Source organism: Pseudoalteromonas sp. DL-6 (assembly GCF_004328665.1).
Lineage (GTDB): Bacteria > Pseudomonadota > Gammaproteobacteria > Enterobacterales > Alteromonadaceae > Pseudoalteromonas.
On sequence record NZ_CP019770.1, the window covers coordinates 519,045 to 634,387 of the forward strand.

The window sequence follows — 115,343 nt, forward strand, 5'->3', positions numbered from 1 at the left end:
GTAAAAGTGAAGAGATCGCTATTTCTACTGCTCGATTTGCCAACGTTGCTTTTTCAGATGGTTCATTATTACATGGCTTTAACCAGCGTATACAAAAACAACAACCAATTGTCGCGCCTAGTGATATAAAACGCTATTTTGTTACCCCTCAGGAGTCTGGCGAATTATGTTTAATGTCGTGTATTTTCGGTGAAAATAGAGATATTTTCTTTCCAAAATTAAGCGAAGCATTGCATTTAATCTCTTTCGCTGACATTGCTGTTAAATACCTTCAAGAACGTGGTTTTGAGCCTGTTTTATGTAAAACGGAAGACGAAGCTCGAGAGCTTGTAAAAACTCTACCAGCACAAGGTAAATGGCCTTGTTTATTTACTGAAAGCGACACCACAGGTGAGAAAGACTTTGAAGAGTTTTTTACTGATAATGAAATATTAGACATGGAACGTTTTGTAAATTTAGGCATTATTAAAAATGATGCCATTTTCGAACAGGCGTTATTATCTGAGTTTGAAGAGAGAATCACTCAAATGAAAGCAGATAAAACTTGGACAAAAGACGAAATTGTCTCACTTTTCTTTAAAATGCTTCCTGATTTTGGGCATAAAGAAACGGGCAAATACCTTGATGGTAAAATGTAATTAGGCAGATATATCATGACTAAACAGCTTGTTTCATTTGTAAAAGATCTCTACCAAACTAACGAGTTTATTCCTCTGCATGCACCTACTTTTTCAGGGAATGAACAACAATATGTATCCGAAACTATAAGCAGCACATTTGTTTCCAGTGTTGGTAAGTTTGTAGATAACTTCGAAACGCACATAGAAAATTACACCGGCACTGCAAAAGCAGTAGCGACTGTAAATGGTACCGCAGCATTGCATGCAGCACTGTATATGGCTGGAGTAAAAAATAATGATATCGTTATTACTCAGGCACTTACTTTTGTAGCAACCTGTAATGCTTTACATCACATGGGGGCTGAACCTGCGTTTGTCGATGTATCACCCGTTAGCTTGGGTTTATGCCCTAAAGCATTGTCTGCATTTTTAGAGCAACATGCGGTATTAACCGAATCGGGACCGATACATAAAAAAACAAAACAGCGCTTTCAGGCAGTAGTGCCAATGCATACATTTGGGCATCCTGTTGAGCTTGATGAACTAATCAGTGTGTGCAATGAGTGGCAGATTGCTTTAGTCGAAGATGCAGCAGAAAGCCTTGGCTCATTTTATAAAGGTAAGCATACAGGTACGTTAGGTGATTTTGGCGCAATTAGCTTTAATGGTAATAAAATTATTACCACCGGTGGTGGCGGCATGGTTTTATGCAAAACCTTAACCACGGGACAGCATACAAAGCATATAACCACTACAGCTAAGGTTCCTCATCCGTATGAGTTCTTTCATGATGAAGCGGGCTTTAATTATCGTATGCCTAATCTAAATGCAGCACTTGGTTGTGCGCAAATGGAAAGCCTTGCCGCATTTATCGACAATAAACGTCATCTCGCCAGCCTATATTTAGACTTTTTTAAAGGCTCTGACTTTCAATTTGTAACTGAGCCTAGTTATGCAAAATCAAACTATTGGTTAAATGCAATTATTTGCCCAAACCCCAGTGAGCGTGAAAAGCTACTAAAGCAGACTAATGCTGATGGTGTAATGACTCGACCAATATGGCAATTAATGCATCGACTACCTATGTTCAAAAAGGCAATGCGAGGCGATTTAAGCCATTCAGAGTTTATTGAAGCTCACTTAGTTAACATACCAAGCTCTCCAGTTAAAAGTTTAGGCAAGTTATAATGACAAAGAAAATAGCTGTATTTACAGGGACTCGTGCAGAGTATGGACTGCTGTACTGGCTTATAAAAGATATTCAAAGTGATCCAGAGCTTACATTACAGCTATTAGTTTCAGGTATGCATTTATCATCTGAGTTTGGTGAAACCTACAAACAAATAGAGCAAGATGGTTTTAGCATAGATGAAAAAATAGAAATTTTACTTTCATCAGATACTGCCGTCGGTACCGCTAAAAGTATGGGGCTTGGTGTGCTTGGTTTTGCTGACGCGCTAAGTAGATTAAAGCCAGATGCGCTGGTCATTTTAGGTGACCGCTTTGAAGCACTTGCGGCCGCTCAAACCGCAATGATATTACGCATACCTATTTTGCATCTGCACGGAGGCGAAATCACCGAAGGGGCGTATGATGACGCTATTCGACATGCTATTACTAAACTTAGCTATTTACACGGAACGTCCACTGAAGAATATCGCCAACGTGTTATCCAGTTAGGTGAGATGCCTGGGCGAGTTAAAAATATAGGTGCAATTGGCCTAGATCACTTAGCACGTAGTGACTTTATGAGTGTTAATGAAATTGGCAACTCATTAAACTTTAATTTAAAGCAGCCTTACTTTCTTGTTACCTATCATCCAGTAACGTTAGGTGAAGAGCCACCAGAGCAAAGCTTTACCGCATTACTCGATGCATTAGATGAGTTTAAAGATCATCAAGTTATTTTAACCTACCCCAATGCAGACGATGGTGGGCGCCGAATAATTCCCATACTTGAAGACTATGCTAAACAGCACCCTAATAGAGTATGTGCAATACCGTCATTGGGACAAAAGCGCTATTTGAGCACGATAAAAAATGCCGCTGTTGTTATTGGTAATTCATCAAGTGGTATCATTGAAGTCCCCGCATTTAACGTGCCTACAGTCAATATAGGCGTACGGCAAAAAGGCCGTTTAGCAGCTAAAAGTGTACTTAACTGTATAGCAACACAAGTCGCTATTTCAGCAGCAATAAAATCGGCTGTTACAGGTAGCTATAAAGCTCCAGGCGAAACAATTATTAATCCATACGGCGCCGGCAATGCAAGTGCTCAAGCAATTCAAATGCTCAAATCTTTAGAGTTTGAGCCGAGCAAATCTTTTTACGATTTAAAGTGAGAACCTCTATGACATTAATTATAGCTGAAGCTGGTGTTAACCATAATGGTAGTGACGACTTAGCGTTTTCTCTTGTTGATGCTGCGCATCAAGCAGGAGCCAATATAGTTAAATTCCAAACATTTAAAGCTAAAAATTTAGTTACTGAAGATGCGCAACAAGCAGAGTATCAAGTCACTAATAGTGGTCAAAAAGAGTCTCAGTATTCAATGCTAAAGCGATTAGAGTTGAGCTACGAAACGCACCATAAGTTAGTGAAATATTGTAATGAGTTAGGTATTGAATTTTTATCTACCGCATTTGACTCAGAAAGCCTTTCATTTTTAGTTGATGATTTAGGAATAACGCGCCTAAAACTACCATCGGGTGAAATTACTAACGCGCCATTAGTACTAGAACACGCAAGAACAGGTTGTGATCTAATCGTATCAACAGGTATGGCGACGCTTTCTGAAATAGAGCAGGTATTATCAGTAATTGCTTTTGGTTATATAAACCCAGAAGGCAATGCAACAGAAGAAGCATTACAAACAGCGTATTTTTCAGAGCAAGGCAAGCAATTATTAAAAGACAAAGTAACACTTTTACATTGCACAACCGAATACCCAGCGCCATTTAATGATATAAATTTAAATGCCATGGACACCATGAAAGACGCGTTTAAGCTCGAAGTGGGTTACTCCGATCATAGTGCCGGAATAGTCGTGCCTATTGCTGCAGTAGCTAAAGGTGCTGTGTTAATTGAAAAACATTTTACTGTTGATAAAGGATTGCCAGGGCCAGATCACAAAGCGTCTCTTGATCCAATAGAATTAAAAGAAATGGTTGATGGCATTCGTATTGTAGAAAAAATATTAGGTGATGGCATTAAAGGGCCTAGACCTTCAGAAGTTAAAAATAAAGCCGTGGCTCGTAAAAGTTTAGTTGCAGCACAAGCAATTAAACAAGGAGAGATGTTCACTGCAGATAATTTAGCGGTAAAACGCCCTGGAGGCGGTATTGCCCCCATTAACTTTTGGACATTATTAGATACTCCTGCTACTAAAGATTACTCAGTTGGCCAATTGCTCGATGAAAAATAAGCCGCTTGTAATGATTGGCGGTGGTGGACATGCCGCCGCTTTGCTAGAAATACTATTACTACAAGGAAGAGATGTTATTGCTGTTGTCGCACCCGAAATAACAGCAGGCAAGGAACTATTTAAAGGCATTAAACACTTTAAAAATGATAACGCTATTTTAGATTTTTCTCCTAATGAGGTTGAGCTTGTAAACGGCATTGGGGCAATGCCTTATTCAGGCTTAAGAACCAAGATCCATTTAGAGTTTAAAAGCAAGTTTTATCAATTTGCTACAGTGATTGCAAACTCTGCTCATGTTTCTACAAATGCAGCCATTGCGCAGGGAGCACAAGTTTTAACAAATGCCACAATATGCATAGGAAGCAAAATTGGTTTTGGTACCATAATTAATACTTCTGCTAGCATAGATCATGACTGTGAAATAGCTGCATTTTGTCATATAGCACCCGGTGTAGTAATGAGCGGCCAAGTACATGTTAAAGAATCAGTGCATATTGGCACCGGTGCAAAAGTTATTAATAGTATTCAAATAGGTAAAAACACCATAATTGGTGTTGGCGCTAATGTTTTAAAAACACTCCCAGACTCCGCTATCGTCTATGGAGCCAGACCATACATAAAGCTGGAAGGTAAGGTATGACAACAAATTTTGAAAATCTTTTGATTTCTCCAGATGTCAAAATACGAGACGCGCTAAAAGTAATAGACAAACAAGCCATGCACGCTGCTTTAGTTGTTCTAGAGTGCAATAAGTTAATTGGTTTAGTAACCGATGGTGATATTCGACGAGGCTTAATTAACGGCATTGGCCTAGATGATGCTGTGACCGAAATAATGAACACGTCACCAACAAGTGCAACTTCTTCAATGTCTAATGAGGCCCTGAAGGTAATGATGCAAAAAAAGAAAATTTTGCTTCTACCTATTCTCGATGATAACGGCCGACTTGTTAATGTAAAAACATTACATGAAACACTGGAAATTGAAAAATGTGACAACCCCGTTTTTTTAATGGCTGGAGGCTTCGGCACTCGATTACGCCCTCTAACAGATAACTGCCCTAAGCCCATGCTTAAAGTGGGTGGCAAGCCAATGTTAGAAACATTAATTAATCATTTTAAAAGCCATGGTTTTTATAAGTTTTATATTTCAACGCATTATTTACCAGAAGTAATCATGAATTACTTTGGTGACGGTAGCCAACACGATATAGAAATTACATACGTTTATGAAGATACTCCTTTAGGCACAGGTGGCGCGCTTTCGTTATTACCAAAAACCCTGCCTAAGCTACCTCTTATTATGATTAATGGCGATATTCTTACAAACGTGGATTTTAGAAAAGTACTCGATTTTCATAATGCTAACCAAGCAGATGCGACCATGTGTGTGCGCGACTATGAAATTAAAGTGCCTTTTGGTGTCATTGAAGGTAAAGGCAATGAAATTTCAAATATTGTCGAAAAACCAACTTATCGCTACTTTGTAAACGCTGGTATATATGTCATTTCAAATAAAGTAATTGAGTCTTTATCAAGCAATGAGTATTTAGACATGCCAACATTATTTGAAAACTTAAAAGCGAGTGATGAGAAAACATTAAAATTTCCGATCCATGAATATTGGCTAGATGTTGGCCGTCATGATGACTTTAATCGTGCACAAATAGATATTCATGACCTTGGGGTGCTTTAATGAGCAATGAAAAAACTATTCTAGCAATTATACCTGCTAGGGGAGGAAGCAAACGCCTTCCAGGTAAAAATATCTTACCATTAGCAGGTAAGCCAATGATTAACTGGTCAATCGAAGCGGCAAAAAATGTACCTTCAATAGCGCGAGTAGTGGTAAGTACAGATTGCGAAACCATTGCCAATACGGCAAAGGCCGCTGGCGGAGAAGTCCCTTTTTTAAGACCTGCTAGCCTATCATCAGATACAAGTAGTAGTGTCGATGTAGTACGCCATACGCTCGAGTATTTTAAAGGTATAGGTGAAAATTTTGATTACGTGTTGCTACTGCAACCAACATCACCATTACGTACAGCAGCTCATATACAAGGTGCGATTGATTTACTAGCCACTAAAAAAGCTGATTCAGTGATATCTGTTTGTGAATGTGAGCACTCTCCATTGTGGACTAACACATTGGATGATTCATTATCTTTAGAAAATTTTATTCCTAAAAATGTAAATAATATGCGTAGCCAAGACTTACCACAATACTACAGATTAAATGGTGCAATTTATTTAACTAAAGTTGAGCAGTTGCTGCACGAGGGTGTTTTGATGTCAGGAAGTAGTGTTGCCTTTAAAATGGATAGCCATAGCTCTATAGATATCGACACCAAACTAGACTTTATGCTTGCTGAAGCAATACTACGAGATAAAACATATGAATAAAATACTTATTATAGGTGCTGGTCAACTAGGAAGCAGACACCTACAGGGCGCTTTGCAAAGTGCTTTACCATTAAATATTAGGGTTGTAGACCCGTCACAGGATTCTTTAAATATTGCACAGCAAAGAGCTGAACAAGTCTCTAAAGAAAACGAGCAAAGTACTGTGCAATATGCACAAAACTTACCTAAAAACGAGACTTTTGATATATGTATTATTGCAACCTCTGCACCTGTAAGAGCAAAGGTTACATACAACTTACTTGCCGAAAACAAAGTACATTGTATTATTTTTGAAAAAGTACTGTTCCAAGCAATTAATGAATATACCGAGATTGAAGCATTGCTTAAAAAGCATAATGTAACTGCTTGGGTTAATTGCCCTCGAAGGCTTTATCCTTCTTATCAGCAAATTAAAGCACTTGTAAACCCCAATGAAGTACTTTCAATGAAGGTGTCTGGTAGTGGTTGGGGAATGGCATGTAATAGTATTCACTTTATCGACTTATTTTCTTATTTATGTAACGAAGCAAACCTGCAAACGACCGAAAATAATCTTGATCTTGAATTACTAGAAAGTAAAAGAGCTGGTTTTTACGAGCTAACAGGTAAAGCAAGGTTTATGATTGGCGAGCATGCATTAGAGCTTGAATGCACAACTGCTGATGAAGTCGCAATACAAGTATCACTGGTGTCTGACTCTAAAACTATAAAAATCGACGAAGTTGCAGGCAGTATTAATGTCGTTGATAGTTCATCAGAACAACAACTTAAGCACCAGGTAAAGTATCAAAGTGAGTTAACTGGCTTAAATATTGATGCAATAATAAATACAAATACTTCTTTACTTACTCCTTTTAAAGAGTCGTGTTTACTACACACACCTATGATTGAGCTCTATTTAGAGCATATTAATAAAGTGCTAAATAAAAACTTATTAGCGTGTCCAATAACTTAAAAGGAGAATGAAATGATTTGGTTAGTTGGATCCGGCCCAATGTCGGTTGATTATGCAAAAATATTAGAAGCTCAAAATCGCGATTATCTCGTTATTGGCCGCGGTAAGGCTTCAGCAGAAGAGTTTACCAATAAAACGAGTAAAGAGGTTGTTCTAGGTGGCCTAGAAGCCTTTTTAAAAACAACAACAGAACGCCCTGAAGCAGCTATTGTTAGTGTAGGTGTAGCCCAACTTTATTCAACTACTTTAAAGCTAATTGAAAATGGGGTTAAGCGCATATTGGTTGAAAAACCAGGCGGAACCACATTAGCAGAACTTAACACCTTGCAACAGCAAAGTATTGAATACGGATGCGATGTTTTTATTGCGTATAATAGACGCTTTTTTGCTTCTGTTATCGCGCTAAGAGAAAAGCTAAAAGCTGAAGGTGGTGTAACATCCTTTAACTTTGAGCTAACAGAGTGGGCGCATGTTATAGAAAAACTCGATAAGCCAAAAGATGTTCTTAGTAAATGGTTTTTAGCTAATTCGACTCATGTAGCTGATCTTGCATTTTATTTAGGCGGTCAACCTAAGGAAATGGCTAGCTTTGTTACAGGCGGATTAAATTGGCACCCTACATCTTCAATCTTTTCTGGAGCTGGTGTTAGTGAATCTGGCGCGTTATTTAATTATACAGCCAACTGGGAGTCCGCCGGACGTTGGTGGGTTGAAGTATTAACTAAAGAAAATAGATACATATTAAAGCCAATGGAATCGTTATTAGTACAAAAAAGAGGCACCATTCCTCAGTTTAGTGTCGAAATAGATGATTCGTTAGATAAGGAGTTTAAACCAGGACTATACAAGCAATTAGTGATGTTCTTAAATGGAGAAGTAGCAAACCTTTGCACGTTAGAAGAGCAGTGCCAAATGTACTCTTTCTACAAAAAAATGGCTAATTATACAGAATGAAAAATTGTTTGATTATTACAGACTCACTTGGTTTAGCAAGGGCTGAGCCAGAGCTGGTGAGGGCTCACGAGGCGTGGACTCAAATTGTAATTAGCGATAACAGTTTGAGAGAAAAATTTAATTTCTATATTTACTCTCGCTTTGGATATACTAGTGAAGGGTTGAAAAATGAAATGGACACTTATTTAAAAGCTTATGAGCCTGACATAATTATTTTACAAGTAGGGTTAGTAGATTGTTACCCTCGTGCAATGAAGAAGGTAGAGCTTGCAATTATAAGGTTGTTACCAAGCTTCCTTCAAAGGCTAATTAGGAACCTAATAAGTAAACATTATAAAAAGCTAACAAAATGGAGAACGAACAGGTACGTAACTCCAAATGACTTTGCACAAAATCTATCTTTGTTTAGAAATAAGTTTGAAAATAGTGAGTTTTTGATTATACCTATAGCCCCTGCCCATAAATCTATCTGTGAGCGCAATTCAAAATTTGAAGAAAGTGTTAGTTTATTTAATTTAATTTTAAGTGATATTTTCCCTAACCAGTTTTGTAAAGATATTTATGAGAGTATGGACGGTGAAATATTCTTAAGTGATGGGCAGCATTTAAGTGTAAATGGAAATAAACAACTGGCGGAAAAAGTCACTAAGCTGCTTGATATTGTAAATTCTACAGAAAAAAAGAATAAAAATGCTCTCTAAACTAATTATTTATGGTGTTTTCCAAGGCTTGATAGTCGTTGTTAGTTTACTGACAATGATATATGTAACTAAACACGTAAGCCCAAGTGAATATGCTATCTACGGTGTTTTTTTATCTATTGCAGCCTTGTTCCAACCCTTGGCATCATTTTCATGCGAGAGGCTTGTCCAAGTAAAAAAACACAGCTTGAGTAATGATAAATATCAAGTTTTTATCGGAGAGCTAATAGCGTTAACTGCTATTAGCAGCTTTATAATAGCTTTTTTATGTTTTATTTATTTTAGTTTATTTTCAACGCAAGCAACGACACTTTTAATAGGTATTTTTGTTGCCTTTAGATCTTTAAAATCTTTTAAATTATTTGAATACAATATCGAAAATAGAACCATAAAATATGGTTTGGTTGGCTTATCCGTTAAAGTATTGGCTTTTATATTTATCTATGTCTTTTTTGAAGTTTATAGTGCAAATGCAAATTATTTAATTTTATCCATTTTTATTGCAGAAGTGTCGATTTCCCTACTGATAAACAATAACAGAGTTATACCTTTTCGCACTATCAATAAAGCTCAGTTCAAACCATTTTTAAAGTTTGGTCTTCCATTAGTAATTGCAACTATACCTGCTTGGATTGCTCATGACTCAGGTCGTGTTATCTTAGATCGATTTTCTTCTGCAGAAGCAGGAATTCTTACATTCGGTTTGCAGCTTGCTGGAGTATACATGCTTTTCAATAGTGCACTTGGTAATGCGGTGGTAAAAGATGTATATCTGGCATATGAGTCGCGCTCATTAGGTAAAGTGATATTGAAAATAACCTCACTTCAAGTTCTGGTTTCTATTTTATTTATGACTGTTTTTCACTACAGCGGTGATTTATTTTTAGATGAGAAGTTTATCTCAGTAAATGAGTGTTTTTATTATCTAGTTTTAGGTTTTTTGATACAGTCATTTTCTTTAGTTCCTGTTTATTTAGCTAGCTATGATGGTAAAACTAAGTTTGTCTTGAAAGCTAATGCTTTTGCAGCTCTAGCTTTTATCTTTTATGTATTATTATGCTTAGAGGCCATCACCGCAGTTACTATTGCTCAAGGTTTCCTATTTTCAATGCTAACCTACTCAACCGTATTGTGGTTCCAATACTTTAATTCAGCCTCAACTTTTACTTCAATCAATAAAAGTTGAGCTAATACTTGTAAGAATTTAAAAATGAAAAAAATTGTAATTGAAAATACATTGTATAGTTTATTCCTTTATATGATTATAAATAAGGGAGCCCAGGATACCTTTTTTGTTTTAAGTAATACAATAGACAAAAATGTGATTGATAAAATAGAAGTTCATAGTCAAGGTGTTTATATATATAGGAGTAAAGTGAGAGGTAACCTAGCTTATAAAATATACAGCTTGTATAAGGAACAGTTTAAATTACGATGCTTTTACAATAATTTTTTTAAAGGTAAAAAAATTATTGTATTTGGGAATGATGATTTATTGTTTTCGCATGTTTTTATAAAACACGGTTTTAATATCGTTGAGGATGGCTTAGGTAATTACGATATTGCACAAAAAAAGCAGTATACAATAAAAAAAACAATATTAAATTTAGCTACTTTGCAATTTAAGCGTTATAAACCTCTAGGCTTTGATAAAAAAGTAAAATCTATATACTTAACTGGTGCTCTCGATATCCCTAAAGATTTGGCTCCAAAAGTAAAATTAATAAACCCAAAGAAGCTTTGGGTGAATCTCACGGAAATACAAAGAAATAGCGTTTTAGATATTTTTGGTATTGATTCGAACTTTGTAAAAAGACTTGCCGATAGGAGTATTATTATCTTCACACAGTGTTTGAGTGAAGATGGTTTTATATCGGAAGAGGTGAAAGTAGATATATACAAAAGGCTATTATCAAACTACAAACTGGATGATGTTATAATTAAGACGCACCCTAGAGAAAGGACAAAATATAGAAATCTATTTCCAGAAGTGGAAGTTATTGACACCCCTTTCCCTGCAGAAATATTACCACTACTTGGAGTGAATTTTAAAAAAGTAGTTACACTATTTTCAGCCGCTGCTACAGGCTATCAGCAAAGTAGTGTGAAAATCGAGTTTTACGGTACTGAATTCGATTCTCGTTTAAAAGATAAGTTTGGAGTTATTAAGCTCAAGCCTTCTGAAGAGGAAGATTAAATGGCTTATAGTTATTTAGAGCCGTTGATATTGCTATTGGAACTAAGGCTTTTATAAAATGATAAATATCACTGTTTTTTTTAGTATGGTCTGTCTATTTGCGCATGCTAGTACTAAAAAAAGATATAACAAAACATATCTCCGTATCTTTGTTTTAATTTCTTTTTTATTTTTTTCATATTTGTTAGGCGTAAGAGATTTAACAATAGGAACAGATACAGAAAGGTATGCACGTTATTACTTAAGCGTCTCTGAGTTATCATTTTCAGAAACGCTTGATTTTGGGCGGTTTGAACCTCTTTTCTCTTTGTCTGTTTGGCTTTTTTCTTCTTTAGGCTTAAATTATGAACTCTACTTTACGGCTGTAGCTGCATTTGTTTTATACACTATTTACAAAGTAGCGGTATTTCTAACTAACTCTAAATTTTATGGCTTATTAGCTTTGGTTTTGTTCGCCTCTTGGCCTTTTTACTATAGCTTGAGTATAAATGTGCAGCGACAGGCAATTGCGTTTGGTTTTATGATGCTAAGTTTTATAGCTGCGGGAAGAAATAACAATTTCCTCAGTGTAATTTTTACTTTAATAAGTACTCAATTTCATATCGTAGGAATTATCTCTTTAATATTTGTAGTTGCTAATAAAGGGTGTATGACAGTAAGTCGCACTTTTTTAGTTTGGGTCTTATGTGTTTTAGTGAGCGTTCTTGATTTATCAAAAAACTTAATTTTAAGTAGTGGTTACAATAGGATTAATATTTATGAAGGCTTTGAGTCGGTTTATAGAACTGGTTTTAGGTTAGATTTCTTTTTGTTTAGCGTCATTCCGTTAGTAGTACATTTAGCATTAAAAAAACAAAGCTTACAGTTTTGTGTCAAAAGCAGATACGCTTTTTTACTTAAATCTTATATTTTATTAAACGCTATATATTTTATATTTGCATTTATGCCTTACAGCGATAGATATATAATAAACTCATGGATGTTAATACCTTTTTTTGTGTTGTTTATTATTATAAAATATAATTCATCGATATTAATTTTTTTACCGATGAGCGTTTTTGCTTCTTTATTTATTGTTAACTCTTTGGGGTTTTAATTAATGTTTTTCTCAGTTGTATTATGTGTTAATGAAAGAATTCCCTATTTAGACGCTGCACTAAAAAGTATTGTAGAGCAAAACTACAATAAAAAATTTGAATTTCTAATTATTGCCAATAACTGTACCGATGACTTATGGGATTATCTATCAGATAATTATAAAGAAGAGTACGTGCATTTGTATAGAACGGATATAGGTCAGTTAGCTTTTAACCTAAATTATGGCGCAAATTTAGCTCGTGGTGAATATATCGTCAGGATGGATGCTGACGACATATCGACATGTGATAGGCTTTCTAAAATGGAGCATTTTATAATTAATAACAAGTATCCTGATGTTATCGGAACATATGTTAATTATATTGATGACAAGGGGGATTTTATAAAGCACTGCTCAGTAACTCCGGATAATAAAAATATAAGAAAAAAATTACCCTTCAGAAACCAATTTGTACATCCCTCTGTATGTATTAAACGAAAGTCTTTGCTTTCTGTAGGTGGTTATCTGGGGGGGTTTCAATCAGAAGATTATGATCTTTGGTTAAGAATGTTACGAAATCGAAAGTTTGTTTTTAAAAATTGCCCAGAAGTCCTCTTGCAATATAGAATAACGGATGGTCAATCTAGAGGTAGACGACTGCCTTATTCCGAGGTTGCCTCGCATTTACTAAGAGAGTTTTTGCTCACAAGGAAGTTAAGGTTTTTATTTGGTACGATTGTTGGTATTGCTAAGGCTTTCATTTTACCAAGTAAGTAGTGTTTTTTTTAGTGCAAAACTTGATTAAGGGATATTGTGAAAAAACTTGTTTTTGTCGTATCAACTCCGATTACAGCTAGTAGCTTTCTACTAAATCATTTCACCAAACTTTCTGAAAGATACGATATTTATTTAATAGCGAATTTTTCTAAAGAAAGTATTATGAATAATAGCTTTGGTAAAGTTACTTTAATTGATGCCCCAATAGAAAGAAAAGTCTCAATTGGTAATGATTTGAAAGGGCTTTTTGCTCTGTGTAAGATATTTAAAGAGCATGATTTTCATATAGTGCATTCGATAACCCCTAAAGCAGGTTTGCTTGCTATGTTAGCCTCAACCTTTACAGGTAAAAAAAATAGATATCACACATTTACGGGGCAAGTGTGGGTAAACTACAAAGGTCTTAAGCGCCACTTTTTCAAAATATTAGATAAAATTATTGCAGCATGTGCAACTAAAGTTATGGTAGACAGCCCATCACAAAAAGATTTCTTAGTTAAAGAAAAAGTTGTTTCCCGTGATAACTCCTATGTTTTGGGTAATGGTTCAATATCTGGAGTAGATATAAATAAGTTCAATTCTTCAAGTGAATTGAAAACTAAAAACAGGATAAAGCTAGGTTTACTAAATTCTGATTTTGTATTTTTATTTTTAGGTAGAATAAATAAAGATAAGGGAATATTAGAGTTAGTTAAAGCTTTTAAGCAGTTATCGTTAGAGAAAAAGGGGGAGCAGCTGAAGCTTCTTTTGGTTGGTCCTGATGAAGAAGCAATACTACACGATATCAATGACGATAATATTATAAAGCAAGGCTTTACTAGTTCGCCAGAAAAGTATATGGCTTGTGCTGATGTGTTTTGCCTACCTAGTTATAGGGAAGGGTTTGGGAGTGTTATTATAGAGGCAGCATCAGCTGGAGTACCATGTATAGCTTCAAATATATATGGGATTACAGATGCAATTGATAATGGAGTTACAGGAATGTTACATCCAGTCAAAGATGAAGTTGCTATAATGAACTGCATGAAACTAATGATAGAAAATAAAGAGCTAAAAGAAAGTATGGGTAAAGCCGCAAGAACAAGAGCTGTTCAGTATTTTAGCCAAGATATAATAACAGATGCTTTAGATGAGTTTTACTTGGAGAATAGTCTTGATTAAACGTTTGGTTGATTTGGTTGTCTCTCTAAGTTCGCTTTTAGTCTTGTCACCACTAATTATTTTGGTTGCGGTGCTTATTCGTTTTAAATTAGGTGCACCTATACTCTTTACTCAAGACCGTCCTGGATTAAATGGTAAAGTTTTTAAAATGATGAAATTTAGAACTATGCTAGATGCTAAAGACAAGCTGAGTAATTTATTACCCGATGATCAGCGTATGACTAAATTCGGCTCTTTTTTACGCTCTACTAGTTTGGATGAGTTACCAGGTCTATTTAATGTATTAAAAGGCGATATGAGCCTAGTAGGGCCACGTCCTTTATTAGTTCAATATTTACCGCTATACAACACTGAGCAAGCCCGGCGGCATAACGTGCGTCCAGGAATTACCGGTTGGGCACAAGTAAATGGCCGTAATGCGATTAGCTGGGAGCAAAAATTTAAGTTGGATGTGTGGTACGTTGAGAACCAAAGCCTCATGCTCGATTTCAAAATATTATTATTAACTGTTAAAAAAGTGATTATCAGGGATGGAATTACTGGTCATGGTGAAGTGACTACCAAATTTTTTGAAGGTAATGACAAGTGAAAATGAAAGCGGAATTAGGTAAGTTGCTGTTTTATTTTGAAAGAGGTAGAAATAGCTACACTAAGTATATAGAGCATGGTTCAACATATTTATACGCAAGAATTTTAAAACATAATAATGATAGTATCATCGAGGTCTTATCTAAAGTTTATAGTTTTTGTCCTGATGAAATTCAGCAGGACATAGTAGAGCTTACATACCATATAGATGTATGGAGTTCTCATTGGCGTTGTTTAGAAAAAAAGCTAAATCCTCGTTTTAATGATCAATTTATTTTTCATAACACAGTTGGCTACCCAAAAAGAGCTGAAAGCAACATTGTAAACTATTACAGAGGGTTAGTTTAATGGATAAGATTAAAGTGCTATTTATGGGACGAAAGCCTGTAGCTGGTAATTCTTTAAGGTGGCTATTATCAAAAGAAAGTGTAGAAGTAGTAGGTGTTGTCACTGACTCTCATTTGCCGCAATCAGTATGTGCAGGCATAGCTAATAAGAGTGGGGTTCCTTTATTTAGTTTTGAAGAAGCGTTAGCCAAGACAAACTCTGGTGAGCTGGTATTTGATCTAGGTTTGTCCATGTTATTTTGGAGAAAATTAAAAGAGGGATTAATCCATTCACCTAAACTAAAAACCATTAACTTTCACCCAGCACCTTTACCAGAATATAAAGGTACAGCTGGATATAATCTTGCCATTTTGGATGGGCTGGATGAGTGGTCTATGACTGCGCATTATGTAGATGAAGAAATTGATACCGGTGAAATAATCGAACTCCAGCGTTTTTCTATTTGCAAAGATACAGAGACAGCTCAATCCTTGGAAAAGATTTCTCAAGAATACTTGTTCAAATTATTTGTAAATGTTGTTGAGAGAGTATTAGAAACAAAAGGTATTTTACCAACAACTCCGAACCATGGTGGCAGGTATATTTCTAGAGCAGATATGGAGTCGATGAAAGAGATAAAAGAAGGTGACGATATATCCAGAAAGATTAGAGCATTTTGGTTTCCTCCTTATGATGGTGCGTATATAACTATTGGTGGTAATAAGTTTACCTTGGTTGATGAATATATTTTGAATAGTTTAGCTGATTCGTCAGTTAGTAGGGTTTTTTAATGTTAAACACTTCTTTTTCACCTTGGCCTAGCTTTACACAGCAAGAAGCCAATGCCGTAAGCCGTGTTGTTTTATCAAATAAAGTTAATTATTGGACAGGTACTGAAGGCCGCGAATTCGAAAAAGAATTTGCTGCTTGGGCTGATAGTGAGTACGCAGTTGCCTTAGGTAACGGTACACTCGCACTTGACATAGCCTTAAAGGCATTAGGTGTAGGTGCTGGTGATGAAGTTATAACTACACCCCGTACCTTTTTAGCCTCTGCTTCAAGCATTGTTACTGCAGGTGCTGCACCTATTTTTGCCGATGTTGACTTAAATAGTCAAGCAATTACTGCTGAATCTATTAAAGCAGTGCTTACCCCTAAAACCAAAGCTGTTATTGTGGTGCATTTAGCAGGTATGCCAGCTGAAATGGATGATGTAATGGCATTGAGTAAAGAGCATGGCTTTTATGTAATAGAAGATTGTGCCCAAGCGCATGGTGCTAAATACAAAGGCCGCTCAGTGGGGAGCATTGGCCATATTGGTGCGTGGAGCTTCTGTCAAGACAAAATTATGACCACTGGCGGTGAGGGCGGCATGGTCACCACCAACTCTAAAGAGCTATGGTCTACTATGTGGAGCTATAAAGATCATGGAAAAAGCTTTGACGCGATATATAATCGAGAGCATCCACCGGGATTTAGATGGTATCATGATAGTTTTGGTACTAACTGGCGTATGACCGAAATGCAAGCCGTACTTGGCCGAATTCAATTAACTCGTATGACTGACTGGACCGCAAAACGCAAAGCGTATGGTGTTAAATTAGATAAAGCTGCAGGTGAGTTTGACTGTATGCGTTTAGTTGCAGTTCCTGACTATATTAAGCATGCGGAATATAAACACTATATGTTTGTAAAACCTGAATACTTAGCACAAGGATGGAGTCGTGACCGTATAGTTACCGAAATCAATGAACGCGGTGTACCATGCTTTCAGGGGAGTTGTTCAGAGGTTTATCTAGAAAAGGCATTTGATAATACTCCATGGAGACCCGAAAAACGTTTACCTAATGCGGTCGAACTAGGCGAAACATCATTGATGTTTTTAGTGCATCCGACACTTACTGAAGCTGAAATAACTAAAACAACACAAGTGATGAAAGAAGTATTTGCATTAGCTTCTAAGTGATTTATTCAACAATAGGTTCAGAGAATCTTCGCTTTAGAAAAGTGAAAGGTAATAGTTAAATATTATATTGTTTAATAAGCCCATTTACTTTTTTGTTAAATAGCAAATCGCTAAAGCCAATATCGAAGAACCTAGAACCTAGAACCTAGAACCTAGAATCTAGAACACTAAAAGGAACGTGTTATGGATAGTTTTATCCGCTCAATTATTAATGCCCCGCGTGCTAAAAAGCGTGTTATTACGCTTTTTATAGACTCACTTTTCATAGCCGCCGCTTTTTGGTTAGCGTTAATAGTAAGGCTAGATAGCATTGAACCACTAAAAGACATGGATAACTGGTTGTTGTTAGCAATGTTAATACCTGTAAGCTTGTTGACATTTATTAATTTAGGCTTATACCGAGCTGTACTTAGATATATGAACTCACAGGCTTTATGGGCAATTATATTAGGCACATTAATAACGACTGTAAGCTTAGTGTTGCTGGCTTTTTTTACTGGTGTAAACATACCTAGAACTATGCCGTTTATATTTGCTTGGTTATGTTTGCTCACAGTAGGTGGTTCACGGATTTTAGTGAGGGCCATTATAGCTAAACTTATGACCAACAATAAAGAGTCAGTCATTATATATGGAGCAGGATCGGCAGGCCGGCAGCTAGCTACTGGCTTAAATGCAGGCCCTGAGTATTTTGTAAGTGCTTTTATAGATGATGATACTGCCAAACATGGCTCTATTGTACAAGGTATCCCTGTAATTGCTTTTAGAGACGTTCAGGAATTAATTGAGAAACGTAATGCCACCAAGGTTCTCTTAGCTATGCCTAGTGTCTCTAGAGCAAGGCGAAAAGAAGTATTAGCCCAATTAGAGCCGCTTTCTATTAAAGTGCTGTCTATTCCTGGTATGGCTGATGTAGTTGAAGGTAAGGCTAAGCTTTCTGAATTTAGAGATGTTGAAATAGAAGATTTACTCGGCCGCGATCCTGTAACTCCAAAAGCCGATTTAATGACTGCTAATATTACTAATAAAGTAGTTATGGTTACTGGTGCTGGGGGCTCTATAGGCTCTGAATTATGCCGACAAATTATTAAACAAAATCCCGTAAAAATAATTTTATTTGAACGCAGTGAAATTGCATTATATTCAATAGAAAAAGAATTGTGTGAATATGTTGCTGATAATCAACTTTCAATAGATTTGGTACCTGTTATGGGTTCAGTGCAGCGTATTAACAGGCTTGAAACTGTGATGATGGCTTTTGGCGTTCAAACTGTTTACCACGCAGCTGCATACAAGCATGTACCTTTGGTTGAGCATAACGTAGTTGAAGGCGTGCGTAATAACGTATTCGGCACTTATTATGCTGCAAAAGCTGCAGTTAATGCAAAAGTTGACACCTTTGTATTAATTTCTACCGATAAAGCAGTGCGCCCTACCAATGTTATGGGGGCAACTAAGCGAATGGCTGAGCTTGTTTTACAGGGGTTAGCACAAGAGCAAGGCGCTAAACATAATACGCGTTTTTGTATGGTTCGTTTTGGTAATGTGCTTGGCTCAAGCGGTTCTGTAGTTCCGTTATTCAGGCGCCAAATAAAAGAGGGTGGCCCTATTACTTTAACTCACCCTGATATTACTCGCTTTTTTATGACTATACCTGAGGCCGCACAGCTTGTTATACAAGCAGGTGCTATGGGTAAGGGCGGTGATGTATTTGTACTCGATATGGGTGACTCGGTAAAAATTAAAGACTTAGCGACTAAAATGGTCAGGCTATCTGGCTTCGAAATTAAAAGTGAATCTAACCCGCATGGCGATATTGAAATACTTTGCACAGGGTTGCGCCCAGGTGAAAAACTCTTCGAAGAGCTATTAATAGGCGATAACGTAGGGCAAACAACTCATGAGCGTATTATGACTGCTAATGAAGTAATGTTACCGCTTAGTGAGCTTAATGTGTTTATAGATGAGCTAGATAAAGCATGTCACAACTTCGAGCATGAGAAAATTCGCCAGCTATTACTTGATGCACCTACCGGATTTAACCCTACAGATGGTATTTGTGATTTAGTATGGAATGCCAGACATGGAAATTCTAGAGAGCATAACATTGGCTGCAATATAGTTAACTTACCTAAAATTAGTAAAGGCGCTATTCTTTAGTAATTTATCAGCTAGTGATATTAAAACATTTATAATCCACTCTACTTTTAGCTAATTAAGGTTACATCTGTCTGATTATGCTATTTTAAACAAATTATATAATTTAATAAATTAAAGGACTACCTTTGAAAGCTGTAATACCTGTTGCCGGTTTAGGCACCCGTATGTTGCCAATGACTAAGGCAATCCCCAAAGAAATGCTCCCCTTGGTTGATAAACCGCTTATTCAATACATAGTAAATGAATGTGTAGCGGCGGGTATTAAAGAAATTGTGCTCGTGACACATAGCTCTAAAAATGCCATTGAAAACCATTTTGATACCAGTTTTGAGTTAGAAGCTACGTTAGAAAAACGCGTAAAACGTACCCTACTTGAAGAAGTACGCTCTATTTGCCCACCAGATGTAACCATTATGCATGTACGCCAAGGTGAGGCTAAAGGCTTAGGTCATGCTGTATTGTGCGCAAAGCCTATTGTAGGCGATGATGATTTTGTGGTGGTACTTCCTGATGTAATACTTGATGCTTATACCGCGAATCAAAAAACTGAAAACTTAGCGGCGATGATTGCGCGTTTTAACCAAACCCATGCCAGTCAAATTATGTTAGAGCCTGTTGCTATTGAAGATGTAAGTAAGTACGGCATTGCTGATATTAATGGTGTAGAGCTTGCTGCTGGTGAAAGTGCAGCAATTAAAAAAATGGTTGAAAAACCAGCCGCAGATGTTGCTCCTTCAAATTTAGCTGTTGTTGGTCGTTATGTTTTAAGTAAAAATATTTGGCCGTTACTTGCTAAAACACATGTTGGAGCCGGTGGCGAAATACAGCTGACGGATGCTATAGACTCATTACTTGCTATTGATACTGTAGAAGCGTTTCATATGAGCGGCCGTTCCCATGACTGTGGCGACAAACTTGGTTACTTAAAAGCAATAGTTGAATATAGCATGCGCGATAAAAGCTTAGGCGATGAGTTTACTGAGCATATGAAAAAGTTGGTTAAAGGGTAACGGGCGACGGGAATCGGGTAACGAGCTACGAGCGACGGGGTATGGGCATAGAGCAACGGGCCTAGAACCTCGAATTAACCAGTTGGGCTAATGGTTTTATTTTCTCATTTACTCCTCATTCACTTCTCTTTGTGAATAGGATCTTAAAATATTTATGCACAAAGAGTTTAAGAGACGCTGCGCTTTTAGAGGAAGTTACGGGCTGCGAGCTTCGGATTATCGGCATCGGGTAATGAGCGACGAGTCTAGAACCTCAAGCCTAGAACCTAAAATCGACGCGGGGTGAACCCGCTGCTACAGGTATAAAAAAGCCTTGCGATATTAGCCGCAAGGTTTTTAAATACCTCGAACCTCGAACCTCGAACCTCGAACCTCGAACCTAATCCCTAGAACCTAAAATCTTCATGAAGGCGTTGCCAATGAGTTTTAAGTTGTTGTTTATGTGCTTTACTCATTGGTAAATTCTTAATCGCATCTGGCCATTGTGTACGCGCTTTATTAATTACATCATCTAAATGAGGTTTTATAGCTCGCCAAGGAATGTCTGCTTTTTTAGACCAGTATTCAAAATGTTTATAAGAGATATCGTACCATGCTTTTGTTTTCGCGAGGTTGAGTGCAAAATGTTGCTCATTTGCAATGTAAACACTGGTTGTAACTATATCATAAGCAGGTGATAGCCTTGGCGTTGTTTGGTCTGAATATAATAAACTCCAATTTTTTAGGTGAGCGTCACCATTAGCTAGCAGAATATTAGCAAGTAAACGTCTTGCTAGCTGTTGCACATCAGCGAGTCCATCCTCTGAAAACTGATATAAGATCCTTGCTATTTGCTCATAGTTTCCTGAATTGTATTTATCGTGTGGGTACTTAACGAGTACTTGTGCAAAATCTTCCATGTGAATTCGTTGATTGCTTTGCCTATCGAATCGCTTTATTGCAAACGCTAGTTTTTCATCAGGTAAATTAATTTGAGGTAAATTATCTAATTGTTCAATATTAACTAGTTTTATATCCGGAATATCCACACCTACCATTGACGCTAAAGTCATGGATGTAAACTCATTAGTAGGCACATCTTTATGTTTAGTTGAGGGGGTTTTTATGATCCAATCACCTAACACATTATCACGTGCTAAATTATATCGGCCGTCTTTTTCTTTCATAGAAAATTTCATTTGGACACCAGCCAAAGAAAATTTATTCTCTTGATTTAACTTGTCAAAATTCACCGCAGTTACTTGGCCATGACTATTAAATAGGCTAATTGGAACATCCTCAGGCTTCATTGGTTCAGCAACTAAAGCACCTGGTAAGTCCATTCCGAGGTACGAAAGGATGTGAAACTCATTATCTACATGAGTTTTAAGGCCTTGAGCTATTAGTTCGCGTAATGAACCTTCTGGTAGTAGGTTTGATAGTATGGGGTGAACGCGTTGGTTTGTTACCCAAGGTTCTGACATCATTTTTTCAGCTCGTGGGAAGTTTGGATGTGTAGTTAAGCTCAATGTTGGCCTCGTTTTATTTAAACGAAAGCTTTCATCGAAGTGGAATATGTTTAAGCCATTTTTACCCCCAGCAAGAAAGCCTACTACATGGCCATGTAGTGTTAACTTTAAAACATTAATTTCCATGTTCATCCTCATCCTCTAGTAATCCTTTCCATGGATCTTCAGATACAGTTATTTTTTGTAGGCTTTGATTAGGCTTTTGGTGTTCGGTTGGTATGTTGCCATCACTGTTTTTGAGGGCTGCTAATACCACACTCATTTTTTCTTTCGGTATTAACATTATTTCACTATTAAGCCCTTGAGCTACTAATGTTAGCGTATCTAATCTGGGATTGCCTTTTGCTTCAAGTCGCTGGTATTGTTGCCTAGAAATACCAATGCGCATGGGCATTTCATTTTGTTTTATTTTTAGAGCAAGACGACGGTTTTTTATTTGCTGTAGAAGGTTCATTTAAGGAAACTAATAAGTTGCTTTTTAAATTTATAGAAACATATTAGTTGCTATTGTTGTTTTTAGCAACTTAAGTATTGCTATTTTATACTGTACTCGGGTTGCGAGTTACGGGCGACGAGCTAAAACCCCTTAAACTTTAAATTAAGTCATATCTTCACTATAGTTTAAAATCACATAGAAATATTAAAACCAAGGAATGGTTATGAGATATGAAAATTTAGATGTATGGAAAAAGTCTTTCTCATTAAGTTTGTTTGTATACCAAACTTTTGCAGCTTTAAAGGATTATGGTTTAAAAGATCAAATGTGCCGTAGTGCTGTTTCAGTGCCTAGCAATATTGCAGAGGGCTATGAACGTTGTTCTGACAAAGAAAGAGCTTATTTTCTTTCTGTAGCTAAAGGATCTGTCGGTGAATTAAAAACTCAGCTAATGATTGCTTTTGAGTTAAGTCATATTAATTATGTGCAAACAGAATACGCTTTACATGAATGTGAAAGTATTGCGAAAATGTTTGGTAAATTGATTTCTATAATTAAACATGCATGATAACCCCGAACCCCGAACCCCGAACCTAAAACCTATCCCTTGCCAATTTCAACCTTCACTTCATCACCCAACACTTCCCTATATTTTGTAGCGAGTGCATTTTTAGCGTCATCATCGCCATGGACTATTTTTATATGGTGAGGCTTTTTGCGCATGCCGGTTACAAATTTAATTAATCCCGCTTGGTCCGCGTGAGCACTGTAGCCGCTTATGGTGTGTATTTTGGCGTTTATATTAATGCGGGTATTATTAATAACTACATAGCCATTTTTTGGGCCGTAGGTTTGTATATCACGACCTAAAGTCCCGCGTCCTTGGTAACCTACAAAGAGTACGTCGGTGGTTTTGTCGGTTAAAAATCGCTCTAGGTAGTTAACAATTCGCCCGCCGGCGCACATGCCGCTTGCAGCTAAAATAATCGCCGGTGTTTGGCGTGTGGCTAAGTAATTTATAAGCGCAAGGTGTTCGCTGTGGGTGTTTATTGTAGTGAGGTTTTCAAAGTCGAGTGGGTGGCGCCCTTTAGCTACTTTTTGTTTTGCCTCTTCATCCCATAAATATTTAAATTTTCGGTACTGCTGAGTAAAGTTAGCTGCCATGGGGGAGTCGAGTATTACTTGTATTGTGCGCCAAGGTGAATTTTTTGTAGAGGCATGAATAAGCTGTTCAAGTTCGTATAACAGCTCTTGTGTACGGCCTATACTAAATGCAGGTACAAGCACGACGCCATTGTCGGCAACAGCGCGCTCAATCACGGCTTTTAAGGTTTGCGTACGTTGTTTTCGTCCTTGATGGTTTTTATCCCCATAGGTTGACTCAATAACTAAAGTATCTGCTTTATAAGGGGCTTTAGGGGCGGGTAGTAAAGGTGTGTAGGGCGCGCCTAAATCACCAGAAAAAACCACCCTATGATTATTGCTCGCTTTATAAGGAGGCGTGCTTATGTCTATTTCAATATAGGCGGAGCCTAAAATATGCCCTGCTCGTTGTAGTCGGGCTTTCGCTGTGTGTTCACCCTTACAAGGAAGATCGAACCAAGTTTTAAAATCGATTTCGACAATTTGCTGTTTAAGTAACCTTAAGCAAGTGTCTATTATTTTTTGATCGCGCGTAACGCCCACTTTTAATGCATCTTCAATGACTAGTGGCAGTAAACTTGCTGATGCAACAGAGGTAAATATAGGCCCTTTAAAGCCAGCCATTAATAAATAGGGGATTCGGCCAACATGATCGATGTGGCAATGGGTGACGATCAACGCGCGAACTGTGTCTATATTAAATTCAATATTAAGATCATCAACAGAATCTTCACCTTGAAATAGCCCGCAATCAATTAGAAAAGAGCTTTGATCGTTTATTATCAGCTGGTGGCATGAGCCTGTTACGCCATTTACCGCTCCGTGGTGAAGTATTTGCATTTTATGTCCTTATGTTTTGGCTGCAGGCCACGGGTTACGTGTTCCGGCTCGAAGCTCAAAGCTCGAGACTAGCACCTAGAGCCTAACGCCTTTATTTTATAAGTAAATATAGCAGGCAATTAATAGTTTGGAACTTTAGCGGGTTACCATAGCAAAATTGCGCGAGGTGCTAGTAAAAACCTAGATCCTAGAGTTGCTTTTCAAATATGCCGTTTAGCTTTTGCTCTGGGTTCATCCCGCATCTTTTAGTGATTTTTTACCACAGAGCTCACAGAGTGCACAGAGGAAGTGATAAAAGATAAAGAGCAGTGATATTAGAACTTAGATGCAAGCAATGGATTTCTCGGTGTAGCGCGTTGCGCCTCGGTGTTCTCTGTGGTTCAAAAAAATTAAAACACTATTTACCACAGAGGCCACAGAGTGCACAGAGGAAATGATTAAAGACATGTTTTATTTGCCTTGTCTTCTCTGTGTAGCGCGAAGTGCCTTGGTGATCTCTGTGGCAAGAAATGTTTTGTAGGCGGGGCTTTATGCCGTACAAGTGTTTGGTTAAGAGTGGAATGTTAAAGAGTACGAGCTAGGGGCGCGATTTAAAATTTAGTCGTGAAGCAAGGGGGTCTCACTTTCGCTCACTTCTCTCTCAGTTCATGCATAACTTAAATGGGTTATATACTAAGTTGCTAAGAGCGCATGATGATTTAGAGGTGCAATGTAAGGAACAAAATTATAAACAAAAGAGCTTCTTATTTGCCAATAACTTAGCTTTAACTATACTTTTGTTATTCATAGCATTACTTTTTATTTTAAGGCTACTTATGAAGATAACAGTGGTGGGCACGGGTTATGTTGGTTTATCTAATGCAATGTTGTTAGCACAACATAATGAAGTCATTGCATTGGATATAGACGAACAAAAAATTGCGTTATTAAATAATAAGCAGTCCCCCATTGTTGATGATTACATTAGTGAATATTTACAGCGAAATGATTTAAATTTCACTGCTACAATAAATAAAAATCAAGCGTATACAAGTGCTGATTTCATTATTATTGCTACACCTACCGATTACGATACTCATACGAATAACTTTAACACTAGCTCTGTTGAGGCAGTTATAAAAGATGCACTCATGTATAACTCCGATGCGGTAATAGTAGTTAAATCAACGGTGCCTGTGCGCTTTACTCAGCGAATAAAAAAGCAGTTTGGTATTGATAATGTGTTATTTTCACCAGAATTTTTACGTGAAGGTAAGGCTTTGTACGATAATTTATACCCATCACGAATTATTGTCGGTGAGCAAAGCGAACGCGCTACTGCATTTGCAAATTTGTTAAAGCAGGGCGCTATAAAAGAGAATATAGAGGTTCTTTTTACTGACTCAACTGAAGCTGAAGCTATAAAGCTTTTCTCTAATACTTACTTAGCGATGCGTGTTGCTTATTTTAATGAGGTAGACACCTATGCTGAATCACATAATTTAAATAGTAAGCAGATCATAAAGGGGGTGGGACTCGACCCTCGAATTGGCGAACATTACAATAATCCCTCATTTGGTTATGGTGGTTATTGCTTACCAAAAGACACTAAGCAGCTATTGGCTAATTACAAAGATGTGCCAAATAATATGATAAGTGCGATTGTTGATGCCAATACTACCCGCAAAGATTTTATTGCAGACTCAATTGTTAAACGTAATCCAAAAGTGGTGGGTATTTACAGGTTGGTTATGAAAACCAACTCTGATAATTTTAGGGAGTCAGCCATTCAAGGGATTATGAAACGTATTATGGGCTACAACATTGAAATGATTGTTTATGAGCCTGAATTGAAAGATGATGTGTTTTTTAATTCACGAGTAATCCGTGATTTAAATGAGTTTAAACAACTTTCAGATATTGTTGTGTCTAATCGAATGGTTGATGAGCTGAGTGACATAACAGATAAAGTATACACACGCGATTTATTTGGTAGTGATTAAAATATCGTTAAAGGCTTAAGGCCACGGGCTGCTGGTTACGAGCGACGAGTTAGGCACCTAAACCCTAAAACCAAATACTGACGCGGGGTGAACCCGCTGCTACAGGCATAAAAAAACCTTGCGACACTAACCGCAAGGTTTTTAAATTTCTCGAACCTCGAACCTCGAACCTCGAACCTCGAACCTAGCCCTTAAAAGCGTCTTGTAGTGGGGGTACTACTTGCTTTTTACGGCTTAATACGCCGTCTAGCCATACTTTACCGTCTTCTGGTTTTTCACCATAGGCTTGCTCAACTAGGCTAGCATCGTCTGATGCAATTAGCATTTGTGACCCTTCTTTCATAATGTCAGTCAGAAGTAAAAATACGGAGTGACGACCGCCTTCTTCTTTAAGCTTCGCGATGTCGGCTTCAAGGTCGGCTTTAATCTCGTCAAATACCGCAAGGTCAATAACTTCTAACTGGCCAATACCAACGAGGTTGCCGTTCATGTTAAAGTCTTTAAAGTCACGCATTACTAAGTCACGTATTGGCGTATCTTCAACGGCTGATTTAACGCGAAACATGTCCATGCCTAGTTCTTTAAAGTCTTCAATGCCTGCAATTTCTGCAAGCGCTTCAACACATTTAATATCGGCCGTAGTACAGGTTGGTGACTTAAAAATAACCGTGTCGCTTAAAATGGCGCAAAGCATAATGCCGGCAATGTCTTTAGGGATCTCAACGTTGTAGAAGTCATACATCATTTTAATAATGGTGTTTGAACAACCAACAGGGCGGATCCAACACTCAAGCGGTGTCGATGAGGTTAAATCACCTAGCTTGTGATGATCTACCACGCCAACAACGCGAGCTTGGTCGATATCATCAGGCGCTTGGGTTTTTTCTGTGTGGTCTACAATATAAACGTCTTCGCCAGCGTAGCTAAGTTTTAGCTCAGGTGCTTCAAAACCGAATTTATCTAAAATAAATTGTGTTTCTGGTGAAACTTCACCTAGGCGAGTTGGGATTGCTGGTTCATCAATTTGGTTTTTTAAATAAGCCAGTGCAATTGCACCACATATTGAATCTGAATCTGGGATTTTATGGCCCACTACATACATTGACATGACTAAACTCCTTAAAATTTGCCGATATTCTAGCAAAGTCTTTGGGTTTTAACATATAGACAGTGTAATTAAGTTTTGGTTACACTTTAAATCGATATTATTAATTGGAAGACCCACATGCAACTCGGCCGAAAAGGTTGGAACAATGTTATTATTTTTTCGATGTTGATTATGATCTTCTTTTTAAATGGGCTGCATAAAAACATAGGGAATGATGAAACACAGGCGCAATTGCAGCCACTACTTCCTCCTCAAAGTTTTGTATTAACACTTAAATTTATCGACCAAAAAATTGAGCGTATTGGCACTAGTTGGCGTACTACTGCTTTGCAAAAGAATGTACCGCTTAGCTGGCAAGGTTCAGAGCAGCAACTTAGTGAGCTAGTTTATTTATGGCAAAATACCGCGCTGATGACCACCATCACACCTGATGCGCTTGATATGAATAAGCCACTATCGGTAGCCATGTTTGAACTCGCCGGTGAGCCCCTATCTTGGGTGTACTTATTATTTGAGGCGAATGGTCAGTATTATCTATTCGATAAAACCAGTCAGCGATTATTGTTGCTAGATTTAACTACTGCAAAACAATTATTTCCAAGTTTTACCTTTTCATAAGTGAGTTTTATTAATGCCTGAATTACCAGAAGTAGAAGTTAGCCGTATGGGCATTACCCCCCATGTACTAAACCAAGTTGTGACTAAGGTAAATATTCATAATGCCAGTATGCGCTGGCCTGTGCCAGATGAGGTGTATCAACTTGAGGGGTTAGTGGTTAGCAGTATTGAACGACGTGCAAAATACTTATTGTTAGAATGCGAGCTAGGCTCGGCTATATTGCATTTAGGTATGTCGGGTAACTTGCGGGTTGTGAACGCCAATGAGCCACTTAAAAAGCATGACCATGTTGAGTTTATTTTAGCTAATAATAAGGCGCTGCGTTTAAATGACCCCCGTCGCTTTGGTTGCTGTTTATGGCAAGCCCCCAATGAAGAGCATAAGTTACTTGTTAAATTAGGCCCAGAGCCACTCACCGATGACTTTTTTGCTAAACGTGTTTATGAGCAATCTCGTAATAAAAAAGTGCCTGTTAAGCAGTTTATTATGAATAACGCCGTGGTGGTGGGGGTCGGTAATATTTACGCTAACGAGTCGTTATTTAAAGCAGGTATCGATCCGCGAAAAGAAGCCGGTAAAGTAAGCCTAAAACGCTACCAAGCGTTAATCCCAATTATAAAAGACACCCTAGCCGCAGCAATTACTCAAGGCGGCACAACGTTGAAAGACTTTGCCCAAAGTGACGGTAAGCCAGGCTACTTTGCGCAACAGCTATTAGTGTATGGCCGAAAAGGCCAGCCTTGTGTAAATTGCGACACAGCACTAACAGAAATTCGTTTAGGCCAACGTAGCACCGTTTTTTGTGAGGTGTGTCAGAAGTAGAGAGTAGCTGTCAGCTGTAAGTTTTCAGCTGTCAGTTAAGACTGGTTACTCACTTGTCTTTATTTTTGCTATCAAGCTTGTTAGCATTTTTGATAGTTGAACAGTTTCATCTAGCCAAGACTTGCCTATGTCAGTATTAATATAGCTAATATCGATGCCAATATATATTTGGGTTCTTGCCTCAGCAAGCGAAGAGCGAGCGATATCTAAAAAGCGTACTTTTTCTTTATCGCTCTCTCTTGTCATACCCTCAGCTATATTACTAGGAACAGATAAACTAGAGCGTGTTAATTGATCTCTAAAGTTAAAGTCTTTGATTGGTTGTGTATTTTTATAAATATTAGCGCTAAGGCGGGCTGAACGCTTCCATACCTCTAAGTTTTCAAAGTTCATAACGCAAAATCCCTATGCTTAATTTTTAAAGTATAGTTGAGATTTTATTAACAAAAAATAGTTACTTTCACAAAGAAAGTACTTTTTTCGAATCTAAAATTATAATTAGCTTTTCTGACCGCTGACCGCTGACCGCTGACCGCTGACCGCTGACCGCTGACCGCTGACCGCTGACCGCTGACCGCTGACCGCTGACCGCTGAGTAATAACTTTTCTTGCGGAAAAAACAACCGGCCGGTAGCAATGTAGTTTAAGTGCTGGTATACTCCCGCGTCTGCCACGTTGCGTTCTATGTCCTCATATAGTTTAGCCACTTGTGAGCGGCGAAAAAGTCTAAAACTCGAAGGGGTTGTAGCATACTTAGAGCGGTAGTTAATAATAACTACCTGTGGTTTTAATTGAAAAACATTGGATTTTTATAAATGAAAACGTTTGTTGCTAAACCAGAAACAGTAAAACGTGACTGGTACGTAGTTGACGCTGAAGATAAAACTTTAGGTCGCATCGCTACTGAAATCGCTCATCGCCTACGCGGTAAGCACAAAGCTGAGTACACACCACACGTAGATACTGGTGATTACATCATCGTTATCAACGCTGAGAAAGTTACTGTTACTGGTAACAAATTCAAAGATAAAGTGTACTACGCTCACTCTGGTTTCCCAGGTGGTCTTAAGTCTACTACTTTTGATAAACTTCAAGCTGCAAAGCCTGAAATGATCATCGAAAAAGCTGTTAAAGGCATGTTGCCACGTGGTCCTTTAGGCCGCGCTATGTTCCGCAAACTTAAAGTTTACGCGGGTACTGAGCATAACCATGCTGCACAACAGCCTCAGGTTCTAGACATTTAAGGAGCACTATCATGGCAAATCAATACTACGGTACAGGTCGTCGTAAAAGTTCAAGTGCTCGCGTATTCTTACGCCCAGGCACTGGTAACATCGTAATCAACAAGCGCTCTTTAGAAGAGTACTTTGGTCGCGAAACAGCACGCATGGTTGTTCGTCAAGCTCTTGAGCTTGTAGACATGACTGAAAAATTTGACCTTCACATCACCGTTGCCGGTGGTGGTACTACTGGTCAAGCTGGTGCTATCCGTCACGGTATCACTCGTGCACTTATGGAGTTTGACGAGTCATTACGTCCACAACTTCGTAAAGCAGGTTTCGTTACTCGTGATGCACGTAAAGTTGAACGTAAGAAAGTGGGTCTTAAGAAAGCGCGTAAGCGTCCACAGTTCTCAAAACGTTAATTTTTACGTTATCAAGAATTCAAAAACCCAGCTTATGCTGGGTTTTTTGTTTTGTAGCTATAAGATTTTGCTTCAAGGTTCAAGGTTCAAGGTTCAAGGTTCAAGGTTCAAGGTTCGAGCTATAAATTTGATCTAAGCTTTGTGTCTTTCTTATTTTACAGTTATAAGTTAAGCATGTTTCAGCTGACTGGTTATGTTATGAGGTTTGAAGATTTAAGGGTATGGCAACGTTCAGCCGATTTAGCTTGCGAGATTTATTTACATTTTAAGCAGAGCAAAGAGTTTGGTTTAAAAGATCAAATAACACGATCTGCACTTTCAATTTCTTCAAATATAGCAGAGGGTTATGAACGAATAACTCCTAAAGATTATATTCGATTTTTATCATATTCTAAGGGGAGTTGTGGAGAATTACGCTCTCAAATTTACATTGCATTAAAAATAGGTGAAGTTGATACGACAAAGGCTGGTGAATGGGTTGAAGAGACTCGTGAACTTTCCCGTATGATTTCAGCATTGATGAAATCAATCGATGCTTGGGATTAAGAGGTTCAAAATTAAATATTCATTCAAAAATATATGAGTATGTTTGACCTTTAACCTTTAACCTTTAACCTTTAACCTTTAACCTTTAACCTTTAACCTTTAACCTTTAACCTTTAACCTTTAACCTTTAACCTTTAACCTTTAACCTTTAACCTTTAACCTTTAACCTTTAACCTTTAACCTTTAACCCTTAACCCTTAACCTTTAATTCTCCCCTTACGACTAATGTCGACATTAGCTTGATCAAAATCGGCAAAGCATGCGTATTTATTGAACGAAAGCTTAAAAATGACCGACTAACGCAAAAAAAGTTAAATAATTATCGCAATTAGTTTAAATCCATCAGTTAATTGGTGAATTTTTTTGCTACAATTGGCGGGCAAATAAAGTGAATGAGTTTAATGTCGCCAAATTCAGTTGTTACTGTACTTAGTTGGTGAGATTGTACTTGTTTACAAATTGTTTTTACGGAAGCGATACTATAGTCATTTGGTTTCATACTCGAGCTTACTTAATCAACTATTTGAGCAAGTCAGGTTTATTCGAGCAGGAGGCTGTGAATAACCTTGTTTTAAACAAGGGTTTTAATTATGATCGTTTCTCTTTTAAAATTCGAAAAATTAACCTGCTGTAACTGATGTTCTCAATATAGCAAGTGTTGAGAATCATAGTGGAGATAAGTGGATGAGCAATGCGCCTGTAGACAATGGCCGACGTCGCTTTTTAACCATAGCTACCTCTGTTGTTGGTGGTGTTGGTGCGGCTGGGGCTGCTGTTCCTTTTATTGCGTCTTGGAATCCAAGTGAGCGAGCTAAATCTGCGGGTGCGCCTGTAGAAGTAGATATCAGCAAACTTGAGCCAGGACAATTAATACGTGTCGAGTGGCGTGGTAAACCTGTATGGGTTGTATCACGGACCCCAAAAATGCTTGAGCAGATGAAAGAACATGAAGGTCAACTTCGTGATCCGCAATCGCAAGAGCCACAACAATTAGAATCATCAACCAATGATTTTCGTTCATTACGCCCAGAGATTTTTGTCGCTGTAGGTATTTGTACGCATTTGGGTTGTTCACCTAGCTTTTTACAAGGTGGCTTTGGTGAGAAAGTGGAAGGAACTGATGACGGTTTTTACTGTCCATGTCACGGTTCTAAGTTTGATATGGCTGGCCGTGTATTCCAATCGGTACCTGCACCATTAAATTTAGAAATTCCACCATATACTTTTCTTGATGAGACCACTATTTTAGTGGGCGAAGAACAAGGGGTGGCCTAATGTTTGGTAAAATTGTTGAGTGGATAGACGACCGTATCCCAATGACACGTGTTTGGAACATGCACATTGCACAGTATCCAGCACCGAAAAACTTTAACTTCTGGTACTTCTTCGGCTCTCTAGCTATGTTAGTACTAGTAAACCAAATACTTACAGGTATTTGGTTAACGATGAACTATGTACCATCTGCTGAAGGTGCATTTGCATCAGTAGAATACATCATGCGTGATGTAGAGTACGGTTGGTTATTACGTTATTTGCATTCAACGGGTGCATCTGCGTTTTTCATCGTTGTTTACATGCACATGTTCCGTGGCATGATCTACGGTTCTTACCAAAAACCACGTGAATTACTGTGGTTATTCGGTATGTTCATTTTCTTAGCCCTAATGGCTGAAGCGTTCATGGGTTACTTATTACCATGGGGCCAAATGTCGTTCTGGGGTGCACAGGTAATCATTTCATTATTCGGGGCTATCCCGGTTATTGGTGATGACTTAACACTGTGGATCCGTGGTGACTATGTAATTTCAGGTGCAACGCTTAACCGCTTCTTTGCATTACACGTAATTGCACTGCCATTGGTTATTGTTATCTTAGTATTTTTACACATTGTTGCACTACACGAAGTGGGTTCTAATAACCCAGACGGTATTGATAACAAACGTAAAAAAGGAACTGTGGCTGAAGAAGACAAGCCTAAATTTAAGTTCCATGAATACTACACTGATAAGAAAGACATTATTGATGCGATTCCGTTCCACCCTTATTACACAGTAAAAGATATTGTGGGTGTGGTTGGTTTCTTAATCTTGTTCTGTTGGGTTGTGTTCTTTATGCCTGCTATGGGTGGTTTCTTCTTAGAAGCGCCAAACTTTGAAGCAGCTAACCCACTTAAAACACCAGAGCATATTTTCCCTGTTTGGTACTTCACACCATTCTATGCAATCTTACGTGCAATCCCTGACAAACTAATGGGTGTTGCTGCAATGGGTGCATCAATTGTCGTGCTAGCATTATTACCTTGGATTGACCGTGGTTCGGTTCGTTCAGTTCGTTACCGTTGTGGTTTCCACAAATGGAACATTGCAGGTTTTGTTGTTACTTTCGTTCTTTTAGGTTGGGTTGGTGCTACACCACAAACTGATTTTAAAACGATTGTTTCGCAAGTCTGTACTGTGACTTACTTTATGTTCTTCGTACTGTTATTTGTTTACAGTAAGAATGAAAAAACTAAGCCATTGCCTGAGAGGTTAACGAAATGATGAAAAAGCTATTAATAGGTTTATTTGCTTTATCAGTAAACGTGTTACCTGCAATGGCGGCTGGCCCGTCAGTTCCTCTAATGGAAGCGGGTAACGATATATCTGATCAACCTTCTTTGCAGCGTGGCGCAAAGTTGTTCATGAACTACTGTCTTGGTTGTCACCAAATGCAGTATCAACGTTATGAACGTACTTTCCGTGACATTGGTATTCCAACAGAGATTGGTCAAGAGCAACTTATTTTTGATGGTTCAAAAGTGGGTGGTCATATCCTTAACGCGATGGCAAAAGAAGATGCTGCAAAATGGTTTGGTGCGGCTCCGCCGGATCTAACTAATGTTGCGCGTGTGCGTGGCAGTGATTGGATTTACACCTACTTAAAATCGTTTTACAAAGATGAATCTCGTCCGTTTGGCGTAAATAATACGTTATTCCCATCGGTGGGTATGCCACATGTTCTTCAAGAGTTGCAAGGTGTTCCTACTGCAATTACTGAAGAAGTAACAGTAGATGGTAAAACAACCACTCATATTACTGGTATAAAAACAGATGGTACGGGCGAATTAAGTGTAGATGAATATGACCAAGCAGTTCGTGATTTAACGAATTTCCTAGAGTATGTAGGTGAACCTACACGTCTCGAGTCGGAAGCGCTAGGTATTAAGGTAATCGGATTTTTAATTATCCTATTTATCTTGGCATTTATGCTGAAGAAAGAATACTGGAGAGATGTTCATTAAGTTTGAACATATTTAAAGGTAATTTTGCAATAGGGGCTTAAGCCCCTATTGCTGTTTTAGTTATTTAATGGAGGTAGGCATGGCCGTAGCTGCCAATAAGCGCCCTGTAATGACCCTTTTTTCTGGTGCTAACTGTATGTATAGCCACCAAGTACGCATTGTACTTGCTGAAAAAGGTGTAAGTGTAGATATTCATATGGCTGAAAAGGATAACCTGCCAGAAGCACTTCACGAAATTAACCCTTACGGCACAGTGCCAACACTGATTGACCGTGAGCTTGGTTTATATCAGGCAAACATCATCATGGAATACCTTGATGAACGTTTTCCTCACCCTCCACTAATGCCAGTATATCCGGTCATGCGTGGTCGTAGTCGATTAATGATGCACCGTATTGATACTGATTGGTACAGCCTAGCTGAAAAAATCATTAACAACACTTCTGATGCCGCGCAAGCTCGTAAAGAGCTTACCGAAGCATTGCTTGCAATAGCACCAATCTTTAGTGAAGCGCCTTACTTTATGAGTGAAGAGTTTAGCTTAGTTGATTGTTACTTAGCTCCACTATTATGGCGTTTACCAGAGTTTGGTATTGAGCTAAATGGTGCAGGCTCTAAAGAACTTAAAGAGTATATGATTCGTTTATTTGAACGTGAATCATTCCAAGCCTCTTTAACTGAAGCAGAGCGTGAGATCCGTTTATAATGACTTCTAATCGTCCTTATTTACTACGCGCTTTTTTTGATTGGATTGTTGATAACGAATGCACGCCACATTTAGTGGTTAATGCTGACTTTCCTGCAGTGCAAGTGCCAACACAGTTTGTTCAAGATGGCCAAATTGTATTGAACATAAGCCCTTCGGCGGTTACGCAGTTTTCGTTAGATAATACTCAGCTTAGCTTTAACGCGCGCTTTGGCGGCCAGCCAATGCAAGTGTACGTGCCTTTAGGGGCTGTACTTGCAATATATGCACGTGAAAATGGCGAAGGCACAGTCTTTACTGCAGATGAGTTTTTAGAGGACGAAGACGATTTTGCTCCAGAGCTTGAAAGTGTCGATTCATCACCAGAGATAGTTGATGAAACGCCAGCTCCCAAGCCTGAAAAGAAAAAAGGCTCACATTTACGCGTTATAAAATAACCCGTAAATGTTAGATAAAAACCGCTTAATAGGCGGTTTTTTTATGTCTGTATGAAAATATTAGGTTAAAGGTTAAAGGTTAAAGGTTAAAGGTTAAAGGTTAAAGGCTAAAGGTTAAAGGTTAGAAAAGCTCACGAGCGACGGGCTGCGAGAAACGGGTTAAGATTGACTGGTGTAGCAGCGGATTTATTCCGCGTCTGATCAAAAGTGAAGAGCAGGCAGTAGGTTTTAGGTATTAGGCAGAGATTAAGCCAAGCACGGTGTTTGGATTAAACGTAGGCGGGGCTTTATGCCGCGCAAAATAGGTTTAAGTTCACTGGCGACGGGCTGCGAGAAACGGGTTAAGATTGACTGGTGTAGCAGCGGATTTATTCCGCGTCTTTTAGTGATTCTATTTACCACAGAAGGTGCAGAGCACACAGAGGAAATGATTAAAGACATGTTTTATTTTCCTTGTCTTCTCTGTGTAGCGCGAAGCGCCTCTGTGTTCTCTGTGGTAAGAAATGTTTTGTAGGCGGGGCTTTATGCCGCGCAAGTTTGATTTAAGTTCACGGGCGACGGGCGACGGGCTGCGAGGAACGGGTTAAGGTTGATTGGTGTAGCAGCGGGTTTATCCCGCGTCTTTTAGTGATTCTATTTACCACAGAGGGTACAGAGCACACAGAGAAAATGATTAAAAACATGTTTTATTTGCTTTGTCTTCTCTGTGTAGCGCGAAGCGCCTCTGTGTTCTCTGTGGTAAGAAATGTTTTGTAGGCGGGGCTTTATGCCGCGCAAGTTTGATTTAAGTTCACGGGCGACGAGAGGCGGGTTAAGGTTGATTTGTGTAGCAGCGGATTTATTCCGCGTCTGGTCTAAAGTGAAGAGCAGGTTTTAGGTATTAGGCAGTGATTAAACCAAGCACGGTGTTTGGGTTCACGGCAGCGGGCTGCGAGAAGCGAGCAACGGGCCTAGAGACTCGAATTAATCAGTTTGGCTAATGGTTATTGTTTTCTCATTCACTTCTCTTGTGCAAAAAGGTTTTAAAGAGATTTTATTCACCACAGAGGGGGCGGAGCACACAGAGAAAATGATTAAAGACATGCTTTATTTGTCCTGTCTTCTCTGTGTAGCGCGAAGCGTCTCTGTGTACTCTGTGGTAAAAATGTTTTTTAAGTGGGGCTTACGACGTGCAAGTTTGATTTTTGGGGGCAATACGTTACGAGCGACGAGTTACGGGCCTAAAACCTTGAACCTAATACCGACGCGGGATAAACCCGCTGCTACAGGCATAAAAAACCTTGCGATATTAACCGCAAGGTATTTAAATTTCTCGAACCTCGAACCTCGAACCTCGAACCTCGAACCTCGAACCTCGAACCTCGAACCTGATATCTTTACAAATACTCAAATACTTTAACTACCCGCTCTACGCCAGAGATATTACGGGCAATATTAACGGCTTGGTTTGCTTCAGCGTCAGATACTAGCCCCATTAAGTATACTTCGGCATTTTCAGTCACTACTTTTATATTATTACTGCTGATGTTTTCAGCGGCTAAAAGCTGCGCTTTTACTTTTGAGGTTAACCATGAGTCGTGTGTTTGCGTGGTAATGCCAATATTAGAGCCAATGCGAAGTTGGTTATGAATTTTGCGGATACCAGATAGGTTCTCAATGGTTTTAAACGCTTGGTTTTTCATTTCTTGGTTAGGCACTTGGCCTACCATTAAAACCACGCCATTTACGCTTATAACGCTGATATGAGCAAACTTATTAAGGCGTTCATCTTCGCTAATAGCAATGCTGGCTTTTATTTCAATATTGTTGTCGTCTATTTGCGAGCCAATGGTTCGCCTATCGTTAGCGGCAGTAACAGCACTGGCTGTACCGGCAACCACAGCAGCGGCACAACCTTGTAATAACACAACAGTGCCTAAAATAATTAGGGAGCGTTTAAACATAATTTTCGTCCTGCGGGAAAAGGGTTAAATCTACCAATTCACTTAAACAGTGAAGGTTAACTAAATGCGATTCAATAATGCGACTCGGGCGTTTAGACGGCGTACGAATTTCTACATCGTTATGGCCAAGCAAGCCAACAAGTTCACCGCCATCATCGCCTACCATTACTATGACCTTCATATCTTTGGTAAGTGCCGCTTCTACTGCAGAAATTATGTGTTTTTCATTACCATTAATGGCAAGTACCAATAATAAGTCACCTTGCTGAGCAAAGGCACGAACTTGGCGTGCAAATGTATCGTGGTCATCTATTTGATTGCCTTGGCCCAAGTTAATATTTTCTTGTGAGAGAGCGATTGCAGGTAAGCAGGGACGTTCTGTTTCGTAAAAATTAACCAGTACGCCTGCCATGTGTTGTGCCAGCATATGGCAGTTTGCAGTACCGCAACAGATCAATTTATTCCCATTGATCAGGCTTTGTGCAATGGTAAATGCCGCTGATTCTAACGCGCTTGGCAACACTTCGCCGGCGGCTATTTGAACTTGAATACTTTCTTTAAAAATTTCTTTAATTGTATCTTGCATGGGTTACCAACAATTTATCTCTAATTCTGTGTGAGCTTACACCGGCTTTATTAAAAAAATGATTATTTTAGGCGTAAGCTATTATTTAACTGTATGCTCAGCATGAAGCTGCTGTAATCGTCTTATTTTTATACATCAGACATTAAAATACATTTTTCAGCCAGTTAATATGTAATGACGGTTCGCCGGTTATAGCAACGTAATCAATACGTAATGGCTGGTTTTTTAAGTTTTTAGCCCCAAGGTAATGATAAATAGTGCGCTTTAACTTAGCTTGCTTTTGCGGGCTTAGCGCATAATTAGCGCCGCCTTTTATGTTATTTTTACGAAACTTAACTTCAACAAACACTAAGGTGTCACCGTCTTTCATAATGACATCAAGTTCGCCGTAGGGGCAGTAGTAATTACGCTCAATCGCTTTTAAACCTTGCGCTTCTAGATACTTTTGCGCTTGACGCTCATAATACTGGCCTTTTTCACGACTATTTTGCCACAGCTGTTTAAACCACGACATGTTAACCCCTTAGTTAATTATGGTTATGCCATCGTTTGCTGATTGCATAAATAGCGGCACAGGGCGTTGTGTTTTTAATTCCACAGGTTTTATACGGCGATTGCTGTACTGTGCCCATTGCAGTGATCGTTCAATATCACCGGCACTATTAATGGATAATTTACCGCTTAAGCCTGAAAAGTATTTATCGGGTGTAATGCTCAGCTGTCTAATATCATTCAGCATGGCGACGGCATCGTAGGCCATGGCAAATAAACGTTGGCTAATATCAGCCTGTTCAGGCCATAAATCATTATATTGCTTACGTAGATTATGCTGCGTAATTTGTGAGTCTAACATCCAAGGAAGTTCGGTAAAGTAAAGCCCATCTAAATCGCCTTTGTCAGTGGTATCTATTTGCTTACTATGACTTTTAGAGCTGGCGTAAATAGGGATTCTGTCGGCAAAGGTGCTTACGTTAACATCCAGATAAGGCTTAATTAATCGGGTCTCTATGGCGTCACCTAATATATAAATTGCATCAATATCGCCACGTGAACGGGTTTCACTTTCTACTTCTTTATTAAAAAGTGTTTTAACCGATTTAATACGCTCTTTTGATTTATCAACTTCTAGTAAGCTGGTAATGGTATTGGGCATATCTTTATTGTCGTTGTAAAAGCCAACTTGTGTGGTTGTTTCACTATAGCGTTGCCATTGCAGATTAAAGTAGTCAATTAAGCGCTGACCATTGGTATTATTTGGCGCTAGCAACATAGGTTTTTGATAACCTTGCGCTAAAAAGTGCTCTAGAGTTTGTTGTACTTCATGCTCTGGATTAAGCGCAAAAAAGTAGTGTTGCAGAGAGGTTCGTTCGCCATCAAAGGTATTTAAATGTAATGTGGGTATATCGAGTAATGTGTTGGTATTAGCGAGCTTATCAATATTGGCTTTTAATAGCGGGCCAATAACAAAGTCTGGTTGTAATTGCGAAATCTGTGCGCTCAACGCTTCGGTTTCGGTATTTTCATCAATAAACAGCGTTTCGCTAATCTCTTTTTTATCAAGTGCAGCCAGTATGCCGGCTTTTAATGCATCTCCTAAGCGCTTGTTAGCACCTGACTGAGGTAATAGCACAACTAAGCGTTCAATATTTAGTGGTGCTAATTCATTGGCGTAAGTATCTTGTTTTGGTAGAACATTGGTACCAGGGTGCCCAAGGTAACGGCGGCGCCAATTATTAATCGCTTGGTCTAAATCAACAGAGCTGTTGGCATAAACCTGATGATACAAAGCTAAGTTAACCCAGCCTTGTTGAATAACCGAGCCACGGTTAAATCGCTCTAATGCATACGAAGAAAGCTGCTTTAAATTATGCCAAAGTGCGTCATTAAGTTTAGGGATAGAAATATTATTTTTTGCTACCGATTCAGAGGCAGCAAAAAAGTAAGGAGCTGCACGTTTTGGTAAGTCTTGCGACGCAAAAATGCTGGCAGTTAAAAATTGGTGCCAAGCAAAATGCTCAGGTTGCTTAAGTTGCCCCTCAAGCGTGTTTAGTACCTCAAGTGCTTGCTGATTTTTATTTTGTTCTTTTTGCGCAAAGGCAATGTATAAACGATTTTGAATTTGATCAACACTGGCGGTAAGTGCAAGTTCAGTGCATATTTTTTCGAGTAGTGGCCAGTTTTCTTCTGTAATTGCGCTATCACGAGCACTATAAAGTAGCTGAATTTTATCAGCGCCATAGCGGTTTTGCGCTAATTGGTAAATAGATTGCGCATTCAGTGCTTCATTTTTCAGCGTATTGGCACTGTTACTTAAGTTATCGCTGGTTTTAGTTGGTTTTTCGGTTGTGCTACACGCCGATAACCCTGACAATATAATTAATAGACTAACTAGTTTAAGTCGCACAATGATTTCCCATACGTTAACGCGATTTGCTTATATTACTGACTGACGCAGGAGACCTCAATGTTAAATGAGGAGAATTCACAGAAAATTGGCACTCTTTACGTTGTTGCCACCCCAATCGGCAATTATGACGACTTAAGTCAGCGTGCAATCGCGACATTATCGCAGGTTGACTTAATCGCGGCTGAAGACACTCGCCATACTGGTAAGCTACTTAGCCACTTTGGTATTAAGGCTAAAACCTTTGCGTTACATGACCATAATGAAAAGCAAAAAGCGCAGCAAATTATCGACCAACTTAATCAAGGGTTAAATATTGCATTAGTTTCTGATGCAGGCACACCCCTGATCAGTGATCCTGGTTATGCGGTGGTTAATTTATGTCGTGAGCAGGGCGCAAGTGTAACACCCGTGCCTGGTGCATGTGCTGCTATTACGGCGGTATGTTGTTCTGGGTTACCTACTGACCGTTTTCAATTTATTGGTTTTACACCTGCCAAAAGTAAAGCGCGCCAAGACTTTTTTATAGATGCGGTTAACTCAAGTATTACCAGTATTATGTATGAAAGTACCCACCGTATTATGGCAAGCCTTGACGACTTAGAAGTAGCGCTAGGTAGTGAGCAGCAGGTGGTATTTGCCAAAGAGCTCACTAAAACCTTTGAAACTTTCTTTAATGGCACAGTGAGTGAGTTAAAGCAGTTTTTAACTGACGATCCTACCAAGCAACGCGGTGAAATAGTACTCATGCTGCCAGGGAAAGCTAAGGTAGTTGACGATATTCCGCCAGAAGCCCGTAAAATGTTAGCGTTACTCGAAAACGAAATGCCAATGAAAAAAGCCTGTGGTGTAGTAGCCGATTACTTCGGCATGAAGAAAAACGCGTTGTATAAAACAATTATTGAAGAAAAACAGTAAATGTTTACTGCGTAGTGTGGTGCTCTCATGTATACTGCGCGCCGAGTTAGCCAAGATAATCGCTGCCTGTGACGAAAATGATCAGGGGGAGGAAAGTCCGGGCTCCATAGGGCAGAGTGCCAGTTAACGGCTGGGGGGCGTGAGCCCACGACAAGTGCAGCAGAGAGAAGACCGCCAATCTTCGGATTGGTAAGGGTGAAAGGGTGCGGTAAGAGCGCACCGGGCCGCTAGTAATAGTCGGTTGCAAGGTAAACTCCACTCGGAGCAAGACCAAATAGGGTTCCTTATGGCGTGGCCCACGTTGGAACCGGGTAGGTTGCTTGAGCCATAGAGCGATTTATGGCCTAGACGAATGATTATCACTTTCTTCGGAAAGGACAGAACCCGGCTTACCGGCTGACTCACTCATTCAATAAAAAAGCCCGCAGTTAACGCTGCGGGCTTTTTTGTGTTTGAAATAAGCTGTCAGGTCCCAGTCGGGCGGCGGATTGCGGGCGGCGAGAGACGAGCGACGAGGAACGGGTTAAGATTGACTGGTGTAGCAGCGGGTTTATCCCGCGTCTGGTTAAAGACAAAGGTTCTAGGTGCTAGGTATTAGGTTTTAGGTAGAGATTAAGCCAAGCACGGTGTTTGGATTAGACGTAGGCGGGGCTTTATGCCGCGCAAATGTAGCAGCGACTTTATGTCGCGTCTGTTAGTGATTTTATTTACTACAGAGGTAAAGAGAACACAGAGGAAATGATTAAAGACATGGTTTATTTGCTTTATCTTTTCTGTGTAGCGCGAAGCGCCTCGGTGTACTCTGTGGTTCAAAATGATTTTTAAAGCGGGGCTTTATGCCTCGCAGGTTTGGTTTAAGTTCATGGGTGACGGGTGACGGGCCTAAAACCTAATACCTAAAACCTAATAACGACGCGGGGTGAACCCGCTGCTACAGGTATAAAAAAACCTTGTAATATTAACTGCAAGGTTTTTAAATTCCTCGAACCTCGAACCTCGAACCTCGAACCTCGAACCTCGAACCTCGAACCTCGAACCTCGAACCTCGAACCTCGAACCTCGAACCTCGAACCTCGAACCTCGAACCTATCTATATAATATTTTTGCCTTGCTCCGGATCGCGCGATTCATCGGCTTGCTCGCGAATATCATCCGTATCACTGCTTACATCATCAATACTGTGTTCATGCTCTGTGTTTTTATGTTTTTGAGTATGTGGTTTCTCTTTAGTTTTTTCTGTTGTCTCTGTTTTAGCTTCGCTTGCTGTGGGGTAAATATCTTCACCTTGGCTATTGAGTAATACACGCTCTCTAGCATCGTCAGGCATACTTATATTATGTTGTGTAAAGCTGTTGATTAACTCTCGCATAAGCTGTGAGGCTACTTTTACAACGCTGTATTGTTCGCCATTGACCCAAAAGTAAACAGTAAAGTTGATAGTGGCGGAGCCTAAGTTATCAACCAATACTTGAGGAGGCGGATCGCTAAGCACAGAGGTTTGAGCTGATATAACGCTAATAGCAAGACTTTGCGCGCCGCGAATGTCATTATCGTAGCCAATACCAATTGAGAAATGACCGCGCATCTTTGGATTAGCGGTTAAGTTTTTAATGGTATTTTTATACACAGTCGCATTGGGTATTTGAATATGATTGCCATCGTAGTCAACTAAAGTGGTTGCTCTTGCAGTTACTTTTTTAACTATACCTATTCTGCCATCAACTTCTATTACATCATCTATTTTAAACGGACGTTGTACGCTTAGTAACAAGCTGGCGATAAAGTTTTCAGCAATATCCCGAAAGGCAAACCCTAAAATAAGCCCTATTAACCCAGTGCCACTCATAATAGCGACCGCGAATTCAGTCAAGCCAGCCAAACGTAAAAATAGGTAAAACCCGAGTAAAATGATTAAGGTACTAATGCCACGCCTAGCAACTAGGTGTACTAATTTACTGTTGGTCATGTAAGTAACGGGCTTTATTAACAAGCGTGATAATGGGGTGGCGATTAAATAACTAATCACCAAAATAATAATCCCTAAAAACAAAGTGGGCAGTAATTGCACGAATGAGTGTAGTAATTGCACGCTTTGCTCTTTTAAAAAGTCCCATGAAACCGAGTTTGGCTGAGCGGTGTTGATTGCAGGAATAGATGCGTTATTAGCGAGTGTTGCAATTAAAGCGCTGAGCATAGGAGCCATCCGTGTTAGGTTGAGTTAATTAGGGTCTGTGTAAAACAATAGCAGCAAGTTTAATACCAAGGGATATTTGTTTGGCAAACATCTTGCAATTAATTGGGAAAAGGGAGTTAGCTATGAGTGACTTTAAGCGTGGCCAAAGAGCCAAGCAGCCTAACCATATCCCTCTGCGTGGCTGGTGGGATATTGCAAAGCGAATTATTAAACAAATGAGCCGTGATAATTTATCCTTAGTAGCTGCAGGCGTGGCATTTTATGCGCTTCTTGCTATTTTTCCAGCCATTGCGGCATTGGTGTCTGTGTATGCTTATTTTGCTTCACCGAATGAGATTAGTGCGTATTTAAGTCAGTTTATGGCGTTATTGCCACAAAGTACCCAAGAGATTATTTTGTCTCAGGTTTCAAGTCTTGCGCAAAAGTCTCAAACTAGTTTAAGTCTCAGTGCGCTGGGTACTTTATTGCTTACTATTTGGAGTAGCTCTAAGGGCAGCCAAGCTTTGATCACCGCGTGTAATATTAGTTATCACGAATACGAAAAACGCTCATTTTTTAAGGCGCAACTTGTACGTTTATTATTTTCAGTGGGTGCGATTGTGGTGGCGGTCATTGCATTGGTAATCATAGGTATATTACCGCTTGCCCTTAATTTATTGGGAATTAAAGAGAGTATCGATTTTTTAATCATGCTTATATCGTGGCCATTACTGGCACTGACCTTTAACTTTGCATTATTAATTTTATACCGCTATGCGCCACATAGAAAAGCCGCCAAGTGGCGTTGGGTCAGTGTAGGCTCATTGACAGCCACGGTATTATGGATTGTGGCATCTTTTGGCTTTTCATTTTATGTGTCACACTTTGCTAGTTACAACGAAACATATGGTTCCCTGGGCGGGGTGGTCATTATGCTAATGTGGTTATTTATTAGTGCTTATATCATTATTTTAGGAGCCACAATCAATGCCGCGTTAGAGCAGCAAACGGCGCAAGATAGCACGATAGGCCCAGATAAAAGAAGAGGGCAGCGAGGTGCTTATGTTGCAGATCACCTCGATACTCAATAACCAAGATTAACTAATTATTTTAGTTTAAGTTAATTACTTGGTTTGTTGTTATCAGCTGCATAAACGAGGTTTTGTGCAGTGGCTTTGAAAACAAATAGCCTTGGCCATAATCACAACCAGCCTCAAGTAATAAATCCATTTGTAATTTTGTTTCTATGCCTTCGGCAATTACTTTTAAACCAAGCTGATGAGCCATCATAATAATTGCTTCACATAAGGCGAGCTCTTGGCTATCTTTTTGAATATTATCAACAAAGCGTTTATCGATTTTTAGGTAGTCGGTATCCATTTCTTGTAAGTAAGCAAGCGATGAGTAACCCGTACCAAAATCATCGAGTGCCAATTGCATCCCTGATTTAACCAAGGCTTTTAAGCGGCTTTGGGTCAGCTCTTCAGGATTAACCATCAAGCCTTCAGTAATTTCTGCCACAATACTCGATGCAGGTAAATTTGCTGCCTCAAGCATGTCGTACCAATCGTCTATGCCGCTGTCTGTGGCTGCCAACTGCACCGGCGATACGTTAATACTGATTTGAAATTCATCTTTAATATGCTTTTTAATGTCGTTGAGTGTTTGTAGTGCCTCAGCAAATACAAATTGACCAAGCGCATTGATTTGTCTGGTTTCCTCGGCTAGGGGAATAAAGTCAGCGGGGCTGATCAGGCCTTTTTCTGGGTGCTGCCAACGAATAAGTCCCTCAGCTTTATGAATATGTAAATCATCAAGCGATACAATAGGCTGGTAATATAACTCAAACTGCTCTAGCTCTATGGCTGAGCGAAGCTCTTTGAGCAACTGCATTCTTGCATTTGCATCTTCACGCATATCATGTGAGAAAAATTCAAAGTCATTTCGGCCGCTATTTTTTGCCTTATACATAGCTTGGTCAGCAGCTTTAAGCAGTTGCTCTGGGTTTTGGCCATCATCTGGCGCGCAGGCAATACCAATACTGGCACTTATATACACTTTTTCATCTTCAATAAAAATAGTCGAAGCAAGGCTAAGTAGCAGTGATTTTGCTATTTTTTTGATATTATCGCTACCGCGTAAGTCACTAAATACAATAACAAATTCATCGCCACCAATACGTGCTACAAAGTCAGCCTCTTTGGCTGTTTGCACAATTCGCTCAGATACTAATTTAAGTAATCTATCGCCATAATGATGGCCTAACGTATCATTAATATCTTTAAAGTGATCAATATCTAACAGCATAATGACCAGTTTTTGGTCGTGGTTGTTTACGCTCGTAAAGCGTTTATTTAACCGCTCTTTTAGTTCTAGTCGATTAGGTAAGTCGGTTAAATGATCAAAATGAGCTTGTCGCCAAATTAGCTCGTCAGCTTGTTTTTTCTCGGTTAGATCAGTAAAAATAGCAATACGGCTAGTTGGGGCTTTATTTTTATCGTAAATAGTATCTATGGTTAACCATTCAACATACAGCTCGCCATTTTTACGACGATTGGTTATTTCACCTTGCCAGCGGCCAGTTTTATTTATTGACTGCCACATGTAATCATAAAACTCTTTATCGTGTTTACCCGATGATAAAATACCCACCGTTTTATTGAGTACTTCTTTTCGAGAATACAAAGTTGTTTCACAAAATGCAGGGTTCACATCATAAATAACGCCATTTTCATCTGTGATTGCCATACCTTCACTGCTGTTGTTGTAAACTAATGACGCTAAATGCAAAGACTCTTGATTCTGCTTTCGTTGCGTGATGTTACTAATAACAATTATAAACTCATCCACTTTTTTCATTGGGCTGATTTTAGCTTCATAAAACTGATTGTCTTGTTTATGTTCAAGCTCAACAGTGACAGGAGCGCTCAGGGTTGTTAAGTACTCTTCTACTTGTTTTAAATTAGCACTAGAGAATAAGCATGATAACTTTTTAGGCGGTGTTGAATGGCTATAATTTAACGATTTAATACGTCCACCGGTATCAAGTATATTGCCATTGGCATCTACACGTAAAAAAGCATCGGGTAGCGCATTAAGCAAGCTATTAAGCTCGTCATGTTTATGTTTAAGGCATGCTTCAGCTGTTAAGCGAGTTTCGGCCATATATTTAAAACGATGATAGAGTCTATTTAGCTCAGGACTATTGGGCTGCTCGTCGTCATGAGGCATATTACCGGCTGCTAAGCGGTTAACGGCCTGCGTTAAACTTTTAATCGGGTTTAAGATGCTTTTATTAACTAATCGTCTAGCCAATACGGCTAAAAGCAAAATGGTCATTAAAAATCCCAAAACCATTTTTACAAAGTTAATATCTATTTGCTCAAGTGTTTCATCTATTGGTTGAGTAATATAAATAGAGAGCTTATTGTTATTGCCATCACGATAGAGTGTTGTTTGATGGAAAACTCTTCGGATACCATCTTTTCCTTTAAAAATAACACCAGCTTGCAAGTTATGCGCTAAATCGAACTTTTCCAATTTGTTGCCTAGTCTATCGGCTGAAAAAGGGTAGTTAGCTAAAATACTACCGTTAGAGTCAGTAATGACAGCTCTGATTTCTGTCGATAAATTTAAAGTATTAAGTGCCGAGCTCCACCAGTCTAAAGCGATTACGGTCACAATAACGCCTTCAATATCATTATTTTCATTTAAGATAGGGTAAGCAAAGTTAATACTTTGCGCTTTGAGGCTGCGATCGTGCTGGAAATGGCCAATACTGAACTCTTTACTGGCGATCGCGTTTTTAAAATAGGGACGGTCACTAATGTTAATATTAGTGTCGCTACTTTTTGAGGTACAAATTAGGTCACCATTTTTATTTACTATACCAATATTCGCGATATTACCATTGAGTGCCTTAACATCTAAAAAATACGCAGGACAAGTAGAGGGTAAAGATTGAATGTTTTTCTGTTTTTTTGCTAAAAACTCAGTAACTTTTTTGACATCATCAATCATGCTTTGTTGTTTGATAATTAGTTGCTCAGTGATGGTGCGCACTTTTGTCTCGTGCTCTTTAATGGCTGCATCACGACTAAACCACAAGGTTACTAAAATAATAGCAGCAACAGGTATGCAAATTAGCATAAGAAGGCGGTAGAGTTGATGTTTTAATGATGAAGTAAAAATAGTCGTATCCAAATTAGTGCAAAGTAGAGTGACGCTTGATAATCCTACTATAAATAACCATTGAAGTACTAAGGTTATATCTAAGATTTTGCAATAAAATAGTGTTGCATATGATTGAAATATATTAATTTACGTATAAAAAACATGATGAAATAATAATTTAATCCCTTATATATTTACATAACATATTAGGCAAAAAATGAAAATAACCAAAGTTTTAACTGCTTATGCTACCCAAGATGGGGATGGCGTCAATATCCGTCGTATTCCAGGATTTGATGGTAAATATTTAGACCCATTTTTAATGATTGATGAGCTTAAATCTGATGATGAGAGTGACTATATTGGTGGTTTTCCTCCTCACCCTCATCGAGGTATCGAAACTTTTACCTATATTTTAAAAGGAGGATTTGAGCATAAAGATCAAATGGGTAACATAGAAGCGATTCGCGCCGGTGACGTGCAATGGATGAGCACCGGTAGTGGTGTTATGCACAGTGAAATGCCACTTGCTGATGCTGAAAAAGGCTTACATGGCTTTCAAATTTGGCTCAATATGCCAAGCGCTGACAAAATGCGTGAGCCGCAATACCAGGATACCACAGAGCATCCAGCACCGAGGTTTACTAATCAACAAGGTATTAGTCTTAAAGCGCTAGCAGGGACATGGCAATTTGATTCACAGCAATTGGTTTCAAGCTTACAAAACTTAGCCGCTAATGGTGCTATAGCCGATGTGGCTTTGCCTGCAGGTAAGGAGCTTTATCTACCAGCACTAAAACAGCAAAAAGTGATGATTTACATACACACTGGGTCATTAGAATCAGCGCAAGGTGAAACCTTTGATGCAGGAAAATTACTTATTGTTGAGCCATCGAGTGATATTTGCATACGTGCCGAAAAAGCAGCAGGTGTTCTGATTTTAGCAGCTGATCCGCTTAATCAGCCAATTGCACATATGGGGCCGTTTGTAATGACCACTGAAGCTGAAATCCGCCAAGCGGTTAGCGATTATCAAAACGGTTATTTTGGCTCACTGTCGTGACGATTTAATGTAGGAGTGAATTTTAAGCGAGTAGTTTTAATAACCAACTGTATTTTTTTACCATGTTGGTGTCTCCCTTTGCCGACTCCACAACCGCGCCTGCGGTAAAAGCACTAACGAGCCCCACTTTTGTTGCGGCAAAACGTTTGGCTCGATATTTTATTGCCGTGAGGTGCTGACGCTTTAGCTCAGAGCGCATCACGACTTCTTTGTGTAGCTGTTGCACTCGAGCATTCGGTGAGTTGATCAAGTAATTAATTAACATAATAGTGTATGCCTTATAATTTAAGCAGCTGCTTTAGACTATTTAGCGTTTTAGTAAAGCCAATTTTTTTGCTTAGATAAACTGCGTTCCGCCACAGCCAAATTAAGCATAAAATTTGTAGGCTGATCACTACAGTAATGCTCAGCCAAATCGAGCTAAATAAGTCAAAAGTCGCAAAGCCTACAATACCTAAAAACCCGACCCACAGTAACACCAAGCCACTGGCAAAACATCCGAGTAGGATGGTGATCAGTGCTAAGGATCTTAACGACAATTTCCATTCAGCTATGGCAAGCTGATGTGTCAACTTTCCTTGTTGATGATAATCATCCTTGAGCTGCGCTGCATAATCAGCAAGCTTAGCAACATGATCTTGCCAGTCATCGGCATGTTTTGCCGATGACTGCGAATCTGTCGATTGTGATTCACTTGATGTTGAATGTAGGTTTTGCATTAGTATTACTTGCGACGAAATAGTGCAGTAACTAACATACCAGCAGCAAATGCAAGACCAGCCGTTGCTAATGGGTTTTCTGATGCGAGTTGACGAGTCTTAGAAGTACATTCTTCTAATTTCTCGCGAGCTGCTAATTGTTTCTCATTAAGTGTTTCTGCTGAGCTGCTTGCTCCTTTACGAACGCCATTTTCAGCTACCGCCGCTTTACTCGATAATGCATCTACTGCGTCATGCGCAGCTGATGTTGCCTTATCTGTTAACGGGGCCTCAATCTCTTGTTTTGTATCAATAGGTGTTTTGCTCTTTGTTGCCGTAGCCATAATCAATCCTTAATAGTTTTTTAAAAGTAATTATTAAGGTGCAATGATTAAACCAGTTTTTAACTCATTGTTTTTTATGGATTGTATTTTATTTACTAATTTTTAGTAGGTTTATAGCTGTAACTATTGCGACAACAGTTTGTAATTTTTACAAACTAAGGCGTTTTGATCATTCGAGGTTGATTTTTCCTTTGCTTACTCGGTTATACATTTCAGGTCACGATTTAGTTGCACCTAGTTCGAATAAACAAAGCCCTACACACCCTAAATAAATTGTAATTATTCACTGTTTATTCATTAAGCAAATAATGCCAGTAAGCTAATAAAAAAAACGATAAAAAATTTTTTACTGGCTGATCAGATTTTTTACTAAACAATTCAACCGCTTTAATCTGAGCCTTATTTTTTCAGGCTTCGCGGGGCGCTAAAGCTGGGTGACTTACTTGACAAAAAGGCTTGTCAAGCCCTAAACTGGAGCACTGTGGTAAAAAGTGGTGTTTAGTGGATCAAACTGGATCGGGTTAATCAAAAAGTTGATTAAAATAATTTTACAATAGGCTTTTTATGTTTCGTGGCGCAAGTTCACTGAGTTTGGATGATAAAGGACGTTTTGCGGTACCAACAAAGTACCGAGACACGCTATTGTCTGAAGATCAGGGAACGGTTATTTGCACTGTTGCACTCAATGAGCCTTGCCTTTGGTTATACCCCCTTGCTGAATGGTTAGAAATAGAAAGCCGTTTAGCAAAAATATCTAATATGAATCCCAGAGCGCGACGGATGCAACGTATGTTGTTAGGTAATGCGACAGAGTATCAGCTTGATAAAAACGGTCGAATTTTGCTGGCGCCTTCTTTGCGCTCACATGCAGAACTTGGCAAAAAAATTATGCTGGTGGGCTTAATGAATAAATTTGAGATTTGGGATGAGGCGCGTTGGCACGAACAAATGCGCCAAGACACTGAGCTTGAAAGGCTTGGTGAATTTGAACCGAATGACGATTTAGATAACTTTACCCTCTAGCAGCAAAACAAAAAGGCAAAAAATAGCTAATGACAGCGCAATTTGAACACGTATCCGTATTAATGGAAGAAACCATAGATGCACTTGCAATTAAGCCAGACGGCATTTATATGGATGGCACCTTTGGACGTGGCGGACATTCAGGGCAAATATTAGCGCGCTTGGGCGACGCTGGTCGCTTGCAGGCTATTGATCAAGATCCACAAGCTATAAAGTCAGCAGAAAAGTTTGCCGATGATTCACGTTTTTCGATTGCTCACTCACGGTTCTCAAAGTTATACGAAGTTGCTGAGCAAAACGATCTAATTGGTAAAGTTGATGGCATTTTACTTGATATTGGTGTGTCGTCACCGCAGTTAGATGATGCCGCTCGTGGCTTTAGTTTTATGAAAGACGGCCCGCTTGATATGCGAATGGATCCAAGCACAGGCCGTAGCGCTGCGCAGTGGTTAGCTGAGGCGGAACTAGATGACATTACCCATGTGATCAAAAAGCTAGGTGAAGAAAAATTTGGTAAGCGCATTGCGCACAAGATATTGGAAGTGCGTGAACATACGCCAATCACTACCACTAAACAGCTCGCAGATTTAGTTGATGAAGCAGTACCCGTTAAAGATAAGTTTAAACATCCTGCAACGCGCACGTTTCAGGCAATTCGTATTTATATCAATAGCGAGTTAGAGGAAATTCAAACCGCACTACAAGCGGCGATTAAAGTTCTTAAGCCGGGTGGTCGCTTAGTTGTTATTTCTTTTCACTCTTTAGAAGATCGCATTGTAAAACAATTTATTAAAAAACAGAGTAAGGGAGAAGCGATACCCAGAGGTCTGCCTTTAACCGACGCACAAATAAATAAAAACCTGACGTTAAAAGCAGTGGGTAAAGCTATTAAACCAAGTGCTGATGAAGTGGCTCGCAATCCACGCTCTCGTAGCTCAGTACTAAGGATTGCACAGAGGTTGGGATGAGTAAAAAAGCGAGTTATCGCCAACCCAATCTATTTATTGAAATAATTAAAGGCCTAGGTGCGAACAAGATCACCTTGGCCTTGTTGGTTGTGATATTCGCGTCAAGTTTGAGCGTGGTGCAGGTAACTCATTTATCTCGTGCGCAATTAATTGAGCAAGATTCGTTACTGCAAGAGCGTGATGAATTGGATTTAGAGTGGCGTTATTTTTTAGTGGAAGAAGAATTTTATTCGCAACATGCACGCATTGAAGAAGTGGCAACGTCACAATTAGAAATGAAGCGGCCAACCAGCCAAGATGAGCAGGTAATTATATTACAATGAGAACGCGAGGCAAAAAACCAGTCAACAACCTAATCGCATGGCGCTTTATTTTAGTGTGCGCGGTGATTTTTTTAGTGTTTGTGACTTTGGTATCGCGCGCCGCATATTTGCAAGTAATTGAACCCGATAAGGCTCGCTCCGAAAGTGACAAGCGTACAGTACGTGTTGAAAAATTGCATGTGCAACGCGGTATGATCTTCGATCGTAACGGTAAAGAGTTAGCTGTTAGTGTGCCTGTAGTCAGTGTGTATGCAGATCCTAAAGCTTTGCATAAATCACTGGTGAGCAAAGTGCTCAGACAAGCCCGTAAAAATGGTGAAGATCAGCAAACTCTGCGTGAAAATGTCGCTGAGCTAAACAAGCGTACCGCCCTGTATTATAAAAACGATTTGCGCTGGCGTGAACTAGCCGATGTACTGCGCATTGAACCGAGCAAAATTAATACCCGACTACTTGATGATCCTACTCGTCGCTTTGTTTACTTAAAACGCCAAGTTACTCCGGCTGTTGCTAATTATATTGGCGATTTACGCCTACCAGGTATTCATTTATTAGATGAATCAAAACGCTATTACCCTGCCGGTGAGGTCAGTGCGCATATCATTGGTTTTACTAATATCGATGGCAAAGGCATTGAAGGCATTGAAAAGCTTTACGAAAATGCACTCACAGGTGAAGAAGGCCGACGTACGATTCGAAAAGATGCTCAAGGACGTGAAGTTGAAGTGCTTGATGAGCGCGAGCGAGTGGAGCCTGAGAGTATTCAACTGAGTATTGATCAGCGTATTCAGGCGATTGCCTACAAAGCGGTTAAATCAGCGGTATTAACTTACAAGGCCACTTCAGGTTCAGCCATGGTGGTTGATGTTAAAACTGGTGAAGTTTTGGCTATGGTAAATAGTCCTTCATTTAATCCTAACAATTTAAGCGGTGCGGCTCCTCATAAGCGTCGTAACCGTGCAATTACCGATTTGTTTGAACCCGGCTCAACCGTTAAGCCTCTAGCCATTTTAGCTGGATTAGACTACGGCACAATCCAACCGGATGACAAAGTTGATACCTACCCAGGCTGGATGCGTTTAGGGGGCAGCTTAGTACAAGATACCCGTAATCATGGTGAAATGACGCTGCGCGAAATTTTAAAGTACTCCAGTAATATGGGCGTAACGAAAATAAGCCAAACCGTGCCCAAAGACTACTTTGTAGGTCTTTACCAAAAGGTGGGTTTTGGTAGTGATAGTGGTACCGGCATGGTCGGGGAAAGCAGTGGTTTATTTTACCCAAACCGTCGTTGGTCAGATCACGAAATTGCCGCACTTTCGTTTGGTTACAATATTGCCGTGAGTACCGCGCAAATGGCTCGTTTTTACGCCATGTTAGGCGCAGGTGGGGTTAACCGCCCACTCACTGTACTAAAGCAAGACTCTATACCTGAAGGTGAACGTGTTTTTCAACAACAAGATGTTGAAGCTGTAGTTCATATGATGGAAAGCGTATTTGAAGAAGGTGGTACCGCACGCCGTATTAAAGTTGATGGCTACCGTGCAGCTGGTAAAACAGGTACTTCTAAAAAGGCCGCTGCAGGTGGTTATGGTGACGAATATGTAGGTTATTTTGCGGGCATTGCCCCTGCGAGTAATCCGCGATTAGCCGTTGTGGTATTAATCAACGAGCCCGGTGGAGATGTTTATTACGGTGGCGCAACGGCAGGTCCGGCGTTTGCAGAAATAATCTCTAATTCATTAAGAATTTTAAACGTTGCCCCAGATAAAGACTCGGTGGCATACGTGAAGGGCAAAGATGATGGTGCGTGATTTACACACAATTTTAAAATATTTAGAAATAGATGCAGCAAGTTTAATGGTAAACGAGTTGCGTTTAGACAGCCGCGATGTAAAACCTGGTGATGTGTTTGTGGCAATAAAAGGTCATCAGCTTGATGGCGGACAGTTTATTGATAAAGCAATTGAGAATGGTGCCAGTGCAATTATTGCCGACAGACTGTGTGAGTTTGAAAGTGATTTTGAGCCGCTTTATTTAGTCTCAGAATTAAATAAAAAATTGCCTGTATTAGCGAGTAAATTTTACCAGCAACCGAGCCTAGAATTAGATTTAGTTGGCGTAACAGGTACCAATGGTAAGTCGACTACTACCGCAATGATTGCTCATTTAGCACAGTTTTGTCGTACCCAAGCCGCAATTATAGGCACGCTCGGTTATGGCCATCCAGATAATTTAACACCGCTACAAAACACCACACCATCAACGGTTGATTTACAGCATATTTTAAGTGACTTAAAAGAGCAGCAACATCGCTTAGTAGCGATGGAAGTATCATCGCATGGATTGGTACAGCACCGTGTTGATCAGTGCCATTTCAAAGCGGCGGTATTTACTAACCTATCTCGTGATCATCTAGATTATCATGGTGACATGGATAGTTACGGTGATGCCAAATTGATGCTGTTTCGTGATTTTGATGCTGCCAATGTCATTCTTAACCAAGATGACGGACAAGCAGAGCAATGGATTGAAAAATATAGCTTTAGTAAACTAATTTGTTATGGCCGTAAAAACTTAGCCCCTAAAAACGCTCAGTTTGTGTATTTTTCTGATGTTAGCTATTCAGCAACCGGTATTTCGGCGCAATTAACTACAAGTTGGGGTGATATTGCCATAAAATCACCGTTATATGGTGAATTTAATCTATACAATTTAACCGCTGCTTTAGCCACATTATTAGCGCTAGGTTACCCATTAACGCAATTAGTGGCAGGGTGTGAGTATTTGCAACCTGTAGCAGGCAGAATGCAAGCATTTACAGCGCCAAATATGCCTACTTGCGTGGTTGATTATGCACATACGCCTGATGCACTCGCACTAGCGTTACAAGCGCTGCAACAACATGTACCAGGTGGAGTGAGTTGTGTATTTGGTTGCGGCGGCGACAGAGATAAAGGTAAACGTGTACTAATGGCACAAGCCGCCGAGCAGTTTGCAGACAAAGTGATCATTACCAGTGATAACCCGCGCTCTGAAGATCCCAATGAAATTATTAATGATGTAGCTGCAGGATTAACACACCCACAAAACGCCCTTTTAGAGGCCGACCGGGGTGCTGCGATACAATTTGCTATAGATAACGCAAAAGCCGGTGAGGTTATTTTAATTGCCGGTAAAGGGCATGAAGACTATCAAATTATAGGTAACAAACGCATTGATTTTTGCGACCGCCAATTTGTACAACAACAATTAAAACAAGCAGTAAGAGGGTCTCAAGCATGATCCCAATGGATTTTGATTGGCTAGCTAATGTGCTAGCAACCGATTATCAAGGTGATAATCGTCAAGTAATAAATATAAACACCGATACCCGTACTTTATGTGATGGTGAAGTGTTTTTGGCACTTAAAGGCCCTAACTTTGATGGTCATAAGTTTATTGAGCAAGCAAAACAAAAAGGTGCTATTGGAGTCATTGTCGATCACGCTGTTGATACCGACATTGCTCAATTTGTAGTTGCCGATACCCGTATTGCATTAGGCACAATTGGAACAGCGGTTATGGCGCAAGTTGCACCTAAAACTATCGCTATTACTGGCAGTGTAGGTAAAACCACAGTTAAAGAAATGTGTGCCGCTATTTTATCAAGTAAAGGGGATGTTTTAGCGACTAAAGGCAACTTCAATAATGATATTGGCGTGCCTCTTACCTTATTGAGATTAGAGCCACAGCATCGTTATGCTGTTATTGAACTCGGTGCAAACCATATTGGTGAAATTGCCTACACTACCGCCATGACCAAACCGGATGTTGCCGTGGTATGTAATGTTGCCGCGGCACATTTAGAAGGTTTTGGTAGCTTACAAGGGGTAGCACAAGCCAAAGGCGAAATTTACGATGGTTTAAAAGACGATGGCATTGCCATTGTTAATTGCGATAGCGAGTTTAGTCAGTATTGGCTTGATAAATTAGCAGCGCGAAAGGTTAAATGTTTTTCTAGCAGTGAAAAACTGGATATTTGGGCTGAGGACATCAGCCTAGATGCACAAGCTCGAGCAAGCTTTATGTTATGTACCAAACAACACAGAGTTCCGGTTACGTTAGCATTGCCAGGCAAGCATAATATTAGCAACGCGCTTATTGCTGCGGCATTAACCAGTGAGTTTGACGTGTCGCTTGAAGAAATTGCCAGCGCCCTAGCGACCATGGGTGAAGTTAAAGGGCGGGTTAACCTGATTGAAGCTAGTGATTCACTCACCATTATTGATGATACTTATAATGCCAACGTTAAATCGGTAAAAGCGGCGATTGATTTACTTAGCGATATTCAAGGTCATCGTATTTTGGCTCTCGGTGATATGGGGGAGCTTGGTGAAGATGCTCGTAAGTATCATCAAGAAGTGGGCGAATATGCATTAGCGCAAGGCATTGATGAGCTATTTACACTCGGTGTATTAAGTAAGTCAGCAAGTGATGTATTTGAGCTGCCTAATCGTCACTTTTCAAATCGTGAGCAAATGCTGCAGCAAATTCAAAACAGTATTAGCAAAGTAGATAAAAAAATTACCCTTGTCGTGAAAGGATCACGCAGTTCTCGCATGGAGCTTTTAGTAACCGATTTAGTTAATGGCCAGCAACAAGCCATCAATGGAGTATCATAATGTTAGTTTGGCTGGCTGAGTATTTAACTCAATATTATAGTGGCTTTAATGTTTTTTCGTATTTAACTCTTCGTGCCATTTTAGGTATTTTGACCGCATTAATTATGTCGCTTTATTTGGGGTCAAAGTTAATTCGTGGTTTACAGCGCATGCAAATTGGACAAACAGTACGTGATGATGGTCCGCAATCGCATTTGTCTAAATCGGGTACGCCGACCATGGGTGGCTTACTTATTTTAGCGGCAATATTCACCAGCACTTTATTGTGGGCTGATTTGTCTAATAAATACGTATGGGCCACATTATTTGTGATTGGTTCATTGGGGATTGTTGGCTTTATTGACGATTACCGCAAAGTGATCCGCAAAGATCCTAAAGGACTGATTGCTAAGTGGAAGTATTTTTGGCAATCAGTAATTGCATTGGTTGTAGCAACTGCACTTTACATGACCAGTACCCAAGCGACAGAGACATCTCTTGTTGTACCATTTTTTAAAGATGTACTGCCACAGCTAGGACTGTTTTATATCGTAATCACGTATTTTGCATTAGTGGGCACCTCAAACGCGGTAAACTTAACCGACGGACTAGATGGCTTAGCTATTGTGCCAACAATTTTAGTGGCTGCAGCGCTGGCTATTATTGCTTATTTAACCGGTAATATTAACTTTTCAGCTTATTTACATATTCCGCATTTGCCACTTGCCAGTGAATTGGTAGTGGTGTGTACCGCTATTGTGGGTGCAGGGTTAGGCTTTTTATGGTTTAACACCTACCCAGCACAAGTGTTTATGGGCGATGTAGGCTCGTTAGCTCTAGGTGGTGCATTAGGTATTATTGCTGTGCTGGTTCGCCAAGAGTTATTACTTATTATTATGGGGGGCGTGTTTGTAATGGAAGCGCTGTCGGTAATTTTACAAGTTGGCTCTTATAAATTACGCGGCCAGCGTATTTTTAAAATGGCGCCGATTCACCACCATTATGAACTTAAAGGATGGCCAGAGCCACGCGTTATTGTGCGCTTTTGGATAATTTCTATTGTGCTGGTGCTCGCTGGCCTTGCGACATTAAAGATCCGATAAATGCAGTATTTAAACGAGATAAAAAATAAACAAATAACAGTGCTCGGGCTCGGTGTAACCGGCCTGGGCATTGTGCGCTTTTTATTATCTCAAGGAATACAGCCCAATGTAGTCGATAGCCGAGAAAATCCTCCCGGTGTTGATTGGCTCAAGCAACATGCCGCTAATCTAAATACTCACTTTGGTGATTTAAATAACGCGGCGCTCAGTGCTTGCGATATGATCATTATTAGTCCCGGGCTAAGTTTAAAAACCCCTGCGGTTGCACAGGCAATGAATGCAGGTGTAGAAATAATTGGTGATGTTGAGTTATTTGCCCGCATTAACACTAAACCAGTTGTTGCGGTAACAGGTTCAAACGGTAAATCAACGGTAGTAACCCTTGCTTACGAAGTATTAAAAACCGCAGGTTATAAAGTAGCACTGGGCGGCAATATTGGCACAGCTGTACTGGATTTACTTGACGGTGACTTTGATGTGTTTGTATTGGAACTATCGAGTTTTCAGCTTGATACCACTGACAGCTTAAAAGCCAGCAGTGCAACTGTGCTTAATATTTCAGAAGATCATCTCGATCGCTATGATAGCTATCAAGCTTATATAGATTCAAAGTTAAGTATTTATAACGGCGCTGAACTTTTAGTTATTAATGCTGACGATAGACAAACCCACCCAGTGAGTCGCACGTTAGCACCACAAGTTAGTTTTGGAGAAACACAAGGTGATTACCACTTAGCACAGCATAATAACGAAGCGTACTTTATGGTAAAGGGCGAAGCTTATTTACCAGTAAGTACTTTAGCTGTTGTGGGTAAGCATAACTATTTAAACACATTGGCAGTAATGGCGTTACTCAGCCCGTTTGAAATAACTAAAGCGCATTATAAAACTGCGTTAGCTCAATTTAATGGCTTGGCACATCGTTGCCAGTTTGTGGGTGAGTTTAATAGCGTTAAGTATTTTAATGATTCTAAAGCCACCAATGTAGGCGCAACAATTACCGCTATTGATAGTTTAGCGGGTAAGCAACAAAACTTAGTGGTTATTGCTGGTGGCGATGCCAAAGGCGCGGATTTAGAGGCACTTAAACCTTATGTTGAGCAACACGTTAAAGCCCTCATTTGCTTTGGTAAAGATGCAAAAGAGTTAGTGGCACTAACTGCTAAAGGTCATTTAACCACTAACATGTCTGAAGCTGTGGCGCTTGCTAAACAATTAAGTACGTCAGGCGATACGGTTTTATTAGCCCCAGCCTGCGCCAGTATAGATATGTACAACAACTATATGCAGCGCGGTGATGATTTTGTGCATTGTGTATTGCAGGAGCTGCCATGATAGCTTTTGCGGATATTAAAGAGGCATTTACTCCTAAACCTTCGGCGCAGCTTTATGATGTGCCGCTCCTTTATTGCATGTTAATGCTAATAGGGGTGGGCTTTGTGATGGTAACTAGTGCTTCAATGCCGACGGCCGATAGGCTGTTTGGCAATATTTATCATTTTACTATCCGCCACGGTATTTTTTTAGGGCTCTCGTTTTGTTTATTTTGCATTAGTACTCAAGTACCTATGTCGTGGTGGAAAAAAGCTAATCCCTACTTATTACTAATCGGCTTAGTGTTGTTATTGGTAGTGCTTATTGTCGGTCGTGAAGTTAATGGTTCGACCCGCTGGATACCTATAGGGCCATTTAATATTCAGGCTTCCGAGCTCGCTAAGTTATTCTTTTTTAGTTATATCGCTGGCTATTTAGTGCGTAAGCGCAGTGAAGTACAAGAAAACATAAAAGGCTTTGCTAAACCCATAGCGGTATTTGCCGTTTATGCGGCACTTATTTTAATGCAGCCCGATTTAGGAACCGTGGTGGTGATGTTTGTTACTACGGTTGGTTTATTGTTTTTAGCCGGTGCCAAGCTTTGGCAATTTTTTGCACTTATTTTAACCGGTATTGCGCTGGTGGTTGGGTTGATTGTGTTTGAGCCCTATCGTATGGCGCGTGTGGTGGGTTTTTTAGAACCTTGGGATGACCCTTTTGGTAAAGGTTATCAATTAGTGCAATCACTGATGGCTTATAGTCAAGGTGATTGGTTTGGCCAAGGCTTAGGTAATAGCGTACAAAAATTACAATATTTACCGGAAGCACACACCGATTTTATTTTTGCCGTGATTGCTGAAGAACTCGGTTTTATGGGCGTATTGAGTATTTTAATGGTATTAGGGACATTAGTATTTAGAGCGCTACTAATTGGCCAAAATGCGCTTAAAAACGGTAAAGAATATGAAGGCTATTTAGCTTTAGCTATCGGTATTTGGTTTGCATTTCAAACTATGGTTAATGTAGGCGCCAGTGCCGGTATATTACCAACCAAAGGACTAACCCTACCGTTTATTTCCTATGGTGGCTCAAGTTTATTAATGATGACCATAGCCACTGGTATTTTATTACGGGTAGATTTTGAAACGAAGATGGCAACTAAACAGGCCACGTCGGGGGGAGCTAAACGATGAGTAAAAAAATAGTCGTTGTAGCAGGGGGCACAGGTGGACATATTTTCCCGGGGATTGCGGTTGCTGATTATCTCAAACAGCAAGGTTGGCAAGTTAGCTGGATAGGCACTCCTGATAGAATGGAAGCCAGTGTCGTGCCCAAGCACAACATAGAAATTGATTTTATTGATGTAAAAGGCGTGCGAGGTAATGGTTTAAAACGCCTCATTAAAGCGCCATTCATGGTTATTAATGCAATATTGCAGGCGCGTAAAGTATTAAAACAACAACGCCCTGACGTGGTTTTAGCTATGGGCGGCTACGTGACAGGCCCTACGGGTATTGCAGCAAAAAGTCTCGGTATCCCTTTGGTAATTCATGAGCAAAACGCCGTAGCTGGTATGAGCAATAAATGGCTAGCGAAATTTGCGAATCGCGTATTAGCTGCATTTCCAAGTGCTTTTGCCAGTGGTAAAGCTGAGCTGGTGGGTAACCCTGTGCGTCAGAGTGTAGTTGATATACCTAAGCGGGAAATATCAAGTCCAATTAATATGCTTGTAGTGGGTGGCTCACTAGGTGCGCAAGTACTTAACCAAACACTGCCTGAAGCATTTAAGCGCTTAAATGATACCTGTGCCATTAATGTTTGGCACCAAACTGGTAAAGGCCATTTTGCTAGTGTGAGCGAAAGTTACCAGCAGCAACAAATGGGCGATGAACAAGTAACTGTTGCTGAATTTATTGATGATATGGATACCGCTTATAGCTGGGCCGATATTGTGATTTGTCGCGCCGGAGCGCTAACGGTTAGTGAAATTGCTGCAGCAGGTAAAATGGCGGTATTTGTACCGTTTCCACATGCGGTTGATGATCACCAAACAGCAAATGCACAGTATTTAGTAATGGCAGAAGGGGCATTATTAATGCCACAGGGGCAATTTAATCAGCGCAGCATTGTTGAACTTTTAAGTCCCTATTTAGCCGAACCTTTATTAATAACTAAAATGGCTGCTAAAGCAAAGCAGCAGGCTATTTTAGATGCCACAGCCAGCGTCGCTATGCACTGTGAGCAAGTAACAAATAAGAGAATATAAGTGAAACAGACATTAGCAAAAGAAAAATATACACGCCCTGCGATGCGCCGCATTGAAACTATTCACTTTGTAGGAATAGGTGGTGCAGGTATGGGCGGTATTGCAGAAGTATTGGCTTTTGAAGGTTACCGTATTACCGGCTCGGATATAGCGCATAGCGCCATGACCGAGCGTTTAATTCAAGCGGGCGCTGAAGTATTTATTGGCCATCATGAAAATAATGTAAAAGACGCTAATGTGGTGGTGGTTTCAAGTGCAATTGATAAAACAAACCCTGAAATTCAAGCCGCGCAAGCTGCACGTATTCCGGTGGTTCGCCGTGCAGAAATGTTAGCTGAGCTGATGCGTTTTCGTCATGGTATTGCTATTGCCGGTACCCATGGCAAAACCACAACAACCAGTTTAATTGCCAGTATTTATGCACAAGCAGGGCTCGATCCAACCTTTATTATTGGCGGTTTATTAAATAGTGCTGGCAGCAATGCTAAAGTAGGCAAAAGCGACTTTTTAATCGCTGAAGCGGATGAAAGCGATGCTTCATTTTTGCATTTACAACCTATGGTATCGGTGATCACTAATATTGAAGAAGATCACATGGAAACTTACGGCGGTAGTTTAGAAAAAATGAAAGATACTTATGTTGAATTCATTCATAACCTGCCGTTTTACGGGTTAGCGGTGGTGTGTATTGATTCAGACGTTGCTGCTGAATTGATCCCCCGTTTTGGTCGTCCGGTGATCACTTACGGTGAGTCACACGAGGCTGATTATCGAATGAGTGACTTTAGCCAAACAGCGAACACATGCCAATTTACGGTGACTAATAAACAAGGTGAGAGTTTAACCGCCAAGCTGAATATGCCGGGTAAACATAATGCCCTCAATGCAACCGCAGCGATTGCCGTGGCTAAAGATCAAAATATTGCGAATCATGCTATTTTAGCGGCTTTAGATACTTTTGAAGGCATTGGCCGTCGTTTTCAGCATTATGGTGAATTTGAAAACGAATGCGGTAATGTGATGTTAGTAGATGACTATGGTCATCACCCATCAGAAGTGGCAGCTACCATCACCGCAGCGAGAGAAGGCTGGCCTGATAAGCGTTTAGTGATGGTTTATCAGCCGCATCGCTATACTCGTACTCGCGATTTATACGAAGATTTTGTGAAAGTACTCGCCGAGGTTGATCAGTTGCTATTGCTTGATGTTTACAGTGCAGGCGAAGAGCCGATAGTGGGCGCTGATAGTAAGAGTTTATGCCGCAGTTTACGCCAACGTGGCAAAGAGCCATTGCATGTAGCTTCAAGCTCAGAGCTTGCAGGTGTACTTGCTAACTGCCTGCAAAATAATGATTTAGTACTTACGCAAGGTGCAGGTAACATAGGTCAGTTAGTTAAAAACTTAGCAGCAACAAATATGTCGATAGAAAAATTAAAGCAAGGTGAAGTATGACACAGGTAAGTTCCCAGTTTGGTAAAGTAGCGGTGCTGCTAGGTGGAAACTCAGCAGAGCGCGACGTGTCATTAAAATCTGGTAAAGCAGTCCTTAATGCACTTCTTGCCTGTGGCATTGATGCGATTGCGTTTGACCCTCAAAATCGTTCATTGTGGGAATTAAAAGACTTAAACGTTGATCGCGTTTTTATTGCGCTGCATGGCCGAGGTGGTGAAGATGGCACAGTACAAGGTGCTTTAGAGTTTATGAACTTGCCTTACACCGGCAGTAATGTATTGGGTTCAGCATTGGCAATGGATAAAATTCGTTGTAAGCACTTGTTTAAATCGGCAGGCTTAAGCACAGCACCTTATGCGGTAGTTGATGCTAAAAAAGGCTTTGATGCTAAAGCAATTATCGATGAGTTTAAAAAAGTGATGGTAAAACCATCGCACGAAGGCTCAAGTATTGGTATGGCACAAGCAAGCTCTGCAGAAGAGCTTGAAGATGCGCTCAGCAATGCATTTAAGTTCGACAGCCAAGTATTGGTAGAGCAGTGGATCTCGGGGCGCGAATTTACAATTACGGTGCTTGGTGATGAAGTACAACCTGTGATTGAAATGAGCACGCCAAATGGTTTTTATGACTACCAAGCTAAATATCAGTCAAGTACGACACAATATCATTGTCCTGCTGATTTATCACAACCGGATACCCAAAAACTACAAGCAATGGCACTCGATGCGTTTGATTTGGTGGGTGCAAGTGGCTGGGGTCGCGTCGATGCAATGCAAGATCAGCAAGGCCAATTTTACTTGTTGGAAGTAAATACCGTGCCAGGCATGACAGAAAAATCATTGGTGCCAATGGCAGCAAAAGCCAATGGGGCAAGTTTTGAGCAATTAGTTGTTCGCATTTTGGAGCAAACCCTTTAATATGCATCCCTTTTTAGAGAAAGCGCAGCAACTAAAACAGCAACTTAACTGGTCGCTGATTTTTGGAGTGAGCTTTTTTCTGGCTGTGGTGATTGGGTTAATTGAAATAACCAATGGGGTTTCCCATTGGTTAGTTGCAAATAAAGATGCGCAAATTAAGCATCTAACGGTGTTGGGGAGCCCCAAATACACCGATGAAAAAGCAATAACTACCGCGATAAAAAAAGCGGATTTAAGTAGCTTTTTTGAGTTAAACGTAAAGCATGTTCAGCATTTAGTGCAAGAACTACCTTGGGTTGCAACGGTATCGGTAAGAAAGCAATGGCCTGATACTATCCAAGTTTACGTGGTAGAGCATCAAGCGGTCGCTCACTGGAACAGTGATTTATTGATTAACCAAAGCGGCGAGGCGTTTGAGGCTAAAAGTGATAAATTAAGTGCCACATTACCCCAGTTATATGGGCCAGAAGGCAGTGAAAAAGAAGCATGGGTAGCGTTTAAACAGTTTGATGAAATGCTTAAAGTAAATGCACTAACGCTCACTAGCCTTGCGCTATCTGAGCGGTTTTCGTGGCAACTTTGGTTAGATAATGGCGTGCGTTTAAATTTAGGGCGCAAGGATAAAGCCAAGCGTGTACAGCGTTTTATAGACGTTTATTCACGCATAGAACAACGTGCTGATGCACAGATAGATGCAATTGATTTACGCTACGATACCGGCCTTGCAGTGAGCTATAAGCCAATGCAAGAACAGCAATTATAATAAAGAGTAAGGCATGACTAAGTCAGCAGAAAGAAACCTAGTGATTGGATTAGACGTTGGCACTTCGAAGGTAGTGGCCACGGTAGGTGAAATCACCACAGATAACAAGCTCAGCATTGTTGGCGTGGGGAGCCAAGTATCTTATGGAATGGATAAAGGCGGCGTTAACGATTTAAATTTAGTGTCTGAGTCTATTCGCCGCGCAATTGATGAAGCTGAATTGATGGCTGATTGTCGTATTAGCTCGGTTTATTTGGGTATTTCTGGCAAACATATTCAGTGTCAGAACGAAAGTGGTGTTGTCGCTATTAACAACACCGAAGTAACCGATGAAGACATTGAAAATGTAATCCATATTGCTCGCTCAGTACCAATTTCAGCTGAACGCAAAATGTTGCATGCGCTGCCACAAGAGTACAGCATTGACATGCAAGAGGGGATTAAAAACCCACTCGGTATGAGTGGGGTGCGTATGGAAGCGCGCGCGCACATTATTACCTGCTCCAGCGACATGGCTAAAAATATAGAAAAATGTGTTGAACGTTGTGGGCTTGAAGTTGACCAACTTATATTCACTGCGCTTGCCTCGTGTTACTCCGTACTGACTGATGACGAAAAGGAGCTAGGTGTTGCGGTGCTGGATATTGGTGGTGGTACTATGGATATCACTATTTATATTAATGGTGCGCTGCGTCATTCGGCGGTAATTCCGGTGGCAGGCAACCAAGTAACCGGTGATATTGCAAAAATATTTCGTACACCTATATCACATGCAGAGTCACTCAAAGTACAATATGCCTGTGCCAGTAGCCAAATGGCGAGCAGCGAAGACACAATTGAAGTGCCAAGCGTAGGCGGGCGACCAGCAAGACTGATGTCTAGGCATACGTTGTCAGAAGTGGTTGAGCCACGTTTTAGAGAATTATTTGAGTTGGCGATGGAAGAAATTCGTCGCTCAGGATTAGAAGACCAAATTGCAGCAGGTCTCGTCATTACTGGCGGAACTGCTAAAATGACTGGCGCAATGGAAGTGGCTGAAGATATTTTTCAGATGCCAGTAAGAATAGGTAAACCAATTGGTGTAGTAGGTTTAACTGATTATGTTGATGATCCATCGTACGCAACTGCTGTAGGTTTGTTACAATACGGGCGTACTATGCAGTCGATGAATGCACAAAAGTCGAAAGCGGATGATAACAATAATTGGTGGAACCGCATCACAAAATGGTTTCAAGGCGAGTTTTAGTACTCAAGTCGGAGAGTAAATATGTTTGATATAATGGAACAACACAGCGAAGAAGCTGTAATAAAAGTAATCGGTGTAGGCGGTGGCGGCGGTAACGCAGTTGAGCACATGGTAAAACAACAAATAGAAGGTGTTCGTTTTATCGCAGCCAATACGGATGCGCAAGCATTACGTAATTCAGCCGCTGATGTAACGGTACAATTAGGTACGCAAATAACCTCTGGGTTAGGTGCTGGTGCCAACCCTGAAGTAGGTCGTCAGTCGGCTGAAGAAGACGCAGAGACCATTCGTGCCAGCCTTGAAGGTGCCGATATGGTATTTATAGCGGCAGGTATGGGCGGCGGTACAGGAACCGGTGCTGCGCCAGTTGTGGCTAAAATTGCTAAAGAACTGGGTATTTTAACTGTTGCTGTGGTAACACGTCCGTTTGATTTTGAAGGTAAAAAGCGTGCCGCTGCTGCGGAGCAGGGGATTAGCGAATTATCTGAAATTGTGGACTCGTTAATCACTATTCCAAATAACAAGTTACTAAAAGTATTGGGTAAAGGAACAACTTTACTGGATGCGTTTGCTAAAGCAAATGACGTATTGTTTGGTGCAGTACAAGGCATTGCTGAGTTAATCACTCGCTCGGGTCTAATTAACGTGGATTTCGCCGACGTACGTACTGTTATGTCTGCAATGGGCACAGCGATGATGGGGACTGCATCTGCATCGGGTCCTGATCGTGCACAAGAAGCAGCAGAAGCCGCTATTTCAAGCCCGCTTCTAGAAGACGTAGATTTAACCGGCGCTAAAGGTATCTTGGTTAATATTACAGCGGGTATGGATATCGCGATTGAAGAATTCGAAATTGTGGGTAATCACGTTAAGGCGCTAGCGTCTGAAAATGCAACGGTTGTTGTTGGCGCGGTAATTGACCCAGAAATGACAGACGAGCTACGTGTAACTGTGGTTGCAACTGGCTTAGGCGGCGATCGTCGTCCACAGTTTGGTATTGTAGATAACGGTTTCAAAAAAGCGTCAGGCTCTGATGTTACTAGCTCAAGCACACAAACAAGCAGCAGCATGTATGTACCTAGCTTCGCAAGCCAAGGCACAAGCACAACTGACGAGTCAGCAACGACTTCGCAAACTGAATCAAAGGAGCAAGGCACATCGTCTAGTTCTTCAAGTTCTTCAGCGAATACGTCGTCAAGCAGCGCTAAGAAAACAGATAAGTCTGAGGGTGGCGATTATTTCGACATTCCTGCTTTTTTACGTAAACAAGCAGACTAATTAAAAACAGTACTTTTGTGCGAAATGTGAACGAATATTGTAGTTATACCGTATTTATGCTACACTCCGCCGTCTAACTGTAATATATACTTAAAGTGAGCGAACCTATGATTAAACAGCGTACGATTGCACAAGTAGTCAAAGCCATAGGAATTGGACTTCATAAAGGTGAGAAGGTCACAATAACTCTCCGACCTGCGAGCGCAAATACTGGGATTGTATTTCGTCGTGTCGACCTTGATCCGGTTGTTGATTTTGAAACAACGCCTGAAGCCGTTGGTGATACGCAATTGTGTACCTGTTTAATAAACAAAGATGGTGTTCGCTTATCAACTACTGAGCATTTAATTGCAGCTGTTGCGGCAATGGGTATCGACAATCTGATTGTTGAACTTGATAGCTCAGAAGTACCAATAATGGATGGTAGTGCATTACCATTTATTTATTTATTACAAAAAGGTGGCATTGAAGAGCAAAATGTCGCGAAGCGCTTTATTCGTATTAAAGAAAAAGTACGTATTGAAGAAGGCGATAAATGGGCCGAAGTAGAACCTTACGACGGATTCCATATCGACTTTGAGATTGCCTTTGATCACCCTGCAATCAATGAAAGCCGCCAACGCATTGGCTTAGATATTACCGCACAAAGCTTTACTGAAGAGATTAGCCGTGCGCGTACTTTTGGCTTTATGAAAGACATTGAATACATGCATGCTAATAACCTTGCACTAGGTGGTAGCATGGATAGCGCAGTGGTACTTGATGAATTTAAAGTTTTAAATCCGAACGGTCTGCGATACCCAGACGAGTTCGTCAAGCATAAGATACTAGACTGTGTAGGTGACATGTTTATGACAGGTCATAACCTTTTAGGTAAAGTAACGGCATTTAAATCAGGCCATGATTTAAACAACAAGTTACTACGCAAAATTATGGCAACTGAGTCAGCATGGGAGTGGGCAACCTTTGAAACGCCTGTTTCGATGCCTGCACCCGGTCTTGAATTAGCAAACGCCTAATCAGTTAATCGCTTACATACAGTTATAAAAAATGACGCTTATTAGCGTCATTTTTTTTGGCTGTTTGTAATCACAATCAGTCAGGTCAGACCTAAAATAGTTTGTAACTGTTTTAACTCAGTGACTTGATACGTTGGCTTAATACCTTCAGGTAAGATTACCCCAGGGTGCTGTAACCAGCAGGTGTCTATGCCTGCATTTCGTCCACCAAGAATATCACTGCTGGCGGTATCACCTACCATTAAAATTTGCTCTTTCGGTGGATTCCCCATTAAATTAAAGGTGTGCTCAAATATCTCTTTTGCAGGCTTAGCAATACCTACTTTTTCAGAAATTACCAGCCAATCGAACATATCTTGCAGCCCCGTATGTGCTAAGCGACGTGCTTGCAGCTGAGAAAAGCCATTAGTGATAATACCTAATTTGGCATGAGGTTTTAGGGCGTTTAATAATTCAACCGCACCGGGTAAAGGCATACAAATTTCAGCCATTGCCGATAAAAAATCATCATTAAGTTGCTGAGCTGGTACATCAAGCTTATTTGCCAGCTCACTAAAACGAGTTACTTGCAGGTGGTTTGCGGTAATTTCGTTATTTTGATAGGCAATCCATAATGGCTTATTGGTATTTTGGTAATGGTCATAATCTGCCTTGGTAAAATCCATGTCATAAGCTGCCAACATTTTTTGTAAGCCAGCAAAGGCATTAAAGCTAAATAAGGTTTCGTCGGCATCAAATAATATGTAGTTATACTTCATTAAAACATCCGTTATTGATTATATAAAGTGGGATTAAGAAAAGGCGCCATGGCGAGAGTCAGCGCTTGAGTATAGGTACTTTCTCGTGTTGCATGATGATCAGTTAATAAACCAATAGCACCCCCTTGCTGCTTGATATTGGTGGTATTAAAAGCCTTATCCATCACGTCTCCGAGCTCTTCACCTTGCAGCAATGCTTTATAAAAAACCGGAGGCAAAGGTAAGTTACTGCTTCGGCCTGTAACTTGCTGTGCGCCGTCATCAATAACAACATAGGCAAAGGTTGCTGCACCATAGCTAAATTGCGCTGCGCCACCTTCCATCGCTATGTAGTAGTCTGCTTGATGCTGTGCTTTACAGTAGTTAACTCGGTTTTGTGCACCCAAACACGTCTGCTCTTCGCCTATAGGTTGATCGGGTACATCAGAGGGGGCGTGAACGCCACCACATTCAATTACCTGCTCGGGAAAATACATCGCAAAAATGTGTTTAGCGGCATTTACTTTTACTGGGTTGTTAGACCCGACAATAATTTTAATAGCTTGCGACATACTGCTCTCATCATACTTAAAATCAGCAGTGTACGTGAGTTAGACTAAACAAAAAAGAGCAGAATGTATTTGCGATCACTTGATAAAAGAGGTGGCCAATTTCATAAGATCATCACATGTTGTTAGATCTTATGAACCAAGTACTTTCTAAGAAATGAGCGATACACTTAAATAGGAATTTCAGGTGGGGCTAATTTTGCTAAGGCGCGCTTTTTCAAAATAATATCTTTGATCAGTGGCGTAAGCACTAGTTCCATTGCCAGTCCCATTTTGCCACCGGGCACTACAAGCGTATTGATCCGCGACATAAAGCTGCCTTCAATCATGCGTAAATAATACGGGAAATCAACGTCATCAATGCCCCTAAAGCGAATAACGACAAAGCTTTCATCAAGGGATGGGATATCTTTAGCGCTAAATGGATTAGAAGTATCAACGGTTGGCACTCGTTGAAAGTTAATATGGGTACGTGAAAATTGCGGCGTTATATGATTAATGTAGTCATCCATACTGCGCACAATCGAGTCCATTACTTTTTCACGAGAATGACCGCGTTCTGAGGTATCGCGAATAAGCTTTTGGATCCACTCAAGGTTAATAATTGGCACCATGCCTATAAGTAAATCAACATGCTTAGCAACATCATGATCTTCGTCGACCACGCCGCCATGTAAGCCTTCGTAAAACATTAAATCTGTGTTTTGCTCAAGCTCTTGCCAAGGAGTAAATGTTCCTGGTAACTGGTTATAAGGCACGGCTTCATCAAAGGTATGTAAATAACGACGCAGTTTACCTTCGCCTGTTTCACCATACTTAGTAAATAAGTCTTCTAATGCACCAAAGTCATTGGCTTCTCGGCCAAAATAACTGATATGTTTACTTTCTTGTTGGGCTTCTCGAATTTTTTTGTCCATTTCAGGACGTGTATAGCGATGAAAGCTATCACCTTCAATAAATGCAGCATTGATGTCGAGGCTGCGGAAAATATGCTTCACGGCATTGGTGGTTGTTGTAGTGCCTGCTCCAGATGAGCCGGTGATTGCAATAATAGGGTGTTTAGCTGACATGTTTGTTCTCTTTTTTATGACCCGTTAGTTATAAAGACCTTACTAAGCTAGGTCAAGTGACGTCATCAGTAAATAACGTTATCATGAGGTGCTTAAAATTAAAACGAGAGAAAGCATGAAACTGATCAAACCGTTGTTAGGGCTAATAACAATTAATGCTTTAACATTAGGCGTTGCCCAAGCAAATATGCCTAAAAGTCAAATACTACTTGCCGATTTAAATACCCCGCATGGCATACGCGTAAGCATTGTTAGTGATAAAACCAGCTACAACAATCAGCCCCATTTAACCGATACGGGCCTTTATTATACGCGTGAGGTAATCAGTAATAAGCAGAGCCAAACTGATATTGCACGTTATGATTTATCATCAAAACAAACCTCTATGATCACAAATACAGCTGTAAGTGAGTATTCGCCAACAGTAACACCGAGTGGCGATAGTTTATCTGCTATCGTGGTTGAAGAAGATGGCAAACAAAAACTATGGCAATATCCGCTGAGTACAGAGCTGGCACCAAGTCGTATTTTTGATTGGATTGAGCCTGTGGGCTATCACGCTTGGGGAAATAACAACGATTTAGTAATGTTTATTTTAGGCGAGCCACATACATTACAATATACCTCGGTTGTTGCGGCTAAAGGTGAGGTTGTAGCAAATAACATTGGTCGCACACTTATTTATAATAAAGCGCAGAGGGAATTTTTATTTAGTCATAGTAAGAATGGCCAGCATCACTTAGCCCGTTTGGAACCACAAACCAAGCAGGTGAGCAACATCCTTAGGCTGCCAAACCAAGTACAAGACTTCATCTTAAAAGATGAAAATACCATTGCTTACGCAATTAAAAACCGTATCTATCAACGAAAACTAACAGCAGGTTCTGACATATCGCAATGGCTTGATTTAAGTCAATATTGCGATACTGAAATAAGCCGGTTGAGTTATAACAACGATAAGCTTGCATTTGTCTGCCACGTAACACAATAAAGTAAGACTTCATATTGCGTATGCGTTAAGGTTATACATAAATCAACGAATAGGGATAAACATGGCCTACAGTGCAGACGAGTTAACAGAGCAGCTGATAAAACTAGAGTGTAGAAGTAACTTTAAAATAAAAAACATTGCTGAGTATATGCTAGCAAACTCTAAAGAAGCGTTTTACACCCATGCCGAAACAGGGAAAGGTAAAATTGTGATCCGCCCTGCATTTGAAGTATTTAGTGATGACTTTACTGATATTGATGGCGTAGTGCGTACTCAAGGTTATTTTCATAGCAGTGAAATGACCCGTTTTCCCACTCGTATTTATAAAAGCGCACAGCCTATTCATTATGGTGTCGCTTTTAAAATTAACTCTGAACAAGCGGCAAAAGAGTTTATAGCTAAGCTAACGATGATTATTGGCGGTTAATAGAATGGTGCAGGGCTAAAGGCAAAAGGTGCAAGATAAAATCTTCAACCTTTAACCCTTAACCTTTAGCTTTTAACTTATTTACTATTTAAAAAGCTATTTACTGATTTGAGTTCACGGTTTTTAAGTGCAATACAGTCATTCGTACTTTCTGCAAGCTTACTTAATGTGCGCGCATAGCCAGGAACTTCATCAAGTTTAGCGTCAAAGAATTTTTGCGTTGTCGCTAAACTTTCAGCATCACAGCTAGCAGTAGTAAAGTAAGGTAAGTTAGGCACAAAAAACGGTGGTAAACTTGCTGTTACTTTATCGTAGTTGCTATAAACCCAATCAATAAACAGTGCTTGGCGTTCATCGGTGTAACTTTGCCCCGATAAAATAGTACGCATATCAGAAGCGGTTACTTCATCGGTTAAGCTATATGTAAGCACAGATTTTTGAAGTTCAGGTTTACCAAAATAGCCCATTGCAGCCAGCATATTGGTACGCACTTGTGGATCTTTAGTGGTTTTAAAGGTTGTCATAAATTGATCAAGCAGCGCTTTATCACCATGAAAAGCCGCAAGGCGTAAGTAAGTACCCGCTAAATAAGGGTCTACTTTTTGCGGATCGTTTAAGTAAGCGGCTGTTTGTTGCTTAGCTTTATTGATCACATTCTTATCTTCACCATCAAAGCCTAAACGCGATACCACCGCAGCTCTCAGTTGAGCAACAGCGCCATCCTCACCCATTTTTGCCTCTAGGCCATATTTTTTAGCGGCAGGCATGACTGCATTTTGAATAAATGTAGGCCATAAATCTTTGTTGCTATCGTCTTTAAAGGTACGTTGCTGAGATGCTAAATAACCTAAAGCAGTGTTAGCCACGCGAGGATGACTATCGCTGGCAAAAACTTCAAGCGTTTGCATCAGCTTAGCAGCAGAAATTACACCTGCGTCAAGTAAAGCGTCAGTGGCCGATAATAATGCAAGGCGCTCACGGTCGTTTAACACGCTCGCTGCATTATCTATTAGTGCGTTAAATTGCGCATCGTCCATGACCCAGCGGTAGTAACCTAGCGCACCTTGGTCTGGATATATCCACTCTGGCTCAAAATCTAATTCTAGCGTTTGGCTTTGTTTATTAAGTAATACACTGGCAGTTTTTACTTTATCGCCAGCACCATATTTAATAGCAACGGGTACATTCCACAGTTGGGCTGGAGCATCAACACCGGCATTGGCAAAACGACTTTGCGAAATCGTAATGTTATTACCTTGCTGCTTAACGTTAATTAGCGGAAATGACGATTGTTCAATAAACGATTTCAAAACACTCGCTACATCTTTGTTAGATGCTTTACCAAGTGCCTCCCATAAATCGGCGGCTTCGGCATTTTTATAAGAGAACTCTTTTAAGTAATTTTGAATGCCAGCTTGAAATGCGTCTTCGCCAATCCAGTTTTCAACCATCGCCAGTACTGAGCTACCTTTGCTGTATGCAAGGCCTAAACCGTCCATAATATCGGCTTCGGTTTTAATTGGTTTACGAATTGGCTTAGTGCTTAAGCGAGCATCTAACGCCATTACATTATTTTGTGGTAAATCTAGGTGTGATTCAAACTCAGGATTAAGTTGCTTAGTAATTTTTGCTGCCATCCAGCTTGCAAACGCTTCGTTTAACCATAAGTCGTTCCACCATTTCATAGTCACTAAGTTACCGTACCATTGGTGAGCTAATTCATGGGCAATAATAGAAACATTACGTTGCTTTTTACTTCGCGTTGCAGCTTCTAAATCAACCAGAAGAATATCTTCGCGATAAGTTACCAAACCTGAATTTTCCATGGCGCCAAACGGAAACTCTGGAACAGCCACTGAATCTAGCTTTTTATATACATAAGGAATACCAAAGTACTCTTCAAGTGCGCCCAGTACTTTAGGCATATTCTCTTTTGCATACTGCGCTAAATGAATTTTACCCTGTGGGGTGATCACACGCCCAGGAATTGGCATGCCTTTAATTTCTAACTCTTCAAACGGGCCTACAGCCATAGCCACTAAGTAAGATGGAATTGGCGGCGTTTTATCAAAGTAATGAGTAGTCATATCGCCACTGACCGTTGTTTTTAGCTCAGGTGTATTTGAATACACTTTTTGTGAGGTGGGGGCGGTAATGGTTAACTGAAACGGAATCTTATAGCTTGGTTCGTCAAATACAGGAAACGCACGACGGGCATCACTCATTTCAAATTGGGTGAACAAGTACGGAACGCCTTGATCTAGGGTTTTATATAACCCCACACTTTGGCGATTATATGGCGCGGAAAAATCAATTTTTAAAGTGTATTTACCTGGCTGAATTTGTTCTTCACAGCTAAATTTAACTTTACCTGTTTTAAGCATTTCGCTGTTTAAGTCGCAGTTTTGCTCACCCAATAGTTGAACCATTTTGGTTGCGTAATCAACACCATTAAGTTCAATGTAGTGTGTTGGTTTAAGCACCTCCAAACTGATCTCAGTCATTCCTGTAAAAGTATCCTGACTTGGGTCGAGTGTTAAAGCAACTTTTTGTGAACTTGGCTTTGCGAGTTTTTCAATGACGAATTCATTAGCGTTAGCAGCATTCATCGCAAGCGCAACGCTCACGGTTAAGAGGCTTTTAAAAAACATAGTTATCCCTAGATTTTTGTTGTTAGAAGAGTGAGTACACTCCATCCTAACAGCTTTTATTGCTAGAGTAAGCGAACAACAAGAAGGAAAAGAGTAACAAAGTTTGTCAGTGGCTATCTCGCGCTAAAAAACGCTGCCAATGGAGGTGGGAATTGATAACACGAATTTGTTGTAATACGGTATTAAGCAGTTTGGTATCGGCAAAATGCTCTTCAGGGTAATCATTAAAGCCCATTAGGTAATTAAAGCAGTCTTTAGAGCCAGCTTGCAGGGCATAAATACGAATTTGCTGCTCAAAGTTCAGCCGCAAACTACTAATCGCGGTTTTCATCCCGAGTTGATCCACCGAAGGAATTGCACATTTTTGCAAATACCCCGCGCGTTCGCCTTCACCTGAAAACCAAATGCGTACTTTTTCACTGTAGCGTCCTGTTTTTGCTGGAAGGTCAAACAGTAAACGTGTGTGCTTTTGCGCTTTTAAGTAGGCTAAGTAATCATTAAATCCGGCCTTGAGCAGAGCATGATGTACAGGAATTAAACGAGGTTTAATTTTACCATGAGTATGAAAGCTAAAGCAGAGGATGTTATTTTCAATCACCAAGTCATCTAGGGTTAAACAACCAATTTCATCGCTGTAAGCGCCACTGTAATAAGCAATTAGGGGCAGCCAAAAGTGCCAGTGCTTAGCTTGTTCGCGGGCAAGCCGGGTATCACTATAAATATATCCGGTATAGAGGGTATGCAGCTCCATAGCTGAAAATGGACGACGACCAAGATGGGTTTTCAACGCAGTACCTTGACAGTTTTTATTATTTTATACCCCAACTAATCGTTGTTAATTGGGGTAGTGTCAGTAAATAAACAGTTAAAGCTTATTCACTTAAAGCGCGGGCTAAACCAACTGGCTCAATTTCTACACACACTTGATCGTCATTCCAATTTAAACCAACTAATGCATCATCTGATTTAAGGTCTTCAACCCAATCATCTAAAAACTCATCTAGGTTGATTTCTACCGGACTGTAGTCTTTCCACTCTTCTTTACATTGCTCTTTTGCTGCGTCTTCTGATTCCCACAGTAAAAGTACATCGGTGTCATCAAACTGATTTGATTCACATACAACAAAGCCACCATCTTGTGCACCCAGTGCCCAGATCTGCTCACTAACACGTACTTTTTCTACAAAGCTAACTAGTTGTGATTCAATTTCGATATCGCTCATGTGTTCACCTTTTAAAATTTGAGTCGAGGGTTGGTACTTTTAGCCGCTTGACGCTGACTAAACGCTTCATAAAACTTAACTAATTGCGATTGCGCGCTAAAATCAGTGAGTTCACGAAAGCAGATCCAATCTAGTAAGCAGTATAAACTGATGTTGAGGCATTCACAGCTTTTAAATTCATCATCGCATAAATGATCATTTAAATAGTGTAATGTTTGCGCAATTCGCTCATTTTGCAGATTAAAAAATAGTTTATCAGCTTGTGTGTCAAACCCAGAGCGCTGACATAACAATAACTCAACCAATGAATCGTTACAGGCATTTATGCTAGTTAAAAAATGCTCTTGCGGCCAAGTTAGCGTGTTCTGCTGTGTTTTTTCAAGTAAGTAACGCAGTATAGTGTTTGAGTCGCTTAAGTTAAGCGAGCCATCAATTAAGATAGGGATTTTAGCTGCCGGGTTGTGCGACATCATTAAAGAGCGGTCATCGCTTGAAAAAATGTCGAGATTTATAAACTCAAGCTCACAGTTATTTTGTTGTGCCCAAATTCTGACACGGCGAACATAAGGGGAAGAAATAGAGCCAAGTAATTGCATATTGGGGCTTTTGCCAACTCCACATAAATAAAAAGCCGCTAATGCGGCTTTATTAATAAATCGATTTGCTTACTCTGAGCGGCTGGTTACTTCTAATAAATGGTAACCAAACTGTGTTTGAACAGGACCTTGTACTTGGTTAAGTGGCGCTGAAAAAACCACCTTATCAAACTCAGGAACCATCATACCAGGTCCAAACTCACCTAATGCACCACCATCTTGACCAGACGGGCAATTAGAGTGCAATTTAGCCAGCTCTGCAAAGTCTTCACCTTGCTCAATTTTGTCTTTAAGGTCTAAACATTGTGCTTCACTGTCCACGAGTATGTGCCTTGCACTTGCCACTGCCATAAAATCTCCTATTTATAAGTTTAGTTTTTTATCTACTAAGCAATATCTTAGTAAGGTTAAACTGAAAACACAAAGTTAAAATGCACTTTTGATGGCGCTTTCTAATTTTGCTGAATCGGGCGTAACGCGGCTGTTAAAGCGTGTCACTGTTTGGCGATCTGCCGAAACCACGTATTTATAAAAATTCCAGTTTGGTGAACTAGTTTGCGCGTTCAAATGTTTAAAAACTGGGTTGGCGTCGCTGCCACGCACTGCGCTGGTGGCTAACATAGGGAAAGTAACGCCGTAATTCACATAACACACTTTAGCAGTATCTTTTTCGTCATTTTCTTCTTGAAAGAAATCGTCAGATGGGAATCCCAGCACGACCAGGCCTTGATCTTTATATTTTTTGTAAAGCGCTTCTAACCCTTCAAACTGAGAGGTAAAGCCGCAATTGCTAGCGGTGTTTACAATCAGCAGTGGCTTATTTTTAAATTCACATAAGTTAAGGGTCTCGGTTGAGCGAAGCTTTCTAAGTGACACATTGGTAAAGTCATCGCAGGTATCAGCCTTTGCTGAAGAATTATTAGTGTTTGCGGCATGGGTGGCCATAGACGTACAGCCTAGAGCCAATGTTAATCCGAGTATTATTTTTTTTATCATGCGGTTACCTTGAATGCCATTTGGTGGGTGTTTATGTAACTTATCATACGCTACTATAGGCGAAATTGATCAATTTTACTTATTCTCTATGACTATACGTTTAGCAAAACCTGATGATTTAACTGCCATTGTTGCCATTTACAATGAAACTATCCCTAGTCGAATGGTCACTGCCGATACCGAAGAAGTAAGCGTTGCTGATAAACAGCCTTGGTTTGATAGCCATACCGCTCAGCGACCTATTTTTGTTTACTGCGAAAATGACCAAGTATTAGCCTGGGTTAGTTATAAATCGTTTTATGGACGCCCAGCCTACGACGGCACCGTTGAACTAAGCATCTATATTACGGCTGCAGCCCAAGGAAAAGGGTTGGGTAAAAAGCTGATGCAATTTGCACAACAACAAGCACAAAACCTCGGCATTGAAGTGTTACTCGGGTTTATTTTTAGTCATAACGAACCGAGTATTAAATTGTTTAAGCATTTTGAGTTTGCCGTATGGGGAGAGTTGCCCAATGTTGCAAGGATGGATAACCAGCTGTACAGCCTAACTATTTTTGGTAAGCATCTAATCTAAAATAATTATAGGCAAGCTAAACTGACATTTATGTAAGCGATTATGCCAAACCAAAAATTCTATACTATGCTGAAAAGACGTTTTATTAAACTCTTTTAAGTGTATATAAATGGCGCAAAAAATACTTATTATCGATAGCAGTAGCATGATTGCTATGCGCTTAAAAGTACTGCTTGAGCTAATTGGCTGCGAAGTTGAATTAGTTCATTATTCTATGTTTGATCAAAGCAGTAATATAGCTGCGTACGATATGCTTGCCTTTTCACAAGGGACACCAACAACTCTGGTTGCTTCGCTGGTAAAACAAGCGACCCACCAATCATTTTTACTTTTAGCGCCCAAGGCTGAAAGTGGTGAACTGCTTGATGCATTTGGTAAGTTAAACGAGCTTGTTCCAGGCGCCACTATTATTTATCCATTTTTTTCTAATAAAGAAATCACCTCATTTATTGAAGGGTTACTAGAAATCGGCCCTGATCATATTTTTAAACTGCCTACTATTTTGCTAGTTGATCATGTTAGTGAGCGTTTAGAAATGCTAAAAAGTAGCTTAGTGGGTGCACATATAGAGGTATACACAGCTACAAATCATGATGAGGCGCTTAATATTGCCAAACTCAGAATGATTGATATTTTAATTAGTGATTTTAGTTTAAAAGAAGGGCTTGGCTTAGATATATTTACCAGCCTTAAGCAGATACAGCCGCATAGCCGCTGCTTGTTATTAACCTCGCGTCCTGCTCAGGTTTCTATGATTGAAGCGATTCGCCAAGGTGTTGAAGACGTTTTAATTAAGCCACTCGATGACAATGTGTTATTACAAGCAGTACATAAGTTGTGGCAAACCGAACTGCTAAAACGTCATAACGCAGAGCTAGTTGAAAGGCTACAAGATACAGTCGATGTACTGATTGAAAAAGACAGTTTGCTGCAAGTAATTTTTAAAAACACTCCCGATCCAATCTTACTTTTTGAACGTAAAGGCAAAATAGTAGAGGCTAACGATGCGTGCTCAAAGCTATTTAATTTACCGTTTAAAAAGCTCATTGCTCACTCGTTATTTCACTTTTTAGATGACGATTCAGTAAAGGCAATAAAAGATAAAATATCTACCCTAAACAGTAATCGGCAATTTAGTTGCGACTTGCATATCGTTAATAAAGATGGGAGTAAAATTCCACTTGTTGGCTCATTTAATGAAATTGATCATCATGGTGAGATAGCATTAGCGGTTATTTTTAAAAACGTAACCCATTTAAAACAAAAAGAAGATTTATTGCTTGAGGCGAAAGATCTTTTAGAAGAGCAGGTCAGAGCGCGGACTTCGCAACTTGAGCATGCGAAAAACATTGCTGAAGCAGCTAATTTAAGCAAATCAGAGTTTTTGGCGAATATGTCACATGAGCTAAGAACCCCCATGCATTCCATACTAAGCTTTTCACGCTTTGGTATCAGTAAGCTTGAAGAGGATGATTTTAGTAAAGATAAACTTTTAAAATATTTAACCCGAATAGAATCAAGTGGGCAAAGGCTATTGTCATTACTTAACAATCTACTCGATTTGTCGAAATTAGATGTAGGTAAATTCCCATTTAACCCACGAGCATGCGATTTAACGACTATTGTTAAAACAAGCATTGATGATGTGGCTGGGATTGCCATTGAAAAAGATATTAAGATTGCATTTAAATCAGATAAGCCGCCTGTTATAGCGCAATGCGATGAAGAGCAAATTAATCAGGTACTTAGAAACGTATTGAGTAATGCATTAAAATTTAGCGAAGAACATAGCACTATCGAAGTTGCATTGGAAACAGACAGTGGGTGTGCAAATATTGAAGTAATAGATAGCGGGATAGGCATACCTGAAGACGAACTTGAAACGGTTTTTCAAAAGTTTGTGCAAAGCAGTAAAACAAATAGTGGCGCAGGTGGTACTGGATTAGGGCTTACCTTGTGTCGTGAATTTGTTTCTTTACATCAAGGAACTATTAAAGCCTGTAATAACCCTCAAGGTGGGGCAACGATTAGTATTCAAGTTCCTTTAGAAATAAACCTCGATGAATATTTAGCCGATGAGCAATTAGCGAAAAATAGTAGCTAATAATTGAATTGTTTTAATGAACACGATTTATATGGATGAGAAATTATGGCTTTAACTAAAATTCTTGCAGTCGACGATGAACCATTTAACCTCGAAATAATTGAAGAAATTCTAGAGGAACTTGACTTTGAGCTCAGGCTCGCCTCAAGTGGCCAAGAGTGTTTAAGTATGGTTGAAGAGTATATGCCTCAGGTTATTTTACTTGATGTCAGCATGCCAAAAATGAATGGTTACGAGGTATGTAAAGAGCTTAAAGCGAACCCTATTACGCATGACATTATTGTGATGTTTGTATCTGCAAGGGGAACGGTTGAGGAGCGTATGGAAGGGTATTCTGTCGGCGCTGAAGATTATATTGTAAAACCGTTTGGGCACGATGAACTAAAGCAAAAGTTACAGAAACTCAATCAGGTTTTACTAGAAAAACAGCAACTGGAAAAACAGGTAAAAGAAGCAACCTCTACCGCCTTTAATGCCATGGCTAACAGTAGTGAAATGGGGCAGATAGTTAACTATGTTGAACATATTGGATTAATTAACGATGTAGAGGAGTTAGGTAAGGCATTAGTGGAGTGCTTACAGGCATTTGACTTGCAAAGTAATATTGAATTTAGATGTAACGATATCAAATCGCACTTTGCATTAAATGGCGTGTGTTCACCCATTGTTATTGAGTTATTTGAAATGCTTAAAAGCAAAGGACGATTGCATGAATTTTCTCATCGGATTTTAGTTAATTACGAGCTTGTGAGTTTGCTGATTTTAAATATGCCAGAACACGACGAGCAAAAACACGGGCGAATTCGTGACCATATTTGCTTTATTGTTAGTGTAACTGAGCAGCAGTTGCGGGCTATTACCACTAAGCAAATGTTGGTTTCGCAGCAAGAGCGATTAAACAAAGTGGCGAGTACTGTTCACAGTAAGTTTCATAGTTTAATTGGATTGCTTAACGACAGCCGGATAAATAACGAAAAAGTGTTTAAACGACTTCAAGAAGAGCTAGAAGAGCGGATCCCAACCATGGGACTCGATGAAGACCAAGAAGTGTTTATTTACAGAAAGGTCGATGAAACAATACAAAATTCGGTGGCACGGCAAGAATCTGTTGATCAGGTTAAAAAAGCGTTCTCAGAGATAGAGCAAGATCTCGCTTTATTGTTGAAAGGCTAAAGGTACGGGTTACGGGCTGCGAGGCGCGGGGTAAACTCCTTGCTACGATTGATACATTAACTTGTAGCAGCGACTTTATGTCGCGTCTTTTAAAGGTTAAATACGAAAGGTGTGCGCTACAGATTAACTAAAATCTGTACTTTAATTGTGGCTTCTCATTTACTCCTCATTTTCTTCTCTGTGTTAAATCATATATTAGTAAATTATGCACAAAGAGAGCTAAGAGGTCACAGAGGAAGTGATTACAGACAAGGGCTAAAGGTGCGGGTTACGGGCTGCGAGGCGCGGGGTAAATTGCTTGCTACGATTAGGCAAATAACCTATAGCAGCGACTTTATGTCGCGTCTTTTTAAGGTTAAATACGAAAGGTGTGCGCTACAGATTAACTAAAATCTGTACCTTAATTGTGGCTTCTCATTTACTCCTCATTCTCTTCTCTGTGTTCAATAGGATACTTAGTAAATTATGCACAAAGAGAGCTAAGAGGTTACAGAGGAAGTGATTACAGACAAAGGCTAAAGGTGCGGGTTACGGGCTGCGAGGCGCGGGGTAAACTCCTTGCTACGATTGATACATTAACTTGTAGCAGCGACTTTATGTCGCGTCTTTTAAAGGTTAAATACGAAAGGTGTGCGCTACAGATTAACTAAAATCTGTACTTTAATTGTGGCTTCTCATTTACTCCTCATTTTCTTCTCTGTGTTAAATCATATATTAGTAAATTATGCACAAAGAGAGCTAAGAGATCGCAGAGGAGGTTAAAAGGGTAAAAGGCTTATGCGTCTCTGGGTAAGCCTTTTTCAACTATACGAATTAACCGTGCTGTTTTACGTAGCTTTTGCCTTTGTTTATCGTGTTGCTGTGCGAGTGCCCAATTTATATGTTCACCCACCATATCACTTACCGTTTGGCGTTTATCTTCGAGCGCAGCAATAATTGCCGGGCTAAAATCTGCGTTGCCTAAGCCAACGGCTATATTTCGTAGCCAACGTTCATGTCCAATGCGGCGGATTGGGCTGCCTTCGGTATTTTTTAAAAAGGTGGTTTCATCCCAGGCAAATAACGCGAGTAAATCTTTGTTTTTTAACTGTGTACGAGGATGAAAGTCAGCCTCATCAGTAATTTTTCCGTAGCGGTTCCACGGGCATACCAATTGGCAATCGTCACAGCCATAAATGCGATTTCCCATTAATGTTCTGTATTGCTCTGGAATAGCGCCTTGATGTTCTATGGTTAAATACGAAATGCACTTACGTGCATCAACTACATAAGGCTCTACAATAGCGCCAGTAGGGCAAAGAGTTATACAGGCAACGCATTTGCCGCAGCCCTCAAAAGTATTTTCATCATCAATAGGCAGTGGTAAATCTACAAATAACTCACCTAAAAAGAACCAAGAACCCGCCTCTTTATTTATTAATAAAGAATGTTTACCTCGCCAGCCAAGCCCTGCTTTTTCAGCTAATTGGCGCTCAAGCACAGGCGCTGAATCAACAAAAGGCCTAAAGCCATAATCACCGACCTGCTGTTCAATTTTTTTACCTAATTGCTTGAGCCGATTACGCATTAACTTATGATAGTCACGGCCAAGTGCATACCGGCTGATATAGGCTTTCTCGGTATTTTTAAGGTTTTTGGCGAAGCCAGAATCAGGTGGGAGGTAATTCATTTTAACTGAAATAACCCGCTGTGTTTTGGGTACTAACTCATTAGGGCGAGCGCGCTTCATCCCATGTGCCGCCATATAATCCATTGAGCCATGAAAACCCGCATCAAGCCAACGCTGTAGCTGCGCTTCATGCTTAGTTAAATCAATGTCAGTAATACCCACTTCACTAAAGCCAAGTTGTTGACCCCATAGCTTTATTTGTTGGGCTAGCTGTTCATAATTTGGTTTTACGTCGCTCACATGCTTCACACAGTTATATTCTAAGCCGCGTAATTTAGCATAATCGCGGCTTGGGTAAAACTAGTCAGGCCCTAGTCTACAAAACGCTTTAGCTGTTGTTGGGTTTGTTGACTCAGTTTTTGTGACTGCTCAGAGTCATGCAATGCGGTGTCTATTTGTTGCTTTGCCTGTTCGCCAAGTGCCACTATTTGTTCAACCGATTCATGGGTTTGGTTTTGCGTATCTTCGAGCAAATGTACAGCATTGGCTATTTGCTGCAACTGTTGCTGATTGTGCTCAAATTCATTGAGCATTTTTCCAAAACCTTCTGAGGTATCGTTGATTGCAGTTTGTGCGTTATTAGAGTGACTAATTAACTGCTGAGACTCTTTATTGGTTTCATTAACCAGCTCATTCATTTGGGTAATAAAATCACTAATTTGGCGTGTTGCATCACTTACTTTAACCGATAGGGTACGAACTTCATCGGCAACCACGGCAAAACCTCGCCCTGCTTCTCCGGCTCGCGCTGCTTCAATTGCCGCATTCAGTGCTAATAAGTTAGTTTGATCAGAAAACTCTTCAACCATTTTTAAAATGCTACGAATGTTCTCGCTGTTCTCTTTTAAGCCTGCAATTGTTTTAGAGAAACTACCCAGCATTTCATTAATAAGTCTCACCTGTTCAACCAGTTTTGACAGTTCGCTAGCAGAGAGCTTAACAAAGCTAAGGTGTTCATTATTAACTTGGTGCACACTATCGGTATTGCTCACAATATTTTGCAGGCTTTGAGTAATTTGGTTACTGGCATTAATTATGGTGTGACTTAAATTAATTTGCTGTTCGCTTAGTTGCTCTGTGTGCTGCATTGATTGAGTAACTTGGCTATTACTTTGTACGCTCTCTTGAGCACTGCTGTAGGTCGTACTTAATAAGCTGTTTAAATGGGTAGTAAACTGGTTGTATTGTTCGCTTAAGTCTCTAAATTCGTCAAAAGTAAAATGAGGAAGTTTGGCAGCTAAGTTGGCATCTTGTTGATTAATATTGATCAGCGTATCGCGCATGGCTTTTACCGGGCGCACAATTAAAAAACGCATATAAAAAATAGTAAAAATAAACCCTGCAATAATCAGCAAAGTAAGCGCCCAAAACAGTCCTGTGTTTTGCTGGGTCTCAGCTAAGCTACTATGTAACCAAAATAATGTAATAGCTTGAAATAAAAATACAAAGCTTAAATTACCCACTATTTTTCGGGTTAAAGTAAAAAACAAAGTTTGTTCTAAAAAATTATAAATACGCATGTAGCTACTCATTAAATAGTGACCTACTAAGTTATTGTTTTTATAGCATAAATAGCAATTAAATAATTAGTTATAGTTCATTTAATTGCGCTAAATAATGCTTAGTTCGTTCAGGGTCGTTAGTAAAAATGCCATCTATGCCACAGGCAAGCATCAGTTTAATATCTTCAACTTCATCAACGGTGTAGGCAAACACCTGTAAGCCGCGCAATTTGGCATCGTCAACAAACGACTTGTTCATAAAGTTTTTGTCAACATGAATGCTAAAGGCCTGTAAGTCCTCAGCAAACTTTGCATACTGCAATGGAATTGATGCAGTAAGTGCGCCAATTTTAAGCCAAGGTAAGCGGCTCTTTAGCCAGTGTAGTTGATGATGATTAAATGATGAAACTAAAATATTGTCAGCGGATATTTTGTTTGCGGCAATATTCATTTCCAGTTGGGTGGCAAACTTTTCTAGTTCAAAGGTATGTTTTAGCTCTAAATTAAGTAAGGTTTGGTTGTTATTCCAGTCAATTAATTGCTGCAGGGTAGGTACTTGTTCGCCATTTCCCGCATCAAATTGTTGAATTTGCTGAGCGCTTAGGTCGCACACTTTACCCTTACCATTAGTGGTTCTATCTAGGTAGGTATCGTGAATAATAACGTAGTCATCAAGTGCGCTTTGTACATCAACCTCAATGCCATCTACATTCGCTTTTAACGCAGCCATAATGGCGCTTTGCGTATTTTCAGGAAAGTGTGTGCTTGTGCCTCTATGAGCAAATATTTTCATGGCTGCTTTTTCCGTGAAATTGACCAAGTTTCAAAGCACGCAGCACTAACAATCAGTGCGCCGCCAATCAGGGTCATCACTGAGAGGCGTTCGTGCAGAATAATTATAGCCAGTATTGTGCCATAAAGAGGCTGTAAGCAAGAAATCAATCCAGCGGTCGCTGCTGATAATTTTTTTAAACTTGCTGCAAATAAGGAATGCGGCATTGCAGTAAAAACCACACCCGCAATAAGCAGCAATATTAAATCAGCATCATTAATTTGTGTTATGGGCACTTCAATAAAAGCACACAGCATCAAGCTTGCGACTAACGTTTGATAAAACATGGTTTGCGGCCCACCATATTCGCTAAAGTAGCGTTTATGGGTAATATTACGAATAGCAAAAAACAATGCTGATACCACGCCCGTTACAACACCTAAGGTGATGTCATCGCCTAAATTAACGTTAGGGATCAATAAATAAATACCAGTAATCACCACTACAGCGCTTATTATATCTTTTGTCTTGGGCTTACTTTTATTAAATAGAGGCTCTAAAAATACCGTGATCACGGGATAGGTAAAAAAGGCTAACATGCCCACGGTTATTCCTGCCAATTGCATGCCAGCAAAGTAGGTTACCCAATGAATTCCCACAGCAATGCCCAATAAAATGGCAATCACATAATCTTTAGCGCGGCGCAGCTTAATCGGTTTTTTTTGCAAGGTCAGCAGCACACAAATTGCCACCCCAGCAATAGCCGCGCGATAAGCGGTAATATCTAATGCATTTAAACCAATTAGCTTTGCGAATAAGGCGGTACCGCCAAATAAAAGGACGGCAATGTGTAAGTAAATTAAGCTTTGTTGTTGGGACTGCATGATGTTTCCTTGCGCTGCTTTTAATGCAGTTTAACATTACTATTAATTACTTAAGATGAAATTTTTAAAAGCCTTAATAATTAATATGCAACCATTAAGGGGTTAACTTTTTAAGTGTAATAGCGATTGTAAAATCAAAACTACGCGTTACTATGCTATTTATAACTATAAAAGTAACGAAAAGTGCTAAAAGCGCAGCTAAATGCACTCAAAGAGGTTCGAATGACCGCATTAATAAAAATCACCACTGAGCAAAACGTGGCAATACTTACCATGAATACCGCTGAAAACCGCCATAACCCTAGTTTTATAGCTGAACTTAATCAACACTTAGATAGCATAGAAGCCAATGGCGATATTAACGCCGTAGTATTAACCTCAAGCAGCGATAAAAGCTGGTCATTGGGAATTGATTTACAGTGGATGGCCAGTTCAGATAACACGCCTACAGTTATTGCTGATTTTATGAATTCGATAGGGCAGTTATTTAAACGTATAGTGACGTTTCCTATGCCTATTATTGCTGCACTAAACGGTCACACTTATGGTAATGGCTCAGTGCTGGCATGTGCCTGTGATTTTCGATTTATGAAATCGGACAAAGGCTTTTTTTGCTTTCCTGAAGTTGATGTACTGGTACCGTTTGTACCGTCTATGTTTCCGATTATTAATAAAGCGATTAATCCTCAATTTTTTAACCGCTTAGCTATGACTGGCGAGCGTGTTGATGCGCAAAAATTGTTACAACAAAATGTGGTAGAAGCAATTTTTGCTGATGAGCAAGCCTTGCAAGCGGGTGTGTTAGAGTTTGCGCAAAGCTTTAATAAAAATCGCTGGATATACGCTCAAAACAAAACCCAAATGAACAAAATTATTCTCGATACTATGGCAAAACAAGACCCGAGTTTTATCGATAATATAAGTAATTTGCTGTGGAAAAACTTACAGCAAAAATAAGTGGTTTTTAAAAAGTGAGTAAAAACGCTACTGGCAGTCTACTCACTTTTATGTGTATTAATTAAGTAGGTGTTAAGTGTTATTTAGTTACATTGCTACAAAATGCAAAAGCTAATAACGCTTTATTAAAAGTTTAATGGCTTTTACCTGTCTCATTTCGAGTATATGAGTTAAAATGCTTACATAACCAACTAACAAGATAGTGAATGTCAAACCAAGATCCAAATCTCAGTCGAGAACAAGAAAAGTACGAAAACCCAGTCCCTAGTCGTGAGTTTATACTTACTCACCTTCAAGAGCGTTCAAAACCTGCTAATTACACGCAACTATGCGAAGAACTCGCGGTCAACGATGAAGAACGACAAATAGCATTTAAGCGCCGACTTCGTGCCATGGAGCGCGACGGGCAATTGTATTTTAATAAATTTAAATGTTATGCCCTGATTGACGAAGCCGGTTTAACCAAAGGCAAAGTTGTCGGTCACAGAGACGGTTTTGGCTTTTTAGAAGTTGAAGGCGAGAGCAAAGACTGGTTTATTGCCAAGCATCAAATGAATATGGTGCTACATGGCGACATTGTTCTTGCGAAAGGCACTAAGCGTGGTTCAGGCTCAAAATGCGATGCCCGTATTATTAAAGTGCTTACTAATGAGCGGGCGCCTATTGTTGGCCGTTATTTTGTTGAGCATGGTATTGCCGTTGTGGTTGCTGAAGATCCGCGCATTACTCAAGATATTATTATTTTACCGGGTAACGAAAAAGGCGCACGCCACAACCAAATGGTGCAAGTGCAAATAACTCAAAATCCAAGCCGCAATATGAATGCGGTAGGTAAAGTGATTGACGTACTGGGCGAGCATTTAGCGCCGGGTATGGAAATTGAAGTTGCGCTGCGTAATCACGATATTCCACACGTGTGGCCTGAAGAAGTTGAGCAGCAAGTTGCCCACTTAGGTGAATTTGTTGAAGAAGCCGATAAGCAAGGCCGTGTTGATTTACGCGGCTTACCACTTGTCACTATTGATGGCGAAGACGCTCGCGACTTTGATGACGCTGTTTATTGTGAACCTAAAAAATCAGGTGGCTGGCGTTTATGGGTAGCCATTGCCGATGTATCCCATTATGTAGGTATGAACACGCCGCTTAACAAAGAAGCGATAGAGCGCGGTAATTCAGTGTATTTCCCTGAGCAAGTTATTCCAATGCTGCCAAAAGTATTGTCTAACGGTTTGTGTTCGCTTAACCCTGAGGTTGATCGCCTGTGTATGGTTGCAGAAATGACCGTATCGCAAGAGGGTAAGCTGTCGGGCTATAAGTTTTACGAAGCACTAATGAATTCGCATGCTCGTTTAACCTACACCAAAGTAAATGCCATTTTACAAAATGACGAAAAGCTCCGTAAAGAATACGCAGCTGTAGTGCCACATTTAACTGACTTACAGCAAATGTACATGGCATTAAAAGCAGCACGCCAAGAGCGTGGTGCAATTGAATTTGAAACACTCGAAACTCGTTTTGTATTTAACGCGCAACGTAAAATAGAATCTATTGTGCCGGTTATTCGTAACGATGCGCACAAGCTGATTGAAGAATGTATGATTTTAGCCAATGTTTCGGCGGCTAAGTTACTTGAGAAACACGAAGCAAGTGCATTGTTTAGGGTGCATGATGAACCGGATAGCGAAAAGCTGGGTAACTTTACTCAGTTTTTAACTGAGCTGGGTATTGAAAGCACGCTAAGTGATGAACCCACCCCGAAAGAGATCACTCATGTGTTGGCTCGCTTAGGGGATCGTCCTGAAGCTGAGCTTATTCAAACCATGTTGCTACGCTCGATGAAGCAAGCGGTATATCAGCCAGATAACATAGGCCACTTTGGTTTAGCATTATCAGCTTATGCGCATTTTACCTCGCCAATTCGCCGTTACCCCGATTTAGTGGTACACCGTGCAATTAAAGCGGTATTAAAAGCGCAAGGTCAACAAACCTCAGGTGAATACGCCTACAGCGATGATGAAGTTGATAAACTTGGTGAGCAGTGTTCTACAACAGAGCGCCGTGCAGACGATGCCACTCGTGAAGTAGCCGATTGGCTAAAATGTGAATACATGCAAGATCATGTAGGCATGGAGTTTAACGGGGTTATTTCATCGGTTACTAATTTTGGTTTATTTATTCGTTTAGATGATTTGCAAATTGATGGATTAATTCATGTTACCAATTTAGGTGATGAATACTTCCAACACGATGCTGCTAAACATTGCTTGGTGGGTGAACACACACATACGGTTTATCGTTTAGGCGATAAAGTAACTGTACAAGTTGCCTCGGTAAGCTTAGATGATCGCCGAATTAACTTAACGCTTAAAGGCGATGTGGCTCAAGATCGTTATGCGCGCCGTCGTGCACCAAAAAAGAATGCCCCAGCAAGTGTTCGCTCGCAACTTAAAGCCGGTAAAATACCGGGTAAAAAGTCAGCGAGCGACAGTAAAAAACCTAAAGGTGGCAAAAAGCCTGCAAGTAAAACTAAGGCAGCGGGTAAGTCTAAAGTAACAGCGGATGACACCACCGCGAAGAAAAAAACCAAAAAGAAAGCGGTCAAAAAGCCTAAAAGACCAGGTAAAAATGCCCGTAAACGTAGTAGCCCAGGAGCAAACAATTCGTGAGTAATGAATTAATTTTTGGCTTTCACTCTGTTGAAGCAATTTTAGCAAAAGAGCCAGAGCGCTTTATAGAAATATACGCCCTTAAGGGACGTGATGATAAGCGTTTATCGCCTGTGATTGAGCAAGCGCGTCAGTTTGGTATTTCAGTACAGTTTATGCAACGAAAAGCGCTTGATAACAAAGCGAAAGATGAGCAGCATCAAGGCATTATTGCCAACGTAAAAGCGGCGCGAGTGTTTAATGAAAAAGATCTCGATGAGATCATTGAACGTGAAGACACGCCATTTTTACTGGTACTTGATGGTATTACCGATCCGCATAATTTAGGTGCTTGCTTACGTAGTGCCGATGCAGCGGGTGTACATGCGGTGATTGTTCCTAAAGACAAATCAGCAAAGCTTAACGGCACAGCACGTAAAGTAGCCTGTGGCGCAGCAGAAACGGTACCGCTTATTCAGGTAACTAACCTTGCACGTACATTGCGTGAAATAAAAGACGCGGGCGTTTGGGTTGTAGGTACTGCCGGTGAAACCGACACACATGTATTTGATGCCAGCTTAACAGGCCCAATGGCGATTGTGATGGGTGCTGAAGGCGAGGGCATGCGCCGCTTAACGCGTGAGCATTGTGATGTGCTCGTTAAAATTCCAATGGCAGGCACGGTTTCAAGCTTAAATGTATCGGTAGCAACTGGTATTTGTTTGTTTGAAGTATTACGCCAGCGCGCAGAAACAAATTAATCCTAAGCTAATTGCATAGGTATTAAAAAGCCGAGATTGATTTAATCAACCTCGGCTTTTTTGTACTTTTAAGTTATCGCTTTATTAAAAGCTGTAAGAGTAACCCATTTGTACTGAACGTGGCTTACCAGGTTGAATACCTCCATTTGCACGGTTAGCAATGTAAGTGTTATCAAACAGGTTATCTACGCTTAGGTATACTTTTTGATTTTCATCAATTAGGTACTTAGCTGCTAAATCCCATACTACGCGGCTATCAATCGCATTTAAGCCTGAGTCAGAAAGATCAGCATGTGCATCCGACACGTAACGCATTTGGCTGTTAATCACAAAGGCATTAAATTCTGCACCAAATGATAAAGCAACTTGGTTCTCTGGTACGTAAGGCATCGCATCGCCTTTTTCTACTGAGCCCCAAATTTCCGAATCAAACGTGTTTTTAAATTCTGAATTGGTGTAGGTGTAAGTTAGTTTAACTGGGAACGCAACTGATGCAGTATTAAACGTACGACCAGCGCTAAATTCAAAGCCCGATACTTCTACTTCACCGTAGTTGTATTGGTCACCAATGTTATCGTCGCTACAACCTACCGCAGCAGTACAGTTACCGTGCATGTTGTCGTAATCTGAGAAGAACGCAATCACTTCACCGTTAAAGCCGCTTGCATTAAAACGAGAACCAAATTCAATATTGATACTTTCTTCTTCGTCTTGGTCAGCATTGCCTGGCGCTGCTGGTGCATAGCCTTTTTGAATACCGGCAAGTAGCGTTACGTTGTCGTTAAGTGTGTAAGTAGCGCCTAATGACGGTACTAAAATCTCAGTATCGTTTGAAATATCTTTCGTTAAGCCTTGGCTACGAGTTGGATCTGATTTCGCCCACTCTTCACGGGTAATAGTAATGTCTTCATAACGCAGACCTGCGCTCACTACTAATGCATCCATTGTCCATTCGTCTTGAATAAATAGGGTGCTTGCTTTTGCGCTGTCTAAGCGATTGCTATTAGAGCCTGGTGCGCCTTGTGAGGTAAGAGTCATGCTTAAATCTTGATTAAGCGTGTATTTGTCTTCCCACTGGAAACGATCCATTTCGTCTTCGTGGTAGCGCACGCCAACCGTAATGTAGTGATCGCCCGCTGGAATGTGTAATTCAGACTGCACACCTTTAGCTTGGTAGTCGCGGTTATTAGCTTTAACACCGATGTTTTCGATACCCTCAGCCGTTGGGTTTGCTTCAAATTCACTGTATTGCTCAAGGTAGCTTTCGCTTACTTTACTAGCTTTGTACCAGTTACGGTGGAAGTCATTTAGATAAGCGGTTGCTAAAAATTCGTAACCTTCACCAAAGCGATATGCATAGTTTACTTGGTATGCATTATGACGAGTGTTCATCTCATCGTTTTGCGATGCAGCGTAACGACGGTTAGGATTTTGTTGGTAATCGGCATCAGTTAAGCCCATGTACGTTTCGTCTGATGTTTCTTCAGAGTACTTAGCTTTAAACTCAATGTTGTGGGCATCGTTTTCACCAAAGGTATGGCCAAACTTTACCAATACATCATTCTTTTCAAAACCAGTGTTGTCATCGCCTACTGGTAACTCTTTAAAGCCATCAGCGCCATAAGAAAATACTTCAATTAAGCCTGCTGTGTTATTTTTTTCTTTAGCGAAGTAAGCGTGACCTTTGTAGTAACCATCGCTACCAAGTGCCGCGTCAACCATACCCATAGAGCTATTTGCTTCTGTTGGTAAGCTGCGAGAAAGTAAATTTAATACACCACCCGTGGTGCGCGGGCCATATTTAACAGAGGCAGCACCTTTTAATACTTCAATAGACTCCATACGACCCATAGTTGGGAAGTAATAAGCCGATGGTGCAGAGTAAGGAGCCGGTGCAACTAGAACACCGTCTTCCATCACTGAAATTTTATCGTTACGGCCAGTACCTGTGCCACGCATACCAATGTTTGGGCGCAGGCCGTAGCCATCTTCTTCTTGCACGTATACACCAGGTACAGATGCTAAAACACGAGAAATATCGGTAAATTCGAATTTTTGCAATTCTTCATCAGAGATAAATGTAGCAGACCCTGGAATATCGTTAATTGCTGCTTGTGAGCCAATAACGGTAATTTGCTCAAAATTGCGTTCAACGCCGCCGGCATCTTTTGCCATTGCTGTAGCACTTAAAGACAGCGCTACGGCTGCAGTTAATGAAGAAACTAAAAATTTGTGTGACATTGGTTACCCTAAAAATAGTTCAACTACTGGAATTGGCGTAATTTAAACATGTTAACGAATGAGAATCAATATTATTTAGTTTTACTTTTGTTTACAATCGCCGTAAAAATGCGCTGTTTTTATAACATTTTTTACTAAGTGTTTAGCTTAGCTTTATAAAACCAACATAATGTACGGCTGGTGGCGGTTAATTTAACCTGAACGTTGCTTGAGATAGATTTATTATCCAGACTTCAGATTATTTAAGCAGTGGGATAGCCTAAGCGCAGCTTAATAAATTCGGCGAGTTTAAATACCGCGTTTTCAGGTTCGCTGGCGGTTTTTACTAAACTAATACCTATGCTACCAAGCGCAGGTAAATGTTTAGTGTGTAAGTGATAGGCTAAATCGTTAGGTACGGTACTTTTTGCGAGCACTGTTATGCCTAGGCCTTCTTTTAATGCGGCAATTAAACCGGTTAAATCGGCATTACTATACACAATTCGGTATTTAATACCTGCCTTTTCAAGTGCTTGAGTTGCTCTGCGGCGATAAATACAGCCCTCAGGGGCGGTTACTAAGGTGACCGTTTCATTTTGCGCCAGTGATAGGTCGCCCACCCACACTAATTGGTCTTGAATAAAAATAGGGAACTTTTCTGAGTCAAGTTGCTCGTTAAGCGCTAACACTAAATCAAATTGATCTTGGCGCTCATCAGAGAGTAGGTGTTTACTTAAACGTGATTTTACTTCAAGTGATACCTCAGGGTAGAGCGCCACAAAATCGCCAATAATGGAGGGCAAAATACGCGCTGCAAATTCGCTAGGGATCCCCAAGCGCACTTTACCGGTAACACTTTCTGAGGTGAACAACTGCAAAATGGCATCGTTATGCTGCACCATTTGCTTTGCCATAGGCAGTAATAACTCACCATATTGGTTGAGCACTTGTCGTTGCCCCTGCTTTTTAAATAATTTATAGCCGAGTAAATCTTCTAAACGTTTTACTTGCAAGCTCACCGCAGGTTGCGAAAGGCCAAGTAAATCGCCTGCTTTGGCAAATCCACCAACCTCAACCACCATAACAAAAGTTCGTAAACTGTCGGTTGAAATGTTTTTCATATTTAAAATTACTATTTATATGGCTATATATATAAGTATTATTTATCAATTGATAAGTAATTACAATTTGTTGTTGTAAGGCTTGCGCAATATACTTTTGCTATTAAAGATAGATAGGTATTTGTTATGACTTTTAACCCGATTATGTTTGCCCGCCATAGCAACGCTAACAGCGCGGTTATTAATGCCTTACAAGCCGATAGCAATCACGTTGTTATTGACTTTAGTGGTAGTGAAGCATCGGTATTTTTAAGTGCTATTTTAGGTCATGACCTCACCAAACTTACCGCCAGTGGCTTTGGCTTTAAAGGCACACTGGATGGCGATTTAAATTCTGATTTTAGCTACGCCGTTTATTACTTTAGCGAAACCGCCTTTCGATTTGTGCTTCCAGTTAATGCCAGCCTGCAATTACAAACGCTCATTAACGAGCAACAGCTTAGATACGATATCGACTTTGTGGTACGCACCGATTTAGCAACCTTTACTTTAAAAGGCGACAATGCATTTGATACCTTAGTAGAGGCATTTAAACTAACCCCAGGGTTACGCCTTGCTGATGCGCAGCTTTGCTATGGCGCGCAAAGTGGTGATGTGTTTGTTACTGCAGTAGATCAAAACAATGAACAGCAGTTTATTGTTATTGCTAAAACGTCCACCCTTGATAAGTGGCAACAGTATATGCAGCAACAGGGCTTTAGTGTTACCAACACCCAAGCAGCCTAACGAGTAAAACTTAAAGATTACAATTTGGTAGGCTTATTAATGGCTACCATGTTATTCCCCCTCATTTAATTGAGGCCACGCCCACACACATGGGTTAATTTAAAAGTGAAGGAATATTATGACTTCTAAAACAGTATTACATGCAAAGCACCTTGAAGCCGGCGCAAAAATGGTTGATTTTCATGGCTGGGAAATGCCAATTAACTACGGCTCACAAATAGAAGAACACAACGCCGTACGTAACGATGCGGGTATGTTCGACGTATCACACATGACCATTGTTGATATACAAGGTGAGCAAGCACAAGCGTTTTTACGCAAGCTAGTAGCTAACGATGTTGCTAAGTTAACCGTACCAGGTAAAGCGCTTTACACTGGCATGCTTAACGAGCAAGGCGGCGTAATCGACGACTTAATTATTTACTACTTTAGCGAAACATTTTATCGCTTAGTGGTTAACTCAGCGACCCGTGAAAAAGATTTAGCACATTTAGCTAAGGTGTCGAGCGATTTTGCTGTAACGGTTACTGAGCGCCCAGAATACGCCATGATTGCGGTTCAAGGCCCTAATGCACGTGCTAAAACAGCCCAGGTATTAAACGCAGACCAGCAAGCTGCAGTAGAAGGCATGAAGCCATTTTTTGGTGTTCAAGCCGGTGATTTATTTATTGCTACAACAGGTTATACTGGCGAAGACGGTTACGAAATTGTAGTACCAAACGAGCAAGCAGCCGATTTATGGCAGCAACTGCTTGATGCCGGTGTGGCGCCTGCGGGCTTAGGCGCGCGCGACACACTACGTTTAGAAGCAGGTATGAACCTTTACGGCCTAGATATGGACGAAAGCGTATCACCACTGGCAGCTAACATGGCATGGACTATTGCATGGGAGCCAGAAGATCGTGACTTTATTGGTCGTGATGTTTTGGTAAAACAACGTGCAGAAAAAAGTACTCACAAGCAAGTAGGTCTTATTCTTGAAGAAAAAGGCGTACTACGCAGTGGTTCTAAAGTAATTGTTGATGGTGGTGAAGGTGTTATTACATCTGGCACATTCTCACCAACATTGGGCTATAGTGTTGCATTAGCACGTGTACCGCGTTCAACCGGCGACACAGCTCAAGTAGAAATGCGTAAAAAATTAGTTAACGTAAAAGTAGTTAAATCGGGCTTTGTACGTAACGGTAAATCAATAATCTAAATAATTTGGTTATACCAATAAATAAGTTAGCCTTATTCATTGGTATTCTCCCAATCTAAACCAAAGGATGAAAAAAATGAGCAATATCCCTAGCGAGTTAAAATACGCACCTTCACACGAGTGGGTTCGTAACGAAGGCGACGGCACTTACACTGTTGGTATTTCTGAGCATGCGCAAGAACTACTTGGCGACATGGTATTTGTTGAATTACCAGAAGTAGGCGACGAAGTAGATGCAGGCGAAGACTGTGCAGTAGCAGAGTCAGTAAAGGCTGCATCAGACATTTACGCGCCAATTAGCGGTGAAATTGTTGCTATTAACGAAGAGCTAGAAGATGCGCCTGAAACAGTAAACAACGACGCATACGGCGACGGTTGGTTATTCCGCATTAAAGCGTCAGAAGAGTCTGAGTTAGATAACTTATTAGACGCTGAAGGTTACGCGCATACAATTGACGAAGACTAATCGTTAATTAATAAAAGCCCCTCTATGTTAAAACATTGGGGCTTTTATGATTAAAGCGCTTATTTTTCCATACAAAGTGAGCCGCTAAATCATACATATTTTTATTATTGCTAGTTACCCATTAGTAATAATCACATTTTTTTGGATCATAGGAATCTGGACACATGTCAAACGCCAAATCTCTTGAACAATTAGAGCAAAAGCAAGATTTTATTCGCCGCCATATTGGGCCAAGCCCAGCGCAAGTAAACGACATGCTTAGCGCTCTTGAAGTATCGAGCGTTGAAGAGCTGATCGGTCAAACTGTACCTGCTGGTATTCGTCTTGAGCAAGGTCTTAATATCGGCGAAAGCCGCACCGAAGTTGAAACACTAAGCTACTTAAAATCAGTAGCAAGCAAAAACAAAGTTTTCAAATCGTATATTGGCCAAGGCTACCACCCAACTCACGTACCGCACGTAATTTTACGTAACGTACTTGAAAATCCGGGTTGGTATACAGCGTACACACCGTATCAGCCAGAGATTGCACAAGGGCGTTTAGAGTCACTATTAAATTTCCAGACTATGACCCTAGATATTACCGGCCTAGATTTAGCAAGTGCCTCACTGCTTGACGAATCAACCGCTGCAGCCGAGGCTATGGGCCTGGCAAAACGTGTATCTAAAGCTAAAAAAGCCAATGCGTTCTTTATTGCCGACGACGTACACACGCAAACCATTGACGTAGTGAGCACCCGTGCAGAGCAATTTGGTTTTGAAATTATTGTAGGTAAAGCCGCCGATGCTGTGAACCACGATATTTTTGGTGCGTTATTCCAATACCCGTCAACATCAGGCGAAATTGTTGACATAACAGACCTAATAGCTGGCGTACAAAGCAAAAAAGCGATTGCCTGTGTAGCTGCCGATATCATGAGCTTATTACTATTAAAAGCACCGGGTAAATTAGGCGCCGACGTAGTACTTGGTTCAGCGCAGCGTTTTGGCGTACCTATGGGTTACGGCGGTCCACATGCTGCATTTTTTGCAACACGTGATGCGTACAAACGTTCATTACCAGGTCGTATTATTGGTGTATCAAAAGACCGTTTAGGTAACGATGCATTACGTATGGCAATGCAAACCCGTGAGCAACATATTCGCCGCGACAAAGCCAATTCAAACATTTGTACTGCGCAAGTATTGCTAGCGAACATGGCGGCGTTTTACGCTGTATACCATGGCCCGCAAGGCTTAAAAACTATTGCACAACGCATTCACCGTTTTGCTGATATTTTAGCAACCGGCTTAAAAGCAAAAGGTGTGGCACTTAAACACACTACTTGGTTTGACACATTAACGGTAGTTGATGAAAACAAAGCCGACGTGATTGCGCGTGCTGTGGCTAAAGGCGTTAACTTTGCTGCTAACCATGCGGGTGAATACTCAATTTCAGTATCAGAAACCACAACCCGTGCAGACGTTGCTGAGTTATTTGATATTATTTTAGGCGAAGGCCATGGCCTAAGCGTAGATGCGATTGCCGCTGATGTTGAAGCAAATGGCAGCGAGTCTATTCCTGCAAGCCTAGTGCGTGATGATGAAATACTAACGCATCCAAACTTTAACAGCTACCACAGCGAAACAGACATGCTTCGCTATATTAAGCGCCTTGAAAACAAAGATTTAGCGCTTAATCACTCTATGATCTCGTTAGGTTCATGTACCATGAAACTAAACGCGACCGCTGAAATGATCCCAGTTACCTGGCCTGAATTCGCTAACCTTCACCCATTCTGCCCACTAGACCAAGCAGAAGGTTACCAAATAATGATTAACGAGCTACACGATTGGCTAGTTAACATTACCGGTTACGATGCGGTTTCACTGCAACCAAACTCAGGTGCACAAGGTGAATACGCAGGCTTAATCGCCATTCGTAAATACCACGAGTCACGAGGGGACGCGCACCGTAACGTATGTTTAATCCCAAGTTCTGCGCACGGTACTAACCCAGCATCGGCACAAATGGCCAGCATGAAAATTGTGGTTGTTAACTGTGATAAAAATGGCAACATCGACATGGAAGACCTAAAAGCGAAAGCTGAAGAAGTCTCTGAAAATCTATCATGTGCCATGATAACGTACCCATCTACCCACGGTGTATACGAAGAAACGATTCGTGAGTTATGTGAAATTGTACACCAGCACGGTGGCCAAGTTTACATGGATGGCGCAAACATGAACGCGCAAGTAGGTGTTACTAGCCCAGGCTTTATTGGCTCAGACGTATCGCATTTAAACTTACATAAAACCTTTTGTATTCCACACGGTGGCGGCGGCCCAGGTGTAGGCCCAATAGGTGTTAAATCGCACCTTGCGCCATTTATGCCAAACCACAGCGTAATTAACGTACCAGGTACTAACGCTGGCAACGGCGCGGTATCGGCAGCGCCTTACGGCTCTGCAGCTATTTTACCTATTTCATGGGCTTACATTGCCATGATGGGCTCTGAGGGCTTAAAACAAGCGACAGAAATGGCGATTGTAAATGCTAACTACTTAAGCAATGAGCTTAGCAAGCACTTCCCAATTTTATACCGTGGCCGTAACAATCGCGTTGCCCACGAATGTATTATTGACCTACGCCCATTAAAAGAAGCCTCAGGCATTACTGAAATGGACGTTGCTAAGCGCTTACAAGATTATGGTTTCCACTCACCAACAATGTCGTTCCCAGTAGCGGGCACATTAATGATTGAGCCAACTGAATCTGAGTCTAAGGGCGAGATTGACCGCTTTATTGAAGCGATGGTATCTATTAAAGGTGAAATTGATAAAATCATTTCTGGTGAATGGTCTATCGAAAACAACCCATTGGTATTTGCACCACACACGCAAGCTGATGTGTTAGGTAATGAGTGGGACCGTGCGTATGACCGTTTTTACGCTGCCTTCCCAGTACCAGCAGTAGCTAAAGACAAGTTCTGGCCAACCGTTACACGTATCGATGATGTATACGGCGACCGTAATTTAGTATGTGCATGTCCTCCGATTGAGACATACCGCGACTAATTTTTTGAAAAAATTTCCATTGTAGAGTGGGATTTATCAAAATTATAAAAGCCGTTGCAGCAATGCAGCGGCTTTTTTGTGCGTGGTGATTAACGTTAATTGTATAAATGTAGGTTGGATAGAGTGAAACGAAGCCCAACAAATCACAAATATACTTACTAGCTCAAAAACCAAGAGTGTGTGTTATTTATTGTAGGCGCACAGCTTGCTTACGCGCTGCCTTAGCCTGAGTAGATGCTTGAAATTACTATTACAGGTAAAGTTGATGCGTTTCGTGCTTCTAGAAATTAGAAACCTTATTCAAGGTTTTGTCGCGCTGGCGACGGCAGCCAAAGAGGGACTGCCGCTGACCCCTCTCTGGACACTCTCAGCGCACCCGAGCATCACGCTCAATCCTTCAAACCACAATTGATGTGAACGTAAACGGCGAAGATAGGCCATCCATGGCCTAGTTTCGCCTTATCGCGCATCCATGCGCGACATTACTCATCAATTGCTTATTTTCAGGGCGTGATGACGGGGGAGGGTGTTAAACGTGAGATTGGTGTTTTGTCTTGGCAAAATGCAAGATCTGAGATAATAGATTTTTAATTTTTTATTAAAAACCTATTAGATAAAGAATTCGTGCTCTAGCCAATTATCTGGGAAGCCCATAGGAAACAACGGAATTTCAGGATGCAATAAGATCAAAGCTTTCACTTTGTTATTCCATTGACTATCAGGGCTAATCTGTTTCATTAAATATGCTAACATTAGTATGATCATGTAGATACGTCGATTTGGTTGAATTTTGCTAGGTTCTAATCTACCAGGTAATTGCCAAATGACACCACGGGGTACTTTAGGTTGGATAGCTAATTCTCTATTCCAGAGACGGCTATGGTGCGCGCAACAATTTCTTATGAAATTTAAAGTATGTAGCCAACTTTCAAATACTTCTTGAGGCAACTCAAACCTTTTTGCAATTTCTTTTCTATCTATATCTTTTGCAAGCCCTCTATAAAGATGTGAAATACTCCCAAAGGTTAGCTCTTCAGCCATCGCCCACCCAGGCATCAATCTAGGCTTATCATATGAATAATGGTAAAAGCGGGGATAGTTCTCTCTAACCCTTTTTTCTATACGTTCTTGCTTTATTTCATCATTAGCTGAGTTACGTTCAATTTTCTTAATATCTCTTTGGAGAGCATTAAATTCTTTTGTTTGCTTATCCTCAACTTCTTTTAGTAAGCGTTTATGCTGGTAAGTTCTTTTGAATAGACTTTCATTTAAGTACCAGTGAGAGCCACTGCACTCATCAGTCTCAGTTTGATACTTTATGCCCATCACATTATTAAGAGTGGCTCTGATGGCTACTTCAACTCTCTCTACAGCATCCATAATAAGAAGCCTTAGCTCCCTATCAAAAGCATACAGATCAACTATTTTTTTAAACTCAACCCCGTCTTTGAATTGGTGTTCAATTTCTTGTCTTTCTTTAGGTTGTTGGAAAGGTCGCATATACGCACTAAGGCGAAAAAAGCTGATTACTTCTAAGTATTTTTCTGCTCGGTCAGGCTGTAGAATATGTAGACCGCGACTTTGTAAAAGGGTTATTTGTTCGTTTACAGTGATGGCTGGTTTATTGAATTGAGTCATTATGCCTTCTTAATATTAGTAATAAGCAGACATAAAAAAGCCCGCGCAATTTGAGCATTCAAAAGAGGCTTGGCGGGCGTGTTGTTGACAATACTAGCCATAAGAGATCGCTCCGTCAATATATTTTAATAAAAACACGTTTTAGTAATTAACTCATAAAGAGTAAAAACAAACAAGGTATCTATAATTAAAAACCTTATTCAAGATTTTGTCGCGCTGGCGACAGCAGTCAAAGAGGGACTGCCGCTGGCCGGTCTCTGGACTTGGTAAGATTCTTTTAAAATCATATTTTTGTTCTTTAGTTATTTTTAAAGTGAATGATGTATAAAGAAGTTGCTAAATTAATCTAGCCATAAGTATATTGTAGTGGCATAGTTGGTTTGGCCACCCATTAGAAAGTTCCGGTCAAGCAGGTTGCTGTGCTTTCTTGATCTTTTTATTCAAAAGCTAAGTGTTCTTATTATTTAAATTCGAACCAAAGGGGGTCAAATCTTGACTTCAGACATTAAAAATAGATAAATCAGAATGGGTGTCATTATAATTATCTTAAATTTTAATTGCCTCACTCGGCGTGGTTGATAACCCACTAAAATATTTCATTATTAATTTCCCTTGGCTGTTTTTTTCAATGACTAAATAGTTATTTGAATTAGGGTAATAAAAACTATTTTTAGACATGGGGATTAGCTTTATTTTATTTCCACCAGTGCGCTGAGAATATAAAACATCATTTTCATAAATTAGGCTGCGAGAAGTATTTTTATTAATACGGTAATCGCCTAAAACGGGTGATAGTTGCTCCGCTGTTACATTTACGCTTTTAAATTTTGGTAGTTCTATACCTAGTACTTTAGCTGTGAGTTTTTCGTTTATAAAAATAGGGTTTATATGGTTTGAATTAGCGAGTACGGCTACGTATAGTTTTTGTTCGGGTATATAGCGTGCATGTGCTAAAAAGCCATTTATTCCACCGGTGTGCTTAATTACCGTATAGTCATTAAAAGGCTTAACAATTAGGCCGTAACCATAGGATGAAAAGCTGCCGTTGTTGAGTTTAAAAGGGCTGACCATCTTCTCATAACTTGCTTTACTAATAAGCTTGCCAGACGATAATGCACTAAACCAAATATTTAAGTCAGTTGGAGTAGATATAAGGGCCCCTGCGGCATAGGGCCAATCCATATTAATATAACTTGTGTTTATAAAGCCTTGCGCTGTTTGTTCATATCCAGCTGCGCGGTGAGGAATAAGCTCTTGCCCTTCGTAGCTACTTTGTGTCATCCCCAGTTTTTTAAAAATATTTTGTTCAACGAACTCTTTATAAGATTGCCCACTTGCTACTTCAACTATTTTACCAAGTAGTGAATAACCTGTATTTGAATAAGCCATTGCTTCGCCTGGTTTAAAAACCATAGGGTGCTTGGCAAAACGCGCTAGCGTGTCGTCAACGCTTGCAGGTACTTGTATTTCTTTATCGAATAGGTCGTCGTCATCGGTATAATTTGCTATTCCCGATGTGTGGGTCAGTAAGTTTTCTATTGTGACGAGGTTACCCTCAGTAGGAAAGCTTGGAACATACTTATGAATATTGTCAGAGGTTAATAATTTACCTTGCTCTTGCAGCATCATAATTGCAGCAGCGGTAAACTGTTTTGAAATAGAGCCTAATCGTAAAACACTTTGATTGGTAAGTGGAATGTTGTGTTCAAGGTTGGCAAGCCCTCGGGTTCCTTTAAAAACAGTTTTTTCATTTTTACTTATTATCACCGACACACCAGGCTCACTGGCTGAAAGGGTATCATTAAGGATTTGCTGGTACTGTAAAGCTGTAGGCTCTGCTTTAGCTTGGTTGGGTATTAATAGAGTAAGAGCTAATAAGCAGCTCGTGTAAAATGGCTTTATCATGTTCATCCTTTAATTTTTATATCAAGTTCGCTAATGAGCTGGCGTTCCTTGCGCTTTATAGTGAGTTAATATTGCACAGCTAAAAAGTAAACACAATTAATGACGTTATTAAGTGCTTAGTACTGATTAATAAGTACAATAGTTAAAATTTATTTATTTTAATTTTATATTTATAAGGAAGTTGTTTATATGAGTGATGTAACGCCATTTTTATATATTGCTGTTATGGCTTTTTATTTTTTACACAAAAACGAAGAAGGTAAAATACTAGTACCGATTGTTGCTTTTGCAGCAATACCGTTATTTAGTAACGATTACTGGCTGTGGTTTAAGGTGAGTATAGGGCTGAGCATCTATGTTTTAATGGTAGAAAAAGCTAAAGCCGGATATACAGGAGGTGGAGCCGTTTCAGTATTCGCTATGCTTTTTGTAGGGGCTTATATAGTCAGTATTGTTATCAATACAGTCATATCCGTAACGGCTAATGGAATTTTTTAACTATGTACCCATAAAAACCAAATGGTCACCCATTAGAAGGTTACGGTCAAGTCGGCGTGTTTATCTTTGGCTAAGAGAGCGTACAGGAAGTTTGGTATTTCCTATTTTGGCCCATAATAGTGTTAATTTTGTTGGGCAGCTAATCTAATTAAAAGTTTAATTTAAGAGAGGAAAACCTTGTGTAAGTTTTTACCTCTTCACCGGCAGCAGCCAAAAGGGCTCGTTTGCAGGTGACCACAAGTCATTCATGCCTGCAATTTGAGCTCCTTTTATTACCTATGCTTTTAGTGCTTTGTACTGCTAAATTAGCTTTCGAACACTACTCAGCTTGAAAGCATGAGAAGCCCAGTACTTACACTTTAAACTGTTGTACCAATTTTAATAAGTTATTGCCTAGTATTGCCATTTCGTTACTTGCTGTTGATGTTTGCTCAGTTGCAGCTGATGATTGCTCTGTTACTTGTTTAATATTAACAACGTTGCGGCTGATCTCATCTGCAACCACGGCCTGTTGCTCAGCGGCTGAGGCTATTTGCGCGTTCATATCATTAATTGCGCTGCTGTAGTCATTGATTGTTCGCAGGGTTTCACCTGTTTTACTCACTTTTTCAACAACTAAGTCTGTTTGTTGTTGGCTTTTGGTCATTACCTCAATGGCGGTTAATATTCCGGATTGAAACTTATCGATCATTTGTTCTATGTTGGCGGCTGACTCTTTAGTTCGTTGTGCTAAGGTTCTTACTTCATCAGCAACTACTGCAAAACCTCGGCCTTGCTCACCCGCTCTTGCGGCTTCAATGGCGGCATTTAATGCCAATAAGTTTGTTTGTTCAGATACGCCTTTAATAACATCTAATATGGTACTTATATTTTCGCTGTCGGCTTGTAGCTTTTCAATTGCAGAAGCAGATTGATTAATTTCTTTAGTAAGGTTATCAACCGCGTGAACTGTTTCGTTCACCATGCTTTCACCGGCTTTAGCATTACTATTTGAATCACTTGCTGAACTGGTGGCATTTTCTGCGCTATTTGCAACGTCTTGAATTGTTGCATTCATTTGCGTCATGGCGGTGGCAACTTGTTGCGTTTCATCATGCAGCTTTTTAACTGCTGCACTGGTGGTGTTACTAACTATTGAAAGCTCTTCGGAAGTTGATGCAACCTGAGTGGTTTCAGATGCCACTGAGGTTATTGTGGTGCGAATTTTAGCAACAAATTTATTAAATGCGCGGGCAACGTCGCCGGTTTCATCTTTTGATGAATCGTCGACTGTTACGGTTAAATCACCTTCGCCATCGGCAATATCGTTCATTCTATGTGAAAGGCGATTAAGTGCGCTGGTAATTTTCGAAGAGATAAAAATGGCAATAACAATACCTGCGATTAAGCCTATAAGGGTAATTACAAGCATTAAGCTATATGCAGAGGAGTGCCGTGCTTGAGCTTCTAACTCGTCATTTGCCATATCTTGTTCGATTGCATTTACTAAATTAGCCATTTGAGAAATGGCTAAATCGTTTAGCCTCCTGCCTTCATTTTTAGATAAAGCTATTGCTTTGTCGTTTAAATCAGCTCTTGCTAGATCACGAATTTGAAGATTTACCTCAATATATTCATCCCATGTCGCGGCAAATTCATCGAGTAAACGTTTGCCGTTGTCATTGACTAAATTGCGAAGAGTTGCACGTCGCTCTAGCATTTCATCTCGCGTTTGAGCTATGAAGTCGGCGTATTCATCCATGGCTGCTTTTGAGTCTGCCAAAATTATATTTTTTTCAGCTCGAGATACAGCTAAAGCGCCTTGATTGACTCTAGCTGCCAGTTTTACTTTTTCAGCTGAAACATTAATTATTTTACTCATCTGATCATTCATTATGGAGAGGTTATATATACCGATCCCAGCAGTAACAATTAACATAATGATAATTAAACTAAAACTTGCTAATAATTTTGCTTTAATTGAAGTGAAACCAATTTGATTTAAATGTGAGGACATTTTTAAATTCCTTTTGGCAGTCTATTTATCGACTTGTATCTTTGAAAAATAACAGGCTCGTTGTAGCACCACTAATTAATAAAGAGTAGAACAAAAACTTAATAAATAAAGGTTAGTTTTTAATCGATTAGTTAAAGCCTATGGAAAACGTTGACGGAATGTACTGCCTATACAGAACGCTATACTTATTATTTCTGGCAAGGTTTGAAAAACAACTGTAACAGGGGGGGGAGTCATATTACTTTACTAAAACCTAATTAAGCTTAGGTTTCTATTTCTAGCAAGCCCTGAATATAAGCGAGCTCTTCGCTAAAAACGCCACAAAAAAATGCACTTTGTTCAACGCTTACTGCTTCATCAGATTGGGCTTTGTAGCTTTGCTGGCATCTGACAAGTTCATTGGCTAACCATTGGCATACATTATTTGCTGCGCTTATGGCTGCTTTTAAAAAAGAGGGCCATTTTATTTTTTGTAAATTAAAGCGATAGAGCATTACGGCGATATCGCTATAGGCTTTGTGCTCAAGTGATGGTGGGTTATCACTCTTTAAATTAGCACTGTTTAACAGTTTACTCTTGAATAGTGCTTGTTGCAGTGCGACTTGCTGTGAATTGCTTAATAAAGTCGTTGTCATAATACGTGATTAGCCTTGGTTACAATGAAAAATAGCATTTAGTATTAAAGGCTAAGCAAGGCGTTTTATGACTCAAGCAGCACCAAAAAATGCAGCAACAGTGATAACAAAATTGGCCTGACTCTTTACTGAATTTATAAAATACAAGTGTAATTGGGTTGGGTAGTTTCGAAGAATAAAGTTAAAGATATTGTTCTTCTCTAAAATGAATTTTATTCAAAACTGCGTTATTATTTAAATACTTTGATCAACTGCTGAGATCACCTTGAATTACTTAGCCCACCTTTATTTAGCACAGCCTACGGCTGATTCTCACTTTGGCAATTTGTTGGGAGATTTTGGTGGTCAAAGGCAGTTAACGCATATACCTAAAAGCGTTAAAAGTGCGCTAGATAATCATTATTTAGTGGATAAATTTACAGACGCACATCCTTTAGTTAAAGAAGCAAAACAGCTTTTTTCACCTAAGCGAAGGCGCTTTGCAGGCGTGGCTGTTGATGTGGTGTTTGATCATTTTCTTATTGCGCATTGGCGGCAGTTTAATAACCAATCATTAATTGATTTTAAGCACACCAGTTATGGGCTTTTGGATAAGCGTATACCGGTAATGCCTACACGAATGCAACGTGTGGTAACTAGTATGACGCAAAACGATTGGTTTAAAGAGTACGAAAGCGTTGATGGAGTGGGGCTGGCGCTTGATAATATTGCTAAACGAATTCGCTTTACTAATACTTTTTCTGGCGCTGCTGAAGATATATCTCGCCATTACAATGAGCTAGATGGGCTTTTTTTGGCGTTTTTCCCAGAGCTAATTAAGCACGTTAATGAGTTTAATGTGGAAAGCACACCAAAGTAGAGTGCGCTTTCACTATAAGTGGTTTAGTCGTTCGGCCCTTTTAAGGTAAACACTAAATGTTTACGCATATCTTTTAAAATCACGCCTTTTTTAAGCATGGCAGCGCTTAAACGCTTTTGCCATTTTAATAAATCAGGCTCTGCAGCAGTTAATGCTTGTTGGTTTTCAAACTGAAAACACATCAGTAAAGAGCCTGGAAATAAATGATATTCCACATCAAACCAGCATTGCAGCATGCCTGGGATTTCAGCCCGGCCTTGCGCTTCTATTTTATCAGCAACATTGAGGACGAGTGCTTGTTGTTTTACTTGCACAGCAGATAGTTTTTTCATAGGAGATGATCCAATTTAGAGGCTAATAAACACAGCCAAGATAGGTCATTATACCTAAGCTTGTAGGAAGCTAACAACGTTAACCTAGGTTTTAGCTACATAGAGAGTGAATTAATAAGGTGCGAGGCTTTTGAGTTTTCACTCCTCATTAAACCTCTTAATTTATTAGTCATTAATTTTTTTCTGAGTGTATTTTGTCATGTGGATTCAATCTGCTTTGATAAAAACAAGTTAGTAACGTCTGCGACTTTGATTAACGACTCTTTATCAGTATGGCTCCAAGTGATCTTTGAGCCTACACTTTCACAACAAATAACACCTAACGGTTTGTTATCAAGTATATAAATGTAATCAAGTAAAGAGTATATATCGAGTGGCTCAAAGTAAGAGCTAGTGAACTGCTTAGTTACGTCGTTGTTTCTAGCATCCGAGGCGTCGAGTACTTGGTTGGTTAAAATATAATTGAAATAAGCAGGTGAGTCTTCTGCAGTTAAAACAGTGCCATTGGACACGTCATTATTTTCATCAAGGCAAATTAGGCAATTTAATGCACTGTATTCTTTATTAAATAGCCACAGGCTGACTCGATTTGCACCGGGAATGAGTGCTTTTAACTCTTTGCATATTTGGTTTAGCTTCCTGTTACTAGAAATATTAGGATCGCTAATTTTTACTGCTAAGTTCTTTAGGTTAAGGTTTCTAGGGTTATAAACATTGAGTAAGCTATTGAGCCTAGCTTTATCAAACGGTTTAGTTAAGTAGCCATCCATACCAATATCTAAATAATGCTCAATGTCTTGTTTTAAGGTATTTGCTGTCATAGCTATAATTGGAACGGTTTTACCTGTAGGAAGCAATCTAATAGCCTGAGTAGCTTTTATCCCATCCATTTCAGGCATTTGTATATCCATGAAAATTAAGTCTACAGGGTGCTCTTTAAAGTATTGGACACACTCTTTACCGTTCTCTGCAATAATTAAATTAGCATTATGGGCTTTGAGCATTTTAACAATAATAAGCTGATTTATTTTGTTATCTTCGGCAATTAAAACAGTACTGCCTTGAAGGTTTGTTATATCAGTGCTCTGCTTCGAGGTTGATGGCAACAAAGCAATCTCAAAGCTTTGCTCATAGGTAAACGTGGAGCCATTATTTATTTTGCTGGTAAAGCTAAGCTGCCCCTGCATTAACTCACTTAAACGAGCGCAAATTGATAAGCCTAAACCTGTGCCTCCATATTTTCTTGAGGTCGATGAATCTGCCTGGTGAAATTCTTTAAATAAATGCTCTTGAACAGTCTCATTAATCCCAAGCCCTGTATCAATAACTTCAAAGGTGAGTACTTGTGTTTGCAATGTAGTGCTTTTAACACTTACCTTCAGCTCTACTTGGCCAAAGTTGGTAAATTTAATCGCATTTGAGCACAAGTTATTTAAAATTTGCGAAATCCGAAGAGGATCGCCTTTTAAATTGTCTGCTATTTTAGGATCTACCGATGTAATAAGCTTTATACCTTTAACAGACGCTTGCTGTAGCTGGGGTTTTATTACATCGCTAATAACGTCATTAAGGTTGAAGTGGATATGTTCAATTTCTAACTTGCCAGCCTCAATCTTAGAAAAGTCTAAAATGTCATTTACAATATTTGATAAGTAATGTGCTGACTTTAAAATACTTTTTAAGGTGCTGTCTTTTTCCTCTGTTGTGGTTTCGGTCATACCAAATTCAGCTAAATTTAAAATCCCATGCAATGGGGTTCTCAGCTCATGAGTCATATTTGCCAAAAATTTACTCTTTGTGTTATTGGCCGTATCTGCTTCTTCTTTTAACTTTTCTAGCTCTTTATTGTGTTTTTTTTGTTTTTTTAATGCCATCACTAACTTTTTATTATTAAGCCTAAGCTCTAATTGCGCAATGACCTCTTTGCTCAAAACAGTGAGTGCATTTATTTGTTTGCTGGAAAGCTTTTTTGGTTTATCGCTAATAACACATAACGTACCTATAGCATTACCTCTAGGTGTAATGAGAGGTGCACCTGCATAAAAGCGAATATTTGGGTCGTTTGTAACCAAAGGGTTATCGTGAAAGCGCGTGTCTGTCAGTGCATTTTGAACTTCGAATACTTGGTTTTCTAAAATTGCGTGAGAACAAAACGAAATATCTCGTGCTGTTTCGGCTGCATCAAGACCTTGCTTTGATTTAAACCATTGCCTGTCGGGATCAACGAGGCTTATTAGTGAGATTGGCGTATCACAAATATCAGATGCAAGTTGGGTTAAATCGTCAAAGGATTTTTCAGCTTCAGTGTCTAAAACGTCATACTCATATAAATCTTTTAGCCGTGATAGTTCATCTTCAGGTGTTGACGCTTTTATCATTATGTAACCTTGTTTTTGATATACTTAACAATGAGTAATTGAATAAAAATAATAATGCTCGAGCTAGCGTAAAATTCAATTAAATTATCATGCTCAAGTAGTTAGCTTATATGACTAGTTAAGTTTTTACTAATTGATTTAAAACTGTTCAATCAACAATTCTATTACGACCTTTAGTTTTTGCCTCGTATAAATAGTCATCAACGTATTTTAAGCTGTTTTGTAAGCTGATAGAGCCATCATGAGTAAGCAGCCCAATACTTACTGTAAAGCTAATGTTTTTATTGCGATAGAAAACTTTGTGTTGATTAATCGTGTTTTTAATTCGCTCTGCGGCTTGCTTAGCTTCGGCTTTGTTTGTGTTGGGCATAATAATTAAAAACTCTTCACCGCCTAGGCGAAATACAAAATCTTGCTTTCTAGTTAAGGAGCGTAATGTGTTGGTGAGCTCTTTTAAGCTTAAATCTCCAGCTTCGTGACCATAATTATCGTTTATGGCTTTAAAATGGTCTATGTCGAGCATTAATAATGAAATATAGGTGTTTTTATTTTGCGTTTTTAATAGTTCATCGCTGAGCGTTCTGTATAAAGTTCGTCTATTTAAACAGCCTGTAAGTGGGTCTATATTGGCTTGTTTTTCTAGCTCTTTATTAAGTGAAGAGAGCTCTTGAGTACGCGCCTGAATACGCTGCTCTAAACTGGTATTAAGCGCGATCAGTTTATGCTCAATGTTTATTTCTTTGGTTACGTCGTTTTGTACAGCAAAGTAATAAGCCACTTTGCCGTCTCTAAAAATGGGGGATATGGCCAGTTCATTCCAATAGGGGTCCCCACTTTGTGTATAGTTTAAAATTCGGGTGGTAATAGGGATGCCTTTTTTAAGATGAATTTTAAGTTGCTCTATTGTGTTGGCGTCAGTTTTTTCACCTTGTAAAATAGCACCTAGTTTTTTACCTTCCACTTGATTGAGTGTATAGCCTGTTATTCTTTCAAATGAGCCATTTACCCAAATAACGCGCTTGTCTTTATCGGCAATCACCATCCCAACCGTAGTTTCTTTGAGTGCGGTAACTAAAAAGTCCCGCTCTAGAGCGATTTTTTCACTCCCCGATATATCTTGAAAAATGCCATACAACTTAGTGATTGCACCGTTTTTATTTCTTGATACATTGCCGCTTGATATAACAATGCGCTCTTGTAGATCGTCATCTACAACACGCAACTTTATACAGCTCCACCCTTGCCCGCTCGCAAGAGCTTGCTCGACCGCATGGGCTATTTTGGGTTTATCGTCTTCATGATAAAAATTTATTGCTGTGTCTAGTTCAGGGGAATAGTTACTGGGTGAAACACCATGAATGGTGTAAATTTCATCGGTCCAAAATAATTGGCTTGTGTTACAGTCGAGTTGCCAATAACCCACTTTTAAAACTTCGCCGGCATTTTCTATGATGGTTTGTAATTCGTTATTGCTAATAACAGACGACACTTGGGCAAAGTGCTGGTTAAAAATTAAAACCGTATATTGGCGCTGGTTTTGCTGCACGCTATGCAAGCAACAGTTAAGTTTAATAAAATAGTCGGTGGCGAGTTTCAGTTTAATATCAAATTGGTCTAACTCATTATGTTGCAATTTTAGAGCGTTAATTTGTTGTTGTAATAGTGTTTTACTTTCAGTTGTACAACAGGCATAAAAGCTTTTAATGGTTGGTATGTTTTTAGCTGCAATATTGAGCTCTGACCACCTAGAAGAAAGGTAACTAAGCTGATCGTTATTATCAAATACCATTAAAAGAAAATTGCACTTTTCTAGCAGCACAATATTTATGTCTTTAATATCCATAAGCTCCCTGTATATGAAAAGTATTACAACACCTGGATTAAGTATAGGCACACCTATCAGGTTTAGTTGCATGAAAAAACTAATTTCATTTTGGGTTTGAGTTTAAAAAGTTTTTGACCTTACGTTGCTATCATTGTTATTGAACAGTGATATTTGCTTTTTGCTTGTGGTTACTTTTTAAATCAATTGTTTGGCTTTTTTTAATAGTTTGCGTTTTTTGCAATTAAAAATAGTTCTTTTGTATTATTTTAAGCTTTATTGATAATAAAGAAGGCTATTTTTTGGTAACATTCGTATAACTGCCTATCACTTCTCATTGAGCCTATTTATGTTGAACTTCTTTTCGTCATTGTCCATTCGGGCAAGACTCTCTATTGGTTTTGGAATTGTACTAGCGTTGTTAGTTCTTCTGACTGCGCAAGGTATTAATCGTGTGAACTATATCGATAGAACCCTAGCAAAAATCACTGATGTAAACTCAGTAAAGCAACGCTACGCTATTAACTTTAGAGGCAGTGTGCATGACCGTGCTATTGCCATTAGAGATATAGCTATTGCAAATAATGACGCAAGGGTTAGAGAATATGAAAAGGAAATCAAAAGATTAGAAGGATTTTATGCTGAATCTGAAACGCAGATGAGGCAAATGCTAAATAACGACACGATATTTACAGCAAAAGAGCGTGATATTTTACGCCGTATTGAGGCTATTCAGGCAAAAACGTTGCCTATTGTGGAGACAATTATTGCAATGAAAAAGGCTGGTCAGCCGGTTGATGAAAAGGTGCTTGATGAAGCTCGACCTGCTTTTATTAATTGGCTTAACACTATCAATCAGTTTATTGATTATCAGGAAGATCAAAACCAAATAGCGACACCTCAAGCAAGAGACGTTGCCGGAACATTTGAAAACTTTATGCTGATACTGAGCGCTATCGCGATCAGTTTCTCTGTTGCTGTGGGTATACTTATTGATAAAAGCCTCAGAGCGACCCTAGGCGGTGAGCCTAATGAAGCACAGCAAGTTATAGCTGTATTGGCAGACGGTGATTTAACCAAGAGTTTAAAAACACCTCACACAGGCAGTATTCTTGATTCGTTAGATACCATGAGCACAAAGTTGACCAGTATCGCTAAGAATATTATTTATGCGTCTAACAAACTACAAGACAAAGTAGAAGAAGTGTCTGATGGTTCTACTTTGGTACTAAATGGTGCGCAGCAACAAGCTCAATTAACTACTCAAACAGCCTCACAATTAAGCAGTATGAGCGCTAGCATTGATAAAGTGGCTGATATTGCAGCACAAACAGAGACTAATTCAGAGCAAACCGCTAACTATGCAATGGAAGGTCGTAAAGTGGTGAATGCCGCCGCTACCGAAATGGAACGCATAGCGACCACCGTTGATGAAACGGTAGAGCAAATAAGGTTATTAGCTGAAAATACAAAACAAATAGGCGGCATTGCGAGTGTGATCAGTGGTATTTCTGAGCAGACTAATTTGCTGGCTCTTAATGCCGCAATAGAAGCTGCAAGAGCAGGTGAGTCGGGACGCGGTTTTGCCGTTGTTGCAGACGAAGTACGCCAGTTAGCGCAACGTACCGGTGAAGCTACCTCACAAATTGAGATTATGATTAACGATGTGCAAACTCAAACTGCAGCATCTGTAAGTGCTATGGAGACAACGCAGCCACAGGTTGAAAACGGCAAAGCAAAAATTATGCAGGCAACAGATTTACTCAAACACATTGAGGAACAAGCAATGGACTCGTTGAACTTGGTGAAGCAGGTGTCGAGCGCGGCATCCGAACAAGTTCAAGTGGTAACTGAATTTAGTGCTGCAATGGAGCAGGTTGCGGTAATGTCTGAAGAAACCATTGAATCGATGAATAAAAATGACACGGCAACTAAAGTACTTACTGACTTGTCTGGTTCGCTTAAAAAAGAAATTGCCTTCTTTAAAGTTTAACTTTAGGCCCAGGAAACGATGTAAGGTTTATTTTTAATTGCGATGTTTAAAAGCAGCACGACCAATTAGGCGTGCTGCTTTTTTGTTTTAATAGTCTGACTTTTAGCCGTTTTTTTGTAATAAAAGTATGATAGTGGTTTGTTTTTATAACTTTCCTGATAAGGTATTAGTGATATAACAATATTTTAACGTTGTTTCGTTGTTATTAACGAATGACGATTCATTGGAGAGTTTAATGAGCATATTTCGATTGAGTGTGGTTACCTCGTTTTTTTTCGCAGTCAATATCGTTGCTACTAATGCACATGCGGATACTAAAGTGATTCATGCTGGAGAGTTGCTAGCTATTCCAGGAGAAAAACCACAACAAAAACAAACTATAGTAATAGAAAATGGCAAAATAGTTTCGGTATCAGCGGGTTTTTTACCTATCAACCGTTTTGGTGAAAATGCTCAGTTAATCGATTTATCGACCCGCTTTGTTATGCCTGGGCTCATGGATATGCATGTGCATTTACAAGGTGAGCTTGGGCCAGATAACAAAAAAGAGCTGGTGGAAATGTCTGATGCAGATGTAGCAATGCGCAGTGTGCATTTTGCTAACAAAACCCTTCTGGCGGGTTTTACTACAGTGCGTGATGTAGGCAGTCAAAGTGAGCAAATGTATGCACTAAGAAATGGGGTGGCCAAAGGATGGATAAGTGGCCCTCGAATTATTGCTGGTGCTGGCGTTACTATTACCGGCGGGCACTTAGATGTTGATGGTATGAGCCCAGACTTACTCACGATGAAAACACCGCCCACAGTGTGTGATGGGGCACTAGAGTGCCGCAAAAAAACTCGCTACGCAATCAAGTATGGGGCTGATTTAATTAAAGTCGCATCTACTGGTGGGGTGCTTTCGGATACGACTACCGGTACAGGTCAGCAAATGCAAGACGATGAGCTCAAAGCAGTTGTTGATACCGCACATGGTTTAGGGCGGAAAGTAGCTAGTCATGCCCATGCTGCCCAAGGTATTAACGCAGCATTACGTGCGGGCGTTGATAGTATAGAGCACGGTAGTTACACCGACGATGAAGGTATTAAACTATTTAAAGAGACAGGTGCTTACCTTGTGCCTACGTTACTTGCTGGCGATACGGTGGTTAACTTAGCCAATAACTCTGATTTTATGTCTGAAGCCATTAAAAGCAAAGCAATCAAGGTTGGTGGCGATATGCTAAATAATTTTACTAAGGCTTATAAGGCGGGGGTTAACATTGCATTTGGTACCGACAGTGGCGTATCTAAGCACGGCATTAACGCACAAGAAGCGGTATTAATGTACCAAGCGGGTATGACTCCTGCTGATATCTTAAAGTCGGCAACGGTTAACGCGGCTGATTTAATTGATATGAATCATAGCTTAGGCACTATAGAAGCTGGTAAGTTTGCTGATATTATTGCCTTAGACACCAGCCCATTAAGTGATATAAGTGCTTTATTGGATGTTGATTTTGTTATGAAAGAAGGCACGGTTTTTAAACAACAATAAATCATTCGATTTATTTTATTAATAATGACGTAATAGCGCTGGTAAGTCGTATAGAACATTTATAAACGACTGCCAGCGTTTTCAGTTATATCGCTTTTAAGGTTATAAAAGGAAGTACTTTATTTTGAAAAACTTAGTAGTTTTATTTTTTTCTGTATGGCCTTTTTTGGTCAACGCCACCGCGCAGCAAGTTAAATTTCCTGATGTAGATAATAATGTTGCATACGCAAGTGTGGCTTCGCTTGGGTTTAACTCAGCTGATGAAAAAGTAGCCTACGGCAGTGATGAGTCACAGTACGCATTACTTTGGCGTGCAAAGCAAACACTGGTGCAAACGCCATTAGTTATTTTACTCCATGGTGGTTGTTGGTTGAGTGAGTACGATATTAAACACACGTATGCGTTAAGTACGGGGCTTGCACAAGCTGGCTTTAATGTATGGTCTTTAGAGTATAGAAGAAGCGGTGCAAGCGGTGGTGGCTGGCCTGCAACGTTTAATGATGTTAAAGCCGGTATTTTAGCGGCAAGTACTTACAATAATGGCGAGTTTAAATTAGCGGGATCAGTTGCGGTAGGGCATTCGGCAGGTGGGCATTTAGCATTGCTTGCTGGTGGTGAAATAAGCCAGCTTAAAGGGGTTATTGGCT

105 protein-coding genes, 1 other RNA gene and 1 pseudogene (2 of these 107 cut by a window edge) are annotated in these 115,343 nt (G+C 39.9%); 71 read left to right on the forward strand and 36 right to left on the reverse strand.

Features of this window, described 5'->3' with window-relative positions; translation table 11 throughout:
* The 21 genes from B1F84_RS02380 to galU all read left to right on the forward strand — a co-directional run.
* Positions 1-638 carry the 3' portion of a UDP-N-acetylglucosamine 4,6-dehydratase gene (locus B1F84_RS02380; protein ID WP_131690466.1) on the forward strand. Its footprint begins 553 nt before the window's first position, so only the last 638 of its 1,191 coding nucleotides appear in the window; its start codon lies off the left edge, out of view; it ends in the stop codon at positions 636-638.
* A 15-nt stretch (positions 639-653) separates the two neighbouring features.
* Complete coding sequence (locus tag B1F84_RS02385; protein ID WP_131690467.1) at positions 654-1,808, forward strand: LegC family aminotransferase; 1,155 nt, start codon at positions 654-656, stop codon at positions 1,806-1,808.
* A complete protein-coding gene (gene neuC, locus B1F84_RS02390) occupies positions 1,808-2,962 on the forward strand; it encodes a UDP-N-acetylglucosamine 2-epimerase (RefSeq protein WP_131690468.1) in 1,155 nt (384 codons plus the stop codon). Before B1F84_RS02385 ends, neuC begins: the two co-directional genes overlap by 1 nt.
* 8 nt (positions 2,963-2,970) lie before the next feature.
* A complete protein-coding gene (gene neuB / locus B1F84_RS02395; protein WP_131690469.1) occupies positions 2,971-4,044 on the forward strand; it encodes an N-acetylneuraminate synthase in 1,074 nt (357 codons plus the stop codon).
* The gene (locus B1F84_RS02400) at positions 4,034-4,684 is read left to right on the forward strand and encodes a NeuD/PglB/VioB family sugar acetyltransferase (protein ID WP_240702010.1); all 651 of its coding nucleotides are present in this window, start codon (positions 4,034-4,036) and stop codon (positions 4,682-4,684) included. The genes neuB and B1F84_RS02400 overlap by 11 nt, the downstream gene beginning before the upstream one ends.
* On the forward strand, positions 4,681-5,739 hold the full coding sequence (locus B1F84_RS02405; RefSeq protein WP_131690470.1) for a nucleotidyltransferase family protein: 1,059 nt from the start codon (positions 4,681-4,683) through the stop codon (positions 5,737-5,739). Before B1F84_RS02400 ends, B1F84_RS02405 begins: the two co-directional genes overlap by 4 nt.
* The gene (locus tag B1F84_RS02410) at positions 5,739-6,446 is read left to right on the forward strand and encodes an acylneuraminate cytidylyltransferase family protein (protein ID WP_131690471.1); all 708 of its coding nucleotides are present in this window, start codon (positions 5,739-5,741) and stop codon (positions 6,444-6,446) included. Before B1F84_RS02405 ends, B1F84_RS02410 begins: the two co-directional genes overlap by 1 nt.
* A complete protein-coding gene (locus tag B1F84_RS02415; protein WP_131690472.1) occupies positions 6,439-7,401 on the forward strand; it encodes a Gfo/Idh/MocA family oxidoreductase in 963 nt (320 codons plus the stop codon). Before B1F84_RS02410 ends, B1F84_RS02415 begins: the two co-directional genes overlap by 8 nt.
* Positions 7,402-7,413: 12 nt before the next feature.
* Entirely contained in the window at positions 7,414-8,355 is a 942-nt protein-coding gene (locus B1F84_RS02420; RefSeq protein WP_131690473.1) for a Gfo/Idh/MocA family oxidoreductase, read from the forward strand.
* A gap of 8 nt (positions 8,356-8,363) precedes the next feature.
* Entirely contained in the window at positions 8,364-9,056 is a 693-nt protein-coding gene (locus B1F84_RS02425) for a hypothetical protein (RefSeq protein ID WP_131690474.1), read from the forward strand.
* Entirely contained in the window at positions 9,046-10,242 is a 1,197-nt protein-coding gene (locus B1F84_RS02430) for an oligosaccharide flippase family protein (RefSeq protein ID WP_131690475.1), read from the forward strand. Before B1F84_RS02425 ends, B1F84_RS02430 begins: the two co-directional genes overlap by 11 nt.
* 24 nt (positions 10,243-10,266) lie before the next feature.
* Positions 10,267-11,253 carry a glycosyltransferase family 52 gene (locus tag B1F84_RS02435; protein ID WP_131690476.1) on the forward strand — a complete coding sequence of 329 codons (987 nt, stop codon included), beginning with the start codon at positions 10,267-10,269 and terminating at the stop codon, positions 11,251-11,253.
* A 58-nt stretch (positions 11,254-11,311) separates the two neighbouring features.
* Complete coding sequence (locus tag B1F84_RS02440) at positions 11,312-12,349, forward strand: EpsG family protein (RefSeq protein ID WP_131690477.1); 1,038 nt, start codon at positions 11,312-11,314, stop codon at positions 12,347-12,349.
* A 3-nt stretch (positions 12,350-12,352) separates the two neighbouring features.
* Positions 12,353-13,108, forward strand: coding sequence for a glycosyltransferase (locus B1F84_RS02445; RefSeq protein ID WP_131690478.1), 756 nt, complete (start codon positions 12,353-12,355; stop codon positions 13,106-13,108).
* A gap of 36 nt (positions 13,109-13,144) precedes the next feature.
* Positions 13,145-14,269, forward strand: coding sequence for a glycosyltransferase family 4 protein (locus tag B1F84_RS02450; RefSeq protein WP_131690479.1), 1,125 nt, complete (start codon positions 13,145-13,147; stop codon positions 14,267-14,269).
* Complete coding sequence (locus B1F84_RS02455) at positions 14,265-14,858, forward strand: sugar transferase (RefSeq protein WP_276319962.1); 594 nt, start codon at positions 14,265-14,267, stop codon at positions 14,856-14,858. Before B1F84_RS02450 ends, B1F84_RS02455 begins: the two co-directional genes overlap by 5 nt.
* The gene (locus B1F84_RS02460; protein WP_131690481.1) at positions 14,855-15,205 is read left to right on the forward strand and encodes a hypothetical protein; all 351 of its coding nucleotides are present in this window, start codon (positions 14,855-14,857) and stop codon (positions 15,203-15,205) included. Before B1F84_RS02455 ends, B1F84_RS02460 begins: the two co-directional genes overlap by 4 nt.
* Positions 15,205-15,975 (forward strand): formyltransferase family protein, encoded by a 771-nt coding sequence (locus tag B1F84_RS02465; RefSeq protein WP_205988836.1) that lies wholly within the window; start codon positions 15,205-15,207, stop codon positions 15,973-15,975. Before B1F84_RS02460 ends, B1F84_RS02465 begins: the two co-directional genes overlap by 1 nt.
* Positions 15,975-17,150 (forward strand): DegT/DnrJ/EryC1/StrS aminotransferase family protein, encoded by a 1,176-nt coding sequence (locus B1F84_RS02470; protein WP_131690482.1) that lies wholly within the window; start codon positions 15,975-15,977, stop codon positions 17,148-17,150. The genes B1F84_RS02465 and B1F84_RS02470 overlap by 1 nt, the downstream gene beginning before the upstream one ends.
* A 183-nt stretch (positions 17,151-17,333) precedes the next feature.
* On the forward strand, positions 17,334-19,310 hold the full coding sequence (locus tag B1F84_RS02475; RefSeq protein ID WP_131690483.1) for a nucleoside-diphosphate sugar epimerase/dehydratase: 1,977 nt from the start codon (positions 17,334-17,336) through the stop codon (positions 19,308-19,310).
* A 125-nt stretch (positions 19,311-19,435) separates the two neighbouring features.
* The gene (gene galU, locus B1F84_RS02480; protein ID WP_131690484.1) at positions 19,436-20,320 is read left to right on the forward strand and encodes a UTP--glucose-1-phosphate uridylyltransferase GalU; all 885 of its coding nucleotides are present in this window, start codon (positions 19,436-19,438) and stop codon (positions 20,318-20,320) included.
* A gap of 386 nt (positions 20,321-20,706) precedes the next feature.
* Here the strand turns inward: galU and B1F84_RS02485 are convergent, their stop codons facing one another.
* Together B1F84_RS02485 and B1F84_RS02490 are read right to left on the reverse strand one after the other, a co-directional pair.
* Positions 20,707-21,960: a type II toxin-antitoxin system HipA family toxin gene (locus tag B1F84_RS02485; RefSeq protein ID WP_346427238.1), complete on the reverse strand. Its 1,254-nt coding sequence runs from the start codon at positions 21,958-21,960 to the stop codon at positions 20,707-20,709.
* Positions 21,944-22,282 carry a helix-turn-helix transcriptional regulator gene (locus B1F84_RS02490; RefSeq protein ID WP_008110891.1) on the reverse strand — a complete coding sequence of 113 codons (339 nt, stop codon included), beginning with the start codon at positions 22,280-22,282 and terminating at the stop codon, positions 21,944-21,946. The genes B1F84_RS02485 and B1F84_RS02490 overlap by 17 nt, the downstream gene beginning before the upstream one ends.
* Positions 22,283-22,487: 205 nt before the next feature.
* On the opposite strand from B1F84_RS02490, the gene B1F84_RS02495 reads away from it, so the two are divergent.
* A complete protein-coding gene (locus tag B1F84_RS02495) occupies positions 22,488-22,832 on the forward strand; it encodes a four helix bundle protein (protein WP_131690486.1) in 345 nt (114 codons plus the stop codon).
* Positions 22,833-22,864: 32 nt separating this feature from the next.
* Here B1F84_RS02495 and B1F84_RS02500 read toward each other — a convergent pair whose 3' ends face one another.
* On the reverse strand, positions 22,865-24,247 hold the full coding sequence (locus B1F84_RS02500) for an MBL fold metallo-hydrolase (RefSeq protein WP_131690487.1): 1,383 nt from the start codon (positions 24,245-24,247) through the stop codon (positions 22,865-22,867).
* An 815-nt stretch (positions 24,248-25,062) separates the two neighbouring features.
* On the opposite strand from B1F84_RS02500, the gene B1F84_RS02505 reads away from it, so the two are divergent.
* Positions 25,063-26,229, forward strand: a complete 1,167-nt coding sequence (locus B1F84_RS02505) for a nucleotide sugar dehydrogenase (protein WP_131690488.1) — start codon at positions 25,063-25,065, stop codon at positions 26,227-26,229.
* Positions 26,230-26,413: 184 nt separating this feature from the next.
* Here the strand turns inward: B1F84_RS02505 and B1F84_RS02510 are convergent, their stop codons facing one another.
* Positions 26,414-27,337 carry a manganese-dependent inorganic pyrophosphatase gene (locus B1F84_RS02510; protein ID WP_131690489.1) on the reverse strand — a complete coding sequence of 308 codons (924 nt, stop codon included), beginning with the start codon at positions 27,335-27,337 and terminating at the stop codon, positions 26,414-26,416.
* Positions 27,338-27,454: 117 nt separating this feature from the next.
* Here B1F84_RS02510 and B1F84_RS02515 point away from each other — a divergent pair, with 117 nt between their 5' ends.
* Both B1F84_RS02515 and mutM read left to right on the forward strand, forming a co-directional pair.
* A complete protein-coding gene (locus tag B1F84_RS02515; RefSeq protein WP_131690490.1) occupies positions 27,455-27,955 on the forward strand; it encodes a hypothetical protein in 501 nt (166 codons plus the stop codon).
* Between the two features lie 13 nt (positions 27,956-27,968).
* Positions 27,969-28,778, forward strand: a complete 810-nt coding sequence (mutM, locus tag B1F84_RS02520; RefSeq protein ID WP_131690491.1) for a bifunctional DNA-formamidopyrimidine glycosylase/DNA-(apurinic or apyrimidinic site) lyase — start codon at positions 27,969-27,971, stop codon at positions 28,776-28,778.
* A 45-nt stretch (positions 28,779-28,823) separates the two neighbouring features.
* Here the strand turns inward: mutM and B1F84_RS02525 are convergent, their stop codons facing one another.
* On the reverse strand, positions 28,824-29,171 hold the full coding sequence (locus tag B1F84_RS02525; protein ID WP_076919872.1) for a four helix bundle protein: 348 nt from the start codon (positions 29,169-29,171) through the stop codon (positions 28,824-28,826).
* 422 nt (positions 29,172-29,593) lie between these two features.
* On the opposite strand from B1F84_RS02525, the gene rplM reads away from it, so the two are divergent.
* From rplM to B1F84_RS02570, 8 genes are all read left to right on the forward strand, one after another.
* Entirely contained in the window at positions 29,594-30,022 is a 429-nt protein-coding gene (gene rplM, locus B1F84_RS02535) for a 50S ribosomal protein L13 (protein WP_008110876.1), read from the forward strand.
* Between the two features lie 8 nt (positions 30,023-30,030).
* Positions 30,031-30,423 carry a 30S ribosomal protein S9 gene (gene rpsI, locus B1F84_RS02540; protein ID WP_024600778.1) on the forward strand — a complete coding sequence of 131 codons (393 nt, stop codon included), beginning with the start codon at positions 30,031-30,033 and terminating at the stop codon, positions 30,421-30,423.
* A gap of 198 nt (positions 30,424-30,621) precedes the next feature.
* Positions 30,622-30,969 carry a four helix bundle protein gene (locus B1F84_RS02545; RefSeq protein ID WP_076919915.1) on the forward strand — a complete coding sequence of 116 codons (348 nt, stop codon included), beginning with the start codon at positions 30,622-30,624 and terminating at the stop codon, positions 30,967-30,969.
* A 684-nt stretch (positions 30,970-31,653) separates the two neighbouring features.
* Positions 31,654-32,244, forward strand: a complete 591-nt coding sequence (petA, locus tag B1F84_RS02550) for a ubiquinol-cytochrome c reductase iron-sulfur subunit (RefSeq protein ID WP_010390661.1) — start codon at positions 31,654-31,656, stop codon at positions 32,242-32,244.
* The gene (locus tag B1F84_RS02555) at positions 32,244-33,509 is read left to right on the forward strand and encodes a cytochrome b N-terminal domain-containing protein (protein WP_010390662.1); all 1,266 of its coding nucleotides are present in this window, start codon (positions 32,244-32,246) and stop codon (positions 33,507-33,509) included. The genes petA and B1F84_RS02555 overlap by 1 nt, the downstream gene beginning before the upstream one ends.
* Complete coding sequence (locus B1F84_RS02560) at positions 33,506-34,249, forward strand: cytochrome c1 (RefSeq protein WP_076919873.1); 744 nt, start codon at positions 33,506-33,508, stop codon at positions 34,247-34,249. Before B1F84_RS02555 ends, B1F84_RS02560 begins: the two co-directional genes overlap by 4 nt.
* A 79-nt stretch (positions 34,250-34,328) precedes the next feature.
* A complete protein-coding gene (gene sspA / locus B1F84_RS02565; RefSeq protein WP_008110861.1) occupies positions 34,329-34,955 on the forward strand; it encodes a stringent starvation protein SspA in 627 nt (208 codons plus the stop codon).
* Entirely contained in the window at positions 34,955-35,392 is a 438-nt protein-coding gene (locus B1F84_RS02570) for a ClpXP protease specificity-enhancing factor (protein WP_008110860.1), read from the forward strand. Before sspA ends, B1F84_RS02570 begins: the two co-directional genes overlap by 1 nt.
* A 1,376-nt stretch (positions 35,393-36,768) precedes the next feature.
* Here the strand turns inward: B1F84_RS02570 and dolP are convergent.
* The 4 genes from dolP to B1F84_RS02590 all read right to left on the reverse strand — a co-directional run bounded on the left by dolP (position 36,769) and on the right by B1F84_RS02590 (position 40,325).
* Positions 36,769-37,335, reverse strand: coding sequence for a division/outer membrane stress-associated lipid-binding lipoprotein (dolP, locus tag B1F84_RS02575; RefSeq protein WP_008468380.1), 567 nt, complete (start codon positions 37,333-37,335; stop codon positions 36,769-36,771).
* The gene (locus tag B1F84_RS02580; RefSeq protein WP_008110721.1) at positions 37,328-37,921 is read right to left on the reverse strand and encodes an SIS domain-containing protein; all 594 of its coding nucleotides are present in this window, start codon (positions 37,919-37,921) and stop codon (positions 37,328-37,330) included. The genes dolP and B1F84_RS02580 overlap by 8 nt, the downstream gene beginning before the upstream one ends.
* Positions 37,922-38,063: 142 nt before the next feature.
* Positions 38,064-38,435, reverse strand: a complete 372-nt coding sequence (locus tag B1F84_RS02585; RefSeq protein ID WP_008110719.1) for a YraN family protein — start codon at positions 38,433-38,435, stop codon at positions 38,064-38,066.
* A gap of 9 nt (positions 38,436-38,444) precedes the next feature.
* Positions 38,445-40,325 carry a penicillin-binding protein activator gene (locus B1F84_RS02590; protein ID WP_131690492.1) on the reverse strand — a complete coding sequence of 627 codons (1,881 nt, stop codon included), beginning with the start codon at positions 40,323-40,325 and terminating at the stop codon, positions 38,445-38,447.
* Positions 40,326-40,385: 60 nt separating this feature from the next.
* On the opposite strand from B1F84_RS02590, the gene rsmI reads away from it, so the two are divergent.
* Together rsmI and rnpB are read left to right on the forward strand one after the other, a co-directional pair.
* The gene (gene rsmI, locus B1F84_RS02595; protein ID WP_076919878.1) at positions 40,386-41,243 is read left to right on the forward strand and encodes a 16S rRNA (cytidine(1402)-2'-O)-methyltransferase; all 858 of its coding nucleotides are present in this window, start codon (positions 40,386-40,388) and stop codon (positions 41,241-41,243) included.
* 42 nt (positions 41,244-41,285) lie between these two features.
* An RNA gene (rnpB, locus tag B1F84_RS02600) (RNase P RNA component class A) lies at positions 41,286-41,651 on the forward strand.
* Positions 41,652-42,333: 682 nt separating this feature from the next.
* Here rnpB and B1F84_RS02605 read toward each other — a convergent pair.
* Positions 42,334-43,437, reverse strand: a complete 1,104-nt coding sequence (locus tag B1F84_RS02605) for a mechanosensitive ion channel family protein (protein ID WP_131690493.1) — start codon at positions 43,435-43,437, stop codon at positions 42,334-42,336.
* Between the two features lie 122 nt (positions 43,438-43,559).
* Here B1F84_RS02605 and B1F84_RS02610 point away from each other — a divergent pair, with 122 nt between their 5' ends.
* The gene (locus B1F84_RS02610) at positions 43,560-44,507 is read left to right on the forward strand and encodes a YihY/virulence factor BrkB family protein (RefSeq protein ID WP_131690494.1); all 948 of its coding nucleotides are present in this window, start codon (positions 43,560-43,562) and stop codon (positions 44,505-44,507) included.
* A gap of 19 nt (positions 44,508-44,526) precedes the next feature.
* Here the strand turns inward: B1F84_RS02610 and B1F84_RS02615 are convergent, their stop codons facing one another.
* On the reverse strand, positions 44,527-47,565 hold the full coding sequence (locus tag B1F84_RS02615) for an EAL domain-containing protein (RefSeq protein ID WP_131691897.1): 3,039 nt from the start codon (positions 47,563-47,565) through the stop codon (positions 44,527-44,529).
* 241 nt (positions 47,566-47,806) lie between these two features.
* On the opposite strand from B1F84_RS02615, the gene B1F84_RS02620 reads away from it, so the two are divergent.
* Positions 47,807-48,652 carry a pirin family protein gene (locus B1F84_RS02620; RefSeq protein WP_131690495.1) on the forward strand — a complete coding sequence of 282 codons (846 nt, stop codon included), beginning with the start codon at positions 47,807-47,809 and terminating at the stop codon, positions 48,650-48,652.
* Between the two features lie 22 nt (positions 48,653-48,674).
* Here B1F84_RS02620 and B1F84_RS02625 read toward each other — a convergent pair whose 3' ends face one another.
* From B1F84_RS02625 to B1F84_RS02635, 3 genes are read right to left on the reverse strand one after another with little or no spacing between them, the layout of a single operon-like run.
* On the reverse strand, positions 48,675-48,917 hold the full coding sequence (locus B1F84_RS02625) for a hypothetical protein (RefSeq protein WP_010390679.1): 243 nt from the start codon (positions 48,915-48,917) through the stop codon (positions 48,675-48,677).
* Between the two features lie 13 nt (positions 48,918-48,930).
* Entirely contained in the window at positions 48,931-49,371 is a 441-nt protein-coding gene (locus tag B1F84_RS02630) for a hypothetical protein (protein WP_010390680.1), read from the reverse strand.
* Positions 49,372-49,376: 5 nt separating this feature from the next.
* The gene (locus B1F84_RS02635; protein WP_076919883.1) at positions 49,377-49,694 is read right to left on the reverse strand and encodes a DUF883 domain-containing protein; all 318 of its coding nucleotides are present in this window, start codon (positions 49,692-49,694) and stop codon (positions 49,377-49,379) included.
* Positions 49,695-50,258: 564 nt separating this feature from the next.
* Here B1F84_RS02635 and mraZ point away from each other — a divergent pair.
* The 16 genes from mraZ (at position 50,259) to lpxC (ending at position 68,009) form a co-directional block, all read left to right on the forward strand.
* A complete protein-coding gene (gene mraZ, locus B1F84_RS02640; RefSeq protein WP_010390682.1) occupies positions 50,259-50,717 on the forward strand; it encodes a division/cell wall cluster transcriptional repressor MraZ in 459 nt (152 codons plus the stop codon).
* A 29-nt stretch (positions 50,718-50,746) separates the two neighbouring features.
* Entirely contained in the window at positions 50,747-51,685 is a 939-nt protein-coding gene (gene rsmH, locus B1F84_RS02645) for a 16S rRNA (cytosine(1402)-N(4))-methyltransferase RsmH (protein ID WP_054202314.1), read from the forward strand.
* Positions 51,682-52,008 carry a cell division protein FtsL gene (gene ftsL / locus B1F84_RS02650; protein ID WP_010390691.1) on the forward strand — a complete coding sequence of 109 codons (327 nt, stop codon included), beginning with the start codon at positions 51,682-51,684 and terminating at the stop codon, positions 52,006-52,008. The genes rsmH and ftsL overlap by 4 nt, the downstream gene beginning before the upstream one ends.
* A complete protein-coding gene (locus B1F84_RS02655; protein ID WP_010390693.1) occupies positions 52,005-53,822 on the forward strand; it encodes a peptidoglycan glycosyltransferase FtsI in 1,818 nt (605 codons plus the stop codon). The genes ftsL and B1F84_RS02655 overlap by 4 nt, the downstream gene beginning before the upstream one ends.
* On the forward strand, positions 53,815-55,293 hold the full coding sequence (murE, locus tag B1F84_RS02660) for a UDP-N-acetylmuramoyl-L-alanyl-D-glutamate--2,6-diaminopimelate ligase (protein ID WP_165489690.1): 1,479 nt from the start codon (positions 53,815-53,817) through the stop codon (positions 55,291-55,293). The genes B1F84_RS02655 and murE overlap by 8 nt, the downstream gene beginning before the upstream one ends.
* Entirely contained in the window at positions 55,290-56,672 is a 1,383-nt protein-coding gene (gene murF, locus B1F84_RS02665) for a UDP-N-acetylmuramoyl-tripeptide--D-alanyl-D-alanine ligase (RefSeq protein ID WP_131690496.1), read from the forward strand. Before murE ends, murF begins: the two co-directional genes overlap by 4 nt.
* Positions 56,672-57,754 (forward strand): phospho-N-acetylmuramoyl-pentapeptide-transferase, encoded by a 1,083-nt coding sequence (gene mraY, locus B1F84_RS02670; RefSeq protein WP_131690497.1) that lies wholly within the window; start codon positions 56,672-56,674, stop codon positions 57,752-57,754. The genes murF and mraY overlap by 1 nt, the downstream gene beginning before the upstream one ends.
* Positions 57,755-59,089 (forward strand): UDP-N-acetylmuramoyl-L-alanine--D-glutamate ligase, encoded by a 1,335-nt coding sequence (murD, locus tag B1F84_RS02675; RefSeq protein WP_131690498.1) that lies wholly within the window; start codon positions 57,755-57,757, stop codon positions 59,087-59,089.
* Positions 59,086-60,261, forward strand: a complete 1,176-nt coding sequence (gene ftsW / locus B1F84_RS02680) for a cell division protein FtsW (protein ID WP_010390699.1) — start codon at positions 59,086-59,088, stop codon at positions 60,259-60,261. The genes murD and ftsW overlap by 4 nt, the downstream gene beginning before the upstream one ends.
* Positions 60,258-61,334 carry an undecaprenyldiphospho-muramoylpentapeptide beta-N-acetylglucosaminyltransferase gene (gene murG, locus B1F84_RS02685; RefSeq protein ID WP_010390701.1) on the forward strand — a complete coding sequence of 359 codons (1,077 nt, stop codon included), beginning with the start codon at positions 60,258-60,260 and terminating at the stop codon, positions 61,332-61,334. Before ftsW ends, murG begins: the two co-directional genes overlap by 4 nt.
* A gap of 42 nt (positions 61,335-61,376) precedes the next feature.
* Positions 61,377-62,786, forward strand: a complete 1,410-nt coding sequence (gene murC, locus B1F84_RS02690; RefSeq protein ID WP_240702022.1) for a UDP-N-acetylmuramate--L-alanine ligase — start codon at positions 61,377-61,379, stop codon at positions 62,784-62,786.
* Entirely contained in the window at positions 62,783-63,703 is a 921-nt protein-coding gene (locus B1F84_RS02695) for a D-alanine--D-alanine ligase (RefSeq protein WP_131690500.1), read from the forward strand. Before murC ends, B1F84_RS02695 begins: the two co-directional genes overlap by 4 nt.
* Before the next feature lies 1 nt (position 63,704).
* On the forward strand, positions 63,705-64,466 hold the full coding sequence (locus B1F84_RS02700; protein ID WP_109875355.1) for a cell division protein FtsQ/DivIB: 762 nt from the start codon (positions 63,705-63,707) through the stop codon (positions 64,464-64,466).
* Between the two features lie 13 nt (positions 64,467-64,479).
* A complete protein-coding gene (gene ftsA / locus B1F84_RS02705; protein ID WP_131690501.1) occupies positions 64,480-65,712 on the forward strand; it encodes a cell division protein FtsA in 1,233 nt (410 codons plus the stop codon).
* A 21-nt stretch (positions 65,713-65,733) separates the two neighbouring features.
* Positions 65,734-66,990 (forward strand): cell division protein FtsZ, encoded by a 1,257-nt coding sequence (gene ftsZ, locus B1F84_RS02710; RefSeq protein ID WP_076919893.1) that lies wholly within the window; start codon positions 65,734-65,736, stop codon positions 66,988-66,990.
* Positions 66,991-67,097: 107 nt separating this feature from the next.
* On the forward strand, positions 67,098-68,009 hold the full coding sequence (gene lpxC, locus B1F84_RS02715) for a UDP-3-O-acyl-N-acetylglucosamine deacetylase (protein ID WP_010390707.1): 912 nt from the start codon (positions 67,098-67,100) through the stop codon (positions 68,007-68,009).
* A gap of 80 nt (positions 68,010-68,089) precedes the next feature.
* Here lpxC and yjjG read toward each other — a convergent pair whose 3' ends face one another.
* The 3 genes from yjjG to B1F84_RS02730 all read right to left on the reverse strand — a co-directional run bounded on the left by yjjG (position 68,090) and on the right by B1F84_RS02730 (position 70,385).
* Entirely contained in the window at positions 68,090-68,767 is a 678-nt protein-coding gene (gene yjjG / locus B1F84_RS02720) for a pyrimidine 5'-nucleotidase (protein WP_131690502.1), read from the reverse strand.
* A gap of 11 nt (positions 68,768-68,778) precedes the next feature.
* Positions 68,779-69,318, reverse strand: coding sequence for an inosine/xanthosine triphosphatase (gene yjjX, locus B1F84_RS02725; RefSeq protein WP_131690503.1), 540 nt, complete (start codon positions 69,316-69,318; stop codon positions 68,779-68,781).
* A 167-nt stretch (positions 69,319-69,485) separates the two neighbouring features.
* The gene (locus tag B1F84_RS02730) at positions 69,486-70,385 is read right to left on the reverse strand and encodes a phosphoribulokinase (protein WP_008114793.1); all 900 of its coding nucleotides are present in this window, start codon (positions 70,383-70,385) and stop codon (positions 69,486-69,488) included.
* A 115-nt stretch (positions 70,386-70,500) separates the two neighbouring features.
* On the opposite strand from B1F84_RS02730, the gene B1F84_RS02735 reads away from it, so the two are divergent.
* Both B1F84_RS02735 and B1F84_RS02740 read left to right on the forward strand, forming a co-directional pair.
* Positions 70,501-71,376 carry a hypothetical protein gene (locus B1F84_RS02735; protein ID WP_131690504.1) on the forward strand — a complete coding sequence of 292 codons (876 nt, stop codon included), beginning with the start codon at positions 70,501-70,503 and terminating at the stop codon, positions 71,374-71,376.
* A gap of 61 nt (positions 71,377-71,437) precedes the next feature.
* Entirely contained in the window at positions 71,438-71,803 is a 366-nt protein-coding gene (locus B1F84_RS02740; protein ID WP_076919897.1) for a hypothetical protein, read from the forward strand.
* 77 nt (positions 71,804-71,880) lie between these two features.
* Here B1F84_RS02740 and B1F84_RS02745 read toward each other — a convergent pair whose 3' ends face one another.
* The 6 genes from B1F84_RS02745 to B1F84_RS02770 all read right to left on the reverse strand — a co-directional run bounded on the left by B1F84_RS02745 (position 71,881) and on the right by B1F84_RS02770 (position 77,269).
* The gene (locus B1F84_RS02745; protein ID WP_131690505.1) at positions 71,881-74,454 is read right to left on the reverse strand and encodes a M1 family metallopeptidase; all 2,574 of its coding nucleotides are present in this window, start codon (positions 74,452-74,454) and stop codon (positions 71,881-71,883) included.
* A 106-nt stretch (positions 74,455-74,560) separates the two neighbouring features.
* Positions 74,561-75,241 carry a hypothetical protein gene (locus B1F84_RS02750; RefSeq protein ID WP_131690506.1) on the reverse strand — a complete coding sequence of 227 codons (681 nt, stop codon included), beginning with the start codon at positions 75,239-75,241 and terminating at the stop codon, positions 74,561-74,563.
* 85 nt (positions 75,242-75,326) lie between these two features.
* A complete protein-coding gene (locus B1F84_RS02755; protein WP_008114782.1) occupies positions 75,327-75,677 on the reverse strand; it encodes a DUF2750 domain-containing protein in 351 nt (116 codons plus the stop codon).
* A gap of 11 nt (positions 75,678-75,688) precedes the next feature.
* Positions 75,689-76,273 carry a glutathione S-transferase family protein gene (locus tag B1F84_RS02760; RefSeq protein ID WP_131690507.1) on the reverse strand — a complete coding sequence of 195 codons (585 nt, stop codon included), beginning with the start codon at positions 76,271-76,273 and terminating at the stop codon, positions 75,689-75,691.
* 69 nt (positions 76,274-76,342) lie between these two features.
* A complete protein-coding gene (locus tag B1F84_RS02765; RefSeq protein WP_008114778.1) occupies positions 76,343-76,624 on the reverse strand; it encodes a peptidylprolyl isomerase in 282 nt (93 codons plus the stop codon).
* Positions 76,625-76,699: 75 nt separating this feature from the next.
* On the reverse strand, positions 76,700-77,269 hold the full coding sequence (locus B1F84_RS02770) for a glutathione peroxidase (protein WP_131690508.1): 570 nt from the start codon (positions 77,267-77,269) through the stop codon (positions 76,700-76,702).
* Between the two features lie 88 nt (positions 77,270-77,357).
* Between B1F84_RS02770 and B1F84_RS02775 the strand changes: the two genes are divergently transcribed.
* The 3 genes from B1F84_RS02775 to B1F84_RS02785 all read left to right on the forward strand — a co-directional run bounded on the left by B1F84_RS02775 (position 77,358) and on the right by B1F84_RS02785 (position 81,123).
* Positions 77,358-77,846: a GNAT family N-acetyltransferase gene (locus B1F84_RS02775; protein ID WP_131690509.1), complete on the forward strand. Its 489-nt coding sequence runs from the start codon at positions 77,358-77,360 to the stop codon at positions 77,844-77,846.
* Positions 77,847-77,955: 109 nt separating this feature from the next.
* Complete coding sequence (locus B1F84_RS02780) at positions 77,956-79,950, forward strand: ATP-binding protein (RefSeq protein ID WP_131690510.1); 1,995 nt, start codon at positions 77,956-77,958, stop codon at positions 79,948-79,950.
* A gap of 45 nt (positions 79,951-79,995) precedes the next feature.
* Positions 79,996-81,123, forward strand: a complete 1,128-nt coding sequence (locus B1F84_RS02785; protein ID WP_131690511.1) for a response regulator — start codon at positions 79,996-79,998, stop codon at positions 81,121-81,123.
* A 775-nt stretch (positions 81,124-81,898) separates the two neighbouring features.
* Here B1F84_RS02785 and queG read toward each other — a convergent pair.
* The 4 genes from queG to B1F84_RS02810 form a co-directional block, all read right to left on the reverse strand.
* Positions 81,899-83,032, reverse strand: a complete 1,134-nt coding sequence (queG, locus tag B1F84_RS02795) for a tRNA epoxyqueuosine(34) reductase QueG (protein ID WP_131690513.1) — start codon at positions 83,030-83,032, stop codon at positions 81,899-81,901.
* A 71-nt stretch (positions 83,033-83,103) separates the two neighbouring features.
* Entirely contained in the window at positions 83,104-84,324 is a 1,221-nt protein-coding gene (locus tag B1F84_RS02800) for a methyl-accepting chemotaxis protein (RefSeq protein ID WP_076919904.1), read from the reverse strand.
* A gap of 58 nt (positions 84,325-84,382) precedes the next feature.
* Positions 84,383-85,087 (reverse strand): glycerophosphodiester phosphodiesterase family protein, encoded by a 705-nt coding sequence (locus tag B1F84_RS02805; protein ID WP_008112444.1) that lies wholly within the window; start codon positions 85,085-85,087, stop codon positions 84,383-84,385.
* Positions 85,084-85,950, reverse strand: coding sequence for a DMT family transporter (locus B1F84_RS02810; RefSeq protein WP_131690514.1), 867 nt, complete (start codon positions 85,948-85,950; stop codon positions 85,084-85,086). Before B1F84_RS02810 ends, B1F84_RS02805 begins: the two co-directional genes overlap by 4 nt.
* Positions 85,951-86,172: 222 nt before the next feature.
* On the opposite strand from B1F84_RS02810, the gene B1F84_RS02815 reads away from it, so the two are divergent.
* The 3 genes from B1F84_RS02815 (at position 86,173) to rlmB (ending at position 90,313) form a co-directional block, all read left to right on the forward strand.
* A complete protein-coding gene (locus tag B1F84_RS02815) occupies positions 86,173-86,907 on the forward strand; it encodes an enoyl-CoA hydratase/isomerase family protein (protein WP_165489675.1) in 735 nt (244 codons plus the stop codon).
* Positions 86,908-87,113: 206 nt separating this feature from the next.
* Positions 87,114-89,573, forward strand: coding sequence for a ribonuclease R (gene rnr, locus B1F84_RS02820; protein ID WP_131690516.1), 2,460 nt, complete (start codon positions 87,114-87,116; stop codon positions 89,571-89,573).
* Complete coding sequence (gene rlmB, locus B1F84_RS02825; RefSeq protein WP_008112440.1) at positions 89,570-90,313, forward strand: 23S rRNA (guanosine(2251)-2'-O)-methyltransferase RlmB; 744 nt, start codon at positions 89,570-89,572, stop codon at positions 90,311-90,313. The genes rnr and rlmB overlap by 4 nt, the downstream gene beginning before the upstream one ends.
* A gap of 84 nt (positions 90,314-90,397) precedes the next feature.
* Here the strand turns inward: rlmB and B1F84_RS02830 are convergent, their stop codons facing one another.
* Positions 90,398-92,554: a TonB-dependent receptor gene (locus B1F84_RS02830; RefSeq protein ID WP_131690517.1), complete on the reverse strand. Its 2,157-nt coding sequence runs from the start codon at positions 92,552-92,554 to the stop codon at positions 90,398-90,400.
* A gap of 242 nt (positions 92,555-92,796) precedes the next feature.
* A complete protein-coding gene (locus B1F84_RS02835; protein WP_008465324.1) occupies positions 92,797-93,654 on the reverse strand; it encodes a LysR family transcriptional regulator in 858 nt (285 codons plus the stop codon).
* A gap of 126 nt (positions 93,655-93,780) precedes the next feature.
* Between B1F84_RS02835 and B1F84_RS02840 the strand changes: the two genes are divergently transcribed.
* From B1F84_RS02840 to gcvP, 4 genes are all read left to right on the forward strand, one after another.
* On the forward strand, positions 93,781-94,380 hold the full coding sequence (locus B1F84_RS02840) for a hypothetical protein (protein ID WP_131690518.1): 600 nt from the start codon (positions 93,781-93,783) through the stop codon (positions 94,378-94,380).
* Between the two features lie 118 nt (positions 94,381-94,498).
* A complete protein-coding gene (gene gcvT / locus B1F84_RS02845; RefSeq protein WP_008112433.1) occupies positions 94,499-95,581 on the forward strand; it encodes a glycine cleavage system aminomethyltransferase GcvT in 1,083 nt (360 codons plus the stop codon).
* Positions 95,582-95,657: 76 nt separating this feature from the next.
* Positions 95,658-96,047 (forward strand): glycine cleavage system protein GcvH, encoded by a 390-nt coding sequence (gene gcvH / locus B1F84_RS02850; protein WP_008112430.1) that lies wholly within the window; start codon positions 95,658-95,660, stop codon positions 96,045-96,047.
* 164 nt (positions 96,048-96,211) lie between these two features.
* Positions 96,212-99,103, forward strand: coding sequence for an aminomethyl-transferring glycine dehydrogenase (gene gcvP, locus B1F84_RS02855; protein ID WP_131690519.1), 2,892 nt, complete (start codon positions 96,212-96,214; stop codon positions 99,101-99,103).
* Positions 99,104-99,712: 609 nt separating this feature from the next.
* On the opposite strand, the gene B1F84_RS02860 is transcribed toward gcvP, so the two are convergent.
* Together B1F84_RS02860 and B1F84_RS02865 are read right to left on the reverse strand one after the other, a co-directional pair.
* A complete protein-coding gene (locus B1F84_RS02860; protein WP_008109603.1) occupies positions 99,713-100,741 on the reverse strand; it encodes an Abi family protein in 1,029 nt (342 codons plus the stop codon).
* A 546-nt stretch (positions 100,742-101,287) separates the two neighbouring features.
* Positions 101,288-102,646: a serine hydrolase domain-containing protein gene (locus tag B1F84_RS02865; RefSeq protein ID WP_008109602.1), complete on the reverse strand. Its 1,359-nt coding sequence runs from the start codon at positions 102,644-102,646 to the stop codon at positions 101,288-101,290.
* Positions 102,647-102,835: 189 nt separating this feature from the next.
* Between B1F84_RS02865 and B1F84_RS02870 the strand changes: the two genes are divergently transcribed.
* Together B1F84_RS02870 and B1F84_RS18075 are read left to right on the forward strand one after the other, a co-directional pair.
* A complete protein-coding gene (locus tag B1F84_RS02870) occupies positions 102,836-103,144 on the forward strand; it encodes a hypothetical protein (protein WP_131690520.1) in 309 nt (102 codons plus the stop codon).
* 58 nt (positions 103,145-103,202) lie between these two features.
* Positions 103,203-103,292 (forward strand): annotated as a pseudogene (locus tag B1F84_RS18075) (CPBP family intramembrane glutamate endopeptidase); the annotation flags it as partial.
* 204 nt (positions 103,293-103,496) lie between these two features.
* On the opposite strand, the gene B1F84_RS02880 reads toward B1F84_RS18075, so the two are convergent.
* Both B1F84_RS02880 and B1F84_RS02885 read right to left on the reverse strand, forming a co-directional pair.
* Positions 103,497-105,140 (reverse strand): methyl-accepting chemotaxis protein, encoded by a 1,644-nt coding sequence (locus tag B1F84_RS02880; RefSeq protein ID WP_131690521.1) that lies wholly within the window; start codon positions 105,138-105,140, stop codon positions 103,497-103,499.
* A gap of 263 nt (positions 105,141-105,403) precedes the next feature.
* Entirely contained in the window at positions 105,404-105,775 is a 372-nt protein-coding gene (locus B1F84_RS02885) for a hypothetical protein (RefSeq protein ID WP_131690522.1), read from the reverse strand.
* Positions 105,776-106,040: 265 nt separating this feature from the next.
* On the opposite strand from B1F84_RS02885, the gene B1F84_RS02890 reads away from it, so the two are divergent.
* Positions 106,041-106,634 (forward strand): ACP phosphodiesterase, encoded by a 594-nt coding sequence (locus B1F84_RS02890; protein ID WP_131690523.1) that lies wholly within the window; start codon positions 106,041-106,043, stop codon positions 106,632-106,634.
* 23 nt (positions 106,635-106,657) lie between these two features.
* On the opposite strand, the gene B1F84_RS02895 is transcribed toward B1F84_RS02890, so the two are convergent.
* The 3 genes from B1F84_RS02895 to B1F84_RS02905 form a co-directional block, all read right to left on the reverse strand.
* A complete protein-coding gene (locus B1F84_RS02895) occupies positions 106,658-106,966 on the reverse strand; it encodes a hypothetical protein (protein WP_131690524.1) in 309 nt (102 codons plus the stop codon).
* A gap of 197 nt (positions 106,967-107,163) precedes the next feature.
* A complete protein-coding gene (locus tag B1F84_RS02900) occupies positions 107,164-109,344 on the reverse strand; it encodes a response regulator (protein WP_131690525.1) in 2,181 nt (726 codons plus the stop codon).
* A 148-nt stretch (positions 109,345-109,492) separates the two neighbouring features.
* On the reverse strand, positions 109,493-111,187 hold the full coding sequence (locus B1F84_RS02905) for a sensor domain-containing diguanylate cyclase (RefSeq protein WP_131690526.1): 1,695 nt from the start codon (positions 111,185-111,187) through the stop codon (positions 109,493-109,495).
* A 328-nt stretch (positions 111,188-111,515) separates the two neighbouring features.
* On the opposite strand from B1F84_RS02905, the gene B1F84_RS02910 reads away from it, so the two are divergent.
* The 3 genes from B1F84_RS02910 to B1F84_RS02920 all read left to right on the forward strand — a co-directional run.
* Positions 111,516-113,159 (forward strand): methyl-accepting chemotaxis protein, encoded by a 1,644-nt coding sequence (locus tag B1F84_RS02910; protein ID WP_131690527.1) that lies wholly within the window; start codon positions 111,516-111,518, stop codon positions 113,157-113,159.
* A 235-nt stretch (positions 113,160-113,394) separates the two neighbouring features.
* A complete protein-coding gene (locus B1F84_RS02915; protein WP_131690528.1) occupies positions 113,395-114,696 on the forward strand; it encodes an amidohydrolase family protein in 1,302 nt (433 codons plus the stop codon).
* A gap of 124 nt (positions 114,697-114,820) precedes the next feature.
* A protein-coding gene (locus B1F84_RS02920; protein ID WP_165489676.1) for an alpha/beta hydrolase crosses the window boundary here: on the forward strand, positions 114,821-115,343 show its 5' portion. The gene runs 308 nt beyond the window's last position; only the first 523 of its 831 coding nucleotides appear in the window; it begins with the start codon at positions 114,821-114,823; its stop codon lies off the right edge, out of view.

Coding starts and splice junctions, on each gene's coding strand:
- mraZ (WP_010390682.1), top strand. CDS start 50,259: ATGTTTCGTGGCGCAAGTTCACTGAGTTTGGATGATAAAGGACGTTTT.
- yjjX (WP_131690503.1), bottom strand. CDS start 69,318: ATGTCGCAAGCTATTAAAATTATTGTCGGGTCTAACAACCCAGTAAAA.
- B1F84_RS02815 (WP_165489675.1), top strand. CDS start 86,173: ATGACCGCATTAATAAAAATCACCACTGAGCAAAACGTGGCAATACTT.
- B1F84_RS02430 (WP_131690475.1), top strand. CDS start 9,046: ATGCTCTCTAAACTAATTATTTATGGTGTTTTCCAAGGCTTGATAGTC.
- B1F84_RS02570 (WP_008110860.1), top strand. CDS start 34,955: ATGACTTCTAATCGTCCTTATTTACTACGCGCTTTTTTTGATTGGATT.
- rsmH (WP_054202314.1), top strand. CDS start 50,747: ATGACAGCGCAATTTGAACACGTATCCGTATTAATGGAAGAAACCATA.
- B1F84_RS02440 (WP_131690477.1), top strand. CDS start 11,312: ATGATAAATATCACTGTTTTTTTTAGTATGGTCTGTCTATTTGCGCAT.
- B1F84_RS02655 (WP_010390693.1), top strand. CDS start 52,005: ATGAGAACGCGAGGCAAAAAACCAGTCAACAACCTAATCGCATGGCGC.
- B1F84_RS02695 (WP_131690500.1), top strand. CDS start 62,783: ATGACACAGGTAAGTTCCCAGTTTGGTAAAGTAGCGGTGCTGCTAGGT.
- B1F84_RS02915 (WP_131690528.1), top strand. CDS start 113,395: ATGAGCATATTTCGATTGAGTGTGGTTACCTCGTTTTTTTTCGCAGTC.
- B1F84_RS02765 (WP_008114778.1), bottom strand. CDS start 76,624: ATGGCAGTGGCAAGTGCAAGGCACATACTCGTGGACAGTGAAGCACAA.
- B1F84_RS02500 (WP_131690487.1), bottom strand. CDS start 24,247: ATGCAAATACTTCACCACGGAGCGGTAAATGGCGTAACAGGCTCATGC.
- neuC (WP_131690468.1), top strand. CDS start 1,808: ATGACAAAGAAAATAGCTGTATTTACAGGGACTCGTGCAGAGTATGGA.
- neuB (WP_131690469.1), top strand. CDS start 2,971: ATGACATTAATTATAGCTGAAGCTGGTGTTAACCATAATGGTAGTGAC.
- B1F84_RS02420 (WP_131690473.1), top strand. CDS start 7,414: ATGATTTGGTTAGTTGGATCCGGCCCAATGTCGGTTGATTATGCAAAA.
- sspA (WP_008110861.1), top strand. CDS start 34,329: ATGGCCGTAGCTGCCAATAAGCGCCCTGTAATGACCCTTTTTTCTGGT.
- B1F84_RS02505 (WP_131690488.1), top strand. CDS start 25,063: ATGAAGATAACAGTGGTGGGCACGGGTTATGTTGGTTTATCTAATGCA.
- B1F84_RS02880 (WP_131690521.1), bottom strand. CDS start 105,140: ATGTCCTCACATTTAAATCAAATTGGTTTCACTTCAATTAAAGCAAAA.
- B1F84_RS02760 (WP_131690507.1), bottom strand. CDS start 76,273: ATGCAATTACTTGGCTCTATTTCTTCCCCTTATGTTCGCCGTGTCAGA.
- rnr (WP_131690516.1), top strand. CDS start 87,114: ATGTCAAACCAAGATCCAAATCTCAGTCGAGAACAAGAAAAGTACGAA.
- petA (WP_010390661.1), top strand. CDS start 31,654: ATGAGCAATGCGCCTGTAGACAATGGCCGACGTCGCTTTTTAACCATA.
- B1F84_RS02700 (WP_109875355.1), top strand. CDS start 63,705: ATGCATCCCTTTTTAGAGAAAGCGCAGCAACTAAAACAGCAACTTAAC.
- B1F84_RS02495 (WP_131690486.1), top strand. CDS start 22,488: ATGAGATATGAAAATTTAGATGTATGGAAAAAGTCTTTCTCATTAAGT.
- B1F84_RS02415 (WP_131690472.1), top strand. CDS start 6,439: ATGAATAAAATACTTATTATAGGTGCTGGTCAACTAGGAAGCAGACAC.
- B1F84_RS02610 (WP_131690494.1), top strand. CDS start 43,560: ATGAGTGACTTTAAGCGTGGCCAAAGAGCCAAGCAGCCTAACCATATC.
- B1F84_RS02860 (WP_008109603.1), bottom strand. CDS start 100,741: ATGACTCAATTCAATAAACCAGCCATCACTGTAAACGAACAAATAACC.
- gcvH (WP_008112430.1), top strand. CDS start 95,658: ATGAGCAATATCCCTAGCGAGTTAAAATACGCACCTTCACACGAGTGG.
- mutM (WP_131690491.1), top strand. CDS start 27,969: ATGCCTGAATTACCAGAAGTAGAAGTTAGCCGTATGGGCATTACCCCC.
- B1F84_RS02585 (WP_008110719.1), bottom strand. CDS start 38,435: ATGTCGTGGTTTAAACAGCTGTGGCAAAATAGTCGTGAAAAAGGCCAG.
- B1F84_RS02555 (WP_010390662.1), top strand. CDS start 32,244: ATGTTTGGTAAAATTGTTGAGTGGATAGACGACCGTATCCCAATGACA.
- B1F84_RS02740 (WP_076919897.1), top strand. CDS start 71,438: ATGGCCTACAGTGCAGACGAGTTAACAGAGCAGCTGATAAAACTAGAG.
- yjjG (WP_131690502.1), bottom strand. CDS start 68,767: ATGAAGTATAACTACATATTATTTGATGCCGACGAAACCTTATTTAGC.
- rsmI (WP_076919878.1), top strand. CDS start 40,386: ATGTTAAATGAGGAGAATTCACAGAAAATTGGCACTCTTTACGTTGTT.
- B1F84_RS02830 (WP_131690517.1), bottom strand. CDS start 92,554: ATGTCACACAAATTTTTAGTTTCTTCATTAACTGCAGCCGTAGCGCTG.
- gcvT (WP_008112433.1), top strand. CDS start 94,499: ATGACTTCTAAAACAGTATTACATGCAAAGCACCTTGAAGCCGGCGCA.
- B1F84_RS02800 (WP_076919904.1), bottom strand. CDS start 84,324: ATGAGTAGCTACATGCGTATTTATAATTTTTTAGAACAAACTTTGTTT.
- B1F84_RS02840 (WP_131690518.1), top strand. CDS start 93,781: ATGACTTTTAACCCGATTATGTTTGCCCGCCATAGCAACGCTAACAGC.
- B1F84_RS02615 (WP_131691897.1), bottom strand. CDS start 47,565: ATGCTAATTTGCATACCTGTTGCTGCTATTATTTTAGTAACCTTGTGG.
- B1F84_RS02870 (WP_131690520.1), top strand. CDS start 102,836: ATGAGTGATGTAACGCCATTTTTATATATTGCTGTTATGGCTTTTTAT.
- B1F84_RS02605 (WP_131690493.1), bottom strand. CDS start 43,437: ATGCTCAGCGCTTTAATTGCAACACTCGCTAATAACGCATCTATTCCT.
- ftsW (WP_010390699.1), top strand. CDS start 59,086: ATGATAGCTTTTGCGGATATTAAAGAGGCATTTACTCCTAAACCTTCG.
- ftsA (WP_131690501.1), top strand. CDS start 64,480: ATGACTAAGTCAGCAGAAAGAAACCTAGTGATTGGATTAGACGTTGGC.
- B1F84_RS02835 (WP_008465324.1), bottom strand. CDS start 93,654: ATGAAAAACATTTCAACCGACAGTTTACGAACTTTTGTTATGGTGGTT.
- B1F84_RS02485 (WP_346427238.1), bottom strand. CDS start 21,960: ATGAACATGGAAATTAATGTTTTAAAGTTAACACTACATGGCCATGTA.
- B1F84_RS02435 (WP_131690476.1), top strand. CDS start 10,267: ATGAAAAAAATTGTAATTGAAAATACATTGTATAGTTTATTCCTTTAT.
- B1F84_RS02525 (WP_076919872.1), bottom strand. CDS start 29,171: ATGAACTTTGAAAACTTAGAGGTATGGAAGCGTTCAGCCCGCCTTAGC.
- B1F84_RS02385 (WP_131690467.1), top strand. CDS start 654: ATGACTAAACAGCTTGTTTCATTTGTAAAAGATCTCTACCAAACTAAC.
- B1F84_RS02475 (WP_131690483.1), top strand. CDS start 17,334: ATGGATAGTTTTATCCGCTCAATTATTAATGCCCCGCGTGCTAAAAAG.
- B1F84_RS02730 (WP_008114793.1), bottom strand. CDS start 70,385: ATGTCAGCTAAACACCCTATTATTGCAATCACCGGCTCATCTGGAGCA.
- B1F84_RS02905 (WP_131690526.1), bottom strand. CDS start 111,187: ATGGATATTAAAGACATAAATATTGTGCTGCTAGAAAAGTGCAATTTT.
- B1F84_RS02400 (WP_240702010.1), top strand. CDS start 4,034: ATGAAAAATAAGCCGCTTGTAATGATTGGCGGTGGTGGACATGCCGCC.
- B1F84_RS02625 (WP_010390679.1), bottom strand. CDS start 48,917: ATGTTAATTAATTACTTGATCAACTCACCGAATGCTCGAGTGCAACAG.
- B1F84_RS02410 (WP_131690471.1), top strand. CDS start 5,739: ATGAGCAATGAAAAAACTATTCTAGCAATTATACCTGCTAGGGGAGGA.
- B1F84_RS02545 (WP_076919915.1), top strand. CDS start 30,622: ATGAGGTTTGAAGATTTAAGGGTATGGCAACGTTCAGCCGATTTAGCT.
- B1F84_RS02735 (WP_131690504.1), top strand. CDS start 70,501: ATGAAACTGATCAAACCGTTGTTAGGGCTAATAACAATTAATGCTTTA.
- ftsL (WP_010390691.1), top strand. CDS start 51,682: ATGAGTAAAAAAGCGAGTTATCGCCAACCCAATCTATTTATTGAAATA.
- B1F84_RS02405 (WP_131690470.1), top strand. CDS start 4,681: ATGACAACAAATTTTGAAAATCTTTTGATTTCTCCAGATGTCAAAATA.
- B1F84_RS02900 (WP_131690525.1), bottom strand. CDS start 109,344: ATGATAAAAGCGTCAACACCTGAAGATGAACTATCACGGCTAAAAGAT.
- B1F84_RS02775 (WP_131690509.1), top strand. CDS start 77,358: ATGACTATACGTTTAGCAAAACCTGATGATTTAACTGCCATTGTTGCC.
- B1F84_RS02895 (WP_131690524.1), bottom strand. CDS start 106,966: ATGAAAAAACTATCTGCTGTGCAAGTAAAACAACAAGCACTCGTCCTC.
- B1F84_RS02810 (WP_131690514.1), bottom strand. CDS start 85,950: ATGCAGTCCCAACAACAAAGCTTAATTTACTTACACATTGCCGTCCTT.
- B1F84_RS02745 (WP_131690505.1), bottom strand. CDS start 74,454: ATGTTTTTTAAAAGCCTCTTAACCGTGAGCGTTGCGCTTGCGATGAAT.
- ftsZ (WP_076919893.1), top strand. CDS start 65,734: ATGTTTGATATAATGGAACAACACAGCGAAGAAGCTGTAATAAAAGTA.
- B1F84_RS02560 (WP_076919873.1), top strand. CDS start 33,506: ATGATGAAAAAGCTATTAATAGGTTTATTTGCTTTATCAGTAAACGTG.
- B1F84_RS02865 (WP_008109602.1), bottom strand. CDS start 102,646: ATGATAAAGCCATTTTACACGAGCTGCTTATTAGCTCTTACTCTATTA.
- B1F84_RS02780 (WP_131690510.1), top strand. CDS start 77,956: ATGGCGCAAAAAATACTTATTATCGATAGCAGTAGCATGATTGCTATG.
- mraY (WP_131690497.1), top strand. CDS start 56,672: ATGTTAGTTTGGCTGGCTGAGTATTTAACTCAATATTATAGTGGCTTT.
- B1F84_RS02635 (WP_076919883.1), bottom strand. CDS start 49,694: ATGGCTACGGCAACAAAGAGCAAAACACCTATTGATACAAAACAAGAG.
- B1F84_RS02470 (WP_131690482.1), top strand. CDS start 15,975: ATGTTAAACACTTCTTTTTCACCTTGGCCTAGCTTTACACAGCAAGAA.
- gcvP (WP_131690519.1), top strand. CDS start 96,212: ATGTCAAACGCCAAATCTCTTGAACAATTAGAGCAAAAGCAAGATTTT.
- rplM (WP_008110876.1), top strand. CDS start 29,594: ATGAAAACGTTTGTTGCTAAACCAGAAACAGTAAAACGTGACTGGTAC.
- B1F84_RS02620 (WP_131690495.1), top strand. CDS start 47,807: ATGAAAATAACCAAAGTTTTAACTGCTTATGCTACCCAAGATGGGGAT.
- B1F84_RS02885 (WP_131690522.1), bottom strand. CDS start 105,775: ATGACAACGACTTTATTAAGCAATTCACAGCAAGTCGCACTGCAACAA.
- B1F84_RS02910 (WP_131690527.1), top strand. CDS start 111,516: ATGTTGAACTTCTTTTCGTCATTGTCCATTCGGGCAAGACTCTCTATT.
- B1F84_RS02510 (WP_131690489.1), bottom strand. CDS start 27,337: ATGTCAATGTATGTAGTGGGCCATAAAATCCCAGATTCAGATTCAATA.
- murD (WP_131690498.1), top strand. CDS start 57,755: ATGCAGTATTTAAACGAGATAAAAAATAAACAAATAACAGTGCTCGGG.
- murG (WP_010390701.1), top strand. CDS start 60,258: ATGAGTAAAAAAATAGTCGTTGTAGCAGGGGGCACAGGTGGACATATT.
- B1F84_RS02785 (WP_131690511.1), top strand. CDS start 79,996: ATGGCTTTAACTAAAATTCTTGCAGTCGACGATGAACCATTTAACCTC.
- lpxC (WP_010390707.1), top strand. CDS start 67,098: ATGATTAAACAGCGTACGATTGCACAAGTAGTCAAAGCCATAGGAATT.
- B1F84_RS02580 (WP_008110721.1), bottom strand. CDS start 37,921: ATGCAAGATACAATTAAAGAAATTTTTAAAGAAAGTATTCAAGTTCAA.
- B1F84_RS02755 (WP_008114782.1), bottom strand. CDS start 75,677: ATGAGCGATATCGAAATTGAATCACAACTAGTTAGCTTTGTAGAAAAA.
- B1F84_RS02630 (WP_010390680.1), bottom strand. CDS start 49,371: ATGCAAAACCTACATTCAACATCAAGTGAATCACAATCGACAGATTCG.
- dolP (WP_008468380.1), bottom strand. CDS start 37,335: ATGTTTAAACGCTCCCTAATTATTTTAGGCACTGTTGTGTTATTACAA.
- B1F84_RS02805 (WP_008112444.1), bottom strand. CDS start 85,087: ATGAAAATATTTGCTCATAGAGGCACAAGCACACACTTTCCTGAAAAT.
- B1F84_RS02490 (WP_008110891.1), bottom strand. CDS start 22,282: ATGAACCTTCTACAGCAAATAAAAAACCGTCGTCTTGCTCTAAAAATA.
- murF (WP_131690496.1), top strand. CDS start 55,290: ATGATCCCAATGGATTTTGATTGGCTAGCTAATGTGCTAGCAACCGAT.
- B1F84_RS02445 (WP_131690478.1), top strand. CDS start 12,353: ATGTTTTTCTCAGTTGTATTATGTGTTAATGAAAGAATTCCCTATTTA.
- B1F84_RS02515 (WP_131690490.1), top strand. CDS start 27,455: ATGCAACTCGGCCGAAAAGGTTGGAACAATGTTATTATTTTTTCGATG.
- B1F84_RS02770 (WP_131690508.1), bottom strand. CDS start 77,269: ATGATAAAAAAAATAATACTCGGATTAACATTGGCTCTAGGCTGTACG.
- murC (WP_240702022.1), top strand. CDS start 61,377: ATGCGCCGCATTGAAACTATTCACTTTGTAGGAATAGGTGGTGCAGGT.
- B1F84_RS02465 (WP_205988836.1), top strand. CDS start 15,205: ATGGATAAGATTAAAGTGCTATTTATGGGACGAAAGCCTGTAGCTGGT.